Below are 115,343 nucleotides of genomic sequence, written 5' to 3'. Positions count from 1 at the left end.
GACGCCCATTTCCGGGCAGTGCAGGCAATAGGCGATGGTCGCTATGGCGCCGGCCAGCAGCCCCGAGACAGCGCCGGCCACGCGCAGGCGCGTGGGTGCGAGCCCCTTCATCGCCCAGAACGTGCCGATGAAACCCGGTACCGACAACAGCGCGATATTGAAGGGGCAGGTGCGCCAGGTGGCCCCCAGCAACATGGGAAGGCGTTCCGGCGCGGCGGCGGCGGCCAGTGTGGCGGCCGCGGCGATCCAAAGGAGCACCGGCGGGATGGCCAGCCACTGCCAGGCCCGGCCGATGGGCATGCCAGGGCGCGACAAGCGCACGGCGAGCAGCAGCGCGGCTGCCGCCACGGCGATCGGGAAGGCGATCTTGGTCCAGAACAGGGGCGTAACCAGCATGAGGCGGATGTCGGGCCGTATGCCGAATTTTTCTGCCATCAGCAGGACGGCCCCCAGCGCGCCCAGCAGGATGCCCCAGCGATAGCGCCGCGCCACGACGCCTCGGTCCACCGGGACGACGTTGGCTGCCAGCAGTGAAATCATGTCGTCGGTCTTCATAGCGTGCCTCGTATTTTCGCCGCCAGCGCCTTGAGCCCGCGGTGCACGCCCACTTTCACCGCGGATTCGGACAGGCCCGTGATCTGGGCGGTCTCCGCGACCGAAAGCCCCTGCAGCTTGACATGCAGGATGGGCAAGCGGTGCCTGTCCGGCAGTTGCGCCAGCAGTTTGTCGACATCGCGCCGGGCCTGCGCCGCTTCCTCGTCGGATTCCGCGAAGATTTCCTGCTGGTCGTCCAGGGGCTCGTGCAGCGCATCCTGGCGCGAGCGATGACGCAGATAGTCGGCTACCTTGTAGCGGGCGATGGCGTGGGTCCAGGCGGTCAAGGGCTGTTCGGGCAGATAGGTATGGCGTCCGTTATGTACGGCGATCAGGATTTCCTGGACGATATCCTCGATATCGTCGGGGATGCGGTACAGCCGTCTGCGCAAAAATGCACGCAGATGCGCACCCAACGCTTGCAGGAAGGCGTGGTAGGCGCGCGCGTCGCCATCCAGTCCGGCCATCAGTAGAGTACGCAGCCTGTTCTCGGCGGACTCTGGCGATCCATTTTGCGGTGCTCGGTTCATGGCGGCTTCGGTGGCTGGGGATCCCGAAAATTTTTTCGTGATTCTACGCCCAGGCCGGGATAGCGCACGGACGCAACGGAAAGGGCTACCACCGCAGGCAGGTGGGGGCGAGCGCGGCGCCGATGCCGGCGGTAACCGCGATCGCCAGCACGTGCCCCACGCTCCAGAATGCCGCCGGCATTTCCGGGCAATAGAGTGAATAGACGAGTAGCCCTTGCGCGCCGGCCAGCAGGCCGGCACCCGCACCGGCCGGTATCAGGCGCGTGGGGGCCAGCCGTCTCATCGCCTGCATGGCCGTGGCCAGCGACGGCAGCGATAGCAAGACCACTCCGGCCGTCGTGGCCCGCCAGGTGTCCCCAGCTATCAATTGCAGCCGATAATCGGATGGCGTCGCGAGCTGGAAGCCGGCGGCGACCAGCAGCGTGGTCGCGATGGGAACCGTGGCGGTGAACCAGGCCCATGCCAGCGGTGCGCCCGGACGACCCAGGCGTTCGGTCAGCTTCAAGGCCGCCGCGATGATCGCCAAGGGAAACGCGAGCCGTATCCAGAACATGGCCGTCAGCAGTTGCTCCGGCATGTCGCCCGCCACGCCGTGCAAAGCCACCAGCAGGGCGGTATTGCCCGCCAGCCCGCTCATCAGTGCCCGGTTCAGCGTGCGCGGCACCACGCCGCGGTCGATGGGCGCCAGATCGCCGGCCAGTCTGGAAACCAGATCCTGGGTTCTCATTCCGGCAATCCGCTCAGGATCGGGGAGAACGGTCGCCGAGCAGCCAGTCGATCGACACGCGTCCGGGGCCCCACGCCGCGATGCCCATCGCCATCGCCGCCCAGGTCAGGTGCACGGGCCAGCCGTCCGGCACGGTCAGTTCGATGACGCAGGTCATCAGCAGCACGCCGATGGCGGCGAAGCGCGTTCCCAGTCCCAGCACCAGCAACACCGGGAATGTGACTTCACCGCAGCCGGACAGGAAGGCGAAGACGGCCGGTGCGGGGAACGGATACGGTCCGCCGGGCAAATGTAGTTGGAACTCGTCCGTGAACAGCGTGATTGCCGTGTCGTTCAGTTGCAGGAAGCCCTGCCATTTCAGGATGCCGGATTTCCAGAACGGTACGGCCAGCGCGATGCGCAGCAGCAGCTGCACGAGCCAGGGCTGGCTTATCCGTTCGACCGCGCGCCGCGCCGCGATGGCTAGCCTGGCGGGACCGCGCGAAGCGGGTTGTCGCCTGTCTGGTATGGCTGACATGATGGTGGGTCTCCGTGAAGAATGCGGGTGAATACCCCGGCCTCGATCATCCCGGCCAGGTTGGCGTGTAGATCGAAGCCGGCGGCCTGGTTGAATGCGTCCGCGGCGGCCGCGGCCAGCGGAGCGCCTTCCAGCAGGCGGGCCAGGAAGATCGCCCCGCCCGGCGGCAGGCGCGACACGATGACGTCATGGGCCGGGCGTGTCACCAGCGCGTCTTCCGCCTCGCTGGAGCACAGCGGCGTCACCGGGCCTTCCGCCCGGTTCATGCTGAATATCGAAACGGCGGGATAGATGGATCGCACCATCGCGGCGGCCGGGTGCGGCACGAAGCGCACAGTCGGCAGGTCTTCCGGGGGAACGGCCGCGAGCGCTTCGGCGGCGAGCGCGTCGGCGTCGGCGGCATGATAGGCATCCAGCCAGGCGCGTTCGATTCGCGCGGTATCGGCGAGCCAGGGCATATCCCGCGCGTATTCGTAGGTCTCGATAAAGGCAGGGAAGTCCCTTCCGTACTCGAACAGCAGCGGCGATGCGGGCGGCGTGGCACGGATATGGAAGCGGGCCATCGCGCGAAAGAAGTCCACGCCCGTGATGCGCTGGACGGCCGGGTAGACGGCGGCCAGGGCGTCGATCAGGCTGACGACGACGTTGTTGCGATAGACGTTGTAGCGCTTGACCACGCCCTTGCCATGCGTGGCGATGACATCCCCGGGCGCCGCGCGCCCCGGGTCCATCAGGCCTGGCGCGAAACAGGCCGCGTGATCGACCGCCTCGTCCTGTGCACGATCGGACTTATGCCACATGACCCGTCTCCCCGGCCGGCGTGCCCTGGTGCGCGGACATGATCCGGTAGGCCGTCCGCGCCTGGGCCCGCAGCACGGGCCAGTCGGGCAGGTTGCTGTCCCATTCGACCAGCGTCGGCCTGGGGCCGATGTGCCCGACGACACGCTTGTACAGACTCCAGACGGCATCGGCAACGGCACGATCGTGGCTGTCTATCAGCAGCGGCTCGTCTTCGTCGTCGCGCTGTTCGTCGTGGCCGGCCAAGTGGATCTCGCCGACGTGCTCGAGCGGAAATTCATCGAGATATGCGGTGGCTGGATAGCCGTGATTCGTCGCCGATACGAAGACATTGTTGACGTCGAGCAGCAGTCCGCAGCCGGTGCGGCGCGCCACCGCGCGGATGAACTCCGTTTCGCTCATCGTCGACGAGGCGAAGGCGACGTAGGTCGATGGATTCTCCAGCAGCAACGGACGCCGGATAGCCTCCTGGACCTGATCGATATGCGCGCACACGCGTTCCAGCGTATCCGCGGTGTAGGGCAAGGGCAGGAGGTCGTTGTAGAACGCTCCGCCATGGGAAGACCAGGCGAGATGTTCCGATACCAGCACGGGTTCGTATCGCAGCACCAGATCGCGGAAACGCGCCAGGTGTCGCGCGTTCAGCGCCTCCGGTCCGCCGATCGACATGCAAACGCCATGCAGGGATAGCGGGTAGTCCCGCCGAATGGCGGCGAGCACCCGATGCGGCGGGCCGCCCGCGCCCATATAGTTCTCGGCATGGATCTCGAAGAACGAACCTTCCGGATCGTCCGCCAGGATGGCGGCGAGGTGTTCGTGCTTGAGACTGGTGCCGGCGAGCAGCGGCAGGGCTGGCATGGCGCGATGGGGACGGCCAGGCGCGCGCGGTGCCGCTGATTCGGTCCAGGCGTTCATGACCATCCCGTTCCCGTCGTTCGTCGATCAGGACTTGATCGGCGTAAGCGAGCCGTGGCCGCCGCCCGGAACCTGAATGCTGGTGCAGGTGCCGCCTTGCACGAATTTCCATGAGTTGCCCTGGAAGTCCATGGTGGACGTGCCCTGGCAGGTGGTGCCGGGGCCGGCGGCGCAATCGTTCTGGCCTTTCAGGGCAACCCCGTAGCACTTTTCCTTGTGCGCGGCCAGGGCGGCGTTGGCTTCCGCCTGAGTCAGGGGAGCGGCATGGGCGATGGACGCGAAGATGCTGGCGACAGCGCTGGCCAGCAGGGCGGAAGTCACGGTGGTTTTTGCGGACATGGGTCTCTCCGGTAAGTGGGCTTGGAAGGTATCCGTGACGGATACACAAGCTAATTCGGAGGAGACGGACCGCGGGTTACAGCGGATGAGAAATTTATTTTTCGATCCGGATCAGGCGCACCGTGCAAAGCAGGTGTCCAACCCGATGCCGTACGTCCTGGAGAAGTCCTGCGCCGGGACGGGCGGGCTGAACAGATACCCCTGGCCTTCGGCGCAATCGATGGCCAGCGCATCGCGCTGCTCACGGGTTTCCACCCCTTCGGCGATGGCCTCGACCTTGAAGGCCCGCGCCATGTCCAGCACGGCGCGTACGACGGACGCGTCGCGCTCGGATTCGAGCATGCCCTGGACGAAGGTGCGGTCGATCTTCAGGCGGTTCAAGGGATAACGCTTGAGGACGGCCAGCGATGCGTAGCCGGTGCCGAAATCGTCGAAGGCAATGGACACGCCCAAGTCGTGCAGCCGGCGCAGCATGCGCAGGACGACTTCATCGTGATCGAGGGCGATGTTCTCGGTGATCTCCAGTTCCAGCGCATTCGGCGGCAATCCATGCCGCTCCAGGGCTTGCATGACGTCCGCGGCAAGGTCGCCGACATGGAATTGCGCCCTGAACAGGTTGATACCCATGCGGAATTCGCGCGCGCCTGTGTGGCGCCACATCGCCGCCTGCGCGCAGGCTTCGTCCAGCACCCAGGCCCCCACGGACGCCGCCAGCGGGCCGTCTTCCAGCGCGGGCAGGAACGCGGCCGGAGACAGCAGGCCGCGCCGTGGGTGACGCCAGCGGATCAGCGCTTCCGCGCCGACCAGCGCGCCGTCGGACAGCCGCACCTGCGGCTGGTAGAAGAGCACGAATTCGCCGTCCGCCACGGCCCGGTGCAGCTCCATGCAGTGCAACCGCCGCGACGTGGCTTCCATCCGCAGCGCCGGCATGAAGGCATAGGCGTGGCCTCTGCCGACCGATTTCGCGCGCGCCAGCGCCAGGTCCGCGTCGCCGATCAACTCCAGCGCTTCCTGTCCCAGGGCCGGCGCGACCGCCACGCCGCAGCTTGCCGCGATATGTACGTCCTGCCCGTCGGTAAGGAACGGTGTGGACAAGGCGGCGACGGCCTGCCGCGCGATGTCCATCGCGGGATCGAGCGCTTCGATGCCTGGCAGCAGCGCGGCGAACTCGTCGCCGCCGATGCGGGCCACCGTGGCTTCCGGCCCCGCCAGGGGCAGCAGGCGGCGGCCCACTTCACGCAGCAGATGGTCGCCGACCGAATGGCCGAGCGTATCGTTGACGTCCTTGAAGTTGTCCAGATCGAGCATCAGGACCGCGGCTGGCCGCGGTTGGGCGAGCGTGGCCTCGACCTGGCGGTAGAAATGATTGCGATTGGCCAGGCCGGTCAGGGGATCGGTACGTGCGAGATGCCGCGCCGCCGCTTCCTCCTGGTACCGGGCCGTTACGTCCTGCAGATGGGCATGGAAGGTCATGCATCCGCTTTCGCGCCAGCTGAACAGCGACAGGCCCAGCATGAATCCGCTGCCGTCGCGGCGCCGTCCATGCAGCGCGTCCGGCATCGCCACGTCCTCTACCGTACCGGCCGCGACGGCGCGCCGCACCAGGTCCTGGAAGTCGATCACACTATCCCCGGCCAGCAAGGTGTCGAAACTGCGGCCGGCACCTGTGTCTATGTCATAGCCGAGAAGCGCGGCCGCGGCGCTGTTCCATGCGACGATGTCGCGCTGTTGATCGAACCAGACGACCGCGGTGGGCGAATCCTTCGCATAGTCGTCGAAGGGGCGGCGGGCGGATTCGGTGGACACTTCGATGCGGCGAAGTTCCAGCCTGTCCGCGGCGACCTGCGCCAGTTCGCGCAGGCGCTGGCGGTCCTCCGGAGAAAAGTCATGGTGCGGCTTGTCGTCGATGATGCAAAGCGCGCCCAGGGCCAGCCCGTCCGGCGAGCGCAAGGGTACGCCGGCATAAAAGCGCAGGCCTGTCTTGCCGGTCACCAGCGGGTTGTCGTGAAAGCGTTCGTCCAGCGTGGCATCCGCGACAACCATCACGCCGGCCTCGTTGATGGTGTGGGCGCAAAAGGAGACGTCGCGTGTCTTGTCGACGTCGTCGGGAATGCCGGTCTGAGCAGCCAGGAATACGTGATCGCTGCCGATGATATTGACCGCCGCCACGGGCATGTCGAACATGCGGGCGGCGATTCGCACGACCGGGTCCAGGCTGGGCAGCGGACGGTCGCTACCCAGGCCGTATTGGGATAATGCCTTGAGTCTCGCGGTCTCTGTCGCAGGTATCTCGGGGCACTTCATCGAACCCTCCGTTGGCGTTTTGCCAAGCTTCGATGGAAACGGTACCGGCAGGCGGGCTGCCGCCCAGCACAGTATGGTCAACTTATAACATCAAGTAACAGCATTGTGTAGCACATGGTAATAGTTACGGGCCTATTTATCGCTCCCCGCGCCGGCGGTGCAGTGGGGCGCTGTTTCAGGTTGTAAACGTGGTCCGCTTTCCCCGGGCGCGAGGGCCAGCTCAGCGTGCGTTCAGCTCGACATGAGACTCTATGGGGGGCATCAACGGCAGCTCTCTCATGGCCACTCAGCAAACTCCCGCTTCCACCCCCTTGCCGCCCCTGCAGGGCGGCCAACTCGTCCTGGCTACCGTCGCGGTCGCGCTCGCGACGTTCATGAACGTGCTCGATACGTCGATCGCCAATGTGGCCATCCCCACGATATCCGGCAATATGGGCGTGTCCGTGGACGAGGGCACCTGGGTCATTACGGTATTCGCCGCGTCGAATGCGGTCTCCATCCCGTTGACGGGCTGGCTGACGCAACGGGTGGGGCAGATCCGGCTGTTCGTCGGCGCGATCGCGCTGTTCACCCTGGCCTCCTGGTTGTGCGGTATCGCCCCCAGCCTGCCGGTGCTGTTGTTCGCGCGGGTGGTGCAGGGCGCCGTCGCCGGGCCGCTGATCCCGATGTCGCAGTCCATTCTGCTGGGCTCCTATCCCAAGGAGAAAAGCTCCATGGCGCTTGCCTTATGGGCCATGACCGCGACCGTGGGGCCGATTGCGGGGCCCTCGCTGGGCGGTTGGATCACCGACAGCTACAGCTGGTCCTGGATCTTCTATATCAATATTCCTGTCGGGATATTCGCCGCCCTGGTGACCTGGGCCATTTACCGTCGCCGCGAAACACCGACGCGCAAGCTGCCTATCGACCTGGTCGGCCTGGTGCTGCTGGTGACCTGGGTGGCCGCGCTGCAGATCATGCTGGACAAGGGCCGCGACCTGGACTGGTTCAATTCCTCGGTGATTGTCGGGCTGGCGGTCGTCGCGTTTGTCAGCTTCACGTTTTTCATGATCTGGGAGCTGACCGAGGAACATCCCATCGTCGACCTGCGCCTGTTCGCGCAACGCAATTTCAGCGGCGGCACGATCGCGATTTCCATTGCCTACGGCTTGTTCTTCGGCAACCTGGTGCTGCTGCCGCAGTGGATGCAGGAATACCTGAACTACCGGTCCATCGATGCCGGCCTGGCCATCGCCCCACTGGGCATCTTCGCGCTGCTGCTGTCGCCTCTGGTGGGAAAACTGTTGCCGAAATCGGATGCCCGCATTATCGCCACGATCGCATTCATCTGCTTTGCCGTGGTGTTCTATATGCGTTCGAACTATGTCACGCAGATCGATACGTGGCATCTGGTGTGGCCGACGCTATTGCAAGGCATCCCGATGGCGCTGTTCTTCGTGCCGCTGACGGCGATCATCCTGTCGGGCCAGCCCCCGCAGCGGATACCGGCCGCGGCGGGTCTGTCGAACTTCGTCCGGGTGTTCTGCGGCGCGGTGGGCACGTCCATCGCCGGAACGGTATGGAACAACCGCACCATCCTGCATCATGAGCGGTTGACCGAAGTCGCTACCGCCACCAATCCGGTGTTCAGCCAGCAGATCGAATCGATGCGTTCCCTGCTGCATCTGAATACCGGCGCGGCGGATGCCCTGTTCGATACGGTCCTGAATGCACAGGCGGCGATGATGGGGCTGAACGACATTTTCTATGCCTCGGCCGCCATCTTCCTGCTGATCATCCCGCTGATCTGGATCACCCGCCCGGCCAAGGGGGGCGGTGGCGCCGACGCGTCGGCCGCCCATTGAGCATCCCGTCGCCCGCTCGCCCGGTCAGATCCACGCGACCGCCTTGCCGATCTGCTCGCGCGCTTCGATGCGCGCATGGCCATGGGGAATTTGGTCGAACGCATAGCGGTCGGCGATTTCGATGACCAGGCTGCGGTCCAGGATGGCGCCGAATATGTCATCGGCGCGCCGCTGCACGGTGGCCGCGTCAGCCATATGGTCGGCCAGCCTGGGGCGCGTCAGGAACAGCGATCCTGCTTCACCCAGCTCGTAGGGATCCAGGTCGGTGACCGACCCGGATACGTTGCCGTAGTTGACGATCAGGCCGCGGGGGCGGGTGGCTCGCATGCTGTCGCGCAGCGTGGCCTTGCCCAGCGAATCGAATACCACGTCCACGCCCAGCCCGCCGCGCAGCGCGCGCACCCGGTCGGCGAACGCGCCATCGGCGTAGGGCAGGGCGGTGTCGGCCCCGCGCCGCAGCGCGACGGTACGCTTGTCGTCGGTGCTGGCGGTGGCGTAGACGGATGCGCCGATACGCTTGGCCATCTGGATCAGGATCTGGCCGATGCTGCCCGACGCCGCATGGATCAGGCAACTGTCGCCCGGTTGCAGCCGCGCGACGTCGTGGACCAGGTAATGCGCGGTGCACCCCTGGAACATCGCCGCTGCCGCGGTATCGAAGCCGATCGCGTCCGGAATGGCGGCGGCCAGCCGGGCGGGGATGGCGGCGTATTCCGCGAAGCTTCCCCAGGCGATACACCAGGCCACCCGCTGGCCGACCGCGGGCCGCGTCACGCCGGGACCGGTCGCCACGACGATGCCCGCGCCTTCCATTCCCAGGGTGCAGGGAATGCGGACGGGATAGGTGCGCGATTCGGCGTACTTCCCCTGGCGCGTATGGATGTCCATGAAGTTGACGCCTGCGCACACGACCTTGACCAGGACTTCGCCCGGCCCGGCGACCGGGATGGGCGCGTCGTCGCGCAGTCGGACCACTTCCGGTCCGCCGTAGGCGTCGATGGTGATGGCGCGCATGGAAGTTGCGGAGGGTGATGTCATCGCGTAGCCCGGTTCGGGTTCATAGCAGCGCGGCCAGTTCGTCGGCGGACGCGAGGGTGTCCAGCCGGTGTACCAGGTGGGCGATGCGCCGCGCGGTATCGTCGGCGACCCGCCCTGCCACGCTGGAGAAGAACTTGGCTTCCACTTCGTGGCGGGCGACCGGGTTTTCCGGGCTGCCGCGGCGGTTCCAGACGTCATGGGACATGCAGGCCCCCGAACGCGTCACGATGCGCATCGTCGCGGCATGGCGGAAGGCGGCGCCTCGGCTTTCGATGCGTTCGTCTTCGAAGGGGTGGATGCGCCGCATGAAGTCCAATACCGTGGGGTCGCCGATATGATCGTCGTCATAGTCGTCGACCGTCAAGCGCCCACGCAGGGCGAGCACGGAAAGCCCATAGAACAGGTTCATTTGCGCGGCGGTGACGCTGACGGGGCGATAGGGCCAGGCGACGTGCACATAGGTCATATGGCCGCAACCGACCTCGATGCGCTCGATGTCGTCCGGACCCAGGCCGTGGGTCGACCTGAGGTGGTCGAATGCGTCCAGCGCGGCATGCATGCTGGTGACGTTGGGGTACATCTTGAAGCCGACCTCGCCGGCTTCCCACTGCGTACCCAAGCCCTCTGTCAGTCGTTCCATGCGGGGTGCGCGCGCATAGCTGCTGAGAAAGCCGCCGTAATCGGCTTCCAGGACGTTCTCGATGCCGGTGAAGCCGCGCCGGGCCAGGTAGGCGGCATAGACGCCGCTCTGGGCCGCGCGTCCGGCATGCAGGCGCTTGACCATGGCGCCTTCCTGCGCCGCCATCAATCCCGATCCCATCGAGCCGGCGATGCCAAGCGCGTGCGTCATCGCATTGGCGTCGAGCCCCAGCATGCGCCCCGCCGTCGCCGCCGCGACGAAGGTGCCGGTGACGCCTTGCGGATGGAAGCCGTTCAGGAACAGGGCCGTGGTGGCGGCATTGCCGGCGCGGGTGCCGACTTCGTAGCCCGCCACGATGGCGGTCAGCACGTCGCGGCCGGTGGTGCCCGGCAGGGTTTGCGCCAGGGCCAGGGCCACGGGTACCGCCAGCGAATTGGGGTGCAGGATCGATTCCTTGTGGATATCGTCCATTTCGAAGGCGTGGCCGGCCGTCGCATTGACCAGGACGGCCTGCGACACCGACGTCATGGCCTTGTCCGCGCTGCCGTGGCCCCACAGCGAGGCTGCGGGGTTGCCGCCTTCGGCCAGCACCATGTCGGAGAGGCGGCGTGTCCACGGCAGGGAGGCACCGTGCAGGCACACGCCGATGCCGTCCAGGATGTGCAAGCGGATCTGTTCGACCAGGGGTGGCGGGATGTCCTCGAAGCGCAGCCCGGCCGCGAAGGCCGCGAGCTGTCGCGTGGGCGGGCTGGCGGCGTCGTGCGCCGCCGAAGGCGCAGCGGTCGGGGATGTGGAAGTGTGCATCGGATTCCGCATGGTTCACTCGGGTTTGATGCCCGCGGCGGTCACGGCCTGGTGCCAGCGGGCGGTTTCGGTTGCGATGAAGCTGCCCAGGTCGGCGGTGCGCACCGGCAGAAGATCGTGCGCGGCGGCGGCCAGCGAGGATGCCACCGGTTGGGAAGTTCCTGCCTGGGCGAAGGCGTCGCCGAGCTTTTTCGCGACCGCTGCCGGGGTGCCGCGGGGGGCCAGTACGGCGTTCCAGGCATACACCTGGAAGCCGGGCACGCCCTGTTCGGCGACGGTAGGCACATCCGGAAGACCAGGGTCGCGATCCAGCGTGGACACCGCGATGGCCCGCATCTTGCCGGCCTTGACCAGTGGCAGGAGCGATCCGCCCGAATCGAACAGGGTCTGTACTTCGCCGCCGATCAGTCCATTGAGCGCGGCGGGCGAACCCTTGTAGGGGATGTGGCGGGCATCCAGCCCGGTGGCGGACTTGAGCATTTCCATCGCCAGGTGCGACGTGATGCCGATGCCGCCGGAACCGAAGCTCAGCTGGCCCGGGTGCGCCTTCGCATAGGCGAGCAGGTCCGATAGCGTGCGCACCGGCAGGTCGTTGTTCACCACCAGGAACAGCCGGCCGCGGGCGATCGGCGCCACGGGAACGAAGTCCTTGGTCGTGTCGTAGCTTAGCCGCGCATAGAGCGACGGGTTGATGACCATCTGGCCGGAGGTGCCGAACAGCAAGGTATAGCCGTCCGGTTCCGCGGCCTTGACGAACTGTGCCGCCACGATGCCGTTCGCGCCTGCCTTGTTGTCGACGATGATCGGCGTTCCCAGCGTGCCTTGCAGGACGGCCGCGTAGGCGCGCGCGATGACGTCGGTGGTCTGTCCCGGCGGAAAGCCGACGACGAAGCGGATGGGCCGGGAAGGCCAGGTTTCGGCCGCGGTGGCGCTGCGCGCCAGCAGCGCGTGTGCGGGTAGCGTCAACGCGGCCGCGGCCGTTTGCAGGAATGTCCGCCGCGGCACGCCCGCGTGTCTTCGCGCGGGTGCGCGGGCTGTCGTATCGGTCTGCTGTTTTCTCATTCGATGTCTCCTCACTGGACCGGATTGGCAGTCTAGACACCGATTTTTTGTCTGTCTAATATATTGTCAGACCATTCCCAATACAAAAATTGTATGGAGTCCCCGCCCATGGACCTGCGCCACCTTCGCTACTTCGTCGTCACCGCGGAGGAACTGCACTTCACCCGCGCGGCGCAACGTATCGGCATCGCGCAACCGCCCCTGACCTATCAGATAAAAATGCTGGAGCGCGAATTAGGTGTGCGCCTGTTCGACCGGCAGCCGGGCAATGTGCGCTTGACCGAAGCGGGCAGCGTGCTGCTGGAAGACGCGCGCGAGATCCTGGACCGCGTGGGCAAGGCCGCCACGCGCTGCAAGCAAAGCGCGCAAGGACTGGTGGGCCGCATCGGCGTCGGTTTCACGGAATCGGCTTCCTTCTGTACGGAAGTCACGACGGCGCTGCATCGCTATCGGGACCGCTATCCGCGCGTGGAGATGACGCTGGAAGAAAACCGGTCGGTGCAGCTGATGCAGTCATTGCGGCAAGGCCGCATCGATATCGCCTTCGTGCGCCTGCCGATCGGCATGGACGATGCGGTGCATTTCCGGCTGATCTCTACGGAGCCCATGGTGGCCGCGTTGCCGCGCAAGCATCGGCTTGCGCGCCGCAAGGCGCTGGGCCTGGAGGAATTGAAGGACGAGCCTTTCCTGCTGTATCCGCGCGCCACGCGTTTCGGCTTGTCGGACATGATCGTCACCGCGTGCGAAGCGCTGGGTTTCAGCCCGCGGATCGTCCAGCACGCACCGCAGATTTCTTCGACCATCAACCTGGTCGCCAGTTCGCTGGGCGTGACCATCGTGCCCACGTGCATGCGCCACGCCCGTATCGACGATGTGCGCTATGTGCCGCTGAAGGATACCGATTTGCGCGCCACGCTGGGCATCGCTTACCGGTCCGGCCCGCTGGCGCCCGCGGTGGCCAATCTGCTGGCGATGGTGCCCACGCGCCCGTACAGCGAGGCCGCCCGCGAAACGGCGCCTAAACCACGGGAGAAGCGCCGCCGTCCACGTTGATGGCGGTGCCGGTGATATAGGACGCCCAGTCCGATGCCAGGAAGCACGCCGCGGATGCGAACTCGTCGGCGCGGCCCACGCGCCCGAGCGGAATACCGGCGGCCATTTCCCGCAGGACGGTGTCGACCGGCACGCCCCGCGCGTCGGCGCGGCGCACCCATTGATCGCTTTCGATCCTGCCGACCAGCAGGGCGTTGACCAGGATATTGTCGGGCGCGCCTTCGGCCGATAACGCCTTGGTCAGCGCCATGCCGGCCGCGCGCGATACGGACGTCGGCACCGATTTGGCGCCCGGCGCCTTCGCGCCGATGTTCAGGACGTTCACGATCCGGCCCCACTGGCGCGCCTTCATCTGCGGCCAGACCAGCCGGGCCAGGCGGATGGCGGCGAAAAGCTTCAGGTCCAGGTCTTCCTGCCAATCCTGGTCCGTGACGTCGTTGAAGGGGCGGGCGGCGGAGGTGCCGGCGTTGTTGACGACGATGTCGATGTGGCCGAAGGCGGCCATGGCATCGTCGTACAAGCCGCGCACGCCATCGGCCGTGGACACGTCGCAGGCGTGGGCGTGAACATTGCCGGGCCCGCGCCGCGACAGCATTTCGCGGGCGGCCTGCAGCGGGGCCTCGGTGCGGGCGGCGATGACGACGTTCGCGCCGCATTGCACAAAGCGATCGGCAATGGCGTGGCCGAGCCCTTTGCTGGCGCCGGTGACAATGGCGGTACGTCCTGCCAGGCTGATTTCCATGGGTCTTCCGTGGTCCGGTTGAAGGGTTGGCGGCAAGAAGCCAGTGTAGGGCAAAGCGGTATTTTCGATGCGGCGCCGCATGGCCGGGGCCGGCACGCCATGATTTTTTGTCATGCGCTCCGTGCGTTTATTTGGCTTGCGAAGCCGCGTCCGCATACCGGAACATGCGGCTCGCAAGACCACAATAACGATCAGGAGACAGAGCACATGGATACGCACGCTACCGCGGGAGCGGTACCGGGGGCCGCGCTGCCGGCCGCCCCGGGCCATCCGCCCGACCGGGCACAGGCCGCCGCCGCGCCGGCCTTGTCGAACGACGAATACGCACTGCAGGTCGCGGCCCGCCTGGACCGCCTGCCTTATTCGCGCACCGCCAAGCACTTCGTCTTCCTGATTTCGATCGGGGCCATCTTCGAGCTGTACGACCTTTTCATGACGGCCTACATCGCGCCGGGACTGGTCAAGAGCGGCCTCTTCGCCACCAGTTCGCTGCACTTCTTCGGGCTGAGCGGCGTCGGCTTTTTCGTCTTTTGCACCTTCGCCGGGATGTTCGTCGGCACCATCTTCTTCGGCTTCATTGCCGACCGCGCCGGGCGCCGGGCGATCTTCACGGTGTCGCTGGTGTGGTATTCGCTGGCCACGCTGGTCATGGCATTCCAGCATACGGCCGGGGGTATCGACCTGTTCCGTTTCATCGCCTCGATCGGGCTGGGACTGGAGCAGGTGACCATCGACACCTTCATTCCGGAACTCGTACCGCCGAACGCCCGCGGCAGGGCCTTTGCCCTGTACCAGTTCATCGAATTCCTGATCGTGCCCGTGGTGGCCCTGCTGGGCTGGTTGCTGGTGCCCCGGCAGCCGCTGGGCCTGGATGGCTGGCGCTGGGTCGCGATCATCGCGTCGGTCGGCGCGCTGGCCGCATGGTGGTTGCGCCGCGCGTTGCCGGAAAGCCCGCGCTGGCTGGCCATGCACGGGAAACGGGAGCGTGCCGAACGCATCATGCGGGATATCGAGGCCAGCGCGGAGCGCGACCTGGGACATCCCTTGCCGCCGGCGCAGGTGCCGGCCACGGCGCGCGTCGAATCGAAGGGACATTTCGTCGAGTTGCTGCGCCCGCCGCATCGCAAGCGCCTGATCGTGATGTCGCTCTTCAATCTGCTGGCCGTGATCGGCTTCTACGGATTCAGCGCCTGGGTGCCCACGCTGCTGATCGCCAAGGGCGTCGATATCACGAAGAGCCTGCAGTACGCCTTCATCATCGCCATCGCCAACCCGTTCGGGCCGCTGCTGGGCCTGCTGGTCGCCGACCGGATGGAACCGAAATGGCAAATCGTGTGCGCCGGCATCGGTATCGGCGGCTTTATGGTGCTGTTCGCCATGCAGGTCCACCCCGTGGCGGTCATCGTCTTCGGCGTATTGGTGACCTTGTCGAACAATTGGCTGTCGTTTATCTTCCATAGCTACCAGGCCGAGCAGTTCCCGACGCGCCTGCGGGGGCGCGCCGTGGGCTTCGTGTATGGATGGGGGCGCGCCAGCGCGGCCATCGTCGGTTTGCTGATCGGGTTTTTCCTCAGCGTCGGCGGTACGCCCGGCGTCGCGGCCTTCATGGGCGTCGCGATGGTCCTGATGATCCTGGTCATTGCCGTCTTCGGCCCCCGCACCCTGCGCCGGCCGCTCGAGGAGATCTCACGCTGATGGATACGCACGACCGCGAACCGATCTGGGCGGTGCCCGACGTTTCACCCCTGATGGTTGCCGGTGCCGGCGGGGTGCGGGTCGCGGCCTACGAATGGGGTAATCCCGACGGCAAGGAAATCCTGCTCATTCATGGCGTGGCGCAATGCCATCTTTGCTTCGCCCCGCAGATCGCCAGCGACCTGGCGCGCGAGTTTCGCATCGTCGCGGTCGATCTGCGCGGCCATGGCGCCGCCGACAAGCCGCCGGATGCTTCCGCGTACCAGCATCGCAGCGCGTGGGCGGACGATATCGCCGCCGTGCTGAAGGCCAAGGCCATGCGGCGGCCGGTCGCGGTGGGATGGTCCATGGGCGGCCGCGTATTGCGGCAATACCTGATGCGCCACGGCGATGGCGCGCTGGCGGGCGTGAATTTCGTCGGGTCGCGCGTGATCGAGGACCCGCGCGCGGTCGGGCCCGCCACGCCCACGGGGCAGGCGCCGGCCGATTGGACGGTGGCGCGGGAGGTCGAGCACACCATCGCCTTCCTGGGCGCCTGCTATCACCGGCGGCCCGCCCGGTCCTTGTACGAACGAGCGCTTTGCTACAACGCGATCGTGCCGATGGCCGTTCGGCGCGCGGCCGCCGCCTGGCACACCGACCCCGCGGAAACCATCGCGGCGCTGCGCAAGGTGCGGGTGCCCACGCTGGTAACCCAGGGTACGCACGACACGATCGTGTTGCCGGAGGCCGCGCGCATGACCGCGCAAGCCATTCCCCATGCGCGCATATCCTGGTACGAGGAATGCGGGCATTCTCCTTTCCAGGAGGACCCGGAACGCTTCAACCGGGAACTGGCGGCCTTCGTCCGGGAAACCTGAGCCCTATATCCCCGTGTCGCGGCATTCGCCTTCACATCACCAGCGAGAGCCCGTAGGTCAGGATCAGCCCCATCACCGCCAATATCGTTTCCATCAGGGACCAGGTCTTGATGGTCTCGCCCACGGTCAGGCCGAAGTATTCCTTGACCAGCCAGAAGCCGGCGTCGTTGACGTGAGAGAAAAACAGCGACCCGGCGCCGATGGACAGCACGACCAGGGATAGGTGATTGGCCGGCAGGTGGGTGGCCAGCGGCGCGACGATACCCGCGGCGGTGACGGTGGCCACCGTGGCCGAGCCGGTCGCCAGGCGGATCAGCACCGCGACGATCCAGCCCAGCACCAGCGTCGACAGGCCGGTGGCCAGCGCGATCTTGGCGATGGCCGTGCCGGTGCCGCCGTCCACCAGGGCCTGCTTGAAGCCGCCGCCCGCGCCGACGATCAGCATCACGCCGACCACCGGCAACAGGCTGGCGGCGATCTTCTTGCCCAGCACCGAGATATTGAAGCCGACCGAGGTGCCGAAGGTGACCATGGCGAGCAGGACGGCCACCAGCAGGGCGAAGACCGGGTCGCCGATGAAGTCCAGGACGTGGCGCACCGGATCGTCCTTGTCCATCCAGATATCCGCGCCCGCCTTGACCAGCATCAGGACGATGGGAGAGAGCAGCGTGATGAGGGTCACGGCGAACGACGGGCTGCGCGCCGCCGGGGTGTCGGCCTCGTCGGTGGCGCCCTGGGCCTGCCTGTCCGGGCCGGTCACCGCCAGGCCGGCGCCCGCCGCGCCGATGGGCACCATGCGGGAGGCCAGCAAGCCGAACAGCGGGCCGCCGACGGCGACGGTGGGGATGGCGATCAACAGGCCGATGGCCAGCGTCAGGCCGACATCCGCGTGCAGGATCGCGATGGCCGCCAGCGGGCCGGGGTGCGGCGGGATAAACCCGTGCAGCACCGAAAGCCCGGCCAGGGCCGGAATGCCCAGGCGCATGGCCGGGCCCCGCGATTTGTGCACGGCCAGCATGACGACCGGGATCAGCAGCACCAGGCCGATTTCGAAGAACATGGGGATGCCGATGATGCTGGCAACCAGGGCCATCTTCCACGGCAAGGTGGCGGGGCGGCCGCGCAGAATGCGCTCCACGACCTGATCCGCGCCGCCCGAGTCGGCCAGCAGCTTGCCCAGCATGGCGCCCAGCGCGATAAGGACACCCACATAGCCCAGCACGCCGCCGACGCCGGCCTCGTACGAGCTGGTCACTTTCTCCAGCGGAATGCCGGAACCGACGCCGACGAACAGCGCGCCGATGGTCAGCGCGATGAAGGCGTGCAGTTTCAGCCAGACGATCAGTACCACCAGCAGGACGATGCCGATGGCCGCGACGATCAATACCTGGGTATCGTGGGACGTCAACGCAGCGGAGGGATTCATTGGTTTTCCTTCTTTCCGGTCTTCGCGTTCAGGCCTAGCGTTTGAATGATGGTGTTGGCGATTGCCGAAGGCGCGGGGCCGATGTCCACGCGGATGGCCGGTTCGTCGGCCGTGGGCTCCTGCAGCGCGTCGAATTGGCTGTCGAGCAGCGAAGGCGGCATGAAATGGCCATGGCGCGCCGCCAGGCGCGCGGCGATGGTTGCCTTGGATCCGGCCAGGTAGACGAATTGCACGCCGTGGCCGCGGCGGTTGATGATGTCCCGATACGAGCGCTTCAGCGCGGAGCAGGTGATCAGCCCGTTTTCGCCCTTATCCAGGCATTCCTCGACCCATTGCGCGACTTTTTCCAGCCAGGGCGCGCGATCCTCGTCGGTCAGCGGCTGGCCGGCGTGCATCTTGTCGATGTTCGATTGGGGGTGCAGGGCGTCGCCTTCTTCGAAGGGCCAGTCCAGCCGGCCGGAAAGAATGGCCGCGACGGTGGTCTTGCCGCAGCCGGATACGCCCATCAATACCAGGACCACCGGTTCGTCGTTGGAAGCCGCCATGCGTATTCCCTCCTTATCGTTGTCTGCATGCCCGCTGTCAGATTGTGGTCAGCTATAGGCGGGCTCTGGACAGATTAGCGCAACTCGGACGATCGGGGTTAGCGGTGTATCGGGAGATCCGGCCTGCCGCGCGGCCATCCCGCGCCGATGTCAGTCGCGCCGGCGCAGGCGGTATGCCAGTGCGTCCAGCCTGCTGACGCCAGCCTTCTGGAACTTGGGTTCCATGTCGAGGATATCGCGGCGGTAGATCAGTTCCGCGGTGGAGTGGCCGGCGTACAGGGCCTGCACCTCTTCGTCGTCGACGGAGAAGGGCGGTCCATCCATTTCCTGCTGCGGATAGTCCAGGGTCACGAGCAGGCCCTGGTACCGATCGGGAAGCTGGCCGTATACATGCCGCACGTAAGGACCGCGCATATCCGCGGGCAGCGCGACCAGGGCCGCGCGATCGAAGACGCCGGCGCAGCCGCGCAGCGTATCGGCATCGAGGTCGAATATGTCGCCACGGATGATTTCGATGTTGCCGGCGACATAGTGGTCGCCCATCGCGGAGCGGCGCACTTGCGGCGCCAGGCCGTTCTCATCGAAGAATTGTTCGACGGCCAGCGGCGACAATTCGACGCCCAGCACGCGCAGGTCGCGCGCGGCCAGCCACAGCATGTCCAGGGACTTGCCGCACAAGGGGACCAGGACGCGGCTGCCGGCGGCGAGTTGCAGCGTCGGCCAGAAGCGTTCCAGCGGCGGCGTGATGCGCGTTTGATGAAAATGCGTGCGCCCTTCGCGCCACCGCTCCAGCCAGAATTCCGCGTCCATGCCCGTTCCTCGTTTTTCCTGTATCGAGGCGACTATTGTAAGGACGCGGCGTTCTCAAGGCCGTGCCGTCAGAGGGTGGCCATGTCGATCACGAAGCGGTACTTCACGTCGCTCTTCAGCATGCGGGCGTAGGCGGTCTCGATATCCTGCATATCGATCATCTCGATATCCGAGGTGATGCCGTGTTCCGCGCAGAAGTCCAGCATTTCCTGGGTTTCGGGAATGCCGCCGATCAGCGAACCGGCGAGCGAGCGGCGGTTCATGATCAGGTTGCCGACGTTGGGCGATGGGTGGGCCGCGGCCGGCACGCCGACCAGGGTCATGGCGCCGTCGCGCTTGAGCAGCGCGGTGAAGGCATCCAGGTCGTGCGACATCGCGACGGTATTCAGGATGAAGTCGAAGCTGCGCGCATGCTTGCCCATCGCATCCGCATCGCGGGATACCACCACTTCGTCGGCGCCCAGCTTGCGCGCTTCCTCGACCTTGGAGGGCGAGGTTGTAAAGGCGACGACGTACGCACCCAGCGCATGCGCCAGCTTGATGCCCATATGCCCGAGTCCGCCGATGCCGACGACGCCGACTTTCTTGCCGGGACCGGTTTTCCAGTGCCGCAGCGGCGACCAGGTGGTGATGCCGGCGCACAGCAGGGGAGCGGTCGCGGCCAGGTCGGATTCGGCATGGCGGATATTCAGGACGAAGTATTCGTCGACGACGACATCGGCGGAATAGCCGCCGTAGGTGTTTTCGCCGCTGCCGTCCAGCCAGCCGTTGTAGGTGCCCTGGAAGCCGTGCGGGCCTTCGCAATACTGTTCCAGGCCTTCCCGGCACGAGGGGCAGGTGCGGCAGCTGTCCACCATGCAGCCCACGCCGACGATATCCCCCAGCTTGAATCGGGATACGTCCTTGCCGACGGCGCTGATGCGCCCGACGATCTCGTGTCCCGGCACGGACGGATAGCGGATGCCCGGCCATTCGCCGCGGACGGTATGCAGGTCGGAATGGCACACGCCGCAATACAGGATCTGGATGGCGACATCATTGGGGCCGGGCTCGCGCCGGTCGATGGTCAGGGGGGCGAGCGCGGTCGTCGGGGATTGGGCGCCGAAAGCCTTGGTTTGCATGGAGTTCCTTTCGATGATACGGACGGCCGCGGAGCGCGCGCTCCGGTGGCGGCGGCACGGTTGCCAAGCAGTATAGGGACGGGGAATTGTTGGGTCTATGCCATAGAATTGGCATGGCCTACTGGTGAAATCCCATGAATCCACGTCCCAGCCTGACCGAACTTTCCGCTTTCGCCGCCATCGTGCGCCACGCCAGTTTCCGCGCGGCGGCCGATGAGCTGGGCATGTCGGCCTCCACGCTAAGCCATATGATGCGGGCGCTCGAACAGCGCCTGGGCCTGCGCCTGTTTCATCGCACCACGCGCAGCGTGGCGCCCACCGAAGCCGGCGCGCGCTTCTTCGGCAACGTCGCGCCCATCCTGAACGAGCTGGACCGGGCCTTGATGGATGTGGGAGGCTTGAGCGATCGTCCGACCGGCAGCGTGCGGATCAATGCCGCGGAGCCCGCCGCGCGCCTATTGATGGATCGCTTCATACCGACGTTCCTGGAGCGCTATCCGGGCATCCATGTCGACCTGGTCGTGGAAGGCCGGCTGGTGGACATCGTCGCGGAGGGCTTCGACGCCGGCGTGCGGCTGGGCGAGTCGCTGCCGAAGAATATGGTGGCGGTCCCCTTCGGCGGCGATGGCCGGCTGGTATGCGTGGCGTCGCCCGCCTATCTCGCGCGCGCCGGCACGCCGCGCACGCCCGATGAACTGGCGCGGCATCCCTGCGTGCGGTTTCGCCTGCCCAGCGGAAAAATGTACCGCTGGGAGTTCAAGCATCGCGGGCAGGAATTGAGGTTCGATGCTACTGGCCCCATCACGCTGGACAGCATGGACCTGATGATCGAGGCGGCGATCAGGGGCCTGGGCGTCGCCTTCGTCTGGGAGGACACGGCCCGGCCGGCGATCGATGCCGGCAAGCTGGCCACGATACTGGACGACTGGACTCCGCCGTTCGAAGGGCATTACCTGTATTACCCCAGCCACCGCCTGGTTCCCGTGGGGTTGCGGGCCTTTGTCGACGTCCTCAAAGACGTCGAAAGACAGGCGCGGCAATCGCTCCGCGAGCGCTATCGGCATGGCGGAGCGTGACGACGGCCGCATCCCGCCGGTCCAACGGCGCCGGCGGGATGCGGTGCCGGCTAGACCGGCCGCCGCGTGTAGCTTCCTGCTCCAGGCCGCGTGGCCATCCGCCAGCGCACGACGTCGACCATCATGAAGGCCAGCAGGCTCAGGCCCATCAGCGGCAGGCCGTATCCCAGCGCGGCGGCGAGCACAAGCGCGATGCCGCGCTGCATGGCGGACAGCCGTTTCCAGGCGTGGGTAACCGTCAGGCCGGGTGAGCCGGGCGCGGGGCGGCGGCGCCACCACATCATGTAACCCAGCACGATCATGCTGCTCAAGGCGATGCCGAAGCTTGCCATCAGCAACTGGTTGGGCCAGCCGAACAGGATGCCCATGTGCGTGTCGATGCCCCAGCGGATCAGCTTGGCCACCAAGGGGAATGTGGCGAAGTCGGCGCGGCTGACGATGGAGAAATCGCGGCCGTCGATGGCGATGGCGTCGACCTGGGTGGGCCAGGCACGATCGACTTCGCGGACTGTCCAGGCCTGGTCGGGCTGGCGCGGCGGCCGGACTTCGATTTCGCTGGCGTCGATGCCGGCGGCGCGCGCCGTGGCCACGATGCGGTCGAATTGGCGCGCGTAGGCATCCGCCCCCGGCGCTGTCCCGGCCATGGCGCCCATGCCTTCCATATGCGCCATATGTCCCATGTGTCCGGCATGCTCGCCACCATCGGCGCCCAGCATCGTGCCGCCCGGCTTCAGGCTGGTCGATAGGGAGGGCGTGACCCAGCCAAGCTTCTGGCGCGCCACCTCGATGTTCCCTCCCGCCCAGCGCGACCACGTCAGGCCGGTGGCGGACAGGAAGAACAGGCCGATGGCGATCCATAGCCCGATCAGGCTATGGACGCGCCGCAGGCGCAGCCTGGCATTGGGCGACGCGGAGGCGGACTGCGCGCCGCGGCGCCGGCCGTATGCCCATAGGATGATGCCGCCCAGGGCGGCGAACCACAGCCACGATGCCGCCAGTTCGCTGTAGTTGCGGCCCAGGTCGCCGAGCAGCAGGTTGCGGTGCATCGTATCGAGCGTCGTTCGCAGGGGCAGGGTGCCGCTGGTGCCGTATACGTTCAGGTCGCCCTTGACGGCCAGTGTGACCGGGTCGATGAAGATGCCGCGGTGTTCGGAGCTTTGCAGCCCCGGCTCGCTGAAAAGGACGCGCGTGGTCGTGCCGGGACGCGGGGCGGGACGCACCGCGAATAGGCTGGGCGCCGGTCCGACGGCGGCGCGCGCGGCGGCGATCTGCTCGGTAAGGGTGTGCGCGGGCCCCGTCGCATCGCTGTACAACTGATCCGCGTACAGGCGGTTTTCGATTTGAGGGGTAAGTACGAACAGCGTGCCCGTGACGGCGGCGACGAGGATGAACGGCCCCACGAAAAGGCCGACGTAGAAGTGCAGGCGCGCGATAAGCGCGATCAATGCGGCGCCGCCGGGCGGCCGCGCCATATCGCCCGGCGCGGACGCGGGGCGATGGTATGCCTTGGACATGATGGATCCACCTTGTCTTGTGAACGGACGAGCGGCCCCGCGCGTCGCGTGGCCGCGAAATGAAGCGTTCGAGCGTCAGGTGGAAGGCGGTGCGCGGGGGCCCAGCGGCGGCCCGGCGGGCGGCAGCGCGGGCAGCGCGGCCGGTGGAGTAAAGCGGACGACCCGGTCGCGGATGGCGGCCAGCAGAGGCACGATGGCAAGAGGCGGCAGATCCACCGCCAGGTGGGCTGCCGCCCAGAACGGGCATTCGGCGCCGGCCGCATGGTCCTGGTTCTGGTCCGGATGATGATGGCCGCCATGATCCCCGTCGATGTGGGACATAGGGCCATGCCCGGTCTCGGTCTGGCCCAGCATCTGCACGATGGAGACCATGCCGGTCGATGTGCATAGCCCGATGCGGACGACGCCATGCCGCAGCGCGGCGGGGTCCGGCATGTACCCCACGGGGATCATCGCCCGCAAGCTGACGGCGAGCAGCATGAGGCACAGCAGCATGCGTGTGCCCCGGGCGGCGCGAGGGATCCGGGTGGCGGAAAGCATGGGGCGGGATTTTAGTCGTTTAGCGCTTGCCATGCCGCCGGCGGCGAAACACCAGCGTATAAACGATTGCGTTGCCCCCCAGCAGCAAGACCGCCAGCAGTGCCTGCGTGCCGCGCGTCAGCGCTGGCGGATAGATCAGCGCGGTCAGATAGTGGTGGATGAAATCGCCGGCGTAGGGGGACTGCCCGGCCTGGACCCGCAGGGTGTTTTCCAGCGGGGTAAGAGGGCAGATCCACCCCATCCCCGCCACGGTCGCGCCCCAGGCCAGGGCGGGCAGGTGCAGCCAGGCCAGCCATCCGCGCCAGAAAGCGGCCAGCCCGCCGAACACCACCCAGGCGACGAAAAGCCCATGCGCGATCAGAACGGCGTCGGCCAGGATGCGATATGTCATGTGGGCTGCGAGCTTGGCGCGGCGATGTAAGGAAAGGAAAAGATAGAGCGGGAAGGCCGGCGGCGGCATAAGCTCATGGCGTATCTTACGCGTCGCGGCGGCCGGCAACAGGCGGATAAACATCGGGCCGCCACGGCGGGCACATGGCTTGCGTACGTATTCCCTCGGTACAGCGGACGCGCATGTCGGCGCGGCGGAGCAAAGATGGCAAAAATCATGGTGGTGGACGATGAGGCCACCCTCGCAAGAGTGGTGCGCGACGCGCTGAGCGGCGCCGGCCATACGGTATTCGTGGAGAGCGACGGCCTGACGGCGCTGACGCGGATGCTGGAAGTGCAGCCGGACCTGGTCGTATCCGACGTCATGATGCCGGGGATGGGCGGCGCCTCGCTACTGACCGCCATGCGCGATAACGCCTACCTGGAAGAAGTGCCCGTCATCGTCATGAGCGGCCTGCCCGAGGAGTCGGTCGTCGACGCATGCCCGCGCTATTCGGCTTTCATCGCCAAACCCTTCGACCTCTGCGCCATCGTCGATATGGTTGACCGCGTGCTGGCCACCCGGCACTAGGCGCGACGCCAGGGTTTGCCTTGGGGCAGGACCGGCCCGAAGCCGGGCAGGATTGCTCCATAATGGCGCATCCCCTGGAGAAATTCATGTACGTGCCGCCCGCCTTTCTTGAAGAAGACCGGTCCACCATCCATCGCGTCATGCGGGAAGCGCGGCTGGTGCAACTGGTGACTTCCGGCCCGGATGGCTTGCTTGCCACGCCGCTTCCCATGTTGCTGGAGGCCGATGAGGGCGAACACGGTGTGCTGTACGGCCACATCGCGCGGGCCAACCCGCACTGGCGCACGCCCGTCGCCGGAGACGCCCTGGCCATCTTCATGGGGCCCGATGCCTATGTCTCGCCCTCCTGGTATGCCACCAAGCAGCGCGACGGCAAGGTGGTGCCGACGTGGAACTACGTGGCCGTCCATGCGTATGGGCCGGTGGAGTTTTTCGACGACGCCGCCCGCCTTTTGCGAGTGGTTTCCGGGCTGACCGAACGCCACGAAGCGGGACGGGACGCGCCATGGGCCGTATCCGATGCGCCGGCCGAGTACGTCTCGTCCATGCTGCGGGGCATTATCGGGGTAAGGCTGCCCATCGTCCGCATCGACGCCAAGCGCAAGATGAGCCAGAACCGGAACGCGGAGGACCGTGCCGGCGTGATGTCCGGCCTGGCGGCCAGCGCCGATCCCCTGGATCGCGCGGCTGGCGCGCTCATCCCCGAATAGCGCGGGCGGGCCCCCGAAAGCGCGACTGGCGGTCCCCGCCGTTCGCCTTCAGGGGCGATGGCCTTTCCCCGCGCCATCTCCCTGCCGCGCGCCGCCCTGTGGCGCGGCCGCGTCCGCGCCCGTCGGGACCGCCAGCGGCGAGGTGTCCGTGGGCAGCAACAGGCTGGCGCGCGGGTTGGCGATTTCGATGCCCAGCTCGCGGAAGCGTTCCAGGATGCGCCGGTTGATTTCGCGCTGCACGCCCCAGCGTCCCTTGTCGCTGCAGCGCATCTGGCCGACCAGGGTGACCATGGATCCGTCGACCGAATCCACGCCCCACACCTCGATGTCGTTCAGGATCTGGTCCTTGAAGTTCGCGTCCTGGCGCAGCGAGGCGCCGATCTCCTTCAGTTCCCTCACCACCATGTCGATGTCGGTATCGTAGGCAACGCTGATGCGCACGGCCGCATTGCCGATGCCGCGATTGCTGTTGCTGACGGTGGAAACCGAGCTGAAAGGTACGATGTACAGCGCGCCATCCCCGCCGCGCAGGCGCACCGTTCGTATGGACAGGTATTCGACGCTGCCGGAGACGCCCGCCACCGTCACCCAGTCGCCCACGCGCATGGCGTTCTCCATCAGCAGGAAGATGCCGGTGATGAAGTCCTGCACCAGTTTCTGCGAGCCGAAGCCCAGCGCCACGCCGATGATGCTGGCGCCGGCCAGGAGCGGGGTGGTATTGATGCCGATTTGGTTCAGCGCCGTCAGTCCCACGATCAGGGCCACTACGATGAACAGCGCGGTGCGCAGCATGGGCAGCAGCGTGCGCAGGCGGGCGGCCCGCACGTTGTCGCCAAGGCGCGTCCAGCGCGCCAGGCGCCGCTCCACCGCATATTGCGCCGCTTCCCAGATCACGATGGCCACGATGATCGCAATCACGATGGTCAATGCCGCGGACGCCAGGCTGCGGCCCAGCGACCCGCTGGCAAACCAGCTCAGCGCATCGACGCCCCACGATTCGAACAGGACCACGATGGTGCACAGGGTAAGGAACACCGATACGAGGCCGCGCGTCCAGGGGTAGTAGCGTTCCGACAGGCGCACGGCGCCCCGCGGATAGGCGTCGTCGCCGCGATCGCCTTCGCGGCCGGCCGAGAACAGGCGCCCCAGGCTGCCCAGGATCAGGATGGCGAGCAGGCGCGCCACGACCAGCACCGCGGCCGATATCAGCACGAAGTGGATCAGCTTGGGAAAGCCGTTCTGCACGCCCATGGCCCATACCACCCATACGCCCATGACCAGCACGATGGCGATGATCGCCCATGCCTCGGCGAACCAGTTGCGGGCGACCGCGAGGGGGCCGGCCGCGCCGGGCGCGGCGCGCAGCGCATGGCGCACGGGCCGGCGCAGTTTCAGGATCAGGACGACCGCGCTCAGGTGCACCAGCAGGGACACCGCCTTCAGGAAGGCCATGCCGAGAGCGGGCGCCGTGCCCAGCAAAGGTATGGTGTCCGCGATGGCGACGCCGAACAATGCCAGTCCGGCAATCCAGCGTATCCACGTGATCAGCTCGTGCGCCGTGGCGGGTCCGATGCTCAATAGCCGCAGGCCTTGTCCGGCGGGCGAGACCAGCAGCCGCATGACGGCCATCACGATGCGCAGCGCCACATAGGCCGCGATGAAGCCCGCGACGGCCTCCCGCACGCGCGGATGGCCGCCGGCCGCGTAGCGCAGCGCCATATTGGCCGCGACGAAGAACAGCGCGACCGGCAGCAGGTCCAGCAGCAGCGCGCCGATCGCATAAGGCATGTTGCGCAGGGTCCGGGAATGATGGCGCGAGTCCCGCCGCCCCGATGGGACGGGCGCTTCGCGTGGCGCGGCCGCGTCCGGGATCGGCGCGGATGCCGGTGCCGCCGAACCGGCGGCATTATCCTTGCCCACCGGTACGGTTTCGATATGGTCCACGCCGTCGCGATGCGTCTGGATGACGGCCACGCCGTCGGCGGGCGGCGTCAGCCCCGCCTGGGCCGCGTCCGCGGCCGCCGTCGCCGGCCCGGCAGGAGCCGTAGGTACCGCCGGGGGCGGGCCGACGCCTCCGCCGGTCTGGATGGCCTCGTTGCCGGCCAGGTGTTGCCGGGCCGGCCGGTTGGCATGTTCCTCGAGCGCGATTCGTGGACGGCGCAGCGCGCGACGCAGGCCCCACTCCAGGATCAGGCCCGCGGCGAAGGCGGCCAGCAAGGACAGCCCGAGCAGTCCCAGCAGCCGTTGTCCCGCCTCGGTGGTGAGCGCGCGCGAGTGCGCGAGCAGGGCGGGGAATTCCTTGGCCGCGCTGCCGACCTCGCTTGCCTGCGCGGCGAAGTTGTCCATCCAGCGGTCCAGGCTGCGCAGCATGCGAGCTGTCAGGCCGTCGCTTTCCAGCGGCACGATGGTGGCCGGCTGGTCGGGTTCGGCGCTGGCGGGCTGGGTGGCAGCCGTGGCCGCGGACGGGGTCGCCGGTACTGCCGGGGGGGCGCCCGCTGCCGTGGTCGCCGGGGCGGTGTGGGATGGCGTCGCGGATTCGGCCGGCGCGGCGGCCGCGATGGTGTCCAGGGTGCGGATCAGTTCCGCGCGACGGGCATCGTTGCGCAGGATATCGGCGGTGCGCCGGGCCTCCGCCGGCGTGATACCCGTGGTGGTGGTGGCGGCGGCGGAGGAGGGCGGGACGGGTCCCTGCTGCGCCATCGCCGGTCCGTGCACGGACAGGAACAGGACGACGCCGCACAGGGCAGCTTTACATGTGTCGCTTTTACGCATGGCGGAAAGCCGGCGCGGCCGGCGCCGGCGTAACGATCAAAAGCGACCGCTGTTGCAAGCCCCATACCTAGCGATGGGCTGCCTGCGCGTCCTGTATCGATTCAATACACGAGCGCTTGTCCCTCGAATCTCACGCCGGCCGGCAGGCCGGTGGGCGGCGGGTCCCCGCTGGCTTCGGCGGCGCCGGCGTGCCGTTCTCCCCATTGCCGCAGCGCGAGCAGCACCGGGACCAGGTCCCGGCCCTTGTCCGTCGGCACATATTCGCGGTAGACGCTGCCGTCCGAAGCGGGGGCGACCGACAGGATGCCGAGTTCGACGAGCATGCGGAGCCGCGTGGTCAGGATGTTGCGCGGGATATCGAGGTTCTTCTGGATGGCGTTGAAACGCCGGATGCCCTTGAAGGTGTCGCGCAGAATCAGCAGTGTCCACCAGTCGCCGATGCAATCCAGCGCCCTGGCGATAGGGCATGGTGAAGCGTGCAGGCACTTCCTTTTCATCGACTCGCTCCTTTGGTTGGCCGGGGTCGTCGCGGTGTCCGCCCACGGCATGGCTTGGACTTTTATTTTTTTGGCGTCAGGCGCAGCAGGCGGCCGTCGGAGGCGTCCTCGATCACCCATAACGCGCCGTCCGGGGCGACCGCCACATCGCGGATCCGCTGCCCCATATCCCATAGGTCGGCCTGCGTCGCGCCGCCGCGGCCATCGAAGGCGATGCGCGCCAGCGCCCGCGCGCGCAGTCCGCCGATGAAGGCCGATCCTTGCCATTGCGGGAACATCGGGCCCGTGTAGAACGCCAGCCCCGCCGGCGCGATGACCGGTGTCCAATAGATCACGGGCGCTTCGAATTCGGGTCGCGTGGCATGGCGCGGGATGGGCGTGCCGTTGTAGTTGTCCCCGTTCGATACGATGGGCCAGCCGTAATTGCGCCCGCGCAGGATCAGGTTCAGCTCGTCGCCGCCCTTGGGGCCCATTTCGTCCATCCACAGACGGCCGTCCGGCGCGAAAGCCAGGCCATAGGGATTGCGATGGCCCGTGGTCCAGGTCTGCGCCCGCACGCCGCCTTGGGCGAACCACGGATTATCGGCGGGTGTGCTGCCGTCCGGATTAAGGCGCAGCACCTTGCCCAGGGGAAGGTCGGGATCCTGGGCCGTTTCGGGGCTCATGCGGTCGCCGACCGTCAGGAACAGGTGCCGGCCATCGGGAGAGAAAGCGATGATGCCGCCGGGCTGGCCGCCGGCGCCCTGGTATGCCTGTCGCCATATGACCGACACATCCCGCAGGGCCGCACGGGCACCGGTTTCCTCCAGCCGGGCGCGCGCCAGCGCCAGGCTGCTGCCGCCCGCGCCGGGTTCCATATAGGTGAAATAGACGGCGCGCGAGGCCGGGTAGTCCGGCGCGGCCGCGATGTCCAGCAGCCCGTTCTGGCCGCCGTAGGCGACCTTGGGGACGCCCGCCACCGGTGTCTTCCGTCCATGGGGATCGACCAGGAAGATCCGCCCCGGCTTTTCCGTAACCAGCATGCGGCCGTCCGGCAGGAAGCCGATGGCCCACGGCTCGTCGAAAGTGGCGACCGGGGCGGCGGCGAATGGCTTATCGCCGCGCGGCTTTATCTGCCCGGCATTGGTTTCGGCGATGGCCGCTGTCGGGCCGGCCGCGATGCCGAGCGTCGCGGCGAGGATGACGCCGATCCCGCCCAGGGTGATGCGAGCAAGCTGCATGAGTCCACCTCCTGCCTCCGTGTTTCGTCATCGCCACCGTCGGCACCGGGCCCGGGCAGGGCATGCTTCCATGCGCCGCCCCCGGGCCTGCGGTGTGCGGTCGTCGCCGCGCGCACCGTCCAGCGTGCCGCGTCAGGCCTCCAGCGGGGCCACGCCCACGCTCTGTGCCAATGTATCCAGCGCCGCGCGCAGTTCCGCATGAATGGGAACGCCGTTGGCCATGCGTTCTTCGTAGGTGCGGTGCGACTGTTCCCCGGGCAGGCGGATTTCGTCCCATCCGGGCAATAGTTCCGACGACTTCATCTGCGCCCAGATATCGTCCACCTGCTCCTCGAACTGCCGCAGCGGCATGAAGGCCTCCACGTCCAGCGCGATCACAGTGTGGCCCGTATTCGTGGTCGTCGCATAGTCCTGGTTGAAATCCACCACGTCCCTGCCGAAGGCCGCGCCGTTCAGCGTACCGGCAAGCAGTCCGAACATCATCGCCAGGCCATAGCCCTTCGCGCCGCCGATGGGCAACAGGAATCCCTCGCCGGATCGCTTGGGATCCAGCAGCGGTTTGCCGTCGCGTCCCACCATCCAGCCTTCCGGCATCATCTCGCCTCGCTGTGCCTTGGCCTTGACCTTGCCGTACGCCGCATTCGTGGTGGCCATGTCCAGCACGATGGGCGGTCGATTCCGGCCCGGGACCGCGATGGCGATGGGGTTGGTCGACAACAGCATCTCCGTGCCGCCCCAGGGCGGCATATGGTTCGCGCTGCCCACCGCCATATAAATACCCACCATCCCATGCTGCAGCGGCATGCGGGCATAGATGCCCGCCGGGCCGGCGTGGTTGCTCATGCGCGCGCCTACCCACGCCACGCCGGTATTGCGCGCCTTCTGTACGGCCAGGTCGGCGGCCTTTTTCATGATCAGGTGGCCGATGCCATTGTCGCCGTCCAGCAGGGCGGAGCCCGCGCGCTCGGACACGATCTGGATGTCGGGGCGCATATTCATGCCACCCGCCCGGATGCGCTTGACGTAGGGCGGCAGGCGGAAAATGCCGTGCGCGTCGGCGCCGCGCGCGTCGGCCTCGGCCATGATGCCGCCCACCACGCGGGCATCGGCCTCAGGCATGCCGACGGCGGCCAGTACACGGGCAATGAAGTCCTGGAGCCGGGCGGCGGGAACGCGGGACTGGGTCGGCGCATGGGCGCCAGTGGCGGTATCTTGGGGCATCGAACATACAGGCTCGGGGGCCTGCCATATCACTTTGAACTGAGGAGTCCAAAGTATAGGAAGCGGGTCCCTGGGAGGCCAATGCTGTTTTCTTACCAAGCCATAACGATTCGTTCTAGACTGCGCCATCAAGACGCCGGTTCTCCATCCTGACGCGATCGCCGCATGAACCTGAAAGCACTCCGTTATTTCGTCGCCATCGCCGACACCGGCAGCTTCACCGCGGCCGCCGCGCTGGTCCGTATCGCCCAGCCCGCGCTCAGCCGGCATGTCAGGGAGCTGGAAAGCGAGCTGGGCGTGCCCCTGCTGCGCCGCAGCGCGCGCGGCGCGCAGCTGACGCACGAGGGCGCCGCCTTATGCGAGGCCGCCCGCCGCATCCTGGCCGAGGCCGACCAGGTCAAGACGCAGCTGACGACCCGCGCGCAGATGGGGCAATCGACCATTACCGTGGGAGCATCGCCGACCCTGGGCAGGGTATTGCTGCCTGGCTTGTTCGAGCGATGCGACAACGCGCTTGGCGACTTTCGCATCGCGCTGCGCGAATCCTTCACACCGGTTTTGTCGGACTGGCTGGCGCGTGGCCTGATCGACGTCGCCTTCCTCACCAACCCCGAAGGATCGGGCGATTTCGCCCTGCACCATCTTTACAGCGAACCTTTCGCCCTGGTCACGGCGGCGCCCCGCCGCATTCCCCCCACGGTGCCGGTGTCCGCGCTGCCGGACATTCCGCTGCTGATGACGCGTTTCCATCGCAGCATCGTCGAGCGGCAGCTCAGCGTCGTCGGCGGACGGTTGAATATCTACGCCGAAATCGACTCGGTGGAATCGATAAGCGAACTGGTCATGCAAGGGCGCTGGGCCACCGTCATGCCGGTGTCGGTGTTCAAGCGCCAGCGCGAGGCACGGACGGTAGCGTTGTCCGAAGTCACGGGCGTACAGTTGAACCGCCTGTTGATGCTGGCGGTGCGCCGGGACGGCCGGACCAGTCCCGGCATCGCCCTGTTCACGGACATCGTCAAGGCGGAGTGCGCCGAGCTGGTCGCCAAGGGGGTATTCAGCTTTTCCGACGGTCTCGGGCCGCCGCGCGACGCAGGGATGTAACAGGGCGCGTTGATATATCAAGCTTGGATACAATGCCCGCTTTGTCCTGCCGGCGACCCGCATTCGGCGGTCGGCGCGCGGCCGGATCGCAATCTGGAGAAGTCTCATGCGAAAACTCTGCCTGGCCATGACGGTGGCCGGCCTGTTGGCCAGCAGCGCGGCAATGGCGCAATCCACCCTGCGTATCGGCTTGCAGGATGACCCCGACGTGCTCGATCCGGCGCGCGCGCGAACCTTTGTCGGCCGCATCGTTTTCGCGTCGCTCTGCGACAAGCTCGTCGAAATCACTCCCGACCTGAAGATCGTCCCGCAGTTGGCCGTGTCCTGGTCGACCAGCGCCGACGGCAAGACCTTGACGATGAAGCTGCGCAAGGGCGCCGTCTATCATGACGGCACGCCCATCGACGCCGCCTCGGTCAAGGCCAACCTGGATCGGGCGCGCACCTTGCCGGACAGCAACCGCAAGAGCGAACTGGTCACGCTGTCCAGCGTGGACGCTCCCGATGCCGAAACCGTTGTGCTGCACCTGAGCGAACCCGACGCCTCGCTGCTATCGCAGTTGTCGGATCGTGCCGGCATGATGATTTCCCCTGCTTCCTTCGACAAGGACCCCGGCAGCAAGCCGGTGTGCTCGGGCCCCTACAAGTTCAAGGAACGTGTGCAGAACGATCGCATCGTCCTGGAAAAATTCCCCCAGTACTGGGATGCCGCCGACTATCACTTCGACCGCGTCATCTTTACCCCCATCCCGGATGCCACGGTGCGCGTGAACAACCTGCGCGCCGGCGATCTCAATATCATCGAGCGCGTGGCGCCTTCCGACGCCAAGGCGGTGAAGGACGATCCCAATCTGCGCCTGGCGCCGGTCACGGGCCTGGGCTATCAATCGTTTTCCTTCAACCTGGCCAATGGCGCGCGCGCGAACAACCCCTTCGCCAAGGATAAGCGGGTGCGCGAAGCGCTGGACCTTGCCATCGACCGCGATGCCATCAACCAGGTGGTGGGCGAGGGCATGTTCCAGCCGGCTTACCAGCCTTTCCCGCCGGCCAGCTTCGCCTATGACAAGCGCCTGGAGCGCAGCGGCCGCGACCCCAAGAAAGCCAAGGCGCTGCTCAAGGAAGCCGGTTTCGATCGTGTGAAGCTGGAAATCACCTTCGGCAACAACACCACCATGCAGCAGGTGTACGAACTGATCCAGGCCATGGGTGCCGAAGCCGGTTTCGATATCTCGCTGCGTCCGGTGGAATTCGCCGCGCTGCAATCGGCGCTGGCGCGCGGGGACTTCGAGGCCGGGCAGAGCGGATGGTCCGGCCGCGTCGATCCCAGCGGCAACATCTATCAGTACATGGCGACCAAGGGCAGCCTGAACGACGGCAAGTTCAGCAATGCCGAAGCCGACAAGCTGCTCAACGAGGCCCGCGCGGAGCCGGACGAAAGCAAGCGCAAGGTGTTGTACGGCAAGGTGATGGACATCATGCATGCCGAAGATCCCATCATCTATCTGTTCTACCTGCCGTGGACCTTCGGCGTGCAGAAGAAGATCCAGGGCTTCGTGCCTTACCCGGACGGCCTGATCCGCCTGAAGGGCGTGACGATGGCCGCCAAGTAAGCGTCCCGGCATCCCGCCGCCCCATAACGTGTACGGCCGCGGCGCGGTTTCGCGCGGGGCGGCCGGGAGACCGACATGATGTTCACCACCCGCCCGGAGATCCTGGGCACTTTCGGCGTCGTGACCTCGACGCACTGGCTGGCGACCGCCGCCGGCATGGCCATGCTGGAGCGCGGCGGCAACGCCTTCGATGCCTGTGTCGCCACGGGCTTCGTCCTGCAGGTCGTGGAACCCCATCTGGTCGGGCCGGCCGGCGAGGTTCCCATCGTTTTTCATTCCGCGGCCCGGGGCAGGGTGGAAGTGCTCTGCGGACAGGGCACCACGCCCGCCGCCGCGACCCTGGACCGCTTCCGCGCCGAGGGACTGGACCTGATTCCCGGCAATGGGCTGCTGCCCGCGGTCGTTCCCGGCTCCTTCGACGCCTGGATGCTGCTCCTGCGCGACCATGGCAGCATGCGCTTGCGCGATGTCCTGGAGCCCGCCATCCACTACGCGGAAAACGGGCATGCGCTGATGCCGCGCATTTCCAACACCATCGCCGGCCTGAAGGACTTCTTCGAGAAGAACTGGCCCACCACGGCGCAGATCTACGTACCGAATGGCAGCGTGCCCCAGGCCCGCAAGCTGTTCCGCAATCCGAGCCTGGCGCGGACCTGGCAGCGGGTGCTGCGCGAAGCCGAAGCCGCCGGCGCCGACCGCGAGCGGCAAATCGAAGCCGCGCGCGACGCCTTCTATCGCGGCTTCGTCGCCGAGGCGATAGACCGTTTCGCGCGCCAGCCGGTCATGGACGAAAGCGGCACGCCGCACAGCGGCGTCATCACGGGCGACGACCTCGCGGCATGGTCGGCGACCTACGAGGCGCCCCGGACCTACGACTACGAAAACTACACCGTCGCCAAGGCCGACGCCTGGAGCCAGGGGCCCGTCTTCCTGCAAACGCTGGCTTTGCTCAAGGGCGCGGACCTGGGCGCCATGGGCCCGTCCAGCCCGGAGTTCGTTCATTGTCTGACCGAAGCGATGAAGCTGGCCTTCGCCGATCGCGAGGTCTATTACGGCGATCCGGCTTTCGTCGACGTTCCCTTGGCGGATTTGCTGTCCGAGGCCTACAACGCCCCGCGGCGCGCCCTGATCGGCGACCGCGCCTCGCATGAATTGCGCCCGGGCGTGCTGCCGGGCTACGAGGACCAGCATGCCCGCATGATGGATGTCCTGGGCCGGCTGTCGCGCATCACGCAGGCCGGCGCGGCCACCAATGAGCCCACCATGGCCGATATGCGCGCCTCGGCGCCGGTCAGGCGCGGCGATACCACCCATGTCGACGTGATCGACCGCTGGGGCAATATGGTCTCGGCCACGCCCTCCGGGGGCTGGTTCCAGGCCTCGCCCGTGATCCCGGAGCTCGGCTTCGGCCTGACCACCCGGGCCCAGATGTTCTGGCTGGAGCCGGGCCTGCCGGGCTCGCTGGCGCCCCGCAAGCGGCCGCGCACGACCCTGACCCCCTCCCTGGCCCTGCGCGACGGCCGCCCGTATATGGTGTTCGGCACGCCAGGCGGCGACCAGCAGGAGCAGTGGCAACTGCAATTGTTCCTGCGCCACGTCCATCACGGGCTGAATCTGCAGGAAGCCATCGACCTGCCGATGTCGCACACCATGCATTTCCCGAGTTCCTTCTACCCCCGGGACCGCAAACCCGGCCACCTGGCGGTGGAGGCGTCGTTCGGGCAGGAGACCATCGAGGCGCTGCGCGCGCGCGGGCACCGGATCGAGGAAGTGCCCGCCTGGTCGGTGGGCCGCCTGACCGCCGCCTCGCTGGACGATGACGGGATCCTGCACGCCGCGGCGACGCCGCGCCTGATGCAGGCCTATGCCGCCGGCCGCTGACCGGCCATGCAAGGGGAATTTTCTGGGGCGGGGCGGCTGGGAAGGTGCCCAAACGGGGCTTTTGGTTCCTGCCGTTCCGGGCCAGAAACCACCCTGTTGCCTCTCGCGCACCGTCCCGATATTCTTCCCGGCGGGGTCGACAAACGGGGACGCCATCATCGCCCTCGGCTTCCCCATGTTGTATGAACCCAACAAAGCCTTGGCCCAAAGCCGTGGTTTTGCGGCACGACCATAGCCAGTCCCCTGGATTTTTGATGCAATAGCGTCAACTTCCCTTCGCGGAGTTAGGGGGGCGGCAGGCTGGTGTGCTGGATTGCTGCTCTTGTCACTCAAATCAACGGAGATTTCTTAAATGAAAAAGACTCTGCTCGCTGCCGCCCTGCTCGCCGGTTTTGCCGGTGTTGCACAGGCAGAAACGTCCGTGACCCTGTACGGGATTCTGGACACCGGCATCGGCTACCAAAGCATCCGCGGCCATGGCATCAATGACCAGTCCAAGATCGGCATGCTGAATGGCGTGCAGAACGGTTCGCGCTGGGGCCTGCGTGGTTCGGAAGATCTGGGTGACGGTCTGCGCGCGGTGTTCACGATCGAGTCGGGCTTCAACTCCGGCGACGGCAACTCCGCTCAAGGCGGCCGCCTGTTCGGTCGTCAAGCGACCATCGGTCTGGCCAGCAACAGCTGGGGCCAACTGGACTTCGGCCGTCAGACCAACATCGCTTCCAAGTTCTTCGGTTCGATCGACCCGTTCGCTGAAGGCTTCGGCATGGCGAACATCGGTACCGTGTTCAGCTCGTCCAACACGACGCGCTTCGACAACATGGTCCTGTATCAATCGCCCGTGTTCGGCGGCTTCCAGGTTGGCGCTGGCTACTCGTTCAACATCGACGATACCAACTCGGCCCAAACCGGCTTTAACACCAACAACAACCAGCGCGCCATCACGACCGGTCTGCGCTACGTGAACGGCCCCCTGAACCTGGCCGCCGCGTACGACCAAGTCAACCGCAACACGGCCGTTGCTGACGCTGACACCACCGGTGGCGGCGATCGCATCCGCGCCTGGTTGCTGGGCGGCGCCTACGACTTCGAAGTCGTCAAGGTGTCGGCTGCCTACGGCCAAACCAAGGGCGGCTGGATCCAGGCTACCAGCCTGACCGGTCTGTTCACCAGCGGTTCGCCCAGCCTGGGCGGCAGCGTTCTGCCCACCAACACCTACAGCGACGACTTCAAGTCGCAGCAGTGGATGCTGGGTCTGAGCGCCCCGATCGGCGGCGCGACGAGCGTGTTCGGTTCGTGGCAGCGTGCCAACGTCAAGAACGGCAGCCTGTACACCACCGGCAACTTCACCGGCGAAGACAGCAACATGAACGTCTACTCGCTGGGCGTGACGTATGACCTGTCCAAGCGCACGAACCTGTACGCTCTGGGTTCCTACACGAACAACTACGGTTTCGTGGACGGCCTGAAGAGCACGCTGGTCGGCGTCGGTATCCGTCACCGCTTCTAAGCAAAATGTCGATGCGGGGCGATTCGTCGTCCCGTATCGAATGCATTTCGTCTGGCCGGGATTTTTCCCGGGCGACGCGAGCATACAAAGCGCGGCCAGTTCATCGGCCACGCTTGTTTGAAGCCACCTTTCGAGGTGGCTTTTTTCTTGCCGGCACGTTTCCTGCGCGTCGTTCGGCGATTTTGTCCCGCCGCGGTTTTTTGGTATTGTGAGCGCCCGTGCCGTCGGTTCCGCGTAATCGCGGATCGCGCCGAATTCGGCCCTTTTTTATACCGGCCCGGCAATGCGGCCGGGTCTGTGGCCTCTGTTTTCCTTGCGTGCGTCGCAATTGCGAAAGGCGCGTGCAAAGTGGCCCCGATACTTGTCCTCCAGCTACAGAGTTCAGCGGGAAGTAACGGCGCGAATGCTACAATCCAAAGGTTTGAGCATAGACGGACGCGCCCTCCCAAATGAACCTGCAACAGTATTTCCCCGTTCTGCTATTCATCATTGTGGCGACGCTGATCGGCTTTGCGTTGATCACAGCGGGCTCGCTGCTTGGACCCCGGCGTCCTTACGCAGAAAAACTGTCTCCCTACGAATGCGGATTCGAAGCATTCGAAGACGCGCGCATGAAGTTCGACGTGCGTTATTACCTCGTCGCCATCCTTTTCATCCTCTTCGACCTCGAGATCGCGTTCCTGTTTCCGTGGGCCATCGCGCACGGTGCTGTCGGTCTGGTCGGCTTCTGGACCGTGATGATTTTCCTCGCGGTCCTGACGGTGGGTTTCATCTACGAATGGAAAAAAGGCGCGCTCGATTGGGAATGATGCCAACCGGCCCATTCCCCATCCACGCCACCAGAGATCAATATGGCTATTGAAGAAGGCATCCACAAGCAAGGCTTCATCACGACGAGCGCCGACAAGTTCATCAATTGGGCGAAGACGGGTTCGATGTGGCCGATGACGTTCGGCCTGGCCTGTTGTGCCGTGGAAATGATGCACGCCGGCGCGGCGCGCTACGACCTTGACCAGTTCGGTATTATTTTCCGCCCCAGCCCGCGGCAGTCGGACCTGATGATCGTCGCCGGCACGCTGTGCAACAAGATGGCGCCGGCCCTGCGCAAGGTGTATGACCAGATGCCGGAGCCCCGCTGGGTCGTATCGATGGGTTCTTGCGCCAACGGCGGCGGGTATTACCACTATTCGTATTCCGTAGTGCGCGGGTGTGACCGCATCGTTCCGGTGGACGTCTACGTACCGGGCTGTCCGCCCACGGCCGAGGCGCTGGTCTACGGTCTGCTGCAAATGCAGAACAAGATTCGCCTGACCAACACCATCGCGCGCTGATCGGGCACTCGCCCGCATCGCGTGTCTCGGCTTACCTAATCGTTGAAGATGATGACCAGGCTCGAAACCCTGAAAACCAACTTGCACGCCGCGTTCGGTGAATCCATCGTGCTGACCGAGGCGCTGGGCGAATTGACGCTGGAAGTGCCGGCGGCCCAGTGGATCTCGGTGTGCAACCGGCTGCGTACCGACGCGGCCCTGCAATTCGAATCCTGTATCGACCTGTGCGGCGTGGACTACCTTACCTGGGGTAACGGCACGCGCCCGCAGGCCGACGAACGTCCCGGCACGCGCACGCAGCGCGGACGCTACGCGGTCGTGATCCATCTGCTGTCCATCGAGCACAACTGGCGCCTGCGCGTGCGCACCTGGGCCCCGGACGACGACTTCCCCATGATCGCCTCGCTGATCGAATGCTGGCCCGCGGTGGGCTGGTACGAGCGCGAAGCCTTCGACCTGTACGGCATCGTCTTCGAAGGCCATCCCGACCTGCGTCGCATCCTGACCGACTATGGCTTCATCGGCCATCCGTTCCGCAAGGATTTTCCGCTGTCGGGCAACGTGGAAATGCGCTACGACCCCGAGCAAGGCCGCGTCATCTATCAACCGGTCACCATCGATCCGCGTGAGATCACGCCGCGCGTCGTGCGCGAAGATACCTATGGAGCCGGTCGCTGATCATGGCTGAAATCAAGAACTACACCCTGAACTTCGGTCCCCAGCACCCGGCCGCGCACGGCGTGCTGCGACTGGTGCTCGAACTGGACGGCGAGGTCATCCAGCGCGCCGACCCGCATATCGGGCTGCTGCACCGCGCCACCGAAAAACTGGCCGAACACAAGACCTTCATCCAGGCGCTGCCCTACATGGACCGCCTGGACTACGTGTCCATGATGTGCAACGAGCACGCATATGTCATGGCCATCGAAAAGCTGCTGGGCATCGAAGCGCCGCTGCGCGCGCAGTACATCCGCGTCATGTTCGACGAAATCACGCGGATCCTGAACCACCTGATGTCGCTGGGGTCGCATGCGCTGGACGTGGGCGCGATGGCGGTCTTCCTGTACGCCTTCCGCGAACGCGAAGACCTGATGGATTGCTACGAAGCGGTATCCGGGGCGCGCATGCATGCCGCCTACTACCGCCCGGGCGGCGTGTATCGCGACCTGCCGGATGCCATGCCGCAGTACGGGGGCTCCAGCAAGTATCGCGGCGAAAAGGAAGTGCGCGCCATGAACGACGCGCGGTCCGGCTCGATGCTGGATTTCATCGAGGACTTCACCAACCGCTTCCCCGCCTGCGTGGACGAATACGAAACGCTGCTGACGGACAACCGCATCTGGAAGCAGCGCCTGGTGGGCATCGGCGTCGTCTCGCCGGAACGCGCCAAGGCCCTGGGCTTTACCGGCCCGATGCTGCGTGGTTCCGGCGTGGCCTGGGACCTGCGCAAGACCCAGCCATACGAAGTCTACGACCTGGTCGATTTCGACGTGCCGGTTGGCGTGAACGGCGACTGCTACGACCGCTACCTGGTGCGCGTCGCCGAAATGCGCCAGAGCAACCGCATCATCCGCCAGTGCGTGGAATGGCTGCGCAACAACCCCGGCCCGGTGATGATCGACAACCACAAGGTTGCGCCGCCCAAGCGTGCCGCCATGAAAACCAACATGGAAGAGCTGATCCACCATTTCAAGCTCTTCACCGAAGGTTTCCATGTGCCGCCCGGCGAAGCCTATGCGTCCGTCGAGCATCCCAAGGGCGAATTCGGCATCTACATGGTGTCGGACGGCGCGAACAAGCCGTATCGCCTGAAGATCCGCGCCCCCGGCTTCGCGCACCTGCAGTCGCTGGATGAAATGACCCGCGGACACATGATCGCCGACGCCGTCACCGTCATCGGGACGCAGGACATCGTGTTCGGCGAAATCGACCGCTAGGGAACGCGCACGACCTCGAAGAAGACCCGTAGGGGCCTCTTGCATATTCCGGATTCAAACTATGCTGCTTTCCGAACAGGCTTACCAGAAAATCGACCGGGAGCTCACGAAGTTCCCGGGCGACCAGAAGCAGTCGGCCATCATGGCCGCGCTGGCGATCGCGCAGGACGAGAAGGGCTGGCTCTCGACCGAGATCATCGAAGACGTCGCCACCTATCTGGGGGTGCCGCCCATCGCGGTCCAGGAAGTCGCCACGTTCTACAACATGTTCAACGTGACGCGCACCGGCAAGCACAAGATCTCGGTCTGTACCAACCTGCCGTGCGCGCTGCGCGACGGTGAAAAGGCGGGCGACTACCTGAAGCGCAAGCTCGGTGTCGACTACCGCGGCACCAGCGCGGACGGCATGTTCACGCTGGTCGAAGGCGAATGCATGGGCGCCTGCGGCGATTCGCCGGTGGTGCTCGTGAATAACAAGCATATGTGTGTACGCATGACCGAGGCTCGGCTGGACGAGCTGATCGATGCCCTGCGCGCGCAAGGAGAAACGGCATGAATGCGCCGGACCTGTACCGCCAGTTCGCCCAGGGGCTGGATCCCAACCCGCTGCGCGACCTGTCGCAGTCGATGTGCCTGCATGGCCGCCACCTCCAGCCGCAGATCCTCGCCGACCTGGACGGCGCCAACTGGCGCCTGGAAGACTACGTCAAGCGCGGCGGCTACGAGGCGCTGCGCAAGATCCTGACTACCGGCATGAAGCCCGAGGAAGTCATCGCGGAAGTCAAGGCTTCGGGCCTGCGCGGCCGTGGCGGCGCAGGCTTCCCGACGGGCCTGAAGTGGAGCTTCATGCCCCGCACCTTCCCGGGCCAGAAGTACCTGGTGTGCAATTCGGACGAGGGCGAGCCCGGCACGTTCAAGGACCGCGATATCCTGCGCTTCAACCCGCATATCGTGATCGAAGGCATGGCCATCGCCGCCTATGCCATGGGTATTTCGGTGGGCTACAACTACATTCACGGCGAGATCTTCGAAGTGTACGAACGCTTCGAGGAAGCCCTGGAAGAAGCCCGCGCCGCCGGTTTCCTGGGCGACAAAATCCTGGGGTCGGATTTCAACTTCCAGCTGCATGCCTTCCATGGCTACGGCGCCTACATCTGCGGCGAAGAAACCGCGCTGCTGGAATCGCTGGAAGGCAAGAAAGGCCAGCCGCGCTTCAAGCCGCCGTTCCCCGCCAGCTTCGGCCTGTACGGCAAGCCCACGACCATCAACAACACCGAAACCTTCGCCGCGGTGCCGTGGATCATCCGCAACAGCGGCCAGCAGTACCTGGAAATCGGCAAGCCGAACAACGGCGGCACCAAGATCTTCTCGATTACCGGCGACGTCGAGCGTCCCGGCAATTACGAGATTCCGATGGGAACGCCGTTTTCCAAGCTGCTCGAGCTGGCCGGCGGCATGCGCGCCGGCCGCCAGCTGAAGGCGGTGATCCCGGGTGGTTCCAGCGCGCCGGTGCTGCCGGCGGGCATCATGATGGATACCACCATGGATTACGACGCGATCGCCAAGGCGGGTTCCATGCTGGGTTCGGGCGCCGTCATCGTCATGGATGACACGCGCTGCATGGTGAAGTCCCTGCTGCGTCTTTCGTATTTCTATTTCGAGGAAAGCTGCGGTCAATGCACGCCGTGCCGCGAGGGCACGGGCTGGCTGTATCGCATGGTCAACCGCATCGAACACGGCGAGGGCAGGCCAGAAGACCTGGACCTGCTCGATAGCGTGGCCGGCAACATCATGGGCCGCACGATTTGCGCCCTGGGCGATGCCGCGGCCATGCCCGTGCGCGGTTTCCTGAAGCATTTCCACGACGAATTCGCGTACCACGTCGAGCACAAGAAGTGCGTGGTCCCGCATTATCTGTAGGTCCAGGAACAGACAATGGTTGAACTAACCGTCGACGGCAACAAGGTAGAAGTGCCCGAGGGCAGCATGGTGATGCATGCGGCCCAGAAGCTCGGGCAGTACGTGCCGCATTTCTGCTACCACAAGAAACTTTCCATCGCCGCCAACTGCCGCATGTGCCTGGTCGAAGTCGAGAAAGCGCCCAAGGCGCTGCCGGCTTGTGCCACGCCCGTGACCAATGGCATGGTGGTGTTCACCAATTCGGAAAAAGCCAAGGCCGCGCAGAAATCGGTCATGGAATTCCTGTTGATCAACCACCCGCTGGATTGCCCGATCTGCGACCAGGGCGGCGAATGCCAGCTGCAGGATCTGGCGGTCGGCTACGGCGGCTCGGCCTCGCGCTATCACGAAGAAAAGCGCGTGGTCTTCCACAAGGACCTGGGCCCGCTGGTCTCGGCGGAGGAAATGAGCCGCTGCATCCATTGCACGCGCTGCGTCCGCTTCGGCCAGGAAATCGCCGGTGTGATGGAACTGGGCATGGTCAACCGGGGCGAGCACTCCGAGATCACGTCCTTCGTCGGCCGCTCCGTCGAATCCGAACTGTCCGGCAATATGATCGATCTGTGCCCGGTCGGCGCGCTGACGTCCAAGCCGTTCCGCTACAGCGCCCGTACCTGGGAACTGGCGCGCCGCCGTGCCGTCAGTCCGCACGACAGCCTGGGCGCGAACCTGGTCGTGCAGGTCAAGGGCGACAAGGTCCTGCGCGTGGTGCCCTTCGAAAACGAAGCGCTGAACGAATGCTGGCTGAGCGACCGCGACCGTTTCTCGTATGAAGGCCTGAACGCCGACGACCGCCTGGCCACGCCCATGATCAAGGGCGCGGACGGCGAGTGGCGGGAAGCATCCTGGGCGGACGCGCTGCAAGCCGTCGCGCAGGGCCTGTCCCGCGTACGCGACAACTTCGGCGGCGGGCAGATCGGCGCGCTCGCGACCGAATACGCCACCACGGAAGAATTCGCGCTGCTGGGCCGCGTGGTCCGCGCGCTGGGTTCGGAAAATATCGACTTCCGCCTGCGCCAGACCGATTCCGCCTTCGGCGCCGCGCTCGAAGGCGCGCCGTGGCTGGGCATGCCCGTGGCCGACCTGGATACCCTGGATCGCGTGCTGGTGGTCGGTTCGGTGTTGCGCAAGGACCATCCCCTGATGGCCCAGCGCTTGCGGCAGGCCGCCAAGCGCGGTACCCAGATCCTGATGGTCGACAGCCTGGCGGACGATCCGCTGATGCCCGTCGCCGGCCGCCTGACCGTCGCGCCTTCGGCCCTGCCGCGCGCGCTGGCGGAAGTCGCCGTGGCGCTGGCCCAGGCCAAAGGCCAGGCCGTTCCCGCCGAATTCGGCGGTGTGGTGCCCGGCGAGCAGGCCAAGGTGATCGCGGCCAGCCTGGCCTCGGGCACCCAGTCCGCGGTGCTGCTCGGCAACCTGGCCGTCGCTTCGCCGCAAGCCACCACGATCGCCGCCAACGCCCAAAGCATCGCCACGATGGCCGGTGCCCGCCTGGGCTTCCTGACCTCCGGCGGCAACACGGTCGGAGGCTATCTGGCCGGTGCCGTGCCGGGCAAGGGCGGCAAGACCGCCGCCGCCATGCTGGCCGATCCGCTCAAGGCCTACATCGTGCTGCATGCCGAACCGCTGCTGGATGCGGACAACGGCCCGCGGGCGGTTGCCGCGCTGCGCGATGCGCAGTTCGTCGTGGCGCTGACGCCTTACCGTTCGGCGGCCGAGTCATGGGCCAACGTCATGCTGCCCGTCGCGCCGTTCACCGAGACCTCCGGTACGTTCGTCAACGCCCAGGGCCTGGCGCAAAGCTTCAAGGGCACGGTGGCCCCGTTCCAGCAGACCCGTCCCGCGTGGAAGGTGCTGCGGGTGCTGGGCAATGTGCTGCAACTGGCCGGCTTCGATGACGAAACGTCCGAGTCGGTGCGCGACAGCGTCCTGTCCGGCGGGGTGGAAGGGCGCCTGTCCAACCGCATCAACGCAACGCCGGGCCTGGGCGCGAGCCTCGACGGCCTGGAACGCGTGGCCGACGTGCCGATCTACCGCACGGACGCCATCGTTCGCCGCGCCGAATCGCTGCAGGCCGCGCCGGCTTCGCGTTCGCCCGCGGTGCGCATGAACGGCCAGACGCTGGCCGGCCTGGGGCTGACCGCCGGCATCAAGGTGCGCGTGCGCACCGCGACCGGCGCCGTCGAACTGGAAACCGTGCAGGACGAGACGGTCGCCGACCGTGCGGTGCGGGTTTCCGCCGGCTTCGAGCAAACGGCCGCCCTGGGCGGTGCATTCGGTGAAATCAGCGTGGAGCGTGCCTGATGGAATGGCTCAACACTTTGGAAAGCCAGGGGCAGGCCTTGCTGGGCGCGACGCCCTGGCTGGTGGTCTGGACAGTCGTCAAGGTCGTCATCATCGCGGTACCCATCATCCTGTGCGTTGCCTACCTGACGTACTGGGAACGCAAAATGATCGGCTTCATGCACGTGCGCAGGGGCCCCAATCGCGTGGGCTATCGCGGTCTGCTGCAACCGTTCGCGGACGTCTTCAAGCTGCTGACCAAGGAAGTGGTGGTGCCGACCGAGGCCAACCGCATCCTGTTCATCCTGGCTCCGGTGGTCACGCTGATGCCGGCGCTGGCCGCCTGGGCGGTGATCCCCTTCGGCCCGCAAATCGTGCTGGCCAACGTCAATGCGGGCCTGCTGTACATCATGGCGATCACGTCCGTCGGCGTCTACGGTGTCATCGTGGCCGGTTGGGCGTCCAATTCCAAGTACGCCTTCCTGGGCGCGCTGCGGGCGTCGGCGCAGATGGTGTCGTATGAACTGGCGATCGGTTTTGTGCTGGTGACGGTGCTGCTGGTGTCGGGCAGCCTGAACATGACCGAGATCGTGCTGGGGCAGACGCGCGGCTGGTTCGCGGACCACCGCCTGACCTTCCTGTCCTGGAACTGGCTGCCGCTGCTGCCGCTGTTCGTGATCTACGTCGTGTCGGCCGTGGCGGAAACCAACCGCGCGCCCTTCGACGTGGTGGAAGGCGAATCGGAAATCGTCGCGGGCCACATGGTCGAGTATTCCGGCATGGCCTTCGCGCTGTTCTTCCTGGGCGAATACGCCAACATGATTTTGTTGTCGGCGTTGGCTTCGATCATGTTCCTGGGCGGCTGGACTTCGCCTATCGACGTGGCGCCGCTGACCTGGATTCCCGGCTGGATCTGGCTGGGTCTGAAGACTTTCTGCGTAGTGTCCCTGTTCATCTGGTTCCGCGCCTCGTTCCCGCGGTATCGCTATGACCAGATCATGCGCCTGGGCTGGAAGATTTTCATTCCGTTGACCGGCGTATGGCTGCTCGTGGTGGCGATCTGGATGCAGACGCCCTGGAATATTTGGCGCTAGCGATAGGCAAAAGGCAGGATATGGAAGCGATCAAGGATTTCTTCGGCAGCCTCTTGCTGTCCGAACTGCTCAAGGGCATGCGCCTGACGGGCAAATACTTCTTCAAGCGCAAGGTCACTTTGCGCTACCCCGTGGAAAAAACGCCGGCGTCGCCGCGTTTCCGCGGGTTGCACGCGTTGCGCCGCTACCCCAACGGGGAAGAGCGCTGCATCGCCTGCAAACTGTGCGAGGCGGTGTGCCCGGCACTGGCCATCACCATCGAGTCGGATGTGCGCGATGACGGCAGCCGCCGCACCACGCGCTACGACATCGACCTGACCAAGTGCATCTTCTGCGGTTTCTGCGAAGAAAGCTGTCCGGTGGATTCCATCGTGGAAACCCATATCCACGAATACCACGGCGAAAAGCGCGGCGACCTGTACTTCACGAAGGACATGTTGCTGGCGGTCGGCGACCGCTACGAGGCGGAAATCGCCCAACGCCGCGCCGAAGATGCGCCCTACCGTTGATGCCGGGTACGACTCCATGACTTTCACCACCGTTCTGTTCTACATACTGTCCATCGTGCTCGTGGTGGCGGCCTTCCGCGTCATCACGGCACGCAGTCCCGTCACCGCGGTGCTGCACCTGATCCTGGCCTTCTTCAACGCGGCCATGCTCTGGATGCTGCTGGGCGCGGAGTTCCTGGGGCTGCTGCTGGTCCTGGTGTACGTCGGCGCCGTGATGGTGCTGTTCCTCTTCGTCGTGATGATGCTGGACATCCGCATGGCGGCCCTGCGCCACGGCCTGAAAACCTATCTTCCCCTGGGCCTGGTCATCGGCCTGATCCTGGTGCTGGAGATCTCCTTCGTGCTGGGAACGGCATGGTTCGACGCGGGCGCGCCGGCCGCCATGGCGGGCGACTACAACAACGCCCGCGCGCTGGGTACCGCCATGTACACGCAGTATGTGTACGCGGTGGAAGTCGGTGCCGTGCTGTTGCTGGTGGGCATGGTCTCGGCGATCGCGCTGACGCTGCGCCGCCGCCGCGACGTCAAGTACAACAACCCGTCGGCAGCCGTGCGCGTGCGCGCCAAGGACCGCTTCCGCCTGGTGAACATGCCGGCGCAGAGCGATCGCGCCCAGGCCCGGACCGCCGCGGCCGTTCCGTCCCAAGGAGAACAGAAGTGACGCTGACGCTGGCCCATTACCTGATACTGGGGGCGATCCTCTTCGCCATCGGCATATTCGGCATCTTCCTGAACCGCCGCAACCTGATCATCCTGCTGATGTCCATCGAGCTCGTGCTGCTGGCCGTCAACATGAACTTCGTGGCTTTCTCGAGCTGGTCCGGCGATACGGCCGGACAGGTCTTCGTGTTCTTCATCCTGACCGTCGCCGCCGCTGAAGCGGCGATCGGCCTGGCGATTCTGGTGCTGCTGTTCCGCAACCTGAACACGATCAACGTTGACGAACTCGATCGCCTGAAGGGCTGACGGAGTCCAGGAATAATAATGTCTAGCTCTCCCAATCTTTACCTGCTTATCGCGCTGGCGCCTCTGGCCGGCGCCATCCTGGCCGGTTTGTTCGGAACCGGGTTCCTCGGCAAGCCGATCGGGCGGCGCGGCGCGCACCTGATCACCATCCTCGGGGTGCTGATCTCCACGATCGGCGCCTTCGTGGTGCTGGGCGACGTGCTGGCCGGCCACACCTACGACGGCAACGTCTACACCTGGAGCCTGATCGGCAACGCGCAGCTGAACATCGGCTTCCTGATCGACCCGCTGTCGGCCCTGATGATGGTGGTGGTGACCAGCGTATCGCTGATGGTCCATATCTACACCATCGGCTACATGGCGGACGATCCCGGCTACCAGCGCTTCTTCGCGTATATCTCGCTGTTCACGTTCTCCATGCTGATGCTGGTCATGTCCAACAACATGGTGCAGCTGTTCTTCGGCTGGGAAGCGGTGGGCCTGGTGTCGTACCTGCTGATCGGCTTCTGGTATACCCGGCCGACGGCGATCTTCGCCAACATGAAGGCGTTCCTGATCAACCGCGTTGGCGACTTCGGCTTCGTGCTGGGCATCGGCCTGCTGTTCGCCTATGTCGGTTCGATGCAGTATTCGGATGTGTTCAGCCAGGCCGACAAGCTGGCCGGCATGAGCTTCCCCGGCGCTGACTGGAAACTGCTGACGGTCGCGTGCATCTGCCTGTTCATCGGCGCGATGGGCAAGTCGGCGCAGGTTCCGCTGCACGCCTGGCTGCCCGACTCCATGGAAGGCCCGACGCCGATTTCCGCGCTGATCCACGCCGCGACCATGGTGACCGCCGGCATCTTCATGGTGGCGCGGTTCTCGCCCCTGTTCGAGCATTCCGATACCGCGCTGTCCTTCATCATCGTCATCGGTGCCATCGGCGCGCTGTTCCTGGGTATCCTGGGCATCATCCAGAACGACATCAAGCGTGTCGTGGCGTATTCCACGCTGTCGCAGCTGGGCTACATGACGGTCGCGCTGGGCGCCTCGGCCTACCAGGTGGCGATTTTCCACCTGATGACGCACGCTTTCTTCAAGGCGCTGCTGTTCCTGGGCGCGGGTTCGGTCATCATCGGCATGCACCACGACCAGGACATCCGCAACATGGGCGGCCTGCGCAAGTACATGCCCATTACCTGGATCACGTTCCTGATCGGTACCCTGGCCCTGGTGGGCACGCCGTTCTTCTCCGGCTTCTACTCGAAGGAACACATCATCGAAGCGGCGGGCGCCGCCCACGTGTGGGGCGCCGGGTTCGCGCACTTCGCGACGCTGGCGGGGGTATTCGTCACCTCGCTGTATTCCTTCCGCGTCTACTTCCTGGTCTTCCACGGCAAGGAGCGCTTCGACACCCACGGGCACGGTCATGCCCACCACGACGACAGCCACGGCGCCGAAGCGCAGGTGCACGGTACGGCGGACAGCCACGGCCATGACGACCATGGCCACAGCGGCCCGCCGCACGAGTCGCCCTGGGTGGTGACGCTGCCCCTGATCGTGCTGGCGATCCCGTCGGTCATCATCGGCGCGCTGGCCATCGATCCGCTGCTGTTCGGCAAGTACTTCCAGGGCGCGATCACCGTCCTGCCGCAGCACCCGGCCATGCACGAGCTGACCGAGGACTGGCACGGCTGGGTGGCGTTCGGGCTGCACGCCTTTACCACGACCGCATTCTGGCTGGTGGTGGCGGGCGCGGTGGTGGCCTGGTATTGCTACCTGATCAACCCCAGGGTCCCGGCCGCCATCAAGTCCAGCCTGTCGGGCATCAATGCCATCCTGGAAAACAAGTACTACGTGGATTGGTTCAACGAACAGGTCATCGCCCGTGCCGCCCGCGGCCTGGGCCGGGGCCTGTGGCAAGCCGGCGACCGTGGCCTGATCGATGGCCTGATCAACGGCAGCGCCAGGCTGGTGGGCTGGGTGGCGGGCGTCAGCCGCTACCTGCAGTCCGGCTTCATTTATCACTATGCCTTCGCCATGATCATCGGCATCCTGGCCTTGGTGACTTTCTTCGTGCTGATTCCCCAATAAATGGCTAGCGAGATGGCATCCCACACTTTTCCCTGGCTTACCCTCGCGGTCTTTGTTCCCATCGTCTTCGGCCTGCTGGTGCTCGCCGTGGGCGGGGACGACAAGCGCGGCCTGACGCTGTGGCTGTCGCTGATCGGCGCCGTGGCCGGTCTGCTGGTCACGATTCCGCTGTACACCGGCTTCGACGCCGCGACGGCGAGCATGCAGTTCGTCGAGAACGTGCCCTGGATCAGCACTTTCAACGTCAACTACCACCTGGGCGTGGACGGCATATCGCTGTGGTTCGTCCTGCTGACCGCCTTTATCACCATCATCGTGGTGCTGGCGGGCTGGGAGGTCATTACCAGCCGCCTGGCGCAGTACATGGCGGCCTTCCTGATCCTCTCCGGCTTGATGATCGGCGTGTTCGTCGCGCTGGACGGCCTGCTGTTCTACGTGTTCTTCGAGGCCACGCTGATCCCGATGTATATCATCGTGGGGGTATGGGGCGGACCCAACCGGGTCTACGCGGCGTTCAAGTTTTTCCTCTACACGCTGCTCGGTTCCCTGCTGACGCTGGTGGCCTTCATCTACCTGTGGAACGCGTCGGGCGGTTCGTTCGATATCCTGCAATGGCAGCAGCTGAAGCTGGGCATGACGCCGCAGGTGCTGGTGTTCGTCGCCATGCTCGCCGCGTTCGCCGTCAAGGTGCCGATGTGGCCGGTCCATACCTGGCTGCCGGATGCCCACGTGGAAGCGCCGACCGGCGGCTCCATCGTGCTGGCGGCCATCATGCTGAAGCTGGGCGCCTACGGTTTCCTGCGCTTCTCGCTGCCCATCGCGCCGGACGCGTCGCACAGCCTGGCCGGCCTGATGATCGCCTTGTCGCTGATCGCGGTGATCTATATCGGCCTGGTCGCCATCGTCCAGGACGACATGAAGAAGCTGGTCGCGTATTCGTCCGTGGCGCACATGGGCTTCGTGACGCTGGGTTTCTTCATCTTCAATACCGCGGGTGTCGAAGGCGCGATCGTGCAGATGATTTCGCACGGTTTCGTGTCCGGCGCCATGTTCATGTGTATCGGCGTGCTGTATGACCGCGTGCACAGCCGGCGCATCGCCGACTACGGCGGCGTGGTCAATACCATGCCGCGCTTCGTCACATTCTTCGTCCTGTTCTCCATGGCCAACAGCGGCTTGCCCGCCACCAGCGGTTTCGTGGGCGAATTCATGGTGATCATGGGCGCGGTGCAGCACAACTTCTGGATCGGCCTGGCCGCGGCCACCGCCCTGATCCTGGGCGCGTCGTACTCGCTGTGGATGGTCAAGCGGGTGGCCTTCGGCGAAATCGCCAACGACCACGTGCGGCAGCTCACCGACATCAATCGCCGTGAATTCCTGATCCTGGGGCTGATGGCGATCACCGTGCTGTACATGGGTATCTATCCCAAGCCCTTCACCGACGTGATGCACGCGTCGGTCCAGGCCCTGATGCAACACGTCGCCATCTCCAAACTGTAAGCCAAGACAATGATGCACTCCTCACTCGATTTCGCATTGGCGACGCCGGAGATCCTGCTGCTGATTCTGGGCGCGGCCATCCTGCTGATCGACGCGGTCAGCGACCATCCCACGCGCAAGCTGAGCTATCTGCTGACGCTGGGCACCCTGGTGGCGGTAACCATCGTTTCGCTGGTGCAATGGCACGACGGCGTGAAGGGCAGGGGGTTCGGCGGCCTGTATGTCGCCGACGACCTGGCGCACCTGCTGAAGATCGCCTCCTATGTCGCCGTGTTCGTCACGCTGGTCTATGGCCGAATCTATTCGCAGTCGCGCGACATGCTGCGCGGCGGCGAGCTGTACGTGTTGTCGCTGTTCGGCCTGCTGGGCCAGATGGTGATGATCTCGGCCGGCAACCTGATCACGGTGTACCTGGGCCTGGAACTGATGTCGCTGTCGCTGTACGCGCTGATCGCGCTGCGCCGCGATGACGCCACCGCCACCGAAGCCGCCATGAAGTACTTCGTGCTGGGCGCGCTGGCTTCGGGTTTCCTGCTGTATGGCATGTCGATGATCTATGGCGCGACCGGCCATCTGGACCTGGCGGAGATCGCCGCCGTCATCGCCGGCGGCAAGGCGCAGAACCTGCCGCTGGTGCTGGGTGTCGTCTTCATCGTGGCCGGCCTGGCCTTCAAGCTGGGTGCCGCGCCTTTCCACATGTGGGTGCCGGACGTCTACCACGGCGCGCCGACGGCCGTCACGCTGCTGCTGGGCGCCGCGCCCAAGCTGGCCGCCTTCGCCATCACGCTGCGCGTGCTGATCGAAGCGATGCATTCGCTGGCCGCGGATTGGCAGCCCATGCTGCTGATCCTGGCCGTGCTGTCCCTGGCCGTGGGCAATATCACCGCGATCGCGCAAAGCAATTTCAAGCGCATGCTGGCCTATTCGACGATCTCCCACATGGGTTTCGTCCTGCTGGGACTGGCGGCCGGCGGCAGTTCGCCCGCGGTGGGCTACGGCGCGGCCCTGTTCTACATGGTGACCTACGTCCTGACCACGCTGGGCAGCTTCGGCATGATCCTGCTGCTGTCGCGCGACGGTTTCGAGTGCGACACCATCGACGACCTGAAGGGACTGAACCGGCGCAGCCCGTGGCATGCCTTCATCGTGCTGCTGCTGATGGTTTCGCTGACGGGCCTGCCGCCCACGGTGGGTTTCTATGCCAAGCTGGCCGTGCTGCAGCCCCTGGTGCAGATGGGCCACGTCGGTATCGCGGTGATCGCGGTCATGTTCTCGCTGATCGGCGCTTTCTACTACCTGCGCGTGGTCAAGGTCGTGTACTTCGACGACCCGGTCGGCGAAGCGCATCCGGTGTCCGCTTCCTGCGTGCAGCGCGGCCTGATGTCGCTGAATGGCGCGCTGCTGCTGCTGCTGGGCCTGCTGCCCGGCGGCCTGATGGCGGCGTGCGTGCGCGCGGTCCAGACCTCCCTGGGTCTTTGATCCCATTCGATAAACGGTCACGGCGGGGCCTGCCCCCCGTGACCCGTCTTCTTCCGGGCTGATGAGTCAAACCCTCGCCATCTGGCTGTTGATCGCGCTGGCCCTGGCCTGCGCGAATTTGCCTTTCCTGAGCGAACGGGTCTTTGCGTTGTTCCCCTGGCGCAAAGGGGGGCTGCCGGCGGTCAAGCCGTTCTGGCTGCGCCTGCTCGAATTGCTTGTGCTGTACCTGGTTGTCGGCGGCCTGGGCTTCGCTTTCGAGTCCACCTTGGGTAACCGCTTTTCCCAGGGCTGGGAGTTTTATGCCATCGGCCTGTGCCTGTTCCTGGTACTGGCGTATCCCGGCTTCGTCATCCGCTACCTGTTCAAGCGCCGGCAACCGCGGCGGGATTGAACCAGGCGGCGCGCACCCATAGCGCGATTGCGGCGGCGATCGCTATCCACACCAGAACGACGAAAATCGCGCCCGTGCGGCTGCGCGGGCGAGGCAGCCTGCGCGCGGCCCACGCCTGCGCGCGTTCGCGGCTGTCCGTCCGCACCGGCCCGGGCAGGGCGCGTATCGTTGCCGCGATCAGGATCGGCACCAGGATGATGTCGTCCAGCAATCCCAGCACGGGAATGAAGTCCGGTATCAGATCGATCGGGCTGAGAATATAGGCGACCACCAGGATCGCCAAGGCTTTGGCGTACCACGGCGTCGCCGGGTGGCGCAGGGCGAACCATAGCGTCATCGCGTCCTGCCGGGTGCGCAGCGCCCACAGGCGCGTGAGCTTCAACCAGGCCATTTTGCTTCTCCTGATCCCGGAATGGGATGGCTCCAGCTTATCGCGGATCGTCTTTCAACCGGCGCCGTGCATCGATCCCGTCCGCCGGATGCGGCGCGAAACCTTACTTAATACTGAATGTCTCGTGGGCGAACGTCTGAGCGGACCTGACGTCGAACCGCCACATTTTCTTCACAGGGTTAATAAACATTGTTCGAGGCCACAAGTTTGTCTATGATTCGATACAAAAATTCAAATAAGAATCATTGTCATTATTGTTTTGTCTCGGAGAAGCCCCTTGAAACAGCAGGAGTCGTATTCGCTGAATACGCTGACGCAGTCCCTGGCCGTCGCCCTGGCCAGCCCCGCCTTGTTCATCGCCACGCAGGTTTCCGCCCAGAACGCGCCGGTCACGGAAATGGCGCCGGTACAGGTGGAAGGCGATTCCCTCTACGACGTGCCGGTATCCTCGTCGACGAAATTCACGGCGCCCTTGCTGGACACCCCCAAGTCGGTGCAAATCATTCCGCAGACCGTGATCCAGGATACGGCGGCGACCTCGCTGCAGGATGTCCTGCGGAACTCGCCGGGCATCACCTTCGGCGCGGGGGAAGGCGGCCAGCCCCTGGCCGATCGCCCATTCATACGCGGCAGCTCATCGGGCAGCAATATCTTCGTCGACGGCATCCGCGACCCCGGCGGGCAGACACGCGAGATCTTCAATGTCGAGAGCGTCGAGATCATTCGTGGGGCGGACTCCGCCTATGGCGGCAGGGGATCGGGGGGGGGGAGCATCAACCTCGTCAGCAAGAAACCCAAGCTGGGGTCCTTCGTCCAGGCGGACGCCGGGTTGGGCAGCGACGCATACTGGCGCGGTACGGTGGACGCCAATTGGCAGTTCAACGATAACTCCGCCTTCCGCCTGAATCTGCTGGACGGCAAGGGCAACGTGCCGGGCCGCAACGTGGTCGACTATGACAAATGGGGTGTCGCGCCGTCGCTGTCCTTCGGCCTCGGAACGCCGACGCGCGTCACGTTGAGCTACTACCATTATCAATCCGACGGTATGCCGGACTACGGCGTGCCGCTGGCCAGCAAGATCCCGGGCAAGCGCACCAGCGACGGCATCCTGAATGTGGGCCGGGACAAGTTCTACGGGGTGCTCGACCGCGATTACCAGAAGAACAAATCCGACATCGGCACCGTCGAATTCGAACACGATTTCAACGACCGCATGACGGTACGCAATGCGACCCGCTATGGGCAGACGCTGAACGACTATGTGCTGACCAACCCCGGCGACGGCGGCGCGGCGCGCTTCGACCCCGTCACCAACGAATGGTGGATGCAACGCGGCTTGAAGTCGCGCTGGCAGCAGACGACCCTGCTATCCAACGTGACCGAGCTGTACGGCAAGTTCAACACGGGTACGCTCAAGCATACCTATGACATCGGCGTCGAGTTCACCAGCGAAAGAAACAAGAACGCCAGCTATAACGTCACGACGACGGCCGGCAGCTTCTGCCCCGGGGTGTACGCGGCCGGCGCGATGGACTGCACCCCCGTCTATCATCCCGATCCGCATGACAATTGGTCGGGCAGCATTTCGCGGGGGCCGCTCAGCAACGATTCCACGTCGAATACCCGCGCCATCTACGCGTTCGATACGATCGAGTTCAATGACCGCTGGTCCCTGAACCTGGGCGGCCGGTTCGACAACTACCGCATCGACGGCGACTTCCTGCCACGCGGCGCCACCACGTCGCAAAGCAGCGACGGCAGTTGGAATATCTTCAGCTACCAGGCCGGCGTCGTGTACAAGCCGGCGCCCAACGGCAGCATCTATTTGTCCTATGCCACGGCCTCGACGCCGCCGACAGTCAGCGGTGGCGACCAGGAAAGCCTGGCGGCGAACACCGGCAGTCTCGATCCTGAAAAAAGCCGGACGGTCGAACTGGGTACCAAGTGGGATGTGCTGAACGAAAAACTGACCTTGACCGCGGCGCTGTACCAGACCGAACGGACGGATGCGCAGATCGAGGTCGACCCGGGCGTATTCGCGCAGGCCGGCAAGACGCGCGTGCGCGGGCTGGAGCTGGGTTTCGCCGGCGCGGTCACGCCGAAGTGGAATGTATTCGGCGGCTACAGCTTCATGGACAGCGAACTGCTCAAGGGTGCCTATAACGGCGTGAATCAGGGCGACCCCTTGGCCAATACGCCGCGCAACAGCTTCAGCCTGTGGAATACCTACAAACTGCTGCCGAAGTTCACCGTCGGCGGCGGCATTTACTACGTCGGCAAGACCTATGGCGGAAACCAGGGCGGTGCCGGCGGCGGCACGAACAGCGTTTATATGCCGGCATACTGGCGTTTCGATGCCATGGCGGCCTACCAGGTATCGCCCAATCTCAGTTTCCAGCTGAACGTATTGAACCTGACCGACAAGGAGTACTTCTCGCGGACCAACGGCGTGCACCACGCGGATTATGGACCCGGCCGCCAGGTCATCCTGACGACGTCGCTGCGGTATTGACGCGTGGACGGCGGGCGGACCTCGTCACGCCTGCCTGCCGGCATCAGCCGATCTTGTCCTTGAGCCGGGTGGCTCCGGCCACGATGTTGGCCTGCACCGCCGCCACCGCGGCCTTGTATCCCTTCGCGGGGTCGCCATTGCCGAACAAGGTCGCGATGGTCAACAGCGCCACCGGGCATCGTCCCCCGGCGGCGCCGCGGGCAGTCCGGCAGCCATGGTTCATGGAAGGCTGCCGCGCGCCTTTCAGTAAACCGGTGGCGACCTCATAGGGATGCCGATGGGTCCTCTGCTCGGGACCGCGGAATTTATTGGCGACAGCGTGGGCCTTCTTGTGCATCATGTTCCATGCGGGGATGGGGGCTGTAATGACGTTCAGGCCCATCGCGGCATCCATGGCGGGATTCATGCTCATGTTGACGAGCTCCCGTGTGTACTGGTGGCATTGGCAGTCGCAGTCGGGGTAGTGATCCAGCACCGACTGGATGCCGTCGAGCCTGCTGTACGAGAGCGCCACTTTCAGTGTCGCCATCAGGTGCGCGAACACCGACCCCATGGAAGCGAATGTCGCGGCAAATTGCGAAAAGCCGCTGGCGCTGTTCGAGGTCCAGTGGGCAATCTGGTTCAATAGATTCGCCAGCGTGGGGGATAGCGCGGTCTTCACGCCCAGAGGGGTCGCGAAATGCGATCCGTAGGTCGCGGCGCCATGCGCGTAGCCCGTCACCGCGAAGGCCTGCGAGATTTTGTCCACCCATCCCATCGGCGTCATCACGACGGCCGTGGCACCGGAAACCTCCACCGCATTGTTCACGACCTTGCCGATCCGTGGAAAGTTCACTCCGGCGGCTGCCGCGCCTTTGAGCGCCAGCACGGGCACGCCCTTGACCGGGCCGTAGCCGAAGGGGATCTGCAGGACGATGGGCGCGATCTGCTCGAAGAGATCGAGCCACTTGTTCGCTTCCTCGATGGTGAACCCGCCGACGGCGTGGCATTCGCGGCTTGCGACATCCAGGCCGCCCAATGCGGCCTGCATCATGGCAAGAACCGCATCGAAGGTCTTGCGCTGCCGCTCCATGTAGGCAGGATCCCGGTGTCGGGAGGCCATCATCGCCTGCAGCTCGCGCTGCTTGTACGTCTGGTAACTGGTGGGGTATGGCATCGTGATCTCCTGCGACTGTCCCCGGGGAGGGAAATGAACCGAACATTGGTCCGTCCCATATTCTTGTCTTGTCCCGGGGGCAAGTCGTTCAGAAGTCTCTGATCCATCCAAACTTCAAATTTGCATGCCGTGCCGGCCGGCGCGGATGTTTCGATGTGCCGCGCGCGGTCGGGAAGCGCGCGGCGGATCGGCGGGCGTCAATGCTCGAACCAGTTCAGCACGCCGTCCAGGCCCGATACGTTCAGCGCGAAGCGCGTCTGCTCGCGCACGATGGGCTTGGCGTGGTAGGCCACGGAGTAGCCGGCCAGCCCCAGCATTTTCAGATCGTTGGCGCCGTCGCCCATGGCGATGATCTGGTGCGGCGCGGCGCCGTGGCGTCGCGCGAACGCGCTCAGGCGCTCGGCCTTGCCGGCCGCGTCGACGATGTCGCCCAGCACGCGGCCGGTCAGCCTGCCGTCCACGATCTCCAGCGTATTGGCGTGGGCTTCGTCCAGGCCCAGGCGCTCGCGCAGGCGTTCGGTGAAGAAGGTGAACCCGCCCGATACCAGCAGGATCCGGATGCCGGCGTCGCGCGCCGATGCGATCAAGGTCTCCGCGCCGGGATTCAGGCGCAGCTTATCGCGGTACACCTGTTCCAGCGCCTGCGCCGGCTGGCTGGCGAGCAAGGCCACGCGCCGCCGCAAGCTCTCGGAGAAATCGGTGATTTCGCCGCGCATGGCGGCTTCCGTGATGGCCGCCACTTTGTCCTTCACCCCGGCCACGCCGGCAATCTCGTCGATGCATTCGATATTGATCAGGGTGGAGTCCATATCCATCGCCAGCACCTTGCATTGCGACAGGGCGCTGCCCCTGGGCAAGAAGGCGTAGTCGACGCCCGCGGCCTCGCACCATTGCCGTACATCCTGACGCGTCGCGTCGTCGTGCTGTACATCCAGCAGGCGCGCCGCCGTCGCGCTCAGGCGGTGCAGCCCCTGGGCCTGCGACAGCGCGGCCACTTGCTCGCAATGTTCGGCGGCCAGGGCGGGGGATTGAATGACGAGATGGTGTGGGGTCATGTCCAGGGGGATATCGGGGTTGTTCATGCCAGGGCCCGCAGCACGGTGCGCACGGCGTCGACGCGGGCCGGGATCTGCTGGCCCTTGATTTCGACGCGCAGCTTGTCCTGGCCGGCCAGCTTGATGTGGCGTTGCTTTTGCACCAGTTCGATGATGCGCAGGGAGTCCACCGGCGGATTGGGTCCGAACTGCACCAGCGCCTGGGTTTCGCTCGCATCGATCTTGACGATCCCCAGCGCCTGCGCGGCCAGCCGCAGGCGGTGCGAGGCCAGCAGCGTCTGCGCGGATTCAGGCAGCTTGCCGAAGCGGTCTATCAGCTCTTCCTGGATGCGGATCAGGTCGTCCTCGCCGTCCGCATGCGAAAGGCGCTTGTACACCGCCAGGCGGGCATGGACGTCGGCGCAGTAATCGGCCGGCAACAGCGCGGGCGCGTGCAGATTGACTTCGCAGGATTTGCCGAACGGCGCTTCCAGGTCGGGTTCTTCCCCGGCTTTCAGGGCGCGCACGGCTTCGTTCAGCATATCGGTGTACATCGAGAAACCGACTTCCTGGATGTTGCCCGATTGCGATTCGCCCAGGACTTCGCCGGTGCCGCGGATCTCCAGGTCGTGCATCGCCAGGTAGAAGCCAGATCCGAGTTCTTCCATGGCCTGGATCGCTTCGAGACGCTTCTTGGCGTTGGAGGTGATGGCGTCCTCCCCTGGCGTGAGGAGGTAGGCGTAGGCCTGGTGATGCGACCGTCCCACGCGTCCGCGCAGCTGGTGCAGCTGCGCCAGGCCGAAGCGGTCCGCCCGATGGATCACGATGGTGTTGGCCGTCGGGACGTCGATGCCGGTTTCGATGATGGTGGTACAGAGCAGCACATTGAAGCGCTGCTGGTAGAACCCCTTCATGACCTGTTCGAGGTCGCGTTCGCCCATCTGGCCATGGGCGACGGCGATGCGGGCTTCCGGTACCAGTTCTTCCAGCCGGGCGCGCCGGTTGTGGATGGTTTCCACTTCGTTGTGCAGGAAGTAGGCCTGGCCGCCGCGCTTCAGCTCGCGCAGCAGCGCCTCGCGGATGGTGCTGCCGTCTTCGCGCCGGACGAAGGTCTTGATGGCCAGGCGCTTTTGCGGCGCGGTCGCGATAACGGAAAAATCCCGGATGCCTTCCAGCGACATGCCCAGCGTGCGGGGGATGGGCGTGGCGGTCAGCGTCAGCACGTCGACTTCGGCGCGCAGGGACTTCAGTGCTTCTTTCTGGCGTACCCCGAAGCGGTGTTCCTCGTCGATGATGACCAGGCCCAGCTGCTTGAAGCGCACATCCTTGGACAGGATCTTGTGCGTGCCGATGACGATGTCGACGCTGCCGTCGTTGATGCCCTGGATCGCCGCGGCGACTTCCTTGGCGGACCGGAAACGGGACAATTCCACGACGCGCACGGGCCAGTCGGCGAAACGGTCCGCGAAGGTCTGCGCGTGCTGTTCGGCCAGCAGGGTGGTGGGGCAGAGCAGGGCAACCTGTTTGCCGTTGGCGACCGCCAGGAAGGCGGCCCGCAGCGCGACTTCCGTCTTGCCGAAACCGACGTCGCCGCAGACCAGCCGATCCATGGGCTTGCCGGAAGTCATGTCGTGGATCACGGCCTGGATGGCGGCGGCCTGGTCCGCGGTTTCCTCGAAGCCGAAGCCTTCGGCGAAGGCCTCGTAGTCGTTGGGCTGCAACTTGAAGGCATAGCCTTCGCGCGCCGCCCGCTTGGCGTACAGGTCGAGAAGTTCCGCCGCGGTGTCGCGCACCTGCTTGGCGGCCTTGCGGCGCGCCTTGTCCCATTGTCCCGAACCCAGCTGGTGCAGCGGCGCGGCTTCCGGGTCCGCGCCGCTGTAGCGCGCGATGACGTGCAACTGCGAGACGGGAACGTATAGCGTGCTGCCGTTGGCGTATTCGAGATGCAGGAACTCCATCTCGCCTTCGCCCATGTCCATATTGATCAGGCCATGGTAGCGGCCGATGCCATGCTGGGCGTGGACGACGGGGTCGCCCTCGCGCAGTTCCGACAGGTCGCGCACCATGGCTTCGACGTTGCTGGCGCGCTCCTGCTCGCGGCGGCCGCGGCGGCCGACCGCGGCCTGTCCCGGGTACAGGTCGTTCTCGGTGATGAAGGCGATGCCTTCGGCGGGCAGGCTGAATCCGGACGTCAGCGGCGCTGCCAGCAGGGCCAGGCGCGCCGGAGACAGGCGGAAGTCCTCGATGGACGCTGCCTCGAAATCCGGCGCCAGGTCGAACTCGGCCAGCATCTGGGCCAGGGTCTCGCGCCGGCCGGCGGAATCGGCGCATAGCAGGATGCGCCACTTGCCGGCATCGACCACCGTGCGCAGCCGCGCCACGGGGTCGTCGGCCCGCCGCGTGACCGCCACGTCGGGCGCCGGCCCGATATCGGGATGGCCGGCGTCGGCCGTCAATGCAAGGCGTTCGAAATCCTTGAGCTGGCCGAACAGCGATTCGCTATCGAGGAACAGTGCGTCCGGCGCCAGCACCGGACGCTCGCGGTCGCTCTTCAGGAATTGGTAGCGGCTGGAGGTATCCTGGGCAAAGCGGCGGATGGCATCGTCGATATCGCCGATCGTCACCATGATGGTCGACGGCGCCAGGTAATCGAACAGGGTGGCGGTTTGCTCGAAGAATAGCGGCAGGTAGTATTCGACGCCCGCGAATGCGATGCCGTTGCCGATATCGCGATAGGGCAGGGCACGCGAAGGATCGCCTTCGAAGATCTCGCGAAAGCGTGCGCGGAAGCGATTGCGCGCTTCCTCGTCCATCGGGAATTCGCGTCCCGGCAGCAGCTGCACATGATTGACCGGGTACAGGCTGCGCTGGGTGTCGACGTCGAAGGCGCGTATCGATTCGATTTCGTCGTCGAACAGGTCCAGCCGGTAAGGCACCGCCGAGCCCATGGGGAACAGATCGATCAGGCCGCCGCGCAGGCAGAATTCGCCGGGCGCCGTGACCTGGGTCACGTGGCTGTAGTTGGCCAGCGTCAACCGCGCCCGCAGCGCGGCCTCGTCCAGCTTGTCGCGCTGCTTGAACGAAAACGTATAGGCGGCCATGAACGAGGGCGGCGCCAGGCGATACAACGCGGTAGTAATGGGCACGGCCAGGACGTCGACGGAATGACGCATCAGTGCGTCCAGCGTCTTCAGCCGTTCGGAAATCAGGTCGTGATGCGGCGAGAAGGCATCGTAGGGCAGCGTTTCCCAGTCGGGCAGCTGGCGCACGCGCAGATCGGCATCGAATAGATGGATTTCGTCGGTCAGCCGCTGCGCTTCCAGCGGATCGGCGGTCAGCACGAGCAGCGGGCGGGCGGCCTGGCGGGCCAGGTCGGCCAGCAGCCATGCATCGCCCGAGCCGGGGGGGCGGGGCTGTGCATATCGGGTGCCGGGTTTGAGGGCCGCCAGGATGGAGTCCGTCGACGGGACCAGCGGCGCCGGGGGGGAAGAGGGGAAATCTGCAGGCATGAGAAGGAAGATTATAAAATCTCCAGCCTATGTCCGCCTCTCTTATCGCGATCGTTCCCGCGGCCGGCATCGGCGCCCGTGCCGTGGCCGCCGGCGGCGCCGGTCTTCCCAAGCAGTATTACCCCCTGGCTGGGCAGCCCATGCTGCGGCATTCGGTGCTCGCGCTGCTGGCGGATCCGCGGGTGTGCCAGGTGCGTGTTGCCGTGTCGCCGGGCGATAGCTGGGTGGAATCCGCGCTGGCCGGGTTGCCGCGCACCGTATGGCGCGAATGCGGCGGTCCCACGCGCGCGGTCACCGTGGCCAACGCCCTGGGCGATAGCGGAGCGGCCGACGACGACTGGATATTGGTTCACGACGCCGCGCGCCCCGGCCTGACGGCCGCCGCGCTGGCGCGGCTGATCGACGCGTGCCTGGAAGATACCGTGGGCGGCCTGCTGGCGCTGCCGGTACGCGACACGGTCAAGGCCGGGCACGAGCGCGTCGTGCGCACGGTGGATCGGCAGGAGCTCTGGCAGGCGCAGACACCGCAGATGTTTCGCGCGGGGCTGCTGCGGCGGGCGTTGCGCGAGGCCGCAGAGCGCGGCGTCGACGTCACCGACGAGGCCTCGGCCATCGAAGCCGCCGGCCTTGCGCCGCTGCTGGTGCCGGGCGTCATGCGCAATTTCAAGGTGACCTGGCCGGAGGATTTCGGCCTGATGGAGAAATGGCTGTGAATATTCCCTTCCGCGTAGGGCAGGGTTTCGATGTCCACGCATTGGCGGTGGGCCGTCCGCTGGTCATCGGTGGCGTCACCATTCCGCATACCCATGGGCTGCAAGGGCATTCCGATGCGGACGTCCTGCTGCATGCCATCACCGACGCGGTACTGGGCGGCGCCGCGCTGGGCGATATCGGCCGGCATTTCCCGGACACGGACCCGGCCTATCGCGGCGCCGATAGCCGCGTGCTGTTGCGCGCGGCCATGGCGAAGGTGAAAGAGGCGGGCTGGACTGTCGTCAATATCGACGCCACGGTGCATGCGCAGGCGCCGAAGATCGGCCCGCATGCCGCCGCAATGGTGGGCAACATCGCCGCCGACCTGGGCCTGGACCAAAGCGCGGTCAACATCAAGGCCAAGACCAGCGAGGGGCTGGGCTACCTTGGCCGCAAGGAGGGCATCGCGGCCACGGTAGTAGCCCTGCTGGCACGCGACGCCACGGCCTAGGGCGGGGTTTGCTCCGCTTACTTGCCTTGCGCGGTCAGCACCAGCGCGGCCGCGTTCACCACGGCGGCGATGCGGCCGACGTCGCGCAACTGCTCGACGGTGTAGCCTTCTTTTTTCAGCAAGGCGTAGTGCGACTGCACGCAGAAATGGCATTTGCCGACGATAGAGGCCGACAAAGCGAACAGCTCGAATCGCTTCTTGTCCACACCGCCGCTGGTCGAGTAGGCATTCATGCGCAGTTGCGCGGGCAGGCTCTTCAGCTGGGCATCTTCCGCCATCTCGACGTACGGATACCATACGTTGTTCATGCCCATCAGCGCGGCCGCCGTCAGGGCGGCGTTGGCGTCGGTTTCCGACAGGCCTTTCTTGAAGGCTTCGATCAGGAAGGGACTGCGCGACGCAAAGGCCGCCGCCAGCGCGGCGCCCACCGCGTCTTCCGCGGGCAACGTGGAGCGCGCGATCACGCCGTCCAGGTTCAGCCGGATATCCTTGGCCCAATCCGGCACTGAGTCCTTAATGGTTTGGATAAATTCCATAGTTTTTACCTATAGCGTGAAGCAGCGAAAGCCCGGCGAACCGGGCTGGGGATCTTACAGCGTGTCGCCGCCAACCTTACGGTTGCACGGGCACAGCTCGTCGGTTTGCAGGCCGTCGAGCAGGCGGAGGACTTCCTCCGGATTGCGGCCGACGTTCAGGTTGTTCACCGAAACGTGTTGGATCACGTTGTCCGGATCGACGATGAAGGTGGCGCGCAGAGCCACGCCGGCGGACTTTTCACGTACGCCCAGCTGGTCGACCAGGGCGCCCGTGGTGTCGCCGAACTGGTAGTGGCCCAGCTTGTTCAGGTCCGGGTGCTCGCGGCGCCAGGCCAGCTTGACGAATTCGTTGTCGGTCGAACCGCCCAGCAGGACGGCGTCACGGTCTTCGAATTCCTTGGCCAGGGCGTTGAAGCCGACGATTTCGGTCGGGCACACGAAGGTGAAGTCCTTCGGATAGAAATAGATCACCTTCCACTTGCCAGGGAACGAGCTTTCGGTGATGTCCTCAAAGGCGGACACGCCGTTTTCTTCGTGGTGGTTGAAGCCGGGCTTGACGCCGGCAACCTTGAAAGGCTCGAGTTTGTCGCCAACAGTTTTCATGTGGACTCCTTGCTTTTTGGGTGATGAAACTTAGACCCGTAAATTTTACGCTATTAAGTTTCGCTGTCTAATTGATAATTTCTAAGTCGGGCTTTAGGCAATTCTATCCTCGCCGTAAGCCCGCCGCCGGGGCGGGGCAGCATCTTCAGGGTGCCGCCGACGTGCTTCAGCAGGCGCTCCACGATGGCCAGTCCCAGCCCCGCGCCGCTGACGCCCGTGCGCGCCGCCTCGCCCCGGGAAAAGGGCCGCAGCAGCCGGTCCACGTCGTCGGCCGCGATGCCGGGACCCCGGTCCGAGACCTCGATGGCGATGATATTGCCTTCCGATTGCACGCCCATGTACAAGTGGGCCTGGCCGTCGCCGGACCGTCCGTAGCGGCGGGCGTTTTCCAGCAGGTTGCTGACGATACGCTTGAGGTCCAGCGCCGTGATGCGGGCGCGCAGGCCGGGCGTGATGAAGGCTTCGATTTCGCCGCCGGTAGAGGCGGTATGGCTGCGCTCGCGATCCAGGAGTTCGCCGAGTACCCCCGAGACGTCGGTAGCCATCTGGGGCAGGGTGCCGGCGGGACGGGCATATTCCATCAACTGCCCGATACTGTGGTCGATCTGTGCGAGATCGTCGTCGATCGCCTGGCGAGCGTCTTCGGACACGCCGCTCATTTCGATCTCCAGGCGCATCCGCGCCAGCGGCGTGCGCAGGTCGTGCGAGATCCCCGCCAGCATCAGTTCGCGGTCCGCCTCCGTCTGCCGTATGTCCTTGGCCATGCGGTTGAACGAGGCATTGAGGTCGCGGATTTCCAGCGGCCCGTTTTCCGGCAGCGGGGCCGGCGTCTCGCCGCGGGACAGTACCTGCGCGGCGCGCGCCAGCCTGGACAGCGGCCGGTTGACGAAACCGACGCTGACGGCCGCGCCCACCAGCGACAGCAGCAGGGCGGTGGCACCCCATCCCAGCCATTCGATGCCGCCCGTCAGGCCGATCTGTTCCCGCTCGAACACCAGCCAATACAGGTCATGGTCGATCTGGAAGCTGACCCAGAAGCCGGGCACCTGGTTCACGCCCCAGGCTATCTGCGTTTCGGGCCCGAAACGGCTGCGGATGTGGTCCGCCACCCGTTGCCAGTAGTCGTCGTTGGGCAGGGGTTCGGCAAAATCGGTGAGTTCCCGGGGGTAGACCTGGATGCCTTCGTTCGTGGCCAGGTCCAGCAGCAGCTTGCTGCGTTCGTCCGCCTGCGAATAGACCAGGGCGGTACGGGTGATGTTAACGGCGGTGATCACCCGTTGCGCCATCTGGTTGGCGCGGGGGCCCAGCTCCATGCTGAAGAAGACCTGCAGCCAGGCGCCCAGGCTGACCAGCATGAGCGCGGCGAGCAGCAGGAAGGTACGGCCGAACAGTCCCAGACGTACACGCGACGTCATGACTTTGAGGGCGCTGCGAAAACGGAGCATGTTGCGGCGTTCCTGCCCCGGGAACGATCAGGTTTCAGCTCCCACCGTCCGGCACGAAGACGTAGCCGAGTCCCCATACTGTCTGGATGAACACCGGCTTGGAGGGGTTCGGTTCGATCAGCTTGCGCAGGCGCGAAATCTGCACGTCCAGGCTGCGATCGAAAGCTTCGTATTCACGGCCGCGCGCCAGCTCCATGAGCTTGTCGCGCGACAGAGGAATCTTGGGGTGGCGGGCGAACACCTTCAGCACCGAGAACTCGCCCGTCGTGATCGGCACCTGTTCGTTGTTGCGGGTCAGGGTGCGGGTCGACAGGTTCAGCACATAGGGGCCGAAGGCGATCGATTCGTTTTCCTGGCTGGGCGCGCCCGGATGTTCTTCCGTGCCGCGGCGGCGCAGGATCGCGTTGATGCGGGCCAGCAGTTCGCGCGGATTGAAAGGCTTGGACAGGTAGTCGTCCGCGCCCATCTCCAGGCCGACAATGCGGTCGATTTCCTCGGCCTTGGCGGTCAGCATGATAATAGGCGTGTTGTCGTGCCCACCACGCAGGCGACGGCAGATGGACAGCCCGTCTTCGCCGGGCAGCATCAGGTCGAGCACCAGGAGGTCGAAATGCTCCCGCTGCCACAGCTTGCCCATTTCCTTGGCATCTTCGGCGACGAAGACATTGAAGCCCTGTTCCGAGAGATACCGCCGTAGCAGGTCGCGCAGGCGGGGATCGTCGTCGACAACGAGGACTTTTCGCGTCGGAGTGGTGTTTTGCGTATTCATGGCCGGAAATGTAACAGCGCCCGGAATGAGCGGCTAGTGGTCGTTCACAAGATATTACACATTGGACAGGTTGGTTGAAATCCCCCTTACAAGCGAGGGCAAGTCTTTGGTATTACGTACAATTCCCGGCTATGAAACCGACTTTATTGGCGCTTGAAACGTCATCCTCACGCTGCAGCGTCGCGCTGCTGCGCGACGACGCGGACGGCGCGGCCATCGCCACGCTGGAGCACGAAGGGGCCCAGGAACATGCCGAGCGGCTGCTGCCCATGGCGCGCGAGCTGTTGCGCGACGCCGGCATCGGCCCGGAGGGCATCCAGGCAGTTGCCTTCGGCCAGGGCCCGGGCGGCTTCACCGGCCTGAGGGTGGCGTGCGGCGTGGCGCAGGGCATCGCCATGGCCCACGACCTGCCTGTCGTTCCCATCGTTTCGCATATGGCGGTCGCGGCCCAGGTGCCGGCACGACCGGACCAGGCCGTCATCGTGGCCCTGGACGCCCGCATGGAAGAGGTCTATTTGGCTGTGTACCGCCGTGCGCAGGGGGCGGCGGACGATACGGGCTGGGAGGTCCTGCAGGCACCCCTATTGATCGCCGCCACCGAAGTCGTGCCCTGGATTGAAGGCCATCTGGACGAATGGCGGGCGCGTACCGGGTTGGCGCTCGCCCCCGTGCTGGCCGGCGATGCGTGGGACGCGTATGCCCGGCAGATGACACCGCATGCGGATTGGACCCGCTACGACGCCAGGCGCCCGCACGCGCGGGATATCGCCCGGCTGGCATTGCAGGCCTGGCGTCGCGGCGAAACCGTACCGCCGGAGCTAGCCATGCCCCTGTACGTGCGCGACCGGGTCGCCTACACGACGGCGGAGCGGCTGGCGGGGCAGGGTGGCAACCCCAAGGCCACCCCCGCGCTGGAGACGGCCGCCCCCGCGCCGATGAGCCAGCTTCCCGCCGCCGCGTCAGGGCCGGCGGCCGCGGTGCCGGTCGAGGCCGTTGCCGCCGCCGACCCGGGACAGGCAGCCGCCGGCCCCGAGTCGATCGCGGCCACACCGCGCGGGGATGGCCTGCCGGTGGAAATGTCGCCGATGACCGTGCTGGATCTGGACGATATGGAGCGCATCGAGGCCTCCGTCCAGGCCTTCCCCTGGACTCGCCGCAATTTCGCCGATGCGCTGGCGGCGGGCTACGACACCTGCGTGTTGCGCCGGGCGGGCCGCATGTTGGGATTCGCCATCCTGATGCACGCGCCGGACGTGTCGCATCTACTGGTGGTGGCTATCGACAAGACCTTGCATCGCCAGGGGCTGGGGTCCAGGCTGATCGCCTGGTGCGTCCAGCGCGCCCGCGATCGTGGCATAGGCGGGGTGCTGCTGGAGGTCCGCCCGTCCAACGCGGGCGCGGTGGCGTTCTATGAGCACCATGGTTTCCGGCGCGTGGGCCTGCGGCGCGGGTATTACCCCGCGGGCCGGGGACGGCGCGAGGATGCGCTGGTCATGCAGAAGCCGGTTCCCATCGACGAGGCCGGACATGGCTGAGGCGACCGGCGTCCCGGCGAAGGCCCCGGTGCTCAACCCGCTGCAGCGGGCGTGGCTGCGCGAGATCGGCATGGAGAAAGTATGGCTGCGGCAGGAAGCGCCACAGCCCGCCGCGACTGCCGCCGGCGATGCCGCCGCGGCGTCGGCCCCCGCAGCCCGGGCGCAGTCCGCGGCCCAGGGCCGGGCCGGGGCGGTCGCGCCAGATACGGCGCCGGGTGGGGCCATCGCGCCGCCAGCGCCCGGGGCGCCCGCCGCGGCATCCATCCCAGGGGCGGCATCCTCCGTGGATACCGCCGCAGGCGTGGATACGGCTTCCGGAAGCATGCCGGCGTCCGATGTACAGCCGTCATCCGGCGGGCAGCCGGCGTCCCGGCCCGGCGCGCCGGCGCGGCGTCCAGTCATTGGGCCGCGCCCCGCGCCGTCCTCGACTCCCGCCGCGCGTTCGGCCATGGAGACGCCGCCGCAGCCCGCACCGACGGCCGAATCGCTGGCAATGCTGGACATGGCCACCCTGCGTGAGCGCGTGCTCGAATGCACGGCTTGCGGCCTGTGCCGTGGGCGCCGGCAGGCCGTGTTCGGCATGGGGCCGGAGCAGGCCCGCTGGCTGGTGGTCGGCGAGGCGCCGGGCGAACAGGAAGATCGCCAGGGCCTGCCTTTCGTCGGCCGTTCCGGCCAACTGCTGGATGCCATGCTGGCGGCCGTCGGCATGAGCCGCGATCGCGACGTCTATATCGCCAATGTCATCAAGTGCCGGCCGCCGGGCAATCGCAATCCCAAGCCGGAAGAGATCGCCGCCTGCCGTCCCTACCTGATGCGCCAGATCGCGCTGCTCAAGCCGGAACGCATACTGGTGCTGGGCCGGTTCGCCGCGCAGACGCTGCTGGAAACCGACGCGGCCATCGGCAGCCTGCGCGGTCGCGTCCATGTCCTGAAAACGCCGGATGGCGAGATACCCATGGTGGTCAGCTACCATCCGGCCTATCTGCTGCGCAGCCCGGTCGAAAAGGCGCGCGCGTGGCAGGATCTTCGTCTGGCGGCGGGGCTGGCGCTGCCCTAGCCACCGCTGCCGGCGGCGTCCGCCCGCGGGGTCCCGATGATGTCCCAGGGGCCGTCCCCGGGCCGGCCCGGGCCTGCCCCGTCGGGCCTGGCGCGCAGCCTAGTGGGCGCGGCCTTCCAGGGCCTTGCCGTGGCCTTCCTGGCCGATCTGGCCGATCAGATCCGGGCTGTCCTCCATGTTGCGGCGGCTCCAGCGCATGAATATCAGCATCAGGATGGCGACGATGGAGCCGAAGATCACGATGATGATGCCGATCGGCAGGTTCAGCCACAGCAGCAGCGTGTAGATGGCCACCATGAGCAGGATGTTGAGCTGCTCATTGAAGTTCTGCACGGCGATGGAGTGGCCCGCGGACAGCAGGACATGTCCGCGATGCTGCAGCAGGGCGTTCATCGGCACGACAAAGAATCCGGCCAGGCCGCCCACCACCAGCAACAGCAGATAGACGTGCCATGTGTGGTGCACCAGCGGCATCAGGAGTACGACCAGCCCCATGGCGGCGCCGACCGGCAGTACGCTCAGTGCCTTGCGCAGGGGAATGCGGCCGGCCAGGATGGACCCGATGACCGTGCCCACCGCGGCGATGCCCATCAGGATGGACGCCTGGTCCAGCCGGTAGCCCAGTTGGCTGCGGCCCCACTCGATGACGATCAGCTGCAGGGTAGCCCCGGCGCCCCAGAACAGGGTGGTCACGGCCAGCGATATCTGCCCCAGCTTGTCGTGCCAAAGCACGCGGACGTAGCCGCCGAAAATGGAAATGAGCCGGATGGGGTTCTTCTGCTGCGGCGGGTAGCGAACGTGGGTCTTGGGAATCAGCAGGTTGCAGGCCGAGGCCAGCAGATAGACGCCGGCGATGACGAGGATGGCGGCCTCCGCGGGCGTGTGCACCAGCTTGCTGCTCCAGGGGTGGTGCAGGATGAGGCCCGAAATGTCGGGCGAGATCAGGGCCCCGCCCAGCACCGTGCCCAGGATGATGGAAATAACGGTCAGCCCTTCGATCCAGCTATTGCCCTTGACCAGCAGTTCGGGCGGCAGCATTTCCGTCACGATGCCGTATTTGGCGGGCGAATAGGCCGCCGCCCCCACGCCCACCATGGCGTAGGCCAGGCAGACCAGATAGGTTTGGTGGGCGTGCGAGATCCCCAGGCTGGCATAGGAGAACATCAGCAGACAGCCGCCTACCTTGAGGGCATTGGTGGCGAACATGACGCGGCCCTTGGGGTAGGAGTCCGCGATGGCGCCCACGAAGGCTGCCAGCAGCACATAGGCCAACGCGAACGACCACTTCATGATCGGCGCCATCCAGTCCGGACCGCGCAATTCCTGGATGAGGGCAATCGCCGCAATGAAGAGCGCATTGTCCGCGAGCGAGGACAGGGCCTGCGCCGCCATGACCAGAAAGAAACCGCGTTTCAAAGAGATGTCCCCATTCACGTTGCCGGTCAGTATCCGGCAGCGGCCGCGGCATGAATAGGCCCGCGCCAAATTAAAGTGTCAGGGAGTATAGCGTCCGCCCTGGGGCGGGGCGTTGATGCGGCATCCCCGGCGGGGCCGGCCGGGATGGTGTGGCCGTCCCATGGCGGGGCGGATGGGCGGCGCCGCATGCGGCCCGGGCGGGCGGTGGGGTATCATAAGCCCCGAAAAAAGCCGGTCTATAGAACCGGTTCGTCAGCATCGGCCCCGCGGGGCCGATTTGCAATGCGCGGCAGGCCCGTCAACGCGTCCATCAACCCTCCGGTCAGTCAAACAGATACTGTGCGTCTTACCCAGCTAAAACTCGCCGGCTTCAAATCGTTCGTCGATCCCACGGTCATTCCGGTCCCCAGCCAACTGGTCGGCGTGGTGGGGCCCAACGGCTGCGGCAAATCGAACATCATCGACGCGGTGCGATGGGTGCTGGGCGAAGCCAAGGCCTCGGAACTGCGCGGCGAATCGATGCAGGACGTCATCTTCAGCGGATCGGGCAATCGCAAGCCGGCCGCCCGCGCGTCGGTGGAAATGGTGTTCGACAACAGCGAAGGCCGCGCCGCCGGGCAATGGAGCTCCTATGCCGAAATCGCGGTGCGGCGCGTACTGACTCGCGACGGCACCAGCAGCTATTTCGTCAACAACCAGCAGGTACGCCGGCGCGACATCCACGATATCTTCCTTGGCACCGGCCTGGGCGCGCGCGGCTACGCCATCATCGGCCAGGGCATGATCAACCGGCTGATCGAGGCGCGCCCCGAAGAACTGCGCGTCTTCCTGGAAGAAGCGGCCGGTGTGTCGCGCTACAAGGAGCGCCGCCGCGAAACCGAAAACCGGCTGTCCGATACCCGCGAAAACCTGACCCGGGTCGAAGACATCCTGCGCGAACTCAACAGCCAGCTGGAAAAGCTGGAGTCGCAGGCCGAGGTGGCCCGTGAATACCGGGAACTGCAGGCCGATGGCGAACGCAAGCAGCATGCATTGTGGTTCCTGAAGGAATCCGGGGCGCGCGCGGAGCGCCAGAAGAAAAGCCAGGAAATCGACCAGGCGCAGAACGAGCTGGAAGCCGCCGTCGCCGAACTGCGGGCGGGCGAAGCCGCGCTCGAATCGCGGCGCCAGGCGCACTATGCCGCCAGCGATCTCGTGCACAGTGCCCAGGGCCAGCTCTACGAGGCCAACGCCCAGGTCAGCCGCCTGGAAGCGGAGATCCGCCACGTGGTGGAATCCCGCAATCGCGTCCAGGCCCGCCGCGAGCAACTGACCCGGCAGATCGAGGAATGGGAAGCCCAGCAGACCCACTGCACGGAGCAGATTGCCCAGGCCGAGGAAGACCTCGCCGCCGGCATCGAGCGCGCGCAGGAAGCGCGGGCGATGGCCGAGGACGCCCAGGCGGCCCTGCCGGCCGTCGAGGCCCGGGTGCGCGATGCCGCCCAGGGGCGCGACGCCATGCGCGGCGCCCTGGCGCGGGTCGAACAGGACCTGGCGCTGGTCGCCCAAAGCCAGCGCGATGCCGACCGCCAGTTGCAGGCGCTGGAACAGCGCCGCGAGCGCGTGCAGCAGGAAATGCGCGACCTGCAGACGCCGGATCCCACGCGGCTGGAGGAACTGGCCGGCGCGCTGGCTTCCGGCCAGGAACAGCTGGAGGCCGCGCAGGAAGAACTGTCGACGCTGGAAACCCGTTTGCCGGAAGCCGATGCCGAGCGCGGCCGCGCGCAGGCCGCCGCGCAACAGGAGGCGCAGACGCTGGCCCGGCTGGAAGCCCGGCTGACGGCGCTGACCAAGTTGCAGGAGGACGTGCAGAAGCAGGGCGCACTGGAGCCCTGGCTGGCCAAGCACGAATTGGCGGGGCTGGGCCGGCTGTGGCAGAAGCTGCATATCGAGCCGGGCTGGGAAACGGCCCTCGAGGCAGCATTGCGCGAACGCATGGCCGCGCTGGAAGTGCGCAGCCTGGACTGGGCCAAGGCCTTTGCCGAGGATGCGCCGCCCGCGCGGCTGGCGTTCTACCAGTTGCCGGTTGCCGCGCCGGCGCCGGCCGCCGCGCAAGGGCTGCAGCCGCTGACCGGCCTGCTGCGCATCTCCGATGGCGACCTGCGCACGCTGATGAACGAGTGGCTGCGCGATGTCTACGTCGGCGATAGCCTGGCGCAGGCCCTGGCGGCCCGCGCCTCGCTGCCGCCGGGCGGTGCCTATGTGGTCAAGGACGGCCATCTGGTCGATGCCCACAGCGTGCGCTTCTACGCGGCGGATTCGGAGCAGTCCGGCCTACTGGCGCGCCAGCAGGAAATCGAGAACCTGCAGCGCGAACTGAAGGCGCAGCAGCTGATCGCCGACCAGGGGCGTGCCGCCGTGGCTCGCAGCGAAGCGGCATGGCAGCAGGTTTCGCAGGCGGTTGTACCGGCGCGCCAGCGCGTGGCGGAAGTCACCCGTCGCGTGCACGACATCCAATTGGAGTATTCCCGCCTGCAGCAGCAGGCGCAACAATCGGGCGAACGCGGTGCGCGCTTGCGCGAGGACCTGGCCGAAATCAGCGCCCACGAGGAAGAACTGCGCGCGGCGCGCGAAGATGCCGAAGTCCGCTTCGAAACGCTGGACCAGGAATTGGCGGAACACCAATCGCGTTTCGCCGATGCCGAGATCGAAGGGGAAACCCTGGCCGAAAAGGCCGAAGCCGCACGTGCCCAGCTGCGCGAACTGGAGCGCGCGGTGCACGAGTCGGAATTCGCGCAGCGCGGTATCGAGGCCCGCATCCAGGACTTGCGCCGCAACCAGCAACTGGCGGCGGACCAGAGCCAGCGCGCGCGCGCGGAACTGGAGCAGCTGCAGGGCGAACTGTTCGAGCTCGACGCATCGGCTTCGCAGGCCGGGCTGCAGGATGCGCTGGAGTTGCGCGCCGAACGCGAGGAAGCCCTGGCCCGCGCGCGCATCGAGATGGACAATCTGGCGGCCCAGCTGCGTGGCGCCGATGAAGACCGTGTGCGCCTCGAGCAGTCCCTGGAGCCGCGGCGTGCCCGCATCATGGAATTGCAGTTGCAGGAACAGGCCGCTCGCCTGGCCGAGGAGCAGTTCAGCGAGCAGTTGAATGCCCGCGAGGTGGATCGCGAAGCGCTGGCGCAGTCCCTGGAATCCATGCCCGAGGAATGGCGCCGCGCCAATTGGCTGCAGTCGGAAGTCGCGCGCATTTCGCGGCAGATCGATAGCCTGGGTTCGGTCAACCTGGCCGCGCTCGACGAACTGACGACGTCGCGCGAGCGCAAGGAGTTCCTGGATTCGCAGCAGCAGGACCTGATGACGGCCATCGAGACGCTGGAGGACGCCATCCGCAAGATCGATCGCGAAACGCGCGAGCTGTTGCAGGAAACGTTCAATACCGTCAATGGCCATTTCGGCGAACTCTTTCCGCGCCTGTTCGGCGGCGGCGAGGCCAAGCTGATCATGACCGGCGACGAAATCCTGGACGCGGGCGTGCAGGTGATGGCGCAGCCCCCCGGCAAGCGCAACAGCACCATCCATCTGTTGTCCGGCGGCGAAAAGGCCTTGACGGCGACCGCGCTGGTATTCGCGCTGTTCAAGCTGAATCCCGCGCCTTTCTGCCTGCTGGACGAGGTCGACGCGCCGCTGGATGATGCGAATACCGAACGCTACGCCAACCTGGTCAGTGCGATGAGCGAGCAAACCCAGTTCCTTTTCATCTCGCATAACAAGATCGCCATGCAGATGGCGAAGCAACTGGTCGGCGTTACGATGCAGGAGCAAGGTGTATCCCGCATTGTCGCGGTGGATATCGATTCGGCGGTTCAGCTCGCGGCCGAGGCCGCATAACTTAGATTGACAGAGGCGCGGCCCCAAGGGCGCGGAATTGATACATGAGTGATTTGCAGATCGGGCTGATCGTCCTGGGTGTCCTGCTCATCCTGATGGTCCTGGGCTTCAATTGGTGGCAGGATCGCCGGGTACGCCGCAAGATGCAGGCGCATTTTCCCAGCAATGAGCACGATCCTCTGTTTGGCGGCACCGGCCAGGAAGGCAGCGCGGCGCACGTGCCGCATGGCACGACAAGCCCATCCTCCCAGCGCCGCGAGCCGGCCTTCAACGGCGCGGCGCCCGCCAGCGCGGCCGCCGGCGCGCATGCCGAAACGCCGCCCGCAGCTTCCGGCGCCCCCCATGCCGAGGGCGACGATGGCGAAGAAGCCGATCCCGCCTGCGAGGTGGTGATCGAAGTCACGTTCGCCGAGCCGGTGCGCGGCGGCGATCTGTTGCCCGTCACGCAAAGCATGCGCTCGGCCGGCCGCAAGCCCATGCGGGTCTTCGGCCTGACGGACGATCAGCGCCACCGTGCGCGCCTGCGCACCGACGAGCGCTACGGTGCCCTGCAGATCGCCGTGTTGCTGGCCAACCGCAGCGGCCCGCTGACGGCCATCGAATGGTCGCAGGCCTGGGCTCGGGCCCAGGACCTGGGCGAGCGTTTCGATGCCGCCATCGAAGGACCCGATCAACAGGCCGTGCTGGAGCAGGCCGCCCGCCTGGACGACACCTGCGCCGCGCTCGACACGCAGGTGGGCCTGACCTTGCTGCTGGGCGGCGCCCAGCCGGCGGCGGAAGTCCTGGCCGTCGCGCGCGATCTTGGGTTCATCCATGACGGGCCGCGCCTGGTCTGGATGTCCGATGTCGGCTTGCCGCGATTCACGCTCACGCGGGGCGACGGCGCCGCGTTCGATGCCGGCATGGGTGGAGTCGAGCGCCTGAATCTGCTGCTGGACGTGCCTTGCAGCCCGCCCGACGAACGCGCGTTCGGCCGCATGGTGGACGTCGGACGACAGTTGTCGCAGCGCCTGCGCGCCGAACTGGTGGACGACCAGGGCAAGCCGCTGGCCGATGCCTCCGTGGCGGTCATCGACGAGCGCTTGCAGGTTCTGTTCGGCCAGCTGGAGCAGGCCGGCCTGCGGGCCGGCAGCGAGCGCGCGTTGCGGGTGTTTTCGTGAAGGCTGGGGACAAGACCGGCGCGCAGGCGGAAATCGACCGTCTGCGTGTCGAAATCGAGCAGCACAATTACCGGTATTACGTCGAGGATGCGCCCAGCGTTTCCGACGCCGAGTACGATGCCCTGATGCGCAAGCTCCAAGAGCTGGAGTCGGCCCACCCGGAGCTCGTGACGCCAGAGTCGCCGACCCAGCGGGTGGGCGCCACGCCCCTGGCGGCCTTCGGCGCCGTCACGCACGCGGTGCCCATGCTGTCGCTGGGCAATGCCTTCGACGAAGAGGAAGTCCGCGCTTTCGACAAGCGAGTGACAGACACCTTGCGCTCGTCCGGGCAACTGGGGCCGGCCAGCCAGCCGGACTACTTCTGTGAACTGAAGCTGGACGGCCTGGCGATCAGCCTGCGTTACGAGAACGGCAAACTGGTACAGGCCGCGACGCGGGGGGACGGCCAGACGGGCGAGGACGTGACGGCCAATATCCGCACCATTCGCTCGATTCCGCTGCAGCTCAAGCCCGGCGCCCCGCGCGTGCTGGAAGTGCGCGGCGAGGTCCTGATGAATCGCCGCGAATTCGAGCGCCTGAACGCGGCCCAGGCCGAGCGCGGGGAAAAGGTCTTCGTCAATCCGCGCAACGCCGCGGCGGGTAGCCTGCGGCAGCTGGATCCGCGTATCACGGCGCAGCGTCCGCTGCGTTTCTTCGCCTACGGATGGGGCGAGGTACACGGGCTTGCCAACCGCCAGACCGGGCTGTTCGACGAACCGGCTCCGGGCGTGCGCCAGGCCGCCACGCTCCCGCGCGAATCGCACAGCGCAATGCTGGACTGGCTGGCCGAACTGGGCTTGCCGATCAATACCCAGCACAACCGGAAGGCCACGGGCGCGGACGGTTTGCTCGCCTTCTATGCGCGGGTCGCCAAGCTGCGCCCGACGCTGGCCTACGATATCGATGGCGTGGTGTACAAGGTCGATTCGCTGCCGGCGCAGAAAGTGCTGGGCTTTGTCGCGCGCGCGCCGCGCTTCGCCCTGGCCCACAAATACCCTGCCGAGGAAGCGACCACCGCGCTGCTGGACATCGAAGTCCAGGTGGGGCGCACCGGCGCGATCACGCCGGTTGCGCGCCTGCAACCGGTTTTCGTGGGCGGCGTGACGGTCACCAACGCCACGCTGCATAACGAGGACGAGATCCGCCGCAAGGATGTGCGGATCGGCGATACCGTCATCGTCCGGCGCGCCGGCGACGTCATCCCGGAAGTGGTCGGCCCGGTACTCGAAAAGCGGCCCGCGGACGCAGCCCCTTTCGACATGAAAAAGAAGTACCCGGTGTGCCCGGTATGCGGCTCGGCGATCGAACGGCCGGAAGGCGAGGCCATCGCGCGCTGTACCGGCGGCCTGTTCTGCGCCGCCCAGCGCAAGCAGACGCTGCTGCACGCGGCGGGGCGCAAGGCGCTGGATATCGAAGGATTGGGCGAAAAGCTGGTCGATCAACTGGTGGAGCGCGATCGCGTCAAGTCGCTTGCGGATATCTACGGCCTGACCGTCGAGGAATTGGCCGGTTACGACCGCATGGGGACGAAGTCCGCCGAGAACGTGGTGCGCGCCATCGACAAGGCGCGCACGCCCACGCTGGGCCGCCTGCTCTTCGCGCTGGGCATTCGCCACGTCGGTGAAACCACCGCGCGCGACGTCGCACGGCATTTCGGCGACATGGATGCCATCATGGATGCCGGGGAAGAGCAGTTGCTGGAAGTTCCGGACGTGGGGCCAGCCGTCGCCGCGTCCATTCACCGCTTTTTCGCCGAACCGCACAATCGCGACATCGTCGAAGCCCTGAAGCGGCAGGGGGTGCACCCCGTGGCGGAAGCCGCCGCGCGCAGCGGCGGCCTTTCCGGCAAGACCTTCGTGCTGACCGGTACGCTGCCGACCCTGACGCGTGAAGAGGCGACCAGCCATATCCTGGCGGCGGGCGGCAAGGTCAGCGGTTCGGTGTCCAAGAAGACGGCCTATGTGGTGGCCGGTGCCGATGCGGGCAGCAAGCTGGCCAATGCGCAGAAACTTGGCGTGCCCGTCCTGGACGAAGACGGTCTGAAGCAGTTGCTCGGCATGGAGTAAGCCGCCGGCGCATCGGCGGCAAACCCCGCCGGGAAGCCAGGAAGGAAAACGAAAAGTAAAAGTAAAAGCCCCGCCACTTTGCAGTGGCGGGGCTTTTTATATTCCGCGCGTGCCGGCACCGGGCCGGCAACGGGCGAATACGCTTACTGCACCTTGGCCTGGTCGCGCAGCGATTTCTGGTAATCGGCCAGCACTTGCTGGCGCAGCATTTCCTCGAGCTGCGGACGCACCTGGTCCAGCGGCGGGAATTCCACCGGACGGGTGTCTTCGACCTGGATGATGTGCCAGCCGTATTGGGTCTGCACCGGCTTGTCGGCGAGTTCGCCCTTCTTCAGGGAAGTGACGGCCTGGGCGAAAGGCGCGACATAGTTGGTGGGCGGAGCCCAGCCAAGGTCGCCGCCTTTTTCCGCGCTGCCAGGATCCTTGGACTCTTTCTTGGCGGCGTCTTCGAACTTCAGCTTGCCGCTTTTGATCTGGGCCAGCAGATCATTGGCGGTTTTCTCGTCGGAGACCAGAATATGGCGGACCTTGTATTCCAGCTTGCCGGCCTGCTGCTGCTTGACCTCGTTGTATTGGTCCTGGACCTGCTTGTCGGTAACCGGATGCTTTTGCAGGTAGTCGGCCATCAGGGCGCGCACCAGGATGCCCTGGCGAGCCAGTTCCATTTCAGTCTGGACGTCGGGCTGTTTCGCCACGCCGGCCTTCTCGGCGGCTTGCACGAAAATCTGGCGATTGATCATTTCCTGCTTGACCTGCTCGCGCAGCTGGGGCGAATCGGTAGCGCCCTGGCTGACCAGCAGCTTGACGAACTGGTCCAGGCTTTTCTGGGTAATGGGTTTGCCATTGACCGTCGCCACGTTCTGGGCAAAAGCGGGGGCGGCAATCACGCAAGCCGCCACCAGCAGGATAAAGCGTTTCATGTAGGTCCTTTCAAGGAGTTCGGGTTTCCAGCGCAAGCGCGTGGATAGGGTAAGGCATTAAATCATTCAAATGATCATACACCAGGCGATGACGCGCCACCGGTGAAAGCCCTGCGAATTTGGCGGATGTAATCCTCACTGTGAAGTGCGAGGCGCCGCCATGCGCACCGGCATGTCCCGCATGCAAATGGGAGTCGTCCTGGATTTCCAGCTCCACCGGTGCGAGCGCTTGCAGGCGCTGGCGAATGGTAGCAGCCACGTCCGTAGTTTGAGTCATGGAAAGTTATTCAAATCAATTCAGTTTTCGCCCGCCTTGCGGGCGGCTTCGTCGGCGGCTTCGCCGGTATGGCCGGGCGGTTGCAAATGCCGGCCCAGCCAGAGCGATTGCGCGATCACGAAAACAATCATCAGGCCCATCAGGCCGAATGCCTTGAAGGTAACCCATTCGGATTCCGAAAAATGGCCGGAAAATGCCACGTAGAGATTCGCCGCGCCGGCGACCAGGAAGAACACCGCCCAGGTGGCATTGAGTTTGTCCCAGACCGGATCGGGCAGCGCGATCTGTTTGTCCAGGAGCCTGCGCACCAGGTTGCGTTTGAATATCCAGCGGCCGACCAGCAGCGCGCCGCCGAACAGCCAATACAGCACCGTCGGTTTCCATTTGATGAAAACGTCGCTGTGCAGCCATAGCGTGGCGCCGCCGAAGACGACGATCACGGTCAGATTGATCCAGTGCATGCCTTCGATCGGGCGGCTCGTCAGTTTGAGCCACAGGATTTGCAGGATGGAGGCGGTAATTGCCACCGCTGTCGCCGTATAGATTCCCGCATAGCGATATGCGATGAAAAACAGCAGCAGCGGAAACAGATCGAATAGAAACTTCTTCATTCTTCAGCAGGTTCGAATTTCAATGCGAGGGAGTTAATGCAGAATCGCCGGCCTGTCGGCGGCGGGCCATCCGGGAAAACATGGCCCAGATGCGAATCGCATACGTTGCACAATACCTCCGTGCGTACCATGTCATGGCTGGTATCACGTTGCTCGCGCACCAGGTCCGGGCCCAGGGGTTCGTAGTAGCTGGGCCAGCCGCAGCCGGCATCGAACTTGGTGTCGGAGGCGAAGAGCGCGGTGCCGCAGGCAACGCAGCGATAGGTGCCCGGGGTGGTGGTGTCCCAATAGCGCCCGGTGAAGGCCCTTTCCGTCCCCTTTTCGCGGGTAACGTAGAACTCGTCCGGGGACAGCAGAGCGCGCCATTCGGCTTCGGTCTTTCGTACTTTTTCCATGTAGGCGCTGGGGGTTCCGGGGCAATGAACAGGTTCGGGCATAATCGCGCCCCATGTTAATCGAGTTTGATCATGCCGTCGTGAAGACGCCCCGCGCGGAGATTCTGCATGGGGTGAGCGCGGTGCTGAGCGAACGGCGCATCGGCATCGTCGGGCCTAACGGCGCGGGCAAGAGCACCCTGGCCCGGCTCATCAATGGGCTGGTCCTGCCCTCGTCGGGGACGGTGCGGGTCAATGGCCACGACACGCGCCAGGCGACGCGCGCCGTCCGGCGGGAGGTGGGTTTCGTTTTCCAGAATCCGGAAAACCAGATCGTCTTTCCCATAGTGCGGGAGGACATGGAATTCGGACTGAAAACGCTGGTGCCCGACAAGGCCGCGCGCCAGGCGCGGGCGGCCGAACAACTGGCGGCATTGGGCATCGCGCATCTGGCGGACCGTGCCAGCCACTCGCTGTCCGGCGGTGAGCGGCAACTGGTGGCGCTGGCCGCCGTGCTGGTGATGCGTCCCAAGGTGATCGTATTCGACGAGCCCACGACCCAGCTGGACCTGCGCAACCGCAATCGGGTGCGTGCCGCCATTGCCGGCCTGGCGTGCGACGCGGTGGTGGTCAGCCACGACCTGGAACTGCTGGAAGATTTCGACCGCGTGCTGGTTATCGCGGCGGGCAGGGTCGCCGCCGACGACCGGCCCGCCGCCGCGCTGCATTGGTATCGGGAGCATTGCTCATGATGGAGCCGCTGTATGTCGACGGCGACGGCCTGTTGCACCGCATTCCGGCGCCGTACAAGCTGATCGTCCTGGTGGCGGCGGGCGCGGCGCTGTTCCTGGTGCACCGGCTGGATGGCCTGGCGCTCGCTTTCGCGTGCGGCGTGCTGCTGCTTGCCCTGTCGGGCGCGGGCGCCGGTGCGCTGTGGCGTCATGTGCGCGGCCTGTTGCCCATTCTGGCCGTGGTGGGGGGCTTTACCGCCTGGTTCGACGGCTGGGCCCATGCGGCGGAAATCCTGCTGCGCGTGGCCGCCCTGATGGCGTTCGCTCTGGCCGTGACCCTGACGACGCGCACCAGCGACCTGATACAGGTATGCGAACGGGCCTTGTATCCGCTGGACCGGCTGGGCTGGATCGATGCGGGCCGTGTCGCACTGGCGCTGGCGCTGACGCTGCGTTTCATTCCCGAGATATGGCGGAATTACCAGGACATCCGCGAGGCCCAGGCGGCGCGCGGGCTATCGCGCAATGCGCTGGCGCTGACGGTACCCCTGCTGGTGCGCACGCTCAAGCGCGCCGACGAAGTCGGCGATGCCATCGACGCGCGCGGCGGCTGAGGCGGGGATTCCACAAGGGCAGGCATCGATACATCGACGCATTCACGCGTTTCACTATAAAGAAAGAGGAGAGGTCCGCATGCGCACGAGGGATACCGCCACGGTGGCCATGTTTGCTGCCTTTATCGTCGTGTTGAGCCTGGCGCCGCCCATACCGGTGCCGGCGCTGCCCGTGCCGATTACGCTGCAGGCGCTCGGCGTCATGCTGGCGGGCTGCATGCTGGGGCCGGCGCGTGGCGCGGCGGCGGTCGGGCTCTATCTGGTGCTGGCGGCCATCGGGCTACCGGTGCTGCCCGGAGGGCGCGGCGGCCTGGGTGTGTACGCGGGCCCCACGGGCGGATTCCTGATCGGCATGCTGTTCGGCGCCGCGCTGTGCGGCGCCATGGCGCAACGGGTGGCGCGGTCGGGCGCCGGCACGCTGCCGGCGATGCTGGGCTACTTTGCCGCGGCGCTGGCGGGCGGGCTGGTCGTGGTCTACGCCATCGGCATTCCCTGGCTGGCCGCCATCGCCGGCATGACGCTGGGCAAGGCGGCGCTGGCCATGGCGGTGTTCCTGCCGGGGGATATCGCCAAGGCGGTACTGGCGGCCGTCGTAACGCAGCGTGTGCGCCGGGTATGGGCGTTCGACGGCGAGCGCTGAGACGCCGTCGATAAGGGTGACTACCGAGAGCCATACGCCCAGGCAATTTGATACCTTTCTGAACCTATAATCCGATTTTCTGTATAGCTTGCAGAATCGGTTCATATGTTGTTGCTGCCGGGCGCACGGCGCCGGCCACTTCCTGGAGACTTCAATGATGCATCCCAAGCACAAGACGCGCCTCGTGGCGGCGGCGCTGGCCCTGGCCTTGCCCCTGCTGGCGCACGCGCAAATCAAGGTCGGCGTCACTCTCTCCAGCACCGGGCCGGCCGCGTCGCTGGGGATTCCGGAGCGCAATACCGTCGCCTTGCTGCCCAAGGAAGTCGCCGGGCAGAAGATCGACTGGATCGTGCTGGACGATGCGACCGATACGACGCAAGCCGTGAAGAACATGCGCAAGTTCGTGAGCGAGGACAATGTCGACGTGGTGATCGGCTCCTCCGTGACGCCGGCTTCCCTGGCGATGGTGGACGTTGCCGGCGAAACCAAGACGCCGATGATCAGCGTGGCGGCAAGCGTGAAGATCGTCGACCCGGTCGACGGGCCGCGCAAGTGGGCTTTCAAAACGCCGCAGAACGACGCCCTGATGGCGGGCGCGCTGGCCGACGCGATGGTCAAGGGCAAGGTCAAGACCCTGGGCTTCATCGGTTTCGCCGATGCCTATGGCGATAGCTGGCTGCAGGAAATCAGGAACGCGGCGGAAAAGAAGGGAATCAAGATCGTCGCCGTCGAGAAGTACAGCCGGACGGATACCAGTGTGACGGGTCAGGTGCTGAAGCTGGTCGGCGCGCGTCCGGACGCCGTGTTGATCGCCGGTTCGGGCACGCCCGCCGCGTTGCCGCAGAAAGAACTGCGCGCGCGGAACTACGGTGGGCTGATCTATCAGACGCACGGCGTGGCCAATGGCGATTTCCTGCGCGTCTGCGGCAAGGATTGCGAGGGTATGCTGCTGCCTGCCGGCCCCTTGCTGGTGGCGGAACAGTTGCCCGATAGCAACCCGGTGAAGAAGTCGGCGCTGGCCTACGTGGCCGCCTATGAAAAAGCGCATGGCGCCGGCTCGGTCAGTACCTTCGGCGGCCACCTGTGGGATGCCGGCCAGCTCGTGCTGGCGGCCGTTCCGGTCGCGCTCAAGACGGCCAAACCGGGTACGCCGGAATTCCGCGCCGCGATGCGCGATGCCCTGGAAAACGTCAAGAATCTCGCGGCCTCGCAGGGCGTCTTCAATATGAGCCCCACCGATCACGCCGGCTTCGACGAGCGCGCGCGCGTGATGGTGAAAGTGCAGAACGGCAAGTGGGTCTACCAGCCGGGCCTGTGACACGGCGTACATGAAGCATGCATCGGCGCGCGCGCCCGAGGGGTCGCGCGCGCCGATGTCTTCCACGGTAAAGGGACGATGGATTCTTCCATAGCGTTCATCCTGCTGCAGGACGGCGTGGTCAGCGGGTCGATCTACGCCTTGCTCGGCATGGCGCTGGTGCTGGTATTCGCGGTGACGCGGGTGATCTTCATCCCTCAGGGCGAATTCGTCGCGTTCGGCGCGTTGACGCTGGCCATGCTGGTGGACGGCAAACTGCCGGGTACGGTGTACCTGCTGCCCCTGCTGGGCGGCGTGGTGTTCCTGCTGGAGCTGGGGCGCGCGGTGCGTCTGCGCACCGTTGCCGCCTTGCCGAAGGTCATCCTGGTTAATCTGGTGCTGCCGGCGCTGTTGTACTGGGCGACCAGCCGGCTGGTCGGCGCCGATACGCCGCTGTGGCGCAACATGCTGCTGACTTTGCTGCTGATCGTGCCGATGGGGCCGATGGTGTATCGCATTGTCTACCAACCGCTGGCCGAAGCCAGTGTGCTGGTCCTGCTGATTACGTCCGTCGCCGTGCATTTCGTGCTGGTCGGGCTGGGCCTGGTCTTCTTCGGCGCGGAAGGCTGGCGCACGCCGGCCTTCGTCGATGGGCAGGTGGACCTGGGCGTTACCGCCTGGTCGGCCCAAAGCCTGTTCGTGGTGGGAACGTCCCTGGTCTTGATCCTGGCGCTGTGGCTGTTCTTCGGCAAGACGCTCTATGGCCGCGCGCTGCGCGCCACCGCGGTGAACCGCCGTGGCGCACGGCTGGTCGGCATCAGCAGCACGATCTCCGGCAGCATTACTTTCACCCTGGCGGCGCTGATGGGCGCCATCTCCGGGATACTGATCGCACCGGTCACCACGGTCTATTACGACACGGGCTTCCTGATCGGCCTGAAAGGCTTCGTCGGGGCGATCATCGGCGCGCTCGCCAGCTATCCGGTGGCCGCCGCCGGGGCGCTGCTGGTGGGACTGCTGGAATCGTTCTCCTCGTTCTGGGCCAGCGCCTACAAGGAAGTGATCGTATTCACCCTGATCATCCCCGTGCTGCTGTGGTTGTCGCTGCGCGGCGGCGGCCACGCCGAGGCCGAGGAATAGGGACGCTCATGAAGACGACCTTGCTGCGGCGACTGCCCCTGCTGCTGTTCGTGGTGCTGCTGGCGGTGTTGCCGCTATTGGCCGCCACACCGGAATTCTGGATAACCCAGCTGAATTACATCGGGCTGGCCAGCCTGGTGGTATTGGGGCTGGTGGTGCTGACCGGCGTCAGCGGGCTGACCTCTTTCGGACAGGCCGCCTTCGTCGGCATCGGCGCCTATGCCACGGCCTGGCTGACGACCGCGCTGGGCTGGTCGCCGTGGCTGGGCCTGTTGGCCGGGCTGATACTGACGGGCGCGATCGCCTGGATGCTGGGCGCGGTGACGCTGCGCCTGTCGGGTCATTACCTTCCCCTGGGGACCATTGCCTGGTGCCTGGCGCTGTTCTATCTATATGGCACCGTGGACGCCCTTGGACGCCACGACGGTATCGCGGGCATCGCCCCCCTGACGCTGTTCGGCGTGTCCCTGGCCGGCGGCCGCGATATCTATTACCTGATCTGGCTGCTCGTGCTGGCGGCCGTCTGGGTGACCGGCAATCTGCTGGATTCGCGTCCCGGCCGCGCCATCCGCGCGCTGCGCAATGGCGCGGGCATGGCGGAATCCATGGGCGTGAATACCCGGCGCTACAAGGTTATCGTCTTCGTCTATGCGGCCTTGCTGGCCAGTGTATCCGGCTGGCTGTACGCGCATATGCAGCGCGCCGTCAGCCCCAGCCCCTTCGGCCTGAACTATGGCATCGAATACCTGTTCATGGCGGTGGTGGGCGGCGCGGCCTACGTTTGGGGCGCCTTGCTGGGGTCGGCCATCATCCTGGTGCTGAAGGACCAGATCCAGAACGTCCTGCCGCGACTGCTGGACACTACCGCCAACTTCGAATTGATCGTATTCGGCGTCCTGTTGATCGTGATGCTGCAGCATGCCCGCGATGGCGTATGGCCCATGCTGGCGGCCGGCTGGCGGCGCGTGGCGGGCGGTCCGTCGGCCCGCGGCCGGGCCGTGCCGCCGCGCGAGGCGCCGGCGCTGGGGCGCCGTACCCGGCCCGCGACGGGGCAGGCGGTACTGGAAGTGGATGCCATCCGCAAGACCTTCGGCGGCCTGGTGGCCGTGAATGATATTTCCTTCACCGTGCGCGCCGGCGAGATCATGGGCCTGATCGGCCCCAACGGCGCTGGCAAGAGCACGACCTTCAACCTGATCACCGGCGTGCTGCCCTGCACGCGGGGCGGCGTAAGCTTCATGGGAGAGCGCATCGAACGCCTGTCCGCGCGCGACATCGCCCGGCGTGGTGTCGGTCGTACCTTCCAGCATGTGCAGTTGCTGCCGGGCATGACCGTGCTGGAAAACGTGGCCCTGGGCGCACACCTGCGCGCCGACGTGGGTGTGCTGGCGGGGGCCTTGCGCCTGGACCGTCCGGCGGAGGCGCGGCTGCTGCACGAAGCGGCGCGCCAGCTCGAACGGGTGGGACTGGGCGACTGCATGCACGAACAGGCCGGCAATCTGGCGCTGGGCCAGCAGCGGATCCTGGAAATCGCGCGGGCGTTGGCCAGCGACCCCATCCTGCTGCTGCTGGACGAACCCGCCGCCGGATTGCGCTACAAGGAAAAGCAGGCCCTGGCTCAGGTGCTGGAGCAATTGCGCGACGAAGGCATGAGCATCCTTCTGGTGGAGCACGATATGGATTTCGTCATGCGTCTGACCAATCATCTGGTCGTCATGGATTTCGGTACCAAGCTGGCCGAAGGTATCCCGTCGGATATCCAGCGCGATCCGGCGGTGCTGCAAGCGTACCTGGGCGGCCTGGACGACGACGACGCGGTCCTGCCGGATACGGCGGGCGCGGCGGCATCGCCGGAAGCATCCGGCGCGGCGGCGGGAGAAGCGCGATGAACGCTCCTGGTGTGTCCGCCGATACCGGCATGCCGCTGCTGCGGGTGGAAAGCCTGGCCGCGCGCTACGGCAAGGTGGCGGCGCTCGCTCCCGTTTCGCTGTCGGTCCAGGCAGGCAGCATCGTGACGGTGATCGGCGCCAACGGCGCCGGCAAGTCGACGATGCTCAATGCCATCATGGGCGCCTTGCCGCAAACCGGACAGGCGTCTGGCCAGGTATGGCTGGACGGCAAGGATGTGTCGGCCTGGCCCGTCGAGAGGCGCGTGGGCGCCGGCATGTCGCTGGTGCCGGAACGGCGCGAGCTGTTCGCCAGCATGTCGGTGGAAGACAACCTGCTGCTGGGTGGATTCCGCCGCTATCGCATGCGCGAGGCCGGCTGGCGTGACAGCATGCACGACATCTTCGAACTCTTCCCGCGCCTGAAAGAGCGCCGCGCGCAGCAGGCGGGCACCTTATCGGGCGGCGAGCGCCAGATGCTGGCCGTCGGACGTGCCCTGATGGCCAAGCCGCGATTGCTGATGCTGGACGAGCCCAGCCTGGGCCTGGCCCCACGCATCGTTCGCGAAATCTTCCACATCATCGCGCGCCTGCGCGAAGCGGGTGTGTCGATCCTGCTGGTGGAGCAGAACGCCCGAGCCGCCCTGCAGGTGGCCGACCACGGTTACGTGCTGGAAACCGGCGAGGTCGCGCTGTCGGGCCCCGCCGCGGATCTGGCCCACAACCCGCGCGTCGTGGAAAGCTATCTGGGGTTGGGCAAGGCGGCTTGATCGACGGCCATGCCGTCGCGCAATTCCACCGGCGCTTGCCCGTGGCGGAATACATAGCCCGCATGCGGCCCGTGGAAAGTCATGCGCTTGCCGTCGCCGGCCAGCCAATCGCCTTCCGGCAAGCCCACCACCGTGGCGGCCGGATTGGCGACGAGGAATTCGGCGATGCGGTCGTTGCGCGTTTCGCCCTGATGTCCGGCCGGCAGGGCGTTGGTGTAGTGCGGATTGATCTGGAAGCCGATCAGCCCCAGGGCATCGAAACCGCCCGGGTCGACGATAGGCATGTCGTTGGTGGTGCACAGCGTGGGGCATGCCAGGTTGGCGCCGGCGCTCCAGCCGGAATACGGCGTGCCGGCCCTCACGCGCTGCGCAATGGCCTGCAGCCAGCCCCGGCGGCGGCATTCGGCCACCAGCTGGAATGTGTTGCCGCCACCGACCAGGATCAGGTCGTAGCGGTCGGCGGCGCCGGCGTCCACCGTATGCGCGCCGGTCAATTCCAGGCCCAGCGGGGCCAGGCTTTTGCCGACATTGGCGGTGTAGTCGTCCCAGCTGGTGGTGACCCCGGCGAAAGGCACGAACAGGGTCTTGCGGCGCTCGCCCGCCAGGGCGCGCAGGGGCTCCCGGGCATGCGTCAGGTAGCTGCCGTCGGGAGACCGGGAGTTGCTGAAAAGTAGCAGGTGCATGGACATCAGGTTACGAGCTCCGCGACGAGTTTTGCGATCAGGGCGTTGGACAGGACCGTGGGCAGGCCGCTGGCGCGCCGTGCGGCGGCACGGTGGTCCTCGACGAAGCCCATGCAGTCCATCAGCAGCATCTGCGCGCCGCGCTCGCGCAGCGTCCGCGCCGCCGTTTCGACGGCCCGCAGGCCCTCGTCGTAGGGCGATGCGGCCGCGCACAGGGGCGTCCGGGACAGCATGGAAAACTTGCCGGCTTCGCTGGTGGCCTGTTCCGCCAGGGGCACGATGATACCGACCTGGCGGTCCGCGGCCAAGGCGGCGACGGCCGGCGGCACGATGCGGTCCGGTTCGACCAGCCAGGCGCGCCGCGTCTCCAGGCCGTGGAATTCGCCCGTGCACAGCACCAGGATGACGGCGCAGCCGCTGGCTTCGAGTTCCGCTACCTTGCCCGTCAGCGCGTCCCGCACCGCGGCCTTGTCGAGGATGACGGAGTTGCCGTCCAGCAGCCGCGTGACCAGCAGCGGCTGGCCCGGCCGGGGCGCGTAGCGCGCCGCGATATCTTCGGCCGACAGGCCGTCCAGCACGCCCACGTGCAGGGTCCGTACACCGTCCGGCAGCGCCGCCTGCAGGATGGGCGTAATGTCCGCGCGCGGGGCCTGGCCTATCGTGATCGTGCCCAGCAAAGGGGTGTCGTACATCATGATGTTCTCCGCGTCGGCCGCTACTGGCGCTTTTGCAGGTGTTCCAGCGAGCCGTACATCGAAACCAGCCTGTCGTATTCCTGCGCGTCGTGGAACGCGCAGGTACCGCGGGTGAATTCCTTGGCCACCTCTACCGCGAAGCGCACCGCCGCCGCGATATCGGCTTCGTCGCTGGCGCCGGTACCGCAGCCCGGTACCACGCTGATGGCCGAGATCGCCACGCCGACGGTAGGCGCGCGCGTGGCCACCGACGGCTGCAGGATGCTGTTCAGGTGGTAGATGCCGTTGCCGTACGGCGTGATGTCCTGGATGGTGATGGGGAAGGTCACGGCAGGCCGGCCGCTGGTCATTTCCATGATGCGGACCAGATCTTCCGACACGCGCAGGATATAGCCCTGCTTGACGGTGGGCGAGATCGCGTAGCCTTTGTGGTTCAGGATGCGATTGCCCTTGGTCGTATCGATCGATAGCACCGCGTCCATTTCTTCCGAGACTTCGTTCTCGTTCAGGGTCTCCGTATCCATGGGCGAATCCATGAAGTCCACGGGCTCGTGAGGCCGTGTCGGCGCGTCGGGGCAGACGTGGGTGCTGATGACCACATCGCCGGGCAGGCGGTCGCCCTGGCTTGCCATATGCGCGAGCTTGAGCGCTGCGGCCACTGCCGCAACGGCGCCGTCGCCGTCCGATACCAGGCCGATGCGGCTGGGGCGCGCGCCGATGCCGCCCAGGCGGCCGACGATGCCCAGCGTGGGGGCGTTGCCGCCGGCCTGCTTGCCGTCGGTGCCGCGGATTTCGATGCGAACGAAGTCGGTTTTGCCCTTGGGGCCGGTGATGGTCTTTACCGCGACGGTGGCGTGATCGGCGTAGGGACGCAGCAGGTCCGCCACGGTCTGGCCGCTGGCAAAGGCGCTATCGAAGGCTTCGAAGACTTTGAGGGTATGGGTAAGGCTCATGTCGGATCTTCCATATGGGTTGTCGATGGCGCGCTATTGCCGGCGCCAGCGTTTATTTCCCCTTGGCCCGATACTGGATCAGGGAGTTGAAGAAGCTGTACAGCGCATCGCCGGCGATCGTGCCGGCCGCGAAGACTTCCAGGCTGCTGCGCACTTTGTCGCCCCACAGGCGCAGGGCCAGCACGCGCAGCGCGATGCCGGCCAGCACGGCCCAGCCCGCCAGCGGATTGGCGATCAGCAGGCCGGTGGACAGCAACACGCCCAGCTGGCGCCGGGGGCCGCCCAGCCATTGGATCAGCGCGCCGGGGATGGCCCAGATCAGCAATTGCGTTGCCACGCCCGGCGCCACGCCGGCCTTGATCGTGGCGACGTAGACGGCGGCAACCGGCGGCGTCAGCCCCTGGTCGAAATAGCTGTGATAGGTGAAGTACACCATCGGCATGCTGATGACGAAGGCCAGCATGCCGGCGGCCAGCTGCTGGCGCCGGCCGTCGAGTTCGAAAGCGGGATCGATGCCGTTGCCGCGCAGCAGATAGCCGGCCTTCAGGTCGTAGCCCATGTCCGCGAAGGCCGGTCCCGTTGCCGCGGCGAAGCCGCAGAGGATCACCAGCGCCACGGGAGGGAAGCCGATCAGCATGCCGATAAGCAATGTGATCAGCGCCACCGCGAAGGCGGGGAACCAGCCGGAGTGCATGGCCGCGATACCGACCAGCAATTCATGCACGAAGGCGGCGAAGGCGGCGTACGCCACGAAGCCGATCAGCATGGGCAAGGACATGCCCGCATACACGCCGCTGCCCATGGCAAGCAGGGCCGCCAGAACGACGTAGGCGATCGCGCCCAGGCGCAGGGTACGGCGCATATCCTCCACCGTGCGGGTGGGGCCCGCCGCGGGTTCGGCCTCCGCCGTCGCCGCCGGCATGGCGGCGCCGTGGCGCGCGGTCGCGCCGGCCGCCGGCCGTGCCGCCGTCTTCGCGTCGCCGCCGCGCGAGCGGATCTGCGCGATCACCTGGACCAGCGCGACCAGGCCGGCGCCTATCATCAACCCGTGCGGGATGTAGAGGGCGTTGATGTCCCAGCCCATCAGCGGCTTGGCATAGCCGCGTATCAGCAGGCCGATGCCGAACATCGTCAGCGCCCAGATATTGCCCAGGAAGGCCGTGCCGAAGGCGGACATGGGTATGTGCAGCCAGGCGCCGATCAGCCCCACGCCGATGCCGGCGCCCAGCAGCCGCGCCTGGCGCCCGCCGCTGTCGCCCGCCTTGATGGCTTCCGCGGCGGCCACCCCGGGCGGCCATGCGCCCGCGGCAGGGAACACGCGGCTGTCGAACAGCCGGTACAGCAGATAGCCGTCCAGCAGCATGGCCGCGGCCACGCCGATGAACATGGCCGGTACGAGGTCGGCGCGGCCGAAAAGATACGGGATGGCGATCGGCAGCAGCAGGCTATTGGCCGCGCCGAAGGTCGCCGACGAAATCGCGCTCTGCGCGAGGTTCTGTTCGTGTATCGAGCGAAAGCGCGCGAACAGCGTCAGCGGAATGCGCGCCAGGATCATCGCGACCAGCGCGCCGATGATGGACGTATTGGGCGTGACGCCCAGCGACACCAGCAGCTGGATGCCGATGATGGCGCCGAAGACGCTCAGTAGCGCCAGAAGGATAAAGGTGCCGCCGCTGAACGCGCGCGGATGTGAGGCCGATGGCTGCATGTGTGTATTCCCCTTGTGGTCGTTTTCAGTGGTCCGTTGTTTCCCGCGTCACCCTTCTCGCGCATTTGCCATGGATTGCCAGAAGGGGTCGCCGGCGGCGCGTCCGATGGACGCGGCGTATCCGACCAGGCGATGGGCCAGCGCGTCGACGAAGCCGGGCTGGTTCAGCGAGGCGGGAAAGCTCAGGCAGAAGGCGAGTGTCTCGCCGCTTTGCGGATCGCCGACGGTGGCGCTGACGGACCCGATGCCGGTCAGGCTTTCATCCAGCGCCCAGGCCCAGCCGCGCTTGCGCACCTCGTCCAGCTGCGCGCCCAGCGCCGCCGGGGTGCGCGGCGCGTGCGGCAGCACGGCGGCGCGCGCGTCCGTCGCGGCCGGATGCGCCCGGCGCGCGGCCGCGTCGTCCAGGCGGGCCAGCAGGGCGCGTCCCGTCGAGCTGGCGTAGGCGGGCAGGCGGTGCCCCGGCTGCGTCACCACGCGCAAAGGATGGGACCCCTGGAAGGCGCGCACGACCACCACGTCCTGTCCATTGCCGTCCAGCACGGAGATATAGCCCGTGTGCCCGGTCTCGGCCACCAGCGATTCCAAAGCCTGTTCCATGCGGCGAATCAGCGGCGTACTGCCCCGTGCCTGATGCGCGACTTCCAGCAGAAGCAGCGCCGGGCGGTATCTCAGCGTGTCCGGATCGCGCTCCAGCAGCCCGCTTTCCTGCATCTGCTTCAGCAGCCGCGAGGACGAACTCTTGGGCAGTCGCAAATGCGTCACGACGTCGGTGACGGTGAGCTCGCCACCGTGCTGGGCGAGGACGCGGAGGACGCGTGTCGCGTTGTCTAGTACGCTCATATGCAGTTCCAGAATATGGAACCAGGTATCAATATACGGAATACGGAAATTGTAGCGTCGCGCGCCGCGAGCGGTAGTGCGGGCTTTCCCCAGGGCATTGCAGTGCACCATCGAAGGGCGGGAAACGCCGCATTCTCAAATGGGCAAGCCCAAAAGCCCGAAGGCTCGTAACATCCTCTTTCTGGCGCCGTCCCGCCCGGATGGGCGGGCATGCCCGTCGCCAGTCGCGGCGCCCAGAATGCGTCCGCCGTATCGCCAGGCCAGGAGACCAACCATGATGAAGCACGAACTGAAGATTTCTTCGATGAAAGAGCAATGCAGCGAAGCGGAATGGGATGCCCGCGTGGACCTGGCGGCCTGTTACCGGCTGATCGCGCATTACGGCATGTCGGACATGATCGCCAATCACATTTCGCTGCGCGTGCCGGGCGAGGCGGGCGCATTCCTGATCAACGCCTACGGCCTGCTTTATGAAGAAATCACGGCCTCCAGCCTGCTGAAGATCGATCATCACGGCAACATCCTGAGCAAGCCGGATTTCGGTCCCCATCTTTCCTACGGCGTGAACAAGGCGGGCTTCGTCATCCATAGCGCCATCCACGAGAAGCGCCCGGAAGTCGACTGCGTGATCCACACGCACACCTGGGCCGGCATGGCGGTATCTTCGCTGGCCTGCGGACTGCTGCCGATCAACCAGACTTCGATGCGCTTCGCGAAAATCGGCTACCACGACTACGAAGGTGTGGTGCTGGACCTGAGCGAGCAGGAATCCCTGTGCCGCGACCTGGGCCAGAACGAAGCGCTGATCCTGCGCAACCATGGCCTGCTCACCGTCGGCCGCTCCATCGGCGAAGCCTTCAACTGGATGCATAGACTGGAAGTGTCCTGCCGCGCGCAGTTGGCCGCGATGGCCTGCAATGCGCCGCTGAATCCGGTATCCAAGGACGTCATCCAGGCCACGTGGAACCAGTACCAGCCGGGAACGCGGCGCCCCTACGGGCAGATGGAATGGCCGGCGCTGCTGCGCCTGGCGGACCGCCTGGACCCGTCCTACCGCACGTAATCGTTTTTTTCCAAGAAGTCCGGAGACTTTAATGAAGCAGTTGAAAGGCGCTGTCAAAGCGCTGGGGATCGTTGTCGCCCTGAGCCTGGGCACCCACGCAGGCCAGGCGGCGGCCGAGGGCTTTCCCGACAAGCCGATCCGCCTGGTGGTTCCCTATCCGCCCGGAGGCAACCTGGACATCACCACCCGCGCCATTACCACCGCCATGGCGCGCTACCTGAAGCAGTCCATCGTGGTAGAAAACCTGGGCGGCGCCGGCGGCTCGATCGGTGCCGGCAATGTGGCGCGATCGGCGCCGGATGGCTATACGGTGCTCTCCACCACCATTGTGCCGCTGGTCGTCAACCCGACACTGGTGCCCGGCACCAAGGTGAAGCTGAGCGACTTCGAACCGGTGGGGATGCTGGCCGTGGTGCCTTCCGTGCTGGAAGTGAACGCCAAGAACAAACAGGGCATCACCGACTTCAAGGGCTTCATTGCCTATGCCAAGGCGCACCCCGGCGAACTGGCCGTGGCGCATTCCGGGACGGGCACCACCAACCACATCGCCGAGCTGCTGCTGGAGCAGGACTTCGGCATCAAGATGAACCCGATCCCGTACAAGGGATCCGCGCCCGCGCTGGCGGATCTGCTGGGTAATCAGGTCGACGGCATGGTGGATCAGCTGACCAGCTCGCAGCCGCAGATCCAGAGCGGTGCCCTGACCGCGCTGGCCGTGACGTCCGCCAAGCGCGTGTCGCAGTTGCCGAACGTGCCGACGGTGGCCGAGCTGGGCAAGCCGGACTTCGAGATGGTGACCTATTCGGCGCTGATGACGCCCAAGGGCACGCCGCGGGCCGTGCGCCAGGTGCTGAACGACGCGCTGGCCAAGGCGGTGGCCGATCCCGACGTGCAACGCCAGCTTGCGAGCATCGGCTCGGAGGTCGTGCCGTCCACCATCGACCAGGCCGGTCAGATCTTTGCCAAAGAGGAAGCCAAGCTGCAGCCGCTGCTGACTTCCGGCGTGCTCAAGCCCGAGAACGCCCGCTAGGCGATGCCGCAACACCCGAAACCGATAACAGCGAACGAGACATGACCAAGCCCTGTTTGCCGCCTCATTCCGGCTTTGCGCCGGTGCGCTTTACCGTGCCGGCGGGCGCGTGCGATTCGCATGCGCACGTCTTCGGTCCCTACGACCGCTTTCCCTTGAGCGAAGACCGCAGCTACACGCCGCCGGAAAACGGCGCCGAGCGTTTCATCGCCCACCTGGATCGCCTGGGCCTGACCCGGGGCGTGCTGGTCACGGCCAGCGCGCAGGGCGACGACAACCGCAACGTGCTGCAGGCTCTGGCCGCCTATCCGGAGCGCCTGCGCGCCGTGGCTGTCATCCGCGGCGATATTTCGGACAAGGACCTGGACGCGTTGGCGGGCCAGGGTGTGCGTGGCGCCCGCTTCAATCTGTACAAGCATGACGGCAAGGCGGTTTACCGCAATGGCGTGGGCATCGACGATTTCGTCGCGCTGGCGCCGCGCCTGAAGGCGCGTGGCATGCATGCCCAGATCTGGATCCATGCGCCGGATCTGCAGGAACTCGCGCCGACCCTGCTGGCCACCGGTGTGGACCTGGTGGTCGACCACCAGGGCCGCATGAACGCATCCCGTGGCGTGGGCGACCCTGGGTTCCAGTTCCTGTGCAAGCTGCTCGCCGAGGGCAAGGCCTGGACCAAGATATCGGGCGCGGATCGCAACACCGCGGTGGGATCGCCGTTTGCCGATATCGCGCCCTTCGCGACGTCGCTGTTGAAGGCCAATAGCGAGCGCGTCGTCTGGGGCACGGATTGGCCGCACATCAATTACTACGACGCGGCGCACGTGCCGGATGACGGCATCCTGCTGAACCTGCTGGCGGACTGGATGCCGGACGAAGCCACGCGCAAGCGCGTGCTGGTGGACAACCCGGCGCGGCTGTACGGTTTCGGCGCCGTTTGATGGCAATCGGGGCGGAAGGCAGCAGGAGTCGAACCTACGTGGGAACGTCTGACGTCCCCAACCGGGTTTGAAGCCCGGCCGTGCCACCGGGCACGGATACCTTCCGAACGTCATGCATTGTATGGGATAGCGCGGCGCGCGCGGCATGCGGCGCCCGCGCGCGCTCGCCGATCTTCAATCGGGCGGGCGCTGGAACATGCGCGCGCCGCCGTCGGTGCGCAGCATATGCAGGTTGCGCAGGCGGCGCGTGTAGCCGATGCGATCGAAGAACTCCAGGATCTGAATGGCGCGCTTGCGTCCCAGCCCCGTGGCGTCGCGGAAACCGGCGGCGTCGACGGCTCCCGCGCTGGCGCCGGCCGTGAGCGCGGCGACCAAGGCCGCCAATTCCGCAACCCTGTCGCGGTGATAGAACAGGTCGGTGACGACCTGCGCCACATCCCCGCGGCGCAGCAGTTTGCGCAGGACTGCGCGCACCGCGTCTTCCGGAATATTGTGGTCGCGGGCCAGGTCGCGCACCCAGGGCGGATCGTAGGCGCCGGCATGCAGCAGGGGCAGCAGCCGTTGCGCCAGCGCGCCTTCCTCGCCATCCAGGCGCACGGCATGCCCGGGCAGATGCAGCCAGGGGCCGTTGCGGGCGATGACGCCGTCTTTCACCATGTCGTCGATCAATGACTGCCAGAGCCCGTCGTTCAAGGTGGGCAGGGCGATGCGGCGCAGCCGCGCGCTGTCCGCGCCGGGCTCGTCCGGCGTTTCGCGATGCAGGCGCGCCAGGGCGGCCAGGACCGCCTCGCGCAGGGCTTCCCAGTAAGGCCGCAGGATCAGCGTGCGCGGCGCATGGGCTCCCCGCGAACTGATCCACAGCGCGTCCTCGGGCAGCGGCAGATCGTCGACCGGACATCCGGCCAGCCGCATCAGCACATCCTCGGCCAGACCGCGGGGCGCTTGCGAGAGCGGTTCGCGGATGCCGCCCCCGTCCAGCATGGCACCGATGGCCGTCAGCCATGCCAACCGTTGCGGCGTGCGCCGTCGGCGGTCGGGGGCATCGGCGTCCAGCACGCGGCCGCCGCCCAGCGTCTGGCTGGCCTGGGCGTTGCGCACGATATAGCGATCGCCCGGCATGGCGCAGACCGGCGCCTCGAAGACGAGCTGGGCGAGTCCGGTTTCCCCCGCCGCCAGGCCAGGGCCGGATAGCGGCACGATATGGGCCATATGATGGCCCGCGCCAAGGTGGACGTGGACGGGAAGCCAGGTCGTGACCGGCGTTTCGGCCGACGCCAGCAGCCGCAGGTCGACATCGATGTGCCGGGATGGCCTGAAGCAGCGTTCATCGGCGATCCAGTCGCCGCGCGCGATGGCCGATTTATCGATGCCGGCGAGGTTCAGCGCGCAGCGCTGGCCGGCCTGGCCCGTATCGCTGGCCCGGTTCTGCGCATGGATACCGCGTATCCGCACGGGGGTGCCGGCCGGCATCAGCTTGAGCGTGCCGGCGCCGTCGGTAACGCGCCCCGCATGCACCGTCCCCGTCACGATGGTGCCTTGCCCGGACAGGCTGAACACGCGATCCACGGCCAGCCTGAAGAGGCCGGCGGCCGCGCGCGCGGGCAGCTTCGCGGCGGCTTCTTCCAGGCAGGCGCGCAGGGCGCGCGTGCCCAGGTCCACGTTGCTGGTTGCGTTGACCGCGAACACCGGCGCCTGTGCCAGGAAGGTGCCGGCGGTCAGCGCGCGCGCCTGTTCGCGGACCGCGTGGATACGCTCCGCATCCACGCGGTCCACCTTGGTAATCGCGATCGCGCCATGCCGTATCCCCAGCAATTGCAGGATGGCGAGGTGCTCGCGTGTCTGCGGCATGACGCCGTCATCGGCGGCGATCACCAGCAGGCCGAAATCGATGCCGCCCGCGCCGGCGGCCATCGTGTGCACCAGCTTTTCATGGCCCGGCACGTCGATATAGCCCAGTACGTCGCCATTGCTCAACGGGGTGTACGCGTATCCCAATTCGATGGAGATGCCGCGCGCCTTTTCTTCTTTCAGCCTGTCCGTATCGACGCCGGTCAGGGCGCGGACCAGCGTCGTCTTGCCATGGTCGATATGGCCCGCGGTACCGACGATCATGCCAGCGAGGCTTCTAGCTGTGCCAGGAACGCGGCTTCGTCGCGCGCTTCCAGGCAGCGCAGGTCCAGCCACAAGGCATTGTCGGCGATACGTCCGATCACCGGCCGCGGCAAGGCGCGCAGGCTGGCCTCCAGTTTTTCCAGGGCCCGTCCCGGTCGTCCGGTGCCCGCGTGGCGGATCGCATAGCCATAGCTGGGCAATTGGTCCACCGGCAAGGCGCCGCTGCCGATCTGGCTGAACATCGGCGCGGCCACGGCTTTGTAGCCCGCGCCCAGCGCCTGTTGCAGCACGGGCAGCATGCGTTCGGCTTGCTCGCGCATGTGCATGGCGGGGCGCGTCAGCAGCCTCAGCGTGGTCAGCCGCTCGGCCAACAGCTCGGGCGCCCGGTATAGCGCCAGCACGGGTTCCAGCGCGGCCAGCGTCAGCTTGCCTACCCGCAGGGCCCGCTTCAAGGGGTTCTTTTTAATCTTGCGTATCAAGTCGGCGCGTCCCACGATCAATCCCGCCTGGGGGCCGCCCAGCAGCTTGTCGCCGCTGAAGGTCACCAGGTCCGCCCCGGCGGCCAGGGTGTCCCGCACGGTCTCTTCGCGCGGCAGTCCCCAGCGCCCCAGGTCCAGCAGCGTGCCGCTGCCCAGGTCCACCGTCATCGGCAGGCCGGCCTGGTGGGCGATGCGTGCCACCTGCGCCGCGCCCACGCTATGGGTGAAGCCGGTCACGGCGTAATTGCTGCAATGCACCTTCATCAGCATGCCGGTGCGCGGCCCGACGGCGGATTCGTAATCGGATGGATGCGTGCGGTTGGTGGTGCCGACCTCGACCAGCTTCGCGCCAGCCCGCTTCATGACGTCCGGAATGCGGAACGCGCCGCCGATCTCGACGAGTTCGCCGCGCGACACAATGACTTCGCGGCGATCCGCCAGGGAATTCAGCATCAGCAACACGGCCGCGGCATTGTTGTTGACGACCGTTGCCGCCTCGGCACCGGTCAGTTCGCGCAACAGGCCTTCGACCAGGTCATCGCGATCGCCGCGTCCGCCGGTATCCAGATCGAATTCCAGGTTCGCCGGCGCGGTCAGCGCCCGCACGACCGCCGCCACGGCGTCGTCGGGCAGCAGGGCGCGGCCCAGGTTGGTGTGCAGCACCGTGCCAGTCAGGTTGAAGACCGCGCGCAATCGCGGCCGCGCGGCGGCATCCAAAGCGGCCTGTACCTGCCGCGCGATGTCCAGGACATCGATCGATGCCTGCGCCAGCCGTCCCAGCAGGGCCGCCTGGCGCAGGGTATCCAGATGGGCACGCAAGGCAGCGACCACCTGGGTATGTCCGTACGCCTCCAGCAGCGGGTGCATGGGCGGCGCATGCAGCAGGCGGTCCAGCGAAGGGATATCCGCCGCGCGCGCGGTATCGGCATCGGCGGCGGCTACCGGCACATCGGCAACGACGTCACGCGCATCCACCGCATCGGCGGGAGCCGTCTCGCGCGGAATTTTTCGGCCCGTCCGTCCGGCCATGGCTTATTCCTCTTCCTGCCACAAGAGGGGGTTACCGCTGGAGCGGCTATAGTCCGCTTCGCCCATCAGGACGTCCAGCACCAGGCTGGCAAGGTCGTCGGCCACGGGCTCCACGTTCATGTCTTTTTCCTGATAGAAGATCTTGCGGTAGGTGCGGCAGTGTTCGCAGGATTCCGCCTTGATGGCTTCCGGGCCGCCTTCGACCCCGTGATAGGCGATGCCTTCGGTCGACTCGCAGTGCGTGCATTTCACGCGCACCATATGCCATTCGGTCGCGCACAGCGAGCAGCACAGGTAGCGGTAGCCTTGATATTGCCCGCCGATCCGCACCACGCTGGCCACGGGCAGGCTGCCGCATAGCGGGCAGACACCGGACGGGCTGACGACAGGCAGCTGGCCGGGATCGAAGCGACAGGCGAGGTCTGTCCAGACGACTTGCAGGGCGGCCATGATGAAGGGCGCGGCGGCGCCGTCGGCGATCGCTTCGCTTTGGCCGAGCAAGGCATCGGCCAGCGTCTCGATGCGGGCCGGATCGTCATCCAGGGCTTGCCGGATTTCCCGGCATGCGGCCACCGCCTCGGGCGGTACGCCCGCCGAGCGCGCCACATCGTCCAGCAACTGGCGCAATACCTCATGCCAGCCGGGATCGCGCTCCCACCCCGCCGCCTGCAGGGGCGGCATGCCGTGGGCCTGCGCCAAGGCGATGCGCTCGGCCGAGGCACCCGGCGTCGCGCAGGCGGCCAGCGCGCGCTGCTGCGCATCGGCCAGGCTGGCCATCAGCAACAGGTAATCGCCCACCGGGCTGTCCGCGGCCAGCTGGCGCAGCCTGGCCGCGCGGCCGGCAAAGACGCTGTCCCGCGCAGGCAAACGCAGGCGTGGCAGGGCGTTATGGTCCAGCGCTTCGATTTCGCCGCGTTGAAGAATACGTTGCAAAACGGTCTCCGGTGAAAAACAAAAAAAGCCCCCACGCTACGCCGGCAAGCCGGCTTGCTGCCCCCGAGGGGGCTTTTTTGCCTTGGGGCGGCCCGGCGGCAAAAAATGCCCCCACGCTACGCCGGCAAGCCGGCTTGCTGCCCCCCGAGGGGGCTTTTTTGCCTTGGGGCGGCCCGGCGGCAAAAAATGCCCCCACGCTACGCCGGCAAGCCGGCTTGCTGCCCCCCGAGGGGGCTTTTTTGCCTTGGGGCGGCCCGGCGGCAAAAAACACCCCCACGCTACGCCGCCCCAAGGCAAAAAAACGGCTGCCCCGCATCGACGCGGCGGCAGCCGTGGTGTGGGGGCCGATGCGCCGGGCGCTACTTACCCAGCGGTTGCTTGCGGACTTCGCGAAACCAGGCTCGATGGTGTTTCCAGGCCCAGCCCCAGGTGACCGTCCCGCGCACCATGGCGCCCAACGATCCCTTCACCCAGATCGCCGCGTAGATATGCACAATGATCGCGCAAATCATCACCAAACCACAAACGGCGTGGAGTACCGACGCGGCCCGGATGATCTCGATGGGGAAGTAAAAGGAAAAATACTGCCGCCAGATGACAAACCCGCTTAGCAGCAGGCCGACCATGCAGACGATCAGCACGAAGTACAGCAGCTTCTGGCCCGCGTTGTAACGGCCGACTTCCGGCAGGCGGTCTTCGCGGTTGTAGATCACATCCCGTCCGCGCTTCAGCCATTCGGCATCCCTGCGATCCATCGAATTGTGCCGCCACATGCGGGCGGCGAACAGCGCGAAGCACAGGAACATGAACACCCCCACGAAGGGGTGGAGGATGCGCGTCCAGGGGCCGCCGCCGAACAGGCTGGTCAACCAGAACATGGCCGGATGGAACAGCGCCAGCCCCGACAGCGCCAGCAGTACGAAAGTCAGGGCAATCAGCCAATGATTGGTGCGCTGGCCGGGGCTATAGCGCTCGATCAGGCGATGGCGCCCGCTCATGGTTTCATGGTCTCTCATTGCGCGCCTCCTGTTCCGGCGGTGTGCGGCCTTGTGGCCCGGCCCCGTCCTGCATGGCCTCGGCCTCGCGTTCGTCTTCCTCGCTGACCTCGTTGGGACCCACGCGCACGTAGTGGAAGAATCCCGCCAGCGCGGTCAGCGCGACCGCGGCCAGGCCCAGCGGCTTGGCGATGCCTTTCCACAGCGCCACCATGGGACTGATGGCGGGGTTTTCCGGCAGGCCGTGATACAGCGTGGGCTGGTCGGCATGGTGCAGCACATACATGACGTGCGTGCCGCCCACGCCGGCGGGGTCGTACAGGCCCGCCTTGTCGAAGCCGCGCGATTTCAGGTCCTCGACGCGCTCGGCGGCATGCTGCTTCATGTCGTCCTTGGTGCCGAACACGATGGCGCCTGTGGGACAGGACTTGACGCAGGCAGGCTCCTGGCCGACGGCCACGCGATCCGAACACAGCGTGCACTTGTAGGCCTTGTGGTCCTGCTTCGAGATGCGCGGCACGTTGAACGGGCAGCCCGTTATGCAGTAGCCGCAGCCGATGCATTTTTCTTCATGGAAATCCACGATGCCATTGGTGTACTGCACGATGGCGCCGGGCGAGGGACAGGCCTTCAGGCAGCCCGGATCCTCGCAATGCATGCAGCCGTCCTTGCGGATCAGCCATTCGAGGTCGCCTTTCGGGTTTTCGTATTCCGAGAACCGCATGACCGTCCAGGAATGCTCGGTCAGGTCGGCCGGGTTGTCGTACACGCCGACGGCCTCGCCGACGACATCGCGCAGGTCGTTCCACTCCATGCAGGCGCTTTGGCAGGCCTTGCAGCCGATGCATTTGCTGACGTCGATCAGCTTGGCGACGCTGCCGGTCACCGGCTCGCGCACGCCCGGCGGTGGCGTGGTGGTGGCCGAGACGCGCTTGATGTCCAGGGATTGCATACTCATCATTCGCTCCTAGGCTTTTTCCACTTTCACCAGGAAGGACTTGAACTCCGGTGTCTGCGAGTTGCCGTCCCCGACGAAAGGCGTCAGCGTATTCGCCAGGAATCCCGGCTTGGCCAGTCCGACGAAGCCCCAGTGGATGGGCACGCCGACGTGATGGACGGTTTTGCCTTCCACCGTCAGCGGGCGTATCCGCTTCGTTACCAGCGCCACGGCCTTGATATAGCCGCGGTTGGACGAGACCTTGACCTGCTGGCCGTTGGCGATGCCCAGATCCTTGGCCAGCGCCTCGCCGATTTCCACGAATTGCTGCGGCTGCAGGACGGCATTGATGCGGCAATGCTTGGTCCAGTAATGGAAATGTTCGGTCAGGCGATAGGTGGTGGCCACATACGGGAACTTGTCCACCGTGCCCATGGACTCGAGATCGCTCTTGAAAACACGCGCCGCCGGATTGCTCGTGACCCCCTTGGCTTGCGGGTACAGCGGGTTGTATCCCAGCGGCGTCTCGAAAGGCTCGTAGTGCTCGGGGAAGGGGCCTTCGGCCAGCCCGTTTCGGGCGAAGAAGCGCGCAACGCCTTCGGGGTTCATGATGAAGGGGCCCATGCCGCCGGCGGGATCTTCGTCCAGCTTGAAATCCGGCACGTCGGCACCCACCCAGCTTTTGCCGTTCCAGGACACCAGGCTGCGCCGCGGATCGAAGGGCTTGCCGGACGGGTCGCAGGACGCGCGGTTGTACAGCACGCGGCGGTTGGCCGGCCAGGCCCAGGCCCAGTTCAGGGTCTGCCCGATGCCGGTGGGATCGCTGTTGTCGCGGCGTGCCATCAGGTTGCCTTGCGGTCCCCATGCGCCCGCGAAAATCCAGCAGCCGCTGGACGTGGAGCCATCGTCGCGCAGTTCGGCGAAGCTGGCCAGCTGTTCCCCGGCACGCCGGGTGATGCGCGACGGGTCTTTCGGATCGGCCAGGTCCGTCACGGCCTTGCCGCTGTATTCCCTGGCCAGTTCCTCCGGCGTCGGGCTTTCGGGATCGGAGTAAGGCCAGTCCAGATTGACGATAGGGTCCGGGTACTTGCCGCCTTCCTGCCGGTACATCGTGCGCAGGCGGGTGAACAGCAGCGACATGATCTCGATATCGCTCTTGGCTTCGCCCGGCGGCTCGGCGCCTTTCCAGTGCCATTGCAACCAGCGGCCGGAATTGACCAGCGCGCCGTTTTCTTCGGCGAAACAGGTGGTCGGCAGGCGGAAGACCTCGGTCTGGATCTTCGATGGATCCACATCGTTGTGCTCGCCGAAGTTGCGCCAGAACTCCGACGTTTCGGTGACCAGCGGGTCCATGATGACCATCCACTTCAGCTTGGAGAAGCCCTGGATCACCTTGCCCTTGTTGGGCGCCGCCGCGAGGGGGTTGAACCCTTGCGCGATGTAGCCGTTCATCTTGCCCTGGTTCATCAGCTCGTAGACCTGCAGCATGTCGTAGAGCCGGTCCAGCTTGGGCAGGTAGTCGTAGCCCCAGTTGTTCTCGGGCGTGGCTGCCTTGCCCCACCAGGCCTTCATCAGGCTGACGTGGAATTTGCGGTAGTTCTGCCAGTAGCTGAGCTGGTTGGGACGCAGCGGCTTGAGCGCCCGCTTGGCGATGTACTGCTCGAAGTCCTGTTCGCTTTCCACCGGCAGCGTCATATAGCCCGGCAGCAGGTTGGACATCAATCCCAGGTCCGTCAGGCCCTGGATATTGGAGTGTCCGCGCAGCGCGTTCATGCCGCCGCCCGCGATGCCGATGTTGCCCAGCAGCAGCTGCACCATGGCGCCCGTGCGTATCATCTGCGAGCCCACGGAATGCTGGGTCCAGCCCAGGGCATACATGATGGTCGCGGCGCGGCCGGCGGAGGCCGTCGTCGCGAGCATTTCGCACACTTGCAGGAACTTGTCCTTGGGCGTGCCGCAGACGCGTTCGACCATTTCCGGCGTGTAGCGCGAATAATGCTGCTTCAGCATCTGGTACACGCAGCGCGGGTTCTGCAGCGTCGGGTCCGTCTTGACGTAGCCGTCCTCGCCGCGTTCGTAGTCCCAGGTGGACTGGTCGTAGGCACGCTTGTCGGCGTTGTAGCCCGAGAACAGGCCGGCGTCGAAGGCGAAGTCCGAACGGACGATGAACGAAAGGTCGGTGTAGTTGCGGACGTACTCGTGCTGGATCTTGTCGTTGGCGATCAGGTAATTGATGACACCGCCCAGGAACAGGATGTCCGTGCCGGTGCGTATGGGCGCGTAGAAGTCCGCCACGGATGCCGAGCGATTGAAGCGCGGGTCCACGACGATCAGTTTGGCCTTGTTATGGGCCTTGGCTTCGGTCACCCACTTGAATCCGCAGGGGTGGGCCTCGGCGGCATTGCCGCCCATGATAAGGATGATGTCCGCGTTCTTGATGTCGACCCAATGGTTCGTCATCGCTCCACGGCCGAACGTCGGGGCAAGACCTGCCACCGTCGGGCCATGTCAGACACGAGCCTGGTTGTCGAACGCCAGCATCCCCATGCTGCGCACGGTTTTGTGCGTGATGTAGCCCACCTCGTTGCTGCTGGCGGAAGCGGCCAGCATGCCCGTGGTCAGCCAGCGGTTCACCGTTTTGCCGTCCGCCGTTTTCTCGACGAAGTTGGCATCGCGGTCCTGTTTCATCAGCTTGGCGATGCGCGTCAGGGCGTCATCCCAGGAAATCCGCTGCCACTTGTCCGAGCCCGGCGCCCGGTATTCCGGGTACTTCAGGCGATTGGGACTGTGCACGAAGTCGATCAGGGCGGCGCCCTTGGGACAGAGCGTGCCGCGATTGACGGGATGGTCGGGATCGCCTTCGATGTGGATGATGCTGGACGTCGCATTCTTGGCGCCGTCGCCAAGGCCGTACATCAGGATTCCACACGCTACCGAACAGTAAGGACAGGTATTGCGCGTTTCGGTCGTCCGCGCCAGCTTGTACTGGCGGACTTCCGCCATGGCCTGCCGGGGCGCGGCCCCGAGCAATGCCAGGCTGGAACCCGCCAGCGTCGCACCCGTCACCTTGAAGAACTGGCGCCGGTTCATGTTGACCATGGCTCTCCCTTCTTGGTTATGTGTAGCAAAACCGCTTTGCATGCCGATGGCGGACCCTCGTGAAGCCGCCAACGCATCGCAGCATAAGGCTGAGCATTGTCCGCCGTCAAACGTTCGCCCTCGGCGCGAGGAAATCGTCGTCAGGCCCTTGTCCGTCAGCTACCGGCCTTGACGAGAAAGTCAAAAAGATCCCCGGCTGCCATGCGCATGTGCGCGCGGTCCCTGGCACAGACATAGAACTGCCGTTTCGCCCAATCGTCAAGCAGCGCGATCTTGACCAATCCCAGCAGGCTCAGGTAAGTATCGGCGATCGGTTCCGGCATGACGGCGATGCCCAGGCCCTCGCGGACCATGCGGCAGCGGGCCTCGTAGTTGGCGACCTGGATCTTTACGTTCAGCGGCCCGCTCAGGGTAGGCCCGACGAGCTCCATGAAGGCCTCGAAGGAGTGGCGGGGAAAGTAGCCCAGGAAGTCGTAGTCGCGCGCCTGGTCCAGGTGCAGCGCGGGCGAGTCGGCCAGCGGATGGCCGCGCGGCACCACCAGCACCACATGGTCGCTGCGGTAGGGATAGGACACCACGCCCGGCGCGGCGCCCGCGGCGTGATAGATCCCGATGTCGACCTCCTGGTCCGACACCATGCGGGGGATGTCGCCGCTATAGGCCTCCACCAGGTCCAGGCGGGATTTCGGGCTGCCTGCCTGGAAAGCGCGGATGTCGGCGGGCAGGAATTCGACGATGGCCGAACGGTTGGCGGCCAGGCGTATCTTGGGAATGCCGTCCGGCGAAAATTCCTCGCACAGGCTTTCTAGCGTGCGCACGCTGGTCAGGATGGCCTTGGCCTTGTGATACAGCGCGGCGCCCGCGGGGGTCGGCTCCACGCCCCGGTTATGGCGGACAAGCAGCGCGGTGCCGATCTGGCGCTCCAGTTCCGCGATCCGCTTGCTGGCGGCCGAGGTGACCAGGTGTTCGCGCTCGCCCGCCTTGGCGAGGCTGCGCTCTTCGACGGCGGCCACCAGCATCTGCAGCGCCGATAGGTCTATCTTCATTGCCATGACGGCCGGCGGCCAGCGCCCGGGACCCAGTTTTCCATGGGACAGAGTGTACCCGCGGGGGCGGCCGCCTAAAATCCGGTTGACCCGGCCCCCGGGGGCGGCCTCATGCTGATTTCAATCGGTCAACAATGAAGAGGTGAATCGTGATTGCTTCCGCTCCCAGCCTGAATGCGTCGGAGGCGGCCAGACGGCTCGGCGTATCGATCAAGGCCCTTCGGCTGTACGAACGGCACGGACTGGTAACGCCGGCCCGTACCGCGGCAGGATACCGGGCGTATGGCCCCCGCGATATGGCGCGGGCCGCGGAGGTCGTGGCCTTGCGCGATCTCGGCTTGAGCCTTGCCCAGGCCGCGCGCGCGCTGGAGGGCGATCCTGACGGCTTGGGAATGGCGCTGGCCGCGCATGAAGCCGCGCTGGACGAGCAGATTCACGAGCTCGTGCGCAAGCTGGACAAGGTCCGTGGCATCCGATCCGATCTTGCACAAGGGCGCATGCCGGCCGATGGCGAGCTGGCACGGCTGGTCGATCGAACCGAGATCAGCGTGGCATTCGAGCTTCCCTGGCCGTGGGGCGGGGAATGGTTCGAACTTCGCGATATCCGTCCGTTGAACTACATCATTGGCCCGCTGGGCAGCGGAAAGACCCGGTTGGCCCGTCGCCTGGCAGAGACCCTCCCCGGCGCGGCCTTTCTCGGCCTGGAGCGGCTGAAAGATCGAAGCGCCGCGGCCATGGAATTGCTGCACTCCGTCCCGGCGCTGAAGGCGGGCGTCAGCCGGGCACTGCGGTGGCTGCTCGACGAAGGCGCGACGGAATCCGCGGCGCTGATCGCGTTGCTGGTCGCCCTGGAAACCGCGGGTCCCGATATCCTGGTTGTCGACATGATCGAACAGGATCTCGATCGATCCACACAAGAGGCATTGATCACCTATCTTCGCCAGCGCGCGAAAACCGGCGGGCGGCCCCTCATTTTTCTGACACGCTCCTCGGCGATCCTGGATCTGGCGGCGGTCGGCCGCGACGAAGCCATCATTCTGTGCCCCGCGAACCACAGCCCTCCCACCCGCGTGGCTCCCTATCCGGGCGCCCCCGGCTACGAGGCCGTCGCCACATGCCTGGCATCCCCCGATGTGCGGACGCGGATCGCCAAGTGCCCGGAGGCGGCGTAATCGCGGCGCGCCGCCCCCGGTGCGCCGATCCGGCCTAGAAGTCGACCGCCACCGACAGCTTGACGGTACGCGGGTCGCCCTGGATCAGGTAGCCGCCGTTGGCGGATGACCAGTAACGCTTGTTGGTGACGTTTTCCACGCCCAGCCGCCATACGACATCGTGCCGTTCGATTTTCATGGCGTAGCGCGCGCCCAGGTCCAGCGTCGTCCAGGGCTTGACCTTCTGGGTGTTCGCCGTATCCAGGTACTGCGAGCCCGCATGGGTGACGCGCCCCTGCAGCGTCAGGCCGGGAACCCAGGGCAGGTCCCATTCCGTGCTCAGGACCGCCGTGTAGTCGGGCACGCCGACGGCATGGTTGCCCTCGGTCGCCGGATTCTTGGTATCGCGCAAGGTGGCGTCGATGACCGACACGCCGCCGATGACGCGGACACCCCGCAGCGGTTCGCCGAAGACGTTCAGCTCGACGCCGCGGTTGCGCTGTTCGCCCGCGACCGAGAATATCTGGGTGGCCGGATCGGTCACGCCCGTCGGCTGCTTGATCTCGAAAAAGGCCAGGCTGGCGCCGTAGGACCCCATGTCCAGCTTCGCGCCGATTTCGTTCTGCTTGGACTTGGACGGCGCGAACGTGGTGTTGGCGTTGATCGCGGTCAGCGGTGCCGTGGGGCCCGGTTGCAGGCCCTCGATGTGGTTGGCGTACAGCGAAACGTGCTGCCAGGGCTTGACCACCAGCCCGTACACGGGCGAGGTGGCCGAATCGTCATACTTGCTGTCGACCTCGCCGGTGTAGGCGTAGTTGGTGACGCGCAGCTTTTGGTGGCGCGCACCCACGGTGACGAAGACCCGGTCGTCCAGGAACGAGACGGTGTCCGAAACCGAGATGCCCGTCATGCGGTTGCGGCCTGTCACGCCCGGATCGTCCATATTGCCGCCGGTCAGGATGGTGGGCGGGGAGGGGACTTCCGGCGTGTCGTCCAGGCTGGTGGCGAAGGACGAACCGAAGGTATAGGCGGAGCGCTTTTTCAGGTAGACGCTGGAGAATGCCGCATTCACGGAATGGGTCAGGGGGCCCGTCTCGAACTTGCCGCGCACCCCGCTCATCATGCCGTAGGTGTCGGATACGTAAGGCACGTCCAGGCGGCTGCCGGTGCCCACGCCATCCCCGTTCACCGTCAGGGAAGAGTACGACCCGCTTTCTCGCGCGTGGTTGCCGCCGATGGCGGCATAGGCGGTCCAGCGTTCGGTCAGGTCGTATTCCGCGCGCAGCATTCCGAAGGTGTTTTCGGTCATGGAATACGTCCATGGCTGCGCGTAGTTGTGCCGCGCGGAGGGCGGGCCGGGAATGTCGTCGCCGATCACCTGCACCATGGGGCGTCCCTGGCTGGTGCGCTGTTTCTGGTATCCCACGTCCAGCGATGCGCGCAGGCGTTCGCCGCGGTAATCCAATCCCACGGAGCCGAAGGTCATGCGCGTGCTGTCGTCGTCGATACCCGTGTCGCCCTCGCGCTGCAAGGCATTCACGCGGATGCCGAACTGGTTGCTGGCACCCCAGCGGCGTCCGATATCCGCGGTCGCGCCGCGCTGCGAAGATGTGCCGTAATCCACCGACAGGCGCGTCAGCGGGTCGTCGCCGGCCCGCTTGGGCTCGATGTTGACCATGCCGCCCACGCCTGAACCGGTCGCCGGCACGCCGTTCAGGAAAGCGCTGGGTCCTTTGAAAATCTCGATCCGCTCGGCACCCTGCGGCGAGATGATCTGGCGCGGCATCACTCCGAACAGGCCGCCGTAGGAAATATCGTCTCCATAGAGCGGAAATCCGCGGATGACGAACGACTGCGCGTCGTTCCCGTAGCCGCGGGTCACCTGCACGGAGGGATCGTTGCGCAGCACGTCGCCCAAGGTGCGGGCCTGCTGGTCTTCCACCAGTTGCGAGGTGAAGCTGGTCACGCTGAAAGGAACGTTGGCGGCATCCTGTTCGCCCAGCACGCCCAGGCGCGCGCCCTTGGCGACCTGGCCGCCGGGGTAGGTGGGTGGAAGCGTGTCGCCTTCCGTGATGGCATTGCCCGTCACCGAAACCGGCGCCAGCGTCGTGACCGGGGTGCTGCTTCCGACGGCACCGGAGGCGGCCCGTGCAGGTGTCGCCGCGGCCGGGGACTGTACCGGTGCCGGAGCGGACATGGTCGTGCCCGATGACTGCGCCAGCGCGGAAGCGGACATCGTTGCGCTTCCTGCTGCCAGGCCGGTGAAGGCGAGGCGCATGGCCAGGGGTAGGGCGCGGGGCGCGGAGCAAGCCACCCGCGGCTGGGGCGACACGCTCGGGCCGGCGGGCGATACGGGCCGGGACACGGACGGGTGAGGCATGTAAAGAATTTCCTTGGAGGCGATCGGGCCCCGCACGGGCGTGCAAGGCACATGAAACAGGCATGCACGCCCTGTCGGGCATGCGGGATGAACTCCCTGCCGCCGGCCGCTCGATACCCGGGAGCAGGCGTCGGGCAGTATGGAAAATAAGTATTCTCCATAATGCGAAGCATTCGCATTATCTTTAATAAGGCGACAAGATGCAAAGAAAATCGCCCGACAAGGCGCGGTGAGCCGCACTTTGTCGGGCGAGAGCGCATCCGGGCGGACCGGTGCGATACCGGCCCGCCGTTTCAGCGGTCGATCAGACTTCCACTACGTCGGCGACGTCCTTGTAGTCGTCGATCTTGTCGAAGTTCAGGTACTGGTAGATCTTGTCGCCGTTCTGGTTGACGACGCCGATGTCGGCCATGTATTCCTCGCGGGTCGGGATGCGGCCCAGCTTGGAGCAAATGGCGGCCAGCTCCGCGGAGCCCAGGTACACATTCGTGTTTTTGCCCAGGCGGTTGGGGAAGTTGCGGGTGCTGGTCGACATGACGGTCGCGCCTTCGCGCACCTGTGCCTGGTTGCCCATGCACAGCGAGCAGCCCGGCATTTCGGTGCGTGCGCCGGCGGCGCCGAAGGTGCCGTAATGGCCTTCTTCGGTCAGCTGGCGCGCATCCATCTTGGTCGGCGGCGCCACCCACAGCTTGACGGGGATATCGCGCTTGCCTTCCAGCAGCTTGGACGCCGCGCGGAAGTGGCCGATATTCGTCATGCAGCTGCCGATGAACACTTCGTCGATCTTGGCGCCGGCAACATCCGACAGCGTTTTCACGTCGTCCGGATCATTGGGGCAGGCGACGATGGGCTCCTTGATCTCGGCCAGGTCGATCTCGATGACCGCCGCGTATTCCGCGTTGGCATCCGGCTCCAGCAGCTGGGGATTGGCCAGCCAGGCTTCCATCGCCTGGATGCGGCGGCGGATCGAGCGTTCATCTTCGTAGCCGTTGGCGATCAGCCACTTCAGCATGACGATGTTGCTGTTGATGTACTCGATGATCGGTTCTTTGTTCAGGCGCACCGTGCAGGCCGCGGCGGAACGTTCGGCCGACGCATCGGAGAGCTCGAAAGCCTGTTCGCACTTCAGGTCCGGCAGGCCTTCGATTTCCAGGATGCGGCCGGAGAACACGTTCTTCTTGTTCTGCTTTTCTACCGTCAGCAGGCCCTGCTTGATCGCGTACAGCGGGATGGCGTTGACCAGATCGCGCAGCGTCACGCCCGGCTGCATCTTGCCCTTGAAGCGCACCAGCACGGATTCCGGCATATCCAGCGGCATCACGCCCGTGGCGGCGGCGAAGGCCACCAGGCCCGAACCGGCGGGGAAGGAGATACCGATGGGGAAACGGGTGTGCGAATCGCCGCCGGTGCCGACGGTGTCGGGCAGCAGCATGCGGTTAAGCCAGGAGTGGATGACGCCGTCGCCCGGCTTCAGCGAGATGCCGCCGCGGGTGCTCATGAATTGCGGCAGCGTGTGGTGCGTCTTGACGTCGACGGGCTTGGGATAGGCGGCGGTGTGGCAGAAGGACTGCATCACCAGGTCGGCCGAAAAGCCCAGGCAGGCCAGGTCCTTGAGTTCGTCGCGCGTCATGGTGCCGGTAGTGTCCTGGCTGCCGACGGCCGACATGCGCGGCTCGCAGTAGGTGCCCGGGCGCACGCCCTTGCCTTCCGGCAGGCCGCAGGCGCGGCCGACCATCTTCTGCGCCAGGGTGTAGCCCTTGCCGGTGTCAGCGGGGCTGACGGGCAGGCGGAACAGCGTGGAAGGCGCCAGGCCCAGCGCTTCGCGTGCCTTGGCGGTCAGGCCGCGGCCGATGATCAGCGGGATACGGCCACCGGCGCGCACTTCGTCGAACAGGACTTCGGACTTGACCTGGAATTCGGCGATGACTTTGCCATCCTTCAGGGCCTTGCCTTCGTAGGGGCGAAGTTCCACCACATCGCCCATATTCATCTGCGATACATCGAGTTCGATGGGCAGGGCGCCAGCGTCTTCCATGGTGTTGTAGAAGATCGGCGCGATCTTGCTGCCCAGACAGACACCGCCGAAGCGCTTGTTGGGCACGAAGGGAATGTCCTCGCCCGTGAACCACAGCACGGAATTGGTCGCCGACTTGCGCGACGAGCCGGTGCCGACCACGTCGCCGACATAGGCGACCAGGTGGCCTTTTTTCTTGAGCTGGTTCAGGAAGTCTACCGGGCCGACCTTGCCGGGCTCGTCCGGCTCGATGCCGGGACGGGCGTTCTTCAGCATGGCCTGCGCGTGCAGCGGGATATCGGGGCGGCTCCAGGCATCCGGCGCGGGCGACAGGTCGTCGGTGTTGGTTTCGCCGGTGACCTTGAAGACGGTGAGGGTCAGGCTCTTCGGCACTTCGGGCCGCGAGGTGAACCACTCGGCGTCGGCCCAGCTTTGCAGCACGGCCTTGGCGTTGGCATTGCCCTTGTCGGCCTTTTCCTTCACGTCATGGAAGGCGTCGAACATCAGCAGCGTGGTCTTCAGCCCCTTGGCGGCGATCGCGCCGACCTGGGCGTCGTCCAGCAGCTCGATCAGCGCGCTGATGTTGTAGCCGCCCAGCATGGTGCCCAGCAGCTCGGTCGCCTTGGCGCGGTCGATCAGGGGACACGATTCCTTGCCCAGGGCGACGGCGGCCAGATAGGAAGCCTTGACCTTGGCGGCGTCGTCCACGCCGGCGGGCACGCGATGCGTGATCAGGTCCAGCAGGAAGGCTTCCTCTCCCTTGGGGGGCGCCTTCAGCAGTTCGATCAGGTCGGCGGTCTGCTGGGCCGACAGGGGGAGCGGGGGGACGCCCAATGCCGCGCGTTCGGCGACGTGTTGGCGATAGGTAGCTAGCATGGATTGCCCTGGTCGTGGTTGGGGAATATCGGCCGCGATTGTAGTATCGCGCGCGGCCAGGGGCAAGCGGTCTTATATCTTATATAAGAGTATCGAGGCTGGCGCGCAACGGCGTGCCGCGCGTCCGGTGTTTAATACGGGGTTCCGGCCCGATTTTCCGGTCCGGGTTTTCGGGCGCGCCCGCTACGAATGCGGCGCGTCGCGCGTTTTCGAGGTCGCTTGTACGTGTTTCGCAACCCCGCTGTCCGATGCGCCCGGATCTGCCTCTTTTGTGGCGCCCGCCCGCGCCTGGCCGGTTTGGCGGCCCTGGTTTTCTCCGTGCTGTGGCTGTCGGGCTGCGCCACGGCGCCTCCACGCAATCCGGAGGACATCTGCGCCATCTTCCGGGAAAAGGACGATTGGTACGAGGCGGCCCTGGATGTGCAGAAAAAGTGGGGGGTGCCCGTGCAGGTGCCGTTCGCCATCCTGTTCCAGGAATCCGGCTTTCGCTATGACGCCAAGCCGCCGCGCGATTACCTGCTGGGCTTCATCCCCTGGGGACGCGTCAGTTCCGCGTACGGATATGCCCAGGCCAAGGACGAAACCTGGGACGACTACGTCAGCCAGAACAACCGCTGGTTCGCCAGCCGGGACGACTTCGACGATGCCCTGGACTTCATGGGCTGGTATATCGACAAGACGCAGAAGCTCAATGGCGTATCGAAATGGGACGCCTATGGGCAATACCTGAACTACCACGAAGGTTGGGGCGGCTATCGCGCCAGAAGCTATGCCCGCAAGCCGTGGCTGGTCGGCGTCGCGCGCAAGGTGCAGGCGCGCGCGGACCGCTTCCGCCAGCAGTACGCCGGCTGCAAGGACGAACTGGATTCGGGCTTCTGGCCCTTCTAGCAGGTCCCGGCGCTAGCCGCGCGAAGCCGGGGCGTCGGCCTCTTCGCGCGCCTCGGGTGGCGCCTGGCCGCCATCCTCGGCCAGGCCGCGCACGTGATCGGAGAGCACGCTCACGAAAGCCGTGGCTTCCGCGCTCAAGGCACGGCGCGGGTGGGTGACGCAGGCAATCTGCCGTATCAGGCGCGGCGAGACCACCTCGTGGCAGTTCAGCCGGCCCCGGCTGGCCCGGTTGCGCACCGCCACGCGCGGCAGCAGCGTCGCATACCGCGTGCGTTCCACCAGCTTGATGATCGAGACGATGGAGTCCATTTCGAACTGGGGCGAGAGGTCGACGTCTTCGGTGCGGGCGAAGCTTTCCAGGATGCCGCGCAGGCCGTGCTGGCGGGTCGGAAGCGCCAGATCCAGCGCTGCCGCCTCGCGAAACGACAGCGTCGGGCCCAGGTTGTGGGCGTGGCCCGTGCCCGTGACCAGGACGACATCCTCGTCGGCGATATGCTCCACGCTGAGCGAAAGCGGCCGGCGGGGCTTGTTGATGAATGCGGCGTCCAATTGGCCGCCGGCGACCAGATCGGCCAGCGTCGCGCTATAGCCGTCGATCACGGTCACCGTAACCTTGGGATGGCGCGCGTTGAATTCCGCCAGGGCGTCCGATAGCACTCCCTGCGCGACCGAGGCGATCATGCCCACGTTGACATGCCCGTTCAGTTCGCCATCCGTGCGCAATACCTGTTCGCGCGCGTGCGTGTAGTCGCGCAGGATAGGCAGGAACAGGCGATACATCTGGCGTGCCGCCGATGTCGGCTGCATCCCTTGCTGGCTGCGCTCGAACAGCTTGCGGCCGAGTTCTTCTTCCAGCCGCGCGATCTGCATGCTCAGCGCGGGCTGCACGATATTCAGGCGCCGCGCCGCGCGCGTGACCGTTCCTTCCTCGAACAGACAGATGAAATATTGGATCTGGCGGAATTCCATGGTCTCTTCGCCCCGACGCGCGCCACGCAGCGCGCCTCTACATCATTATTGCTAATGGATACGATATTAAGGGATATGGGAAGATGCTGGGCCTGCCGCTGTCCAGCATGGCGGGCGATCGGCGAAATGACATCAGATTAAATGATCAAGACAATAATTAAAGATTAATTGACCTGATATATCCATCTTTCTAGACTGGCCTCGAGCAAGTACCGCCGCACGCCGCGGCGGCATAACAGCGTGTCCGCCAAGGACCGAGGAGACAGCATTGACCCACCGACTCGCGCGCCTGCTGGCGCTGACCGTCGTACTTTGCCTGCCCTGGTGCGCCCGGGCGGCCTCTTATCCCGACAAGCCCATCCATATCGTCGTACCCTATCCGCCAGGCGGCTTCAACGACACACTGGGGCGCCTGGTCGCGGCCAAACTGACTGCCGCCTGGCGCCAGCCCGTCATCGTGGAAAACCGGCCGGGCGCCGGAACGATCGTCGGAACCTCCACCGTGGCCAAGGCGCCGGCGGACGGCTACACCTTGCTGGTAGCGCAGTTTCCCTTCGCGGCCAACCCGTCGGTGTACCGCTCCCTGCCGTACGACACCGGCAAGGATTTCGCGCCCATCGTGCTCGCGGGCCAGTCGCCCATGCTGCTGACCGTGCCGAAGGATTCGCCGGTCAAGACCGTAGGCGATCTGGTGCAGGCGGCGAAGAAATCGCCGGCGGCCATCAACTATGGTTCGTCCGGCACGGGATCGTCCAATCATCTGGCCATGGCCTTGTTCGAACGCATGGCGGGCATCCACATGGTGCAGATACCGTACAAGGGCAGCTCGCCCATGATGACCGACCTTGCCGGCGGCCAGGTGCAGGCGGCGTTCGATGCGATCGCCAATTGCTGGGCTTTCGTGCAATCGGGGAAAGTGCGTCCTATCGCGGTGGCCGATACGCGGCGCACGCCGCTGCTGCCGGATTTGCCCACCGTGTCGGAGGCGGGCGTGCCCGGCTATGACGTATCGTCCTGGCACGGCTTTGTCGCGCCGGCCGGCACGCCGCCGGAAATCCTCGACAAGCTGAACACCGAAATCAACGCGATCCTGCGGATGGCCGACGTGCGCGAAGCCTTCGCCGCGCAAGGCGTGGTGCCGGCCGGCGGCAGCCGCGACGCGTTCACGCAATTCATCGGGCAGCAGGTGGCGAAGTGGCGCAAGGTCGTGGACGAGGCCGGCATCCAGCCGCAATAGCGATATCGCGGCCGTCGCGACATGGCCGCCGGCGTGCGGCCCGCTCGACGATAGCGGTGGCTTCGATTGCCTTGCGGCGAGGCTACTGCCCATCCGCGCCGTCTGACGGCTGCGGTGCCGCGGGCGGGCGGGATTCCGCGGCCGCGGACGTCGCCGGCAGCAGCGGCCCCGGCGCGCTGACCAGCATGGTCGGCGGCTTGCCCAGGCCGATGTTGGCTTCTCCCAGCCGCCGCAGGACATCGAACAGCAGGGCGCTGCGGGTGCCGTAGGCCTGCCGCGGCGAACCGACATAGCCGGTCGCGTTGAACATCAGATTGGTGCCGTCGATCCCATCCAGGAAAACATTCGGCGCGGGTGTCTCCAGGATGTCCTCGTGTTCGCGGAAGGCGGACAGGATGATGTCGCGCGTCCGCGCCGCATCCGTGGACAAGGGCATCGGCAGCTTGATCTGCACCAGCCCCAGCGGATTGGCGTGCGTGACGTTGCGCACGGTCTTGGTAATGAACTCGGAATTCGGCACGATCACCGTGGAGCGGTCGCTCATCTGGATTTCCGTGGCGCGCACATTGATGCGCCGGATATCGCCTTCGACCCCGCCCAGGGAGACCCAGTCGCCCACCTTCACCGGCCGTTCGGCCAGCAGGATCAGCCCCGAGACGAAGTTCTGCACCACCGCCTGCAGGCCGAAGCCGATACCCACCGACAAGGCGCTGGCCACCCAGGCCACCCGTTCCAGCCCGATGCCCACCGCCGACAAGGCCAGGCCCACGGCCACCACCACGCCGATATAGCCGAACAGTGTCGTCGCCGACGTCTGCATGCCGGGGTCCAGCGTCGTGGTGGGCAGGTAGCGTTTGATCAGCCAGCGTTTCAGGACGCGGACGCCGAGCAGGCTGACGAGCAGCACGACGATGCCCTGGACCAGCGCGGCCGGCCGCAACTCGACATGGCCGATCGCCAGGCCGTTCAGCAACTGTTCCGCGCGCTGCAGCAGCTCCACCGGTCCTTCGGCGAACTGGCCCAGAACCATCACGAACGCCACCAGGCCGATCAGCACGCGCGCCACGCCCGACAGCACCACGGCGGCCTGGTCGCGGATGCGGGGTTCCTGGCCGTGTTCAAGCGCTTCGGTATCGCGCTTGGACGTGCCCAGCACCGACATGAAGAAGTCGTCGGTCAGTACCGTGAGCAGGTAGGCCGAGCTCAGCACGATGAGAGTCCACACCAA

At 65.9% G+C, this 115,343-nt stretch carries 99 protein-coding genes and 1 tRNA gene (2 of these 100 cut by a window edge); 47 read left to right on the top strand and 53 right to left on the bottom strand.

Annotated elements, in window-relative coordinates:
* From CAL28_RS21035 to CAL28_RS21000, 8 genes are all read right to left on the bottom strand, one after another.
* Positions 1-555 carry the 5' portion of a DUF1109 domain-containing protein gene (locus CAL28_RS21035; protein WP_094843144.1) on the bottom strand. The gene continues 87 nt to the left of window position 1, outside the view, so the window shows 555 of its 642 coding nt (coding positions 1-555); it begins with the start codon at positions 553-555; its stop codon lies off the left edge, out of view.
* The gene (locus CAL28_RS21030; protein WP_094843143.1) at positions 552-1,124 is read right to left on the bottom strand and encodes a sigma-70 family RNA polymerase sigma factor; all 573 of its coding nucleotides are present in this window, start codon (positions 1,122-1,124) and stop codon (positions 552-554) included. The genes CAL28_RS21035 and CAL28_RS21030 overlap by 4 nt, the downstream gene beginning before the upstream one ends.
* Before the next feature lie 85 nt (positions 1,125-1,209).
* The gene (locus CAL28_RS21025) at positions 1,210-1,851 is read right to left on the bottom strand and encodes a DUF1109 domain-containing protein (protein ID WP_094843142.1); all 642 of its coding nucleotides are present in this window, start codon (positions 1,849-1,851) and stop codon (positions 1,210-1,212) included.
* 13 nt (positions 1,852-1,864) lie between these two features.
* Positions 1,865-2,368, bottom strand: a complete 504-nt coding sequence (locus CAL28_RS21020; RefSeq protein WP_094843141.1) for a DoxX family protein — start codon at positions 2,366-2,368, stop codon at positions 1,865-1,867.
* On the bottom strand, positions 2,314-3,168 hold the full coding sequence (locus CAL28_RS21015) for an HvfC/BufC N-terminal domain-containing protein (RefSeq protein WP_094843140.1): 855 nt from the start codon (positions 3,166-3,168) through the stop codon (positions 2,314-2,316). Before CAL28_RS21015 ends, CAL28_RS21020 begins: the two co-directional genes overlap by 55 nt.
* Entirely contained in the window at positions 3,158-4,024 is an 867-nt protein-coding gene (gene bufB, locus CAL28_RS21010) for an MNIO family bufferin maturase (RefSeq protein ID WP_254926309.1), read from the bottom strand. Before bufB ends, CAL28_RS21015 begins: the two co-directional genes overlap by 11 nt.
* A gap of 84 nt (positions 4,025-4,108) precedes the next feature.
* Positions 4,109-4,420, bottom strand: coding sequence for a BufA1 family periplasmic bufferin-type metallophore (locus tag CAL28_RS21005; RefSeq protein ID WP_094843139.1), 312 nt, complete (start codon positions 4,418-4,420; stop codon positions 4,109-4,111).
* A gap of 111 nt (positions 4,421-4,531) precedes the next feature.
* Entirely contained in the window at positions 4,532-6,724 is a 2,193-nt protein-coding gene (locus tag CAL28_RS21000) for a putative bifunctional diguanylate cyclase/phosphodiesterase (RefSeq protein ID WP_094843138.1), read from the bottom strand.
* A 278-nt stretch (positions 6,725-7,002) separates the two neighbouring features.
* Here CAL28_RS21000 and CAL28_RS20995 point away from each other — a divergent pair, with 278 nt between their 5' ends.
* Complete coding sequence (locus CAL28_RS20995) at positions 7,003-8,568, top strand: DHA2 family efflux MFS transporter permease subunit (protein ID WP_094844767.1); 1,566 nt, start codon at positions 7,003-7,005, stop codon at positions 8,566-8,568.
* A 24-nt stretch (positions 8,569-8,592) separates the two neighbouring features.
* Here CAL28_RS20995 and CAL28_RS20990 read toward each other — a convergent pair whose 3' ends face one another.
* The 3 genes from CAL28_RS20990 to CAL28_RS20980 are packed head-to-tail and all read right to left on the bottom strand — an operon-like array spanning position 8,593 to position 12,112.
* A complete protein-coding gene (locus CAL28_RS20990; protein ID WP_094843137.1) occupies positions 8,593-9,582 on the bottom strand; it encodes a quinone oxidoreductase family protein in 990 nt (329 codons plus the stop codon).
* 43 nt (positions 9,583-9,625) lie between these two features.
* Positions 9,626-11,050: an MmgE/PrpD family protein gene (locus CAL28_RS20985; RefSeq protein WP_176464060.1), complete on the bottom strand. Its 1,425-nt coding sequence runs from the start codon at positions 11,048-11,050 to the stop codon at positions 9,626-9,628.
* A 15-nt stretch (positions 11,051-11,065) separates the two neighbouring features.
* A complete protein-coding gene (locus CAL28_RS20980) occupies positions 11,066-12,112 on the bottom strand; it encodes a Bug family tripartite tricarboxylate transporter substrate binding protein (RefSeq protein WP_094843135.1) in 1,047 nt (348 codons plus the stop codon).
* A gap of 108 nt (positions 12,113-12,220) precedes the next feature.
* Between CAL28_RS20980 and CAL28_RS20975 the strand changes: the two genes are divergently transcribed.
* On the top strand, positions 12,221-13,165 hold the full coding sequence (locus CAL28_RS20975) for a LysR family transcriptional regulator (protein WP_176464059.1): 945 nt from the start codon (positions 12,221-12,223) through the stop codon (positions 13,163-13,165).
* On the opposite strand, the gene CAL28_RS20970 is transcribed toward CAL28_RS20975, so the two are convergent.
* Complete coding sequence (locus tag CAL28_RS20970; protein ID WP_094843133.1) at positions 13,131-13,907, bottom strand: SDR family oxidoreductase; 777 nt, start codon at positions 13,905-13,907, stop codon at positions 13,131-13,133. The two genes, CAL28_RS20975 and CAL28_RS20970, sit on opposite strands and share 35 nt — an antisense overlap.
* A 207-nt stretch (positions 13,908-14,114) precedes the next feature.
* Between CAL28_RS20970 and CAL28_RS20965 the strand changes: the two genes are divergently transcribed.
* Both CAL28_RS20965 and CAL28_RS20960 read left to right on the top strand, forming a co-directional pair.
* Positions 14,115-15,602 carry an MFS transporter gene (locus tag CAL28_RS20965; protein WP_094843132.1) on the top strand — a complete coding sequence of 496 codons (1,488 nt, stop codon included), beginning with the start codon at positions 14,115-14,117 and terminating at the stop codon, positions 15,600-15,602.
* Positions 15,602-16,462 (top strand): alpha/beta fold hydrolase, encoded by an 861-nt coding sequence (locus CAL28_RS20960; RefSeq protein ID WP_094843131.1) that lies wholly within the window; start codon positions 15,602-15,604, stop codon positions 16,460-16,462. The genes CAL28_RS20965 and CAL28_RS20960 overlap by 1 nt, the downstream gene beginning before the upstream one ends.
* A gap of 31 nt (positions 16,463-16,493) precedes the next feature.
* Here CAL28_RS20960 and CAL28_RS20955 read toward each other — a convergent pair whose 3' ends face one another.
* From CAL28_RS20955 to CAL28_RS20940, 4 genes are all read right to left on the bottom strand, one after another.
* On the bottom strand, positions 16,494-17,888 hold the full coding sequence (locus tag CAL28_RS20955) for a GntT/GntP/DsdX family permease (protein ID WP_094843130.1): 1,395 nt from the start codon (positions 17,886-17,888) through the stop codon (positions 16,494-16,496).
* Complete coding sequence (locus tag CAL28_RS20950; RefSeq protein ID WP_094843129.1) at positions 17,885-18,433, bottom strand: gluconokinase; 549 nt, start codon at positions 18,431-18,433, stop codon at positions 17,885-17,887. Before CAL28_RS20950 ends, CAL28_RS20955 begins: the two co-directional genes overlap by 4 nt.
* Before the next feature lie 150 nt (positions 18,434-18,583).
* The gene (locus CAL28_RS20945; protein WP_094843128.1) at positions 18,584-19,243 is read right to left on the bottom strand and encodes a thiopurine S-methyltransferase; all 660 of its coding nucleotides are present in this window, start codon (positions 19,241-19,243) and stop codon (positions 18,584-18,586) included.
* A gap of 68 nt (positions 19,244-19,311) precedes the next feature.
* Positions 19,312-20,364 (bottom strand): NAD(P)-dependent alcohol dehydrogenase, encoded by a 1,053-nt coding sequence (locus CAL28_RS20940; RefSeq protein ID WP_094843127.1) that lies wholly within the window; start codon positions 20,362-20,364, stop codon positions 19,312-19,314.
* A 134-nt stretch (positions 20,365-20,498) separates the two neighbouring features.
* On the opposite strand from CAL28_RS20940, the gene CAL28_RS20935 reads away from it, so the two are divergent.
* Positions 20,499-21,440 carry a LysR family transcriptional regulator gene (locus CAL28_RS20935; RefSeq protein ID WP_094843126.1) on the top strand — a complete coding sequence of 314 codons (942 nt, stop codon included), beginning with the start codon at positions 20,499-20,501 and terminating at the stop codon, positions 21,438-21,440.
* A 50-nt stretch (positions 21,441-21,490) separates the two neighbouring features.
* Here CAL28_RS20935 and CAL28_RS20930 read toward each other — a convergent pair whose 3' ends face one another.
* The 3 genes from CAL28_RS20930 to CAL28_RS20920 form a co-directional block, all read right to left on the bottom strand.
* Positions 21,491-22,954: a PepSY-associated TM helix domain-containing protein gene (locus CAL28_RS20930; protein WP_094843125.1), complete on the bottom strand. Its 1,464-nt coding sequence runs from the start codon at positions 22,952-22,954 to the stop codon at positions 21,491-21,493.
* A gap of 75 nt (positions 22,955-23,029) precedes the next feature.
* Entirely contained in the window at positions 23,030-23,449 is a 420-nt protein-coding gene (locus CAL28_RS20925) for a DUF2946 family protein (RefSeq protein ID WP_176464058.1), read from the bottom strand.
* A 64-nt stretch (positions 23,450-23,513) separates the two neighbouring features.
* Entirely contained in the window at positions 23,514-23,885 is a 372-nt protein-coding gene (locus CAL28_RS20920; RefSeq protein WP_094844766.1) for a DUF2784 domain-containing protein, read from the bottom strand.
* Positions 23,886-24,089: 204 nt separating this feature from the next.
* Between CAL28_RS20920 and CAL28_RS20915 the strand changes: the two genes are divergently transcribed.
* Together CAL28_RS20915 and CAL28_RS20910 are read left to right on the top strand one after the other, a co-directional pair.
* Entirely contained in the window at positions 24,090-24,455 is a 366-nt protein-coding gene (locus CAL28_RS20915; RefSeq protein ID WP_176464057.1) for a response regulator, read from the top strand.
* A gap of 62 nt (positions 24,456-24,517) precedes the next feature.
* Positions 24,518-25,165, top strand: a complete 648-nt coding sequence (locus tag CAL28_RS20910) for an FMN-binding negative transcriptional regulator (protein ID WP_217906593.1) — start codon at positions 24,518-24,520, stop codon at positions 25,163-25,165.
* Positions 25,166-25,213: 48 nt separating this feature from the next.
* On the opposite strand, the gene CAL28_RS20905 is transcribed toward CAL28_RS20910, so the two are convergent.
* From CAL28_RS20905 to CAL28_RS20890, 4 genes are all read right to left on the bottom strand, one after another.
* On the bottom strand, positions 25,214-27,937 hold the full coding sequence (locus tag CAL28_RS20905) for a mechanosensitive ion channel domain-containing protein (protein WP_094843122.1): 2,724 nt from the start codon (positions 27,935-27,937) through the stop codon (positions 25,214-25,216).
* Between the two features lie 101 nt (positions 27,938-28,038).
* Positions 28,039-28,434: a winged helix-turn-helix transcriptional regulator gene (locus CAL28_RS20900; RefSeq protein WP_094843121.1), complete on the bottom strand. Its 396-nt coding sequence runs from the start codon at positions 28,432-28,434 to the stop codon at positions 28,039-28,041.
* A gap of 62 nt (positions 28,435-28,496) precedes the next feature.
* The gene (locus CAL28_RS20895; RefSeq protein ID WP_094843120.1) at positions 28,497-29,654 is read right to left on the bottom strand and encodes a PQQ-dependent sugar dehydrogenase; all 1,158 of its coding nucleotides are present in this window, start codon (positions 29,652-29,654) and stop codon (positions 28,497-28,499) included.
* Positions 29,655-29,786: 132 nt separating this feature from the next.
* Complete coding sequence (locus tag CAL28_RS20890; RefSeq protein WP_094843119.1) at positions 29,787-30,875, bottom strand: Ldh family oxidoreductase; 1,089 nt, start codon at positions 30,873-30,875, stop codon at positions 29,787-29,789.
* 165 nt (positions 30,876-31,040) lie between these two features.
* Between CAL28_RS20890 and CAL28_RS20885 the strand changes: the two genes are divergently transcribed.
* The 19 genes from CAL28_RS20885 (at position 31,041) to CAL28_RS20795 (ending at position 52,498) form a co-directional block, all read left to right on the top strand.
* Positions 31,041-31,976: a LysR family transcriptional regulator gene (locus CAL28_RS20885; RefSeq protein ID WP_094843118.1), complete on the top strand. Its 936-nt coding sequence runs from the start codon at positions 31,041-31,043 to the stop codon at positions 31,974-31,976.
* A 106-nt stretch (positions 31,977-32,082) separates the two neighbouring features.
* On the top strand, positions 32,083-33,585 hold the full coding sequence (locus CAL28_RS20880) for an ABC transporter substrate-binding protein (RefSeq protein WP_094843117.1): 1,503 nt from the start codon (positions 32,083-32,085) through the stop codon (positions 33,583-33,585).
* A 78-nt stretch (positions 33,586-33,663) separates the two neighbouring features.
* Positions 33,664-35,466 carry a gamma-glutamyltransferase family protein gene (locus CAL28_RS20875; protein WP_094844764.1) on the top strand — a complete coding sequence of 601 codons (1,803 nt, stop codon included), beginning with the start codon at positions 33,664-33,666 and terminating at the stop codon, positions 35,464-35,466.
* Positions 35,467-35,818: 352 nt separating this feature from the next.
* Positions 35,819-36,976, top strand: coding sequence for a porin (locus tag CAL28_RS20870; protein ID WP_094843116.1), 1,158 nt, complete (start codon positions 35,819-35,821; stop codon positions 36,974-36,976).
* A 449-nt stretch (positions 36,977-37,425) separates the two neighbouring features.
* Positions 37,426-37,785 (top strand): NADH-quinone oxidoreductase subunit A, encoded by a 360-nt coding sequence (locus CAL28_RS20865; protein ID WP_094843115.1) that lies wholly within the window; start codon positions 37,426-37,428, stop codon positions 37,783-37,785.
* Between the two features lie 42 nt (positions 37,786-37,827).
* Positions 37,828-38,307 (top strand): NuoB/complex I 20 kDa subunit family protein, encoded by a 480-nt coding sequence (locus tag CAL28_RS20860; protein WP_066353485.1) that lies wholly within the window; start codon positions 37,828-37,830, stop codon positions 38,305-38,307.
* Positions 38,308-38,355: 48 nt separating this feature from the next.
* On the top strand, positions 38,356-38,985 hold the full coding sequence (locus CAL28_RS20855; protein WP_094843114.1) for an NADH-quinone oxidoreductase subunit C: 630 nt from the start codon (positions 38,356-38,358) through the stop codon (positions 38,983-38,985).
* 2 nt (positions 38,986-38,987) lie between these two features.
* Positions 38,988-40,244 (top strand): NADH-quinone oxidoreductase subunit D, encoded by a 1,257-nt coding sequence (locus tag CAL28_RS20850; RefSeq protein ID WP_094843113.1) that lies wholly within the window; start codon positions 38,988-38,990, stop codon positions 40,242-40,244.
* Positions 40,245-40,305: 61 nt separating this feature from the next.
* A complete protein-coding gene (gene nuoE / locus CAL28_RS20845; protein WP_094843112.1) occupies positions 40,306-40,800 on the top strand; it encodes an NADH-quinone oxidoreductase subunit NuoE in 495 nt (164 codons plus the stop codon).
* Complete coding sequence (nuoF, locus tag CAL28_RS20840; RefSeq protein WP_094843111.1) at positions 40,797-42,164, top strand: NADH-quinone oxidoreductase subunit NuoF; 1,368 nt, start codon at positions 40,797-40,799, stop codon at positions 42,162-42,164. The genes nuoE and nuoF overlap by 4 nt, the downstream gene beginning before the upstream one ends.
* 15 nt (positions 42,165-42,179) lie before the next feature.
* On the top strand, positions 42,180-44,507 hold the full coding sequence (nuoG, locus tag CAL28_RS20835; protein ID WP_094843110.1) for an NADH-quinone oxidoreductase subunit NuoG: 2,328 nt from the start codon (positions 42,180-42,182) through the stop codon (positions 44,505-44,507).
* The gene (gene nuoH, locus CAL28_RS20830; RefSeq protein WP_094843109.1) at positions 44,507-45,580 is read left to right on the top strand and encodes an NADH-quinone oxidoreductase subunit NuoH; all 1,074 of its coding nucleotides are present in this window, start codon (positions 44,507-44,509) and stop codon (positions 45,578-45,580) included. Before nuoG ends, nuoH begins: the two co-directional genes overlap by 1 nt.
* A gap of 20 nt (positions 45,581-45,600) precedes the next feature.
* On the top strand, positions 45,601-46,089 hold the full coding sequence (nuoI, locus tag CAL28_RS20825; protein WP_066639049.1) for an NADH-quinone oxidoreductase subunit NuoI: 489 nt from the start codon (positions 45,601-45,603) through the stop codon (positions 46,087-46,089).
* Positions 46,090-46,105: 16 nt separating this feature from the next.
* Positions 46,106-46,750: an NADH-quinone oxidoreductase subunit J gene (locus tag CAL28_RS20820; protein ID WP_094844763.1), complete on the top strand. Its 645-nt coding sequence runs from the start codon at positions 46,106-46,108 to the stop codon at positions 46,748-46,750.
* A complete protein-coding gene (nuoK, locus tag CAL28_RS20815; protein WP_066639044.1) occupies positions 46,747-47,055 on the top strand; it encodes an NADH-quinone oxidoreductase subunit NuoK in 309 nt (102 codons plus the stop codon). Before CAL28_RS20820 ends, nuoK begins: the two co-directional genes overlap by 4 nt.
* A gap of 18 nt (positions 47,056-47,073) precedes the next feature.
* Positions 47,074-49,128, top strand: coding sequence for an NADH-quinone oxidoreductase subunit L (gene nuoL, locus CAL28_RS20810; protein WP_094843108.1), 2,055 nt, complete (start codon positions 47,074-47,076; stop codon positions 49,126-49,128).
* Positions 49,129-49,140: 12 nt separating this feature from the next.
* The gene (locus tag CAL28_RS20805; RefSeq protein WP_176464056.1) at positions 49,141-50,628 is read left to right on the top strand and encodes an NADH-quinone oxidoreductase subunit M; all 1,488 of its coding nucleotides are present in this window, start codon (positions 49,141-49,143) and stop codon (positions 50,626-50,628) included.
* Positions 50,629-50,637: 9 nt separating this feature from the next.
* Positions 50,638-52,107, top strand: coding sequence for an NADH-quinone oxidoreductase subunit NuoN (nuoN, locus tag CAL28_RS20800; RefSeq protein WP_094843106.1), 1,470 nt, complete (start codon positions 50,638-50,640; stop codon positions 52,105-52,107).
* A gap of 61 nt (positions 52,108-52,168) precedes the next feature.
* Positions 52,169-52,498, top strand: a complete 330-nt coding sequence (locus CAL28_RS20795) for a DUF2818 family protein (RefSeq protein WP_094843105.1) — start codon at positions 52,169-52,171, stop codon at positions 52,496-52,498.
* Here the strand turns inward: CAL28_RS20795 and CAL28_RS20790 are convergent.
* A complete protein-coding gene (locus CAL28_RS20790; protein WP_094843104.1) occupies positions 52,470-52,889 on the bottom strand; it encodes a YkvA family protein in 420 nt (139 codons plus the stop codon). The genes CAL28_RS20795 and CAL28_RS20790 overlap by 29 nt on opposite strands.
* 277 nt (positions 52,890-53,166) lie before the next feature.
* Between CAL28_RS20790 and CAL28_RS20785 the strand changes: the two genes are divergently transcribed.
* A complete protein-coding gene (locus tag CAL28_RS20785; RefSeq protein WP_217906592.1) occupies positions 53,167-55,401 on the top strand; it encodes a TonB-dependent receptor in 2,235 nt (744 codons plus the stop codon).
* 43 nt (positions 55,402-55,444) lie between these two features.
* On the opposite strand, the gene CAL28_RS20780 is transcribed toward CAL28_RS20785, so the two are convergent.
* From CAL28_RS20780 to mfd, 3 genes are all read right to left on the bottom strand, one after another.
* Complete coding sequence (locus tag CAL28_RS20780; protein ID WP_094843103.1) at positions 55,445-56,557, bottom strand: hypothetical protein; 1,113 nt, start codon at positions 56,555-56,557, stop codon at positions 55,445-55,447.
* A 197-nt stretch (positions 56,558-56,754) separates the two neighbouring features.
* The gene (gene serB / locus CAL28_RS20775; RefSeq protein ID WP_094844761.1) at positions 56,755-57,612 is read right to left on the bottom strand and encodes a phosphoserine phosphatase SerB; all 858 of its coding nucleotides are present in this window, start codon (positions 57,610-57,612) and stop codon (positions 56,755-56,757) included.
* A 23-nt stretch (positions 57,613-57,635) separates the two neighbouring features.
* Positions 57,636-61,100 carry a transcription-repair coupling factor gene (gene mfd / locus CAL28_RS20770; RefSeq protein ID WP_094843102.1) on the bottom strand — a complete coding sequence of 1,155 codons (3,465 nt, stop codon included), beginning with the start codon at positions 61,098-61,100 and terminating at the stop codon, positions 57,636-57,638.
* A 29-nt stretch (positions 61,101-61,129) separates the two neighbouring features.
* Between mfd and ispD the strand changes: the two genes are divergently transcribed.
* Positions 61,130-61,813, top strand: a complete 684-nt coding sequence (gene ispD, locus CAL28_RS20765) for a 2-C-methyl-D-erythritol 4-phosphate cytidylyltransferase (protein WP_094843101.1) — start codon at positions 61,130-61,132, stop codon at positions 61,811-61,813.
* Positions 61,810-62,304 carry a 2-C-methyl-D-erythritol 2,4-cyclodiphosphate synthase gene (gene ispF, locus CAL28_RS20760; protein ID WP_094843100.1) on the top strand — a complete coding sequence of 165 codons (495 nt, stop codon included), beginning with the start codon at positions 61,810-61,812 and terminating at the stop codon, positions 62,302-62,304. Before ispD ends, ispF begins: the two co-directional genes overlap by 4 nt.
* A gap of 17 nt (positions 62,305-62,321) precedes the next feature.
* Here ispF and CAL28_RS20755 read toward each other — a convergent pair whose 3' ends face one another.
* From CAL28_RS20755 to risA, 4 genes are read right to left on the bottom strand one after another with little or no spacing between them, the layout of a single operon-like run.
* Positions 62,322-62,840: a carboxymuconolactone decarboxylase family protein gene (locus CAL28_RS20755; protein ID WP_094843099.1), complete on the bottom strand. Its 519-nt coding sequence runs from the start codon at positions 62,838-62,840 to the stop codon at positions 62,322-62,324.
* 54 nt (positions 62,841-62,894) lie between these two features.
* On the bottom strand, positions 62,895-63,443 hold the full coding sequence (locus CAL28_RS20750) for a peroxiredoxin (protein ID WP_094843098.1): 549 nt from the start codon (positions 63,441-63,443) through the stop codon (positions 62,895-62,897).
* A 53-nt stretch (positions 63,444-63,496) separates the two neighbouring features.
* Entirely contained in the window at positions 63,497-64,888 is a 1,392-nt protein-coding gene (risS, locus tag CAL28_RS20745) for a sensor histidine kinase RisS (RefSeq protein WP_094843097.1), read from the bottom strand.
* Positions 64,889-64,922: 34 nt separating this feature from the next.
* Positions 64,923-65,657 carry a response regulator transcription factor RisA gene (gene risA / locus CAL28_RS20740; protein ID WP_066639002.1) on the bottom strand — a complete coding sequence of 245 codons (735 nt, stop codon included), beginning with the start codon at positions 65,655-65,657 and terminating at the stop codon, positions 64,923-64,925.
* A 131-nt stretch (positions 65,658-65,788) separates the two neighbouring features.
* Here risA and tsaB point away from each other — a divergent pair, with 131 nt between their 5' ends.
* Both tsaB and CAL28_RS20730 read left to right on the top strand, forming a co-directional pair.
* The gene (tsaB, locus tag CAL28_RS20735; RefSeq protein ID WP_094843096.1) at positions 65,789-67,192 is read left to right on the top strand and encodes a tRNA (adenosine(37)-N6)-threonylcarbamoyltransferase complex dimerization subunit type 1 TsaB; all 1,404 of its coding nucleotides are present in this window, start codon (positions 65,789-65,791) and stop codon (positions 67,190-67,192) included.
* A complete protein-coding gene (locus CAL28_RS20730) occupies positions 67,185-68,249 on the top strand; it encodes a uracil-DNA glycosylase (protein WP_254926190.1) in 1,065 nt (354 codons plus the stop codon). The genes tsaB and CAL28_RS20730 overlap by 8 nt, the downstream gene beginning before the upstream one ends.
* Positions 68,250-68,348: 99 nt before the next feature.
* On the opposite strand, the gene lplT is transcribed toward CAL28_RS20730, so the two are convergent.
* Positions 68,349-69,665, bottom strand: a complete 1,317-nt coding sequence (gene lplT, locus CAL28_RS20725; RefSeq protein ID WP_094844759.1) for a lysophospholipid transporter LplT — start codon at positions 69,663-69,665, stop codon at positions 68,349-68,351.
* Between the two features lie 339 nt (positions 69,666-70,004).
* On the opposite strand from lplT, the gene smc reads away from it, so the two are divergent.
* Genes smc through ligA form a run of 3 tightly spaced genes read left to right on the top strand, consistent with a single transcriptional unit; the run spans position 70,005 to position 76,800 of the window.
* Entirely contained in the window at positions 70,005-73,535 is a 3,531-nt protein-coding gene (gene smc / locus CAL28_RS20720) for a chromosome segregation protein SMC (protein WP_176464055.1), read from the top strand.
* Positions 73,536-73,579: 44 nt separating this feature from the next.
* Entirely contained in the window at positions 73,580-74,695 is a 1,116-nt protein-coding gene (locus CAL28_RS20715; RefSeq protein ID WP_094843094.1) for a cell division protein ZipA C-terminal FtsZ-binding domain-containing protein, read from the top strand.
* Positions 74,692-76,800 (top strand): NAD-dependent DNA ligase LigA, encoded by a 2,109-nt coding sequence (ligA, locus tag CAL28_RS20710; RefSeq protein ID WP_176464054.1) that lies wholly within the window; start codon positions 74,692-74,694, stop codon positions 76,798-76,800. The genes CAL28_RS20715 and ligA overlap by 4 nt, the downstream gene beginning before the upstream one ends.
* A gap of 143 nt (positions 76,801-76,943) precedes the next feature.
* Here ligA and CAL28_RS20705 read toward each other — a convergent pair whose 3' ends face one another.
* The 4 genes from CAL28_RS20705 to msrB are packed head-to-tail and all read right to left on the bottom strand — an operon-like array spanning position 76,944 to position 79,003.
* Positions 76,944-77,720 carry a peptidylprolyl isomerase gene (locus tag CAL28_RS20705; protein ID WP_094843093.1) on the bottom strand — a complete coding sequence of 259 codons (777 nt, stop codon included), beginning with the start codon at positions 77,718-77,720 and terminating at the stop codon, positions 76,944-76,946.
* Positions 77,721-77,730: 10 nt separating this feature from the next.
* A complete protein-coding gene (locus tag CAL28_RS20700) occupies positions 77,731-77,997 on the bottom strand; it encodes a BolA family protein (RefSeq protein ID WP_094843092.1) in 267 nt (88 codons plus the stop codon).
* 20 nt (positions 77,998-78,017) lie between these two features.
* A complete protein-coding gene (locus CAL28_RS20695; protein WP_094843091.1) occupies positions 78,018-78,608 on the bottom strand; it encodes a septation protein A in 591 nt (196 codons plus the stop codon).
* Positions 78,605-79,003, bottom strand: a complete 399-nt coding sequence (gene msrB / locus CAL28_RS20690; RefSeq protein ID WP_094843090.1) for a peptide-methionine (R)-S-oxide reductase MsrB — start codon at positions 79,001-79,003, stop codon at positions 78,605-78,607. The genes CAL28_RS20695 and msrB overlap by 4 nt, the downstream gene beginning before the upstream one ends.
* 53 nt (positions 79,004-79,056) lie before the next feature.
* Between msrB and CAL28_RS20685 the strand changes: the two genes are divergently transcribed.
* The 7 genes from CAL28_RS20685 (at position 79,057) to CAL28_RS20655 (ending at position 86,060) form a co-directional block, all read left to right on the top strand.
* Complete coding sequence (locus tag CAL28_RS20685) at positions 79,057-79,734, top strand: energy-coupling factor ABC transporter ATP-binding protein (protein ID WP_094843089.1); 678 nt, start codon at positions 79,057-79,059, stop codon at positions 79,732-79,734.
* Positions 79,731-80,327 carry an energy-coupling factor transporter transmembrane component T family protein gene (locus tag CAL28_RS20680; protein WP_094843088.1) on the top strand — a complete coding sequence of 199 codons (597 nt, stop codon included), beginning with the start codon at positions 79,731-79,733 and terminating at the stop codon, positions 80,325-80,327. Before CAL28_RS20685 ends, CAL28_RS20680 begins: the two co-directional genes overlap by 4 nt.
* Positions 80,328-80,406: 79 nt before the next feature.
* Complete coding sequence (locus CAL28_RS20675) at positions 80,407-80,967, top strand: biotin transporter BioY (RefSeq protein WP_094843087.1); 561 nt, start codon at positions 80,407-80,409, stop codon at positions 80,965-80,967.
* 157 nt (positions 80,968-81,124) lie between these two features.
* Positions 81,125-82,285: an ABC transporter substrate-binding protein gene (locus CAL28_RS20670; protein ID WP_094844757.1), complete on the top strand. Its 1,161-nt coding sequence runs from the start codon at positions 81,125-81,127 to the stop codon at positions 82,283-82,285.
* Positions 82,286-82,363: 78 nt separating this feature from the next.
* Positions 82,364-83,404 (top strand): branched-chain amino acid ABC transporter permease, encoded by a 1,041-nt coding sequence (locus CAL28_RS20665; protein ID WP_094843086.1) that lies wholly within the window; start codon positions 82,364-82,366, stop codon positions 83,402-83,404.
* A gap of 8 nt (positions 83,405-83,412) precedes the next feature.
* Complete coding sequence (locus CAL28_RS20660) at positions 83,413-85,293, top strand: branched-chain amino acid ABC transporter ATP-binding protein/permease (protein ID WP_440588407.1); 1,881 nt, start codon at positions 83,413-83,415, stop codon at positions 85,291-85,293.
* Positions 85,290-86,060 (top strand): ABC transporter ATP-binding protein, encoded by a 771-nt coding sequence (locus tag CAL28_RS20655; protein WP_254926189.1) that lies wholly within the window; start codon positions 85,290-85,292, stop codon positions 86,058-86,060. The genes CAL28_RS20660 and CAL28_RS20655 overlap by 4 nt, the downstream gene beginning before the upstream one ends.
* Here CAL28_RS20655 and pepE read toward each other — a convergent pair.
* The 5 genes from pepE to CAL28_RS20630 are packed head-to-tail and all read right to left on the bottom strand — an operon-like array spanning position 86,033 to position 90,939.
* Positions 86,033-86,743, bottom strand: coding sequence for a dipeptidase PepE (gene pepE, locus CAL28_RS20650; protein WP_094844754.1), 711 nt, complete (start codon positions 86,741-86,743; stop codon positions 86,033-86,035). The two genes, CAL28_RS20655 and pepE, sit on opposite strands and share 28 nt — an antisense overlap.
* A gap of 5 nt (positions 86,744-86,748) precedes the next feature.
* Positions 86,749-87,438, bottom strand: coding sequence for an AroM family protein (locus CAL28_RS20645; protein WP_254926188.1), 690 nt, complete (start codon positions 87,436-87,438; stop codon positions 86,749-86,751).
* Positions 87,439-87,458: 20 nt separating this feature from the next.
* Entirely contained in the window at positions 87,459-88,391 is a 933-nt protein-coding gene (locus CAL28_RS20640; RefSeq protein ID WP_094843085.1) for a DUF1177 domain-containing protein, read from the bottom strand.
* Positions 88,392-88,443: 52 nt separating this feature from the next.
* Positions 88,444-90,099, bottom strand: a complete 1,656-nt coding sequence (locus CAL28_RS20635; RefSeq protein ID WP_094843084.1) for an OPT/YSL family transporter — start codon at positions 90,097-90,099, stop codon at positions 88,444-88,446.
* Positions 90,100-90,147: 48 nt separating this feature from the next.
* On the bottom strand, positions 90,148-90,939 hold the full coding sequence (locus tag CAL28_RS20630; protein ID WP_176464053.1) for an IclR family transcriptional regulator: 792 nt from the start codon (positions 90,937-90,939) through the stop codon (positions 90,148-90,150).
* 274 nt (positions 90,940-91,213) lie between these two features.
* Between CAL28_RS20630 and CAL28_RS20625 the strand changes: the two genes are divergently transcribed.
* From CAL28_RS20625 to CAL28_RS20615, 3 genes are read left to right on the top strand one after another with little or no spacing between them, the layout of a single operon-like run.
* Positions 91,214-92,002, top strand: coding sequence for a class II aldolase/adducin family protein (locus tag CAL28_RS20625; protein WP_094843082.1), 789 nt, complete (start codon positions 91,214-91,216; stop codon positions 92,000-92,002).
* A 31-nt stretch (positions 92,003-92,033) separates the two neighbouring features.
* Entirely contained in the window at positions 92,034-93,032 is a 999-nt protein-coding gene (locus CAL28_RS20620; protein WP_094843081.1) for a Bug family tripartite tricarboxylate transporter substrate binding protein, read from the top strand.
* A gap of 41 nt (positions 93,033-93,073) precedes the next feature.
* Complete coding sequence (locus CAL28_RS20615; protein ID WP_094843080.1) at positions 93,074-93,970, top strand: amidohydrolase family protein; 897 nt, start codon at positions 93,074-93,076, stop codon at positions 93,968-93,970.
* A 12-nt stretch (positions 93,971-93,982) separates the two neighbouring features.
* On the opposite strand, the gene CAL28_RS20610 is transcribed toward CAL28_RS20615, so the two are convergent.
* The 8 genes from CAL28_RS20610 to CAL28_RS20570 all read right to left on the bottom strand — a co-directional run bounded on the left by CAL28_RS20610 (position 93,983) and on the right by CAL28_RS20570 (position 104,600).
* Positions 93,983-94,075: transfer RNA gene (locus CAL28_RS20610), tRNA-Sec, on the bottom strand.
* 69 nt (positions 94,076-94,144) lie between these two features.
* A complete protein-coding gene (selB, locus tag CAL28_RS20605; protein WP_094843079.1) occupies positions 94,145-96,082 on the bottom strand; it encodes a selenocysteine-specific translation elongation factor in 1,938 nt (645 codons plus the stop codon).
* A complete protein-coding gene (selA, locus tag CAL28_RS20600; RefSeq protein ID WP_094843078.1) occupies positions 96,079-97,590 on the bottom strand; it encodes an L-seryl-tRNA(Sec) selenium transferase in 1,512 nt (503 codons plus the stop codon). Before selA ends, selB begins: the two co-directional genes overlap by 4 nt.
* Before the next feature lie 3 nt (positions 97,591-97,593).
* Positions 97,594-98,523, bottom strand: a complete 930-nt coding sequence (gene fdhE, locus CAL28_RS20595; protein WP_094843077.1) for a formate dehydrogenase accessory protein FdhE — start codon at positions 98,521-98,523, stop codon at positions 97,594-97,596.
* Between the two features lie 359 nt (positions 98,524-98,882).
* On the bottom strand, positions 98,883-99,539 hold the full coding sequence (locus tag CAL28_RS20590; RefSeq protein ID WP_254926187.1) for a formate dehydrogenase subunit gamma: 657 nt from the start codon (positions 99,537-99,539) through the stop codon (positions 98,883-98,885).
* Positions 99,526-100,476, bottom strand: a complete 951-nt coding sequence (fdxH, locus tag CAL28_RS20585) for a formate dehydrogenase subunit beta (protein WP_176464052.1) — start codon at positions 100,474-100,476, stop codon at positions 99,526-99,528. Before fdxH ends, CAL28_RS20590 begins: the two co-directional genes overlap by 14 nt.
* 9 nt (positions 100,477-100,485) lie before the next feature.
* Positions 100,486-103,554 (bottom strand): formate dehydrogenase-N subunit alpha, encoded by a 3,069-nt coding sequence (gene fdnG, locus CAL28_RS20580; protein ID WP_141218222.1) that lies wholly within the window; start codon positions 103,552-103,554, stop codon positions 100,486-100,488.
* 155 nt (positions 103,555-103,709) lie between these two features.
* Complete coding sequence (locus tag CAL28_RS20570) at positions 103,710-104,600, bottom strand: LysR family transcriptional regulator (RefSeq protein WP_369597680.1); 891 nt, start codon at positions 104,598-104,600, stop codon at positions 103,710-103,712.
* A gap of 149 nt (positions 104,601-104,749) precedes the next feature.
* Between CAL28_RS20570 and CAL28_RS20565 the strand changes: the two genes are divergently transcribed.
* Complete coding sequence (locus tag CAL28_RS20565; protein WP_094843073.1) at positions 104,750-105,772, top strand: MerR family transcriptional regulator; 1,023 nt, start codon at positions 104,750-104,752, stop codon at positions 105,770-105,772.
* 34 nt (positions 105,773-105,806) lie between these two features.
* Here the strand turns inward: CAL28_RS20565 and CAL28_RS20560 are convergent, their stop codons facing one another.
* Positions 105,807-107,987, bottom strand: a complete 2,181-nt coding sequence (locus tag CAL28_RS20560; RefSeq protein ID WP_254926186.1) for a TonB-dependent receptor — start codon at positions 107,985-107,987, stop codon at positions 105,807-105,809.
* 448 nt (positions 107,988-108,435) lie between these two features.
* Positions 108,436-111,021, bottom strand: a complete 2,586-nt coding sequence (gene acnB, locus CAL28_RS20555; protein ID WP_094843071.1) for a bifunctional aconitate hydratase 2/2-methylisocitrate dehydratase — start codon at positions 111,019-111,021, stop codon at positions 108,436-108,438.
* 297 nt (positions 111,022-111,318) lie between these two features.
* On the opposite strand from acnB, the gene CAL28_RS20550 reads away from it, so the two are divergent.
* Positions 111,319-111,909 (top strand): transglycosylase SLT domain-containing protein, encoded by a 591-nt coding sequence (locus CAL28_RS20550; RefSeq protein WP_254926185.1) that lies wholly within the window; start codon positions 111,319-111,321, stop codon positions 111,907-111,909.
* Between the two features lie 12 nt (positions 111,910-111,921).
* Here the strand turns inward: CAL28_RS20550 and CAL28_RS20545 are convergent, their stop codons facing one another.
* Positions 111,922-112,878, bottom strand: a complete 957-nt coding sequence (locus CAL28_RS20545) for a LysR family transcriptional regulator (protein WP_094843070.1) — start codon at positions 112,876-112,878, stop codon at positions 111,922-111,924.
* 268 nt (positions 112,879-113,146) lie between these two features.
* Here CAL28_RS20545 and CAL28_RS20540 point away from each other — a divergent pair, with 268 nt between their 5' ends.
* A complete protein-coding gene (locus CAL28_RS20540; RefSeq protein WP_254926184.1) occupies positions 113,147-114,115 on the top strand; it encodes a tripartite tricarboxylate transporter substrate binding protein in 969 nt (322 codons plus the stop codon).
* An 82-nt stretch (positions 114,116-114,197) separates the two neighbouring features.
* Here the strand turns inward: CAL28_RS20540 and CAL28_RS20535 are convergent, their stop codons facing one another.
* Positions 114,198-115,343 carry the 3' portion of a DUF3772 domain-containing protein gene (locus CAL28_RS20535; protein WP_094844749.1) on the bottom strand. Its footprint extends 1,230 nt past the window's final position, so the window shows 1,146 of its 2,376 coding nt (coding positions 1,231-2,376); the start codon falls outside the window, past its right edge; the stop codon is at positions 114,198-114,200.

The sequence above is a fragment of the Bordetella genomosp. 11 genome (assembly GCF_002261215.1).
Classification (GTDB): domain Bacteria; phylum Pseudomonadota; class Gammaproteobacteria; order Burkholderiales; family Burkholderiaceae_B; genus Bordetella_C.
This window is presented reverse-complemented; position numbering and strand designations above follow the sequence as displayed.

Bases quoted from the DNA above. Each gene is read 5' to 3' on its own strand.
- CAL28_RS21030 (WP_094843143.1), bottom strand. From the start codon at position 1,124: ATGAACCGAGCACCGCAAAATGGATCGCCAGAGTCCGCCGAGAACAGG.
- CAL28_RS21025 (WP_094843142.1), bottom strand. From the start codon at position 1,851: ATGAGAACCCAGGATCTGGTTTCCAGACTGGCCGGCGATCTGGCGCCC.
- CAL28_RS21020 (WP_094843141.1), bottom strand. From the start codon at position 2,368: ATGTCAGCCATACCAGACAGGCGACAACCCGCTTCGCGCGGTCCCGCC.
- CAL28_RS21015 (WP_094843140.1), bottom strand. From the start codon at position 3,168: ATGTGGCATAAGTCCGATCGTGCACAGGACGAGGCGGTCGATCACGCG.
- bufB (WP_254926309.1), bottom strand. From the start codon at position 4,024: ATGCCAGCCCTGCCGCTGCTCGCCGGCACCAGTCTCAAGCACGAACAC.
- CAL28_RS21005 (WP_094843139.1), bottom strand. From the start codon at position 4,420: ATGTCCGCAAAAACCACCGTGACTTCCGCCCTGCTGGCCAGCGCTGTC.
- CAL28_RS21000 (WP_094843138.1), bottom strand. From the start codon at position 6,724: ATGAAGTGCCCCGAGATACCTGCGACAGAGACCGCGAGACTCAAGGCA.
- CAL28_RS20995 (WP_094844767.1), top strand. From the start codon at position 7,003: ATGGCCACTCAGCAAACTCCCGCTTCCACCCCCTTGCCGCCCCTGCAG.
- CAL28_RS20990 (WP_094843137.1), bottom strand. From the start codon at position 9,582: ATGCGCGCCATCACCATCGACGCCTACGGCGGACCGGAAGTGGTCCGA.
- CAL28_RS20985 (WP_176464060.1), bottom strand. From the start codon at position 11,050: ATGCACACTTCCACATCCCCGACCGCTGCGCCTTCGGCGGCGCACGAC.
- CAL28_RS20980 (WP_094843135.1), bottom strand. From the start codon at position 12,112: ATGAGAAAACAGCAGACCGATACGACAGCCCGCGCACCCGCGCGAAGA.
- CAL28_RS20975 (WP_176464059.1), top strand. From the start codon at position 12,221: ATGGACCTGCGCCACCTTCGCTACTTCGTCGTCACCGCGGAGGAACTG.
- CAL28_RS20970 (WP_094843133.1), bottom strand. From the start codon at position 13,907: ATGGAAATCAGCCTGGCAGGACGTACCGCCATTGTCACCGGCGCCAGC.
- CAL28_RS20965 (WP_094843132.1), top strand. From the start codon at position 14,115: ATGGATACGCACGCTACCGCGGGAGCGGTACCGGGGGCCGCGCTGCCG.
- CAL28_RS20960 (WP_094843131.1), top strand. From the start codon at position 15,602: ATGGATACGCACGACCGCGAACCGATCTGGGCGGTGCCCGACGTTTCA.
- CAL28_RS20955 (WP_094843130.1), bottom strand. From the start codon at position 17,888: ATGAATCCCTCCGCTGCGTTGACGTCCCACGATACCCAGGTATTGATC.
- CAL28_RS20950 (WP_094843129.1), bottom strand. From the start codon at position 18,433: ATGGCGGCTTCCAACGACGAACCGGTGGTCCTGGTATTGATGGGCGTA.
- CAL28_RS20945 (WP_094843128.1), bottom strand. From the start codon at position 19,243: ATGGACGCGGAATTCTGGCTGGAGCGGTGGCGCGAAGGGCGCACGCAT.
- CAL28_RS20940 (WP_094843127.1), bottom strand. From the start codon at position 20,364: ATGCAAACCAAGGCTTTCGGCGCCCAATCCCCGACGACCGCGCTCGCC.
- CAL28_RS20935 (WP_094843126.1), top strand. From the start codon at position 20,499: ATGAATCCACGTCCCAGCCTGACCGAACTTTCCGCTTTCGCCGCCATC.
- CAL28_RS20930 (WP_094843125.1), bottom strand. From the start codon at position 22,954: ATGTCCAAGGCATACCATCGCCCCGCGTCCGCGCCGGGCGATATGGCG.
- CAL28_RS20925 (WP_176464058.1), bottom strand. From the start codon at position 23,449: ATGCTGCTGTGCCTCATGCTGCTCGCCGTCAGCTTGCGGGCGATGATC.
- CAL28_RS20920 (WP_094844766.1), bottom strand. From the start codon at position 23,885: ATGACATATCGCATCCTGGCCGACGCCGTTCTGATCGCGCATGGGCTT.
- CAL28_RS20915 (WP_176464057.1), top strand. From the start codon at position 24,090: ATGGCAAAAATCATGGTGGTGGACGATGAGGCCACCCTCGCAAGAGTG.
- CAL28_RS20910 (WP_217906593.1), top strand. From the start codon at position 24,518: ATGGCGCATCCCCTGGAGAAATTCATGTACGTGCCGCCCGCCTTTCTT.
- CAL28_RS20905 (WP_094843122.1), bottom strand. From the start codon at position 27,937: ATGCGTAAAAGCGACACATGTAAAGCTGCCCTGTGCGGCGTCGTCCTG.
- CAL28_RS20900 (WP_094843121.1), bottom strand. From the start codon at position 28,434: ATGAAAAGGAAGTGCCTGCACGCTTCACCATGCCCTATCGCCAGGGCG.
- CAL28_RS20895 (WP_094843120.1), bottom strand. From the start codon at position 29,654: ATGCAGCTTGCTCGCATCACCCTGGGCGGGATCGGCGTCATCCTCGCC.
- CAL28_RS20890 (WP_094843119.1), bottom strand. From the start codon at position 30,875: ATGCCCCAAGATACCGCCACTGGCGCCCATGCGCCGACCCAGTCCCGC.
- CAL28_RS20885 (WP_094843118.1), top strand. From the start codon at position 31,041: ATGAACCTGAAAGCACTCCGTTATTTCGTCGCCATCGCCGACACCGGC.
- CAL28_RS20880 (WP_094843117.1), top strand. From the start codon at position 32,083: ATGCGAAAACTCTGCCTGGCCATGACGGTGGCCGGCCTGTTGGCCAGC.
- CAL28_RS20875 (WP_094844764.1), top strand. From the start codon at position 33,664: ATGTTCACCACCCGCCCGGAGATCCTGGGCACTTTCGGCGTCGTGACC.
- CAL28_RS20870 (WP_094843116.1), top strand. From the start codon at position 35,819: ATGAAAAAGACTCTGCTCGCTGCCGCCCTGCTCGCCGGTTTTGCCGGT.
- CAL28_RS20865 (WP_094843115.1), top strand. From the start codon at position 37,426: ATGAACCTGCAACAGTATTTCCCCGTTCTGCTATTCATCATTGTGGCG.
- CAL28_RS20860 (WP_066353485.1), top strand. From the start codon at position 37,828: ATGGCTATTGAAGAAGGCATCCACAAGCAAGGCTTCATCACGACGAGC.
- CAL28_RS20855 (WP_094843114.1), top strand. From the start codon at position 38,356: ATGATGACCAGGCTCGAAACCCTGAAAACCAACTTGCACGCCGCGTTC.
- CAL28_RS20850 (WP_094843113.1), top strand. From the start codon at position 38,988: ATGGCTGAAATCAAGAACTACACCCTGAACTTCGGTCCCCAGCACCCG.
- nuoE (WP_094843112.1), top strand. From the start codon at position 40,306: ATGCTGCTTTCCGAACAGGCTTACCAGAAAATCGACCGGGAGCTCACG.
- nuoF (WP_094843111.1), top strand. From the start codon at position 40,797: ATGAATGCGCCGGACCTGTACCGCCAGTTCGCCCAGGGGCTGGATCCC.
- nuoG (WP_094843110.1), top strand. From the start codon at position 42,180: ATGGTTGAACTAACCGTCGACGGCAACAAGGTAGAAGTGCCCGAGGGC.
- nuoH (WP_094843109.1), top strand. From the start codon at position 44,507: ATGGAATGGCTCAACACTTTGGAAAGCCAGGGGCAGGCCTTGCTGGGC.
- nuoI (WP_066639049.1), top strand. From the start codon at position 45,601: ATGGAAGCGATCAAGGATTTCTTCGGCAGCCTCTTGCTGTCCGAACTG.
- CAL28_RS20820 (WP_094844763.1), top strand. From the start codon at position 46,106: ATGACTTTCACCACCGTTCTGTTCTACATACTGTCCATCGTGCTCGTG.
- nuoL (WP_094843108.1), top strand. From the start codon at position 47,074: ATGTCTAGCTCTCCCAATCTTTACCTGCTTATCGCGCTGGCGCCTCTG.
- CAL28_RS20805 (WP_176464056.1), top strand. From the start codon at position 49,141: ATGGCATCCCACACTTTTCCCTGGCTTACCCTCGCGGTCTTTGTTCCC.
- nuoN (WP_094843106.1), top strand. From the start codon at position 50,638: ATGATGCACTCCTCACTCGATTTCGCATTGGCGACGCCGGAGATCCTG.
- CAL28_RS20795 (WP_094843105.1), top strand. From the start codon at position 52,169: ATGAGTCAAACCCTCGCCATCTGGCTGTTGATCGCGCTGGCCCTGGCC.
- CAL28_RS20790 (WP_094843104.1), bottom strand. From the start codon at position 52,889: ATGGCCTGGTTGAAGCTCACGCGCCTGTGGGCGCTGCGCACCCGGCAG.
- CAL28_RS20780 (WP_094843103.1), bottom strand. From the start codon at position 56,557: ATGCCATACCCCACCAGTTACCAGACGTACAAGCAGCGCGAGCTGCAG.
- serB (WP_094844761.1), bottom strand. From the start codon at position 57,612: ATGACCCCACACCATCTCGTCATTCAATCCCCCGCCCTGGCCGCCGAA.
- mfd (WP_094843102.1), bottom strand. From the start codon at position 61,100: ATGCCTGCAGATTTCCCCTCTTCCCCCCCGGCGCCGCTGGTCCCGTCG.
- ispD (WP_094843101.1), top strand. From the start codon at position 61,130: ATGTCCGCCTCTCTTATCGCGATCGTTCCCGCGGCCGGCATCGGCGCC.
- CAL28_RS20755 (WP_094843099.1), bottom strand. From the start codon at position 62,840: ATGGAATTTATCCAAACCATTAAGGACTCAGTGCCGGATTGGGCCAAG.
- CAL28_RS20750 (WP_094843098.1), bottom strand. From the start codon at position 63,443: ATGAAAACTGTTGGCGACAAACTCGAGCCTTTCAAGGTTGCCGGCGTC.
- risS (WP_094843097.1), bottom strand. From the start codon at position 64,888: ATGCTCCGTTTTCGCAGCGCCCTCAAAGTCATGACGTCGCGTGTACGT.
- risA (WP_066639002.1), bottom strand. From the start codon at position 65,657: ATGAATACGCAAAACACCACTCCGACGCGAAAAGTCCTCGTTGTCGAC.
- tsaB (WP_094843096.1), top strand. From the start codon at position 65,789: ATGAAACCGACTTTATTGGCGCTTGAAACGTCATCCTCACGCTGCAGC.
- CAL28_RS20730 (WP_254926190.1), top strand. From the start codon at position 67,185: ATGGCTGAGGCGACCGGCGTCCCGGCGAAGGCCCCGGTGCTCAACCCG.
- CAL28_RS20715 (WP_094843094.1), top strand. From the start codon at position 73,580: ATGAGTGATTTGCAGATCGGGCTGATCGTCCTGGGTGTCCTGCTCATC.
- CAL28_RS20705 (WP_094843093.1), bottom strand. From the start codon at position 77,720: ATGAAACGCTTTATCCTGCTGGTGGCGGCTTGCGTGATTGCCGCCCCC.
- CAL28_RS20700 (WP_094843092.1), bottom strand. From the start codon at position 77,997: ATGACTCAAACTACGGACGTGGCTGCTACCATTCGCCAGCGCCTGCAA.
- CAL28_RS20695 (WP_094843091.1), bottom strand. From the start codon at position 78,608: ATGAAGAAGTTTCTATTCGATCTGTTTCCGCTGCTGCTGTTTTTCATC.
- msrB (WP_094843090.1), bottom strand. From the start codon at position 79,003: ATGGAAAAAGTACGAAAGACCGAAGCCGAATGGCGCGCTCTGCTGTCC.
- CAL28_RS20685 (WP_094843089.1), top strand. From the start codon at position 79,057: ATGTTAATCGAGTTTGATCATGCCGTCGTGAAGACGCCCCGCGCGGAG.
- CAL28_RS20680 (WP_094843088.1), top strand. From the start codon at position 79,731: ATGATGGAGCCGCTGTATGTCGACGGCGACGGCCTGTTGCACCGCATT.
- CAL28_RS20675 (WP_094843087.1), top strand. From the start codon at position 80,407: ATGCGCACGAGGGATACCGCCACGGTGGCCATGTTTGCTGCCTTTATC.
- CAL28_RS20670 (WP_094844757.1), top strand. From the start codon at position 81,125: ATGCATCCCAAGCACAAGACGCGCCTCGTGGCGGCGGCGCTGGCCCTG.
- CAL28_RS20665 (WP_094843086.1), top strand. From the start codon at position 82,364: ATGGATTCTTCCATAGCGTTCATCCTGCTGCAGGACGGCGTGGTCAGC.
- CAL28_RS20660 (WP_440588407.1), top strand. From the start codon at position 83,413: ATGAAGACGACCTTGCTGCGGCGACTGCCCCTGCTGCTGTTCGTGGTG.
- CAL28_RS20655 (WP_254926189.1), top strand. From the start codon at position 85,290: ATGAACGCTCCTGGTGTGTCCGCCGATACCGGCATGCCGCTGCTGCGG.
- pepE (WP_094844754.1), bottom strand. From the start codon at position 86,743: ATGCACCTGCTACTTTTCAGCAACTCCCGGTCTCCCGACGGCAGCTAC.
- CAL28_RS20645 (WP_254926188.1), bottom strand. From the start codon at position 87,438: ATGATGTACGACACCCCTTTGCTGGGCACGATCACGATAGGCCAGGCC.
- CAL28_RS20640 (WP_094843085.1), bottom strand. From the start codon at position 88,391: ATGAGCCTTACCCATACCCTCAAAGTCTTCGAAGCCTTCGATAGCGCC.
- CAL28_RS20635 (WP_094843084.1), bottom strand. From the start codon at position 90,099: ATGCAGCCATCGGCCTCACATCCGCGCGCGTTCAGCGGCGGCACCTTT.
- CAL28_RS20630 (WP_176464053.1), bottom strand. From the start codon at position 90,939: ATGAGCGTACTAGACAACGCGACACGCGTCCTCCGCGTCCTCGCCCAG.
- CAL28_RS20625 (WP_094843082.1), top strand. From the start codon at position 91,214: ATGATGAAGCACGAACTGAAGATTTCTTCGATGAAAGAGCAATGCAGC.
- CAL28_RS20620 (WP_094843081.1), top strand. From the start codon at position 92,034: ATGAAGCAGTTGAAAGGCGCTGTCAAAGCGCTGGGGATCGTTGTCGCC.
- CAL28_RS20615 (WP_094843080.1), top strand. From the start codon at position 93,074: ATGACCAAGCCCTGTTTGCCGCCTCATTCCGGCTTTGCGCCGGTGCGC.
- selB (WP_094843079.1), bottom strand. From the start codon at position 96,082: ATGATCGTCGGTACCGCGGGCCATATCGACCATGGCAAGACGACGCTG.
- selA (WP_094843078.1), bottom strand. From the start codon at position 97,590: ATGGCCGGACGGACGGGCCGAAAAATTCCGCGCGAGACGGCTCCCGCC.
- CAL28_RS20590 (WP_254926187.1), bottom strand. From the start codon at position 99,539: ATGAGAGACCATGAAACCATGAGCGGGCGCCATCGCCTGATCGAGCGC.
- fdxH (WP_176464052.1), bottom strand. From the start codon at position 100,476: ATGAGTATGCAATCCCTGGACATCAAGCGCGTCTCGGCCACCACCACG.
- CAL28_RS20570 (WP_369597680.1), bottom strand. From the start codon at position 104,600: ATGAAGATAGACCTATCGGCGCTGCAGATGCTGGTGGCCGCCGTCGAA.
- CAL28_RS20560 (WP_254926186.1), bottom strand. From the start codon at position 107,987: ATGTCCGCTTCCGCGCTGGCGCAGTCATCGGGCACGACCATGTCCGCT.
- acnB (WP_094843071.1), bottom strand. From the start codon at position 111,021: ATGCTAGCTACCTATCGCCAACACGTCGCCGAACGCGCGGCATTGGGC.
- CAL28_RS20545 (WP_094843070.1), bottom strand. From the start codon at position 112,878: ATGGAATTCCGCCAGATCCAATATTTCATCTGTCTGTTCGAGGAAGGA.